The 115,343-nt window shown below is 38.6% G+C and carries 97 protein-coding genes, 2 tRNA genes and 6 pseudogenes (2 of these 105 cut by a window edge); 37 read left to right on the forward strand and 68 right to left on the reverse strand.

From position 1 onward, the window contains the following. Nucleotides 1-466, reverse strand: partial view of a DUF3025 domain-containing protein gene (locus tag PX700_RS00260; RefSeq protein ID WP_479519506.1) — the 5' portion only. 347 nt of this gene lie to the left of the window's left edge; the window shows 466 of its 813 coding nt (coding positions 1-466); its start codon is at nt 464-466; its stop codon lies off the left edge, out of view. 113 nt (nt 467-579) lie between these two features. On the opposite strand from PX700_RS00260, the gene PX700_RS00265 reads away from it, so the two are divergent. Further along, nucleotides 580-2,205 (forward strand): M28 family metallopeptidase, encoded by a 1,626-nt coding sequence (locus PX700_RS00265; RefSeq protein WP_479519507.1) that lies wholly within the window; start codon nt 580-582, stop codon nt 2,203-2,205. Nucleotides 2,206-2,365: 160 nt separating this feature from the next. After that, nucleotides 2,366-3,541, forward strand: a complete 1,176-nt coding sequence (locus PX700_RS00270; protein ID WP_479519508.1) for a putative manganese transporter — start codon at nt 2,366-2,368, stop codon at nt 3,539-3,541. Nucleotides 3,542-3,614: 73 nt separating this feature from the next. Here the strand turns inward: PX700_RS00270 and PX700_RS00275 are convergent, their stop codons facing one another. The 7 genes from PX700_RS00275 to seqA form a co-directional block, all read right to left on the reverse strand. Further along, nucleotides 3,615-3,983, reverse strand: coding sequence for a DUF805 domain-containing protein (locus PX700_RS00275; RefSeq protein WP_415636159.1), 369 nt, complete (start codon nt 3,981-3,983; stop codon nt 3,615-3,617). 148 nt (nt 3,984-4,131) lie between these two features. Next, nucleotides 4,132-5,721, reverse strand: a complete 1,590-nt coding sequence (locus PX700_RS00280) for a dihydrolipoyllysine-residue acetyltransferase (RefSeq protein ID WP_479519509.1) — start codon at nt 5,719-5,721, stop codon at nt 4,132-4,134. Between the two features lie 8 nt (nt 5,722-5,729). Continuing rightward, a complete protein-coding gene (locus PX700_RS00285; protein ID WP_415636161.1) occupies nt 5,730-6,707 on the reverse strand; it encodes an alpha-ketoacid dehydrogenase subunit beta in 978 nt (325 codons plus the stop codon). After that, entirely contained in the window at nt 6,707-7,921 is a 1,215-nt protein-coding gene (locus PX700_RS00290; RefSeq protein ID WP_479519510.1) for a thiamine pyrophosphate-dependent dehydrogenase E1 component subunit alpha, read from the reverse strand. The genes PX700_RS00285 and PX700_RS00290 overlap by 1 nt, the downstream gene beginning before the upstream one ends. Before the next feature lie 263 nt (nt 7,922-8,184). Continuing rightward, a complete protein-coding gene (gene astE, locus PX700_RS00295) occupies nt 8,185-9,237 on the reverse strand; it encodes a succinylglutamate desuccinylase (protein ID WP_479519511.1) in 1,053 nt (350 codons plus the stop codon). Between the two features lie 122 nt (nt 9,238-9,359). Further along, nucleotides 9,360-10,997 (reverse strand): phosphoglucomutase (alpha-D-glucose-1,6-bisphosphate-dependent), encoded by a 1,638-nt coding sequence (gene pgm, locus PX700_RS00300; protein ID WP_415636164.1) that lies wholly within the window; start codon nt 10,995-10,997, stop codon nt 9,360-9,362. 9 nt (nt 10,998-11,006) lie between these two features. After that, nucleotides 11,007-11,603, reverse strand: coding sequence for a replication initiation negative regulator SeqA (gene seqA / locus PX700_RS00305; RefSeq protein WP_479519512.1), 597 nt, complete (start codon nt 11,601-11,603; stop codon nt 11,007-11,009). A gap of 219 nt (nt 11,604-11,822) precedes the next feature. Between seqA and PX700_RS00310 the strand changes: the two genes are divergently transcribed. The 5 genes from PX700_RS00310 (at nt 11,823) to fur (ending at nt 14,361) form a co-directional block, all read left to right on the forward strand. Further along, nucleotides 11,823-12,590 carry an alpha/beta fold hydrolase gene (locus PX700_RS00310; protein ID WP_479519513.1) on the forward strand — a complete coding sequence of 256 codons (768 nt, stop codon included), beginning with the start codon at nt 11,823-11,825 and terminating at the stop codon, nt 12,588-12,590. A 95-nt stretch (nt 12,591-12,685) separates the two neighbouring features. Then, entirely contained in the window at nt 12,686-12,907 is a 222-nt protein-coding gene (locus PX700_RS00315; protein WP_002962930.1) for a DUF2788 domain-containing protein, read from the forward strand. 2 nt (nt 12,908-12,909) lie between these two features. Continuing rightward, a complete protein-coding gene (ybfE, locus tag PX700_RS00320) occupies nt 12,910-13,188 on the forward strand; it encodes a LexA regulated protein (RefSeq protein ID WP_002962928.1) in 279 nt (92 codons plus the stop codon). A 14-nt stretch (nt 13,189-13,202) separates the two neighbouring features. Continuing rightward, on the forward strand, nt 13,203-13,730 hold the full coding sequence (gene fldA / locus PX700_RS00325) for a flavodoxin FldA (protein ID WP_415636167.1): 528 nt from the start codon (nt 13,203-13,205) through the stop codon (nt 13,728-13,730). 187 nt (nt 13,731-13,917) lie between these two features. After that, complete coding sequence (gene fur, locus PX700_RS00330; protein WP_024599570.1) at nt 13,918-14,361, forward strand: ferric iron uptake transcriptional regulator; 444 nt, start codon at nt 13,918-13,920, stop codon at nt 14,359-14,361. Nucleotides 14,362-14,468: 107 nt separating this feature from the next. Here the strand turns inward: fur and glnS are convergent, their stop codons facing one another. Continuing rightward, the gene (glnS, locus tag PX700_RS00335) at nt 14,469-16,127 is read right to left on the reverse strand and encodes a glutamine--tRNA ligase (RefSeq protein WP_166419624.1); all 1,659 of its coding nucleotides are present in this window, start codon (nt 16,125-16,127) and stop codon (nt 14,469-14,471) included. A gap of 218 nt (nt 16,128-16,345) precedes the next feature. On the opposite strand from glnS, the gene PX700_RS00340 reads away from it, so the two are divergent. Further along, a complete protein-coding gene (locus PX700_RS00340; RefSeq protein WP_479519514.1) occupies nt 16,346-17,416 on the forward strand; it encodes a DUF3083 family protein in 1,071 nt (356 codons plus the stop codon). A 61-nt stretch (nt 17,417-17,477) separates the two neighbouring features. Here the strand turns inward: PX700_RS00340 and sucD are convergent, their stop codons facing one another. The 8 genes from sucD to sdhC form a co-directional block, all read right to left on the reverse strand. Continuing rightward, on the reverse strand, nt 17,478-18,350 hold the full coding sequence (gene sucD / locus PX700_RS00345) for a succinate--CoA ligase subunit alpha (RefSeq protein WP_479519515.1): 873 nt from the start codon (nt 18,348-18,350) through the stop codon (nt 17,478-17,480). Continuing rightward, nucleotides 18,350-19,516 carry an ADP-forming succinate--CoA ligase subunit beta gene (gene sucC / locus PX700_RS00350; RefSeq protein WP_008171234.1) on the reverse strand — a complete coding sequence of 389 codons (1,167 nt, stop codon included), beginning with the start codon at nt 19,514-19,516 and terminating at the stop codon, nt 18,350-18,352. Before sucC ends, sucD begins: the two co-directional genes overlap by 1 nt. Nucleotides 19,517-19,693: 177 nt before the next feature. Continuing rightward, nucleotides 19,694-21,211 (reverse strand): 2-oxoglutarate dehydrogenase complex dihydrolipoyllysine-residue succinyltransferase, encoded by a 1,518-nt coding sequence (odhB, locus tag PX700_RS00355; protein ID WP_415636172.1) that lies wholly within the window; start codon nt 21,209-21,211, stop codon nt 19,694-19,696. A gap of 3 nt (nt 21,212-21,214) precedes the next feature. Then, nucleotides 21,215-24,034 (reverse strand): 2-oxoglutarate dehydrogenase E1 component, encoded by a 2,820-nt coding sequence (gene sucA, locus PX700_RS00360; protein WP_479519516.1) that lies wholly within the window; start codon nt 24,032-24,034, stop codon nt 21,215-21,217. 91 nt (nt 24,035-24,125) lie between these two features. Then, entirely contained in the window at nt 24,126-24,842 is a 717-nt protein-coding gene (locus PX700_RS00365) for a succinate dehydrogenase iron-sulfur subunit (protein ID WP_007375751.1), read from the reverse strand. A gap of 10 nt (nt 24,843-24,852) precedes the next feature. Further along, entirely contained in the window at nt 24,853-26,625 is a 1,773-nt protein-coding gene (gene sdhA, locus PX700_RS00370) for a succinate dehydrogenase flavoprotein subunit (RefSeq protein WP_197236961.1), read from the reverse strand. Continuing rightward, on the reverse strand, nt 26,626-26,973 hold the full coding sequence (gene sdhD, locus PX700_RS00375; RefSeq protein WP_007586873.1) for a succinate dehydrogenase, hydrophobic membrane anchor protein: 348 nt from the start codon (nt 26,971-26,973) through the stop codon (nt 26,626-26,628). After that, nucleotides 26,964-27,341 (reverse strand): succinate dehydrogenase, cytochrome b556 subunit, encoded by a 378-nt coding sequence (gene sdhC, locus PX700_RS00380; RefSeq protein ID WP_076914908.1) that lies wholly within the window; start codon nt 27,339-27,341, stop codon nt 26,964-26,966. Before sdhC ends, sdhD begins: the two co-directional genes overlap by 10 nt. Nucleotides 27,342-27,761: 420 nt before the next feature. Here sdhC and PX700_RS00385 point away from each other — a divergent pair, with 420 nt between their 5' ends. The 3 genes from PX700_RS00385 (at nt 27,762) to PX700_RS00395 (ending at nt 30,840) form a co-directional block, all read left to right on the forward strand. Continuing rightward, nucleotides 27,762-29,048: a citrate synthase gene (locus tag PX700_RS00385; protein ID WP_479519517.1), complete on the forward strand. Its 1,287-nt coding sequence runs from the start codon at nt 27,762-27,764 to the stop codon at nt 29,046-29,048. Nucleotides 29,049-29,163: 115 nt separating this feature from the next. Further along, the gene (locus PX700_RS00390) at nt 29,164-30,390 is read left to right on the forward strand and encodes a SufS family cysteine desulfurase (protein ID WP_479519518.1); all 1,227 of its coding nucleotides are present in this window, start codon (nt 29,164-29,166) and stop codon (nt 30,388-30,390) included. 33 nt (nt 30,391-30,423) lie between these two features. After that, on the forward strand, nt 30,424-30,840 hold the full coding sequence (locus tag PX700_RS00395) for a SufE family protein (protein WP_197178148.1): 417 nt from the start codon (nt 30,424-30,426) through the stop codon (nt 30,838-30,840). A gap of 359 nt (nt 30,841-31,199) precedes the next feature. Here PX700_RS00395 and tcdA read toward each other — a convergent pair whose 3' ends face one another. The 7 genes from tcdA to PX700_RS00430 are packed head-to-tail and all read right to left on the reverse strand — an operon-like array spanning nt 31,200 to nt 38,661. After that, the gene (tcdA, locus tag PX700_RS00400) at nt 31,200-31,997 is read right to left on the reverse strand and encodes a tRNA cyclic N6-threonylcarbamoyladenosine(37) synthase TcdA (RefSeq protein WP_479519519.1); all 798 of its coding nucleotides are present in this window, start codon (nt 31,995-31,997) and stop codon (nt 31,200-31,202) included. Continuing rightward, complete coding sequence (locus PX700_RS00405) at nt 31,998-32,678, reverse strand: TIGR01621 family pseudouridine synthase (RefSeq protein WP_479519520.1); 681 nt, start codon at nt 32,676-32,678, stop codon at nt 31,998-32,000. Beyond that, nucleotides 32,675-33,436 (reverse strand): 3-deoxy-manno-octulosonate cytidylyltransferase, encoded by a 762-nt coding sequence (gene kdsB / locus PX700_RS00410; protein WP_479519521.1) that lies wholly within the window; start codon nt 33,434-33,436, stop codon nt 32,675-32,677. The genes PX700_RS00405 and kdsB overlap by 4 nt, the downstream gene beginning before the upstream one ends. After that, nucleotides 33,424-33,621 carry a Trm112 family protein gene (locus tag PX700_RS00415; RefSeq protein ID WP_415636179.1) on the reverse strand — a complete coding sequence of 66 codons (198 nt, stop codon included), beginning with the start codon at nt 33,619-33,621 and terminating at the stop codon, nt 33,424-33,426. Before PX700_RS00415 ends, kdsB begins: the two co-directional genes overlap by 13 nt. Further along, entirely contained in the window at nt 33,611-34,591 is a 981-nt protein-coding gene (lpxK, locus tag PX700_RS00420; protein WP_479519522.1) for a tetraacyldisaccharide 4'-kinase, read from the reverse strand. Before lpxK ends, PX700_RS00415 begins: the two co-directional genes overlap by 11 nt. Next, nucleotides 34,588-36,333: a lipid A export permease/ATP-binding protein MsbA gene (gene msbA / locus PX700_RS00425; RefSeq protein ID WP_415636181.1), complete on the reverse strand. Its 1,746-nt coding sequence runs from the start codon at nt 36,331-36,333 to the stop codon at nt 34,588-34,590. Before msbA ends, lpxK begins: the two co-directional genes overlap by 4 nt. A 60-nt stretch (nt 36,334-36,393) precedes the next feature. After that, a complete protein-coding gene (locus PX700_RS00430) occupies nt 36,394-38,661 on the reverse strand; it encodes a DNA internalization-related competence protein ComEC/Rec2 (RefSeq protein ID WP_479519523.1) in 2,268 nt (755 codons plus the stop codon). Here PX700_RS00430 and PX700_RS00435 point away from each other — a divergent pair. After that, a complete protein-coding gene (locus PX700_RS00435; protein WP_415636183.1) occupies nt 38,641-39,147 on the forward strand; it encodes a DUF2062 domain-containing protein in 507 nt (168 codons plus the stop codon). The genes PX700_RS00430 and PX700_RS00435 overlap by 21 nt on opposite strands. Nucleotides 39,148-39,426: 279 nt before the next feature. Here the strand turns inward: PX700_RS00435 and PX700_RS00440 are convergent, their stop codons facing one another. From PX700_RS00440 to PX700_RS00555, 24 genes are all read right to left on the reverse strand, one after another. Continuing rightward, nucleotides 39,427-41,166: a DUF3466 family protein gene (locus PX700_RS00440; RefSeq protein WP_415636184.1), complete on the reverse strand. Its 1,740-nt coding sequence runs from the start codon at nt 41,164-41,166 to the stop codon at nt 39,427-39,429. 11 nt (nt 41,167-41,177) lie between these two features. After that, nucleotides 41,178-43,091 (reverse strand): ATP-binding cassette ATPase Uup, encoded by a 1,914-nt coding sequence (uup, locus tag PX700_RS00445; RefSeq protein ID WP_479519524.1) that lies wholly within the window; start codon nt 43,089-43,091, stop codon nt 41,178-41,180. A 15-nt stretch (nt 43,092-43,106) separates the two neighbouring features. After that, nucleotides 43,107-43,346 carry a glutaredoxin family protein gene (locus PX700_RS00450; RefSeq protein ID WP_479519525.1) on the reverse strand — a complete coding sequence of 80 codons (240 nt, stop codon included), beginning with the start codon at nt 43,344-43,346 and terminating at the stop codon, nt 43,107-43,109. Next, the gene (gene rlmKL / locus PX700_RS00455; protein ID WP_166419643.1) at nt 43,339-45,456 is read right to left on the reverse strand and encodes a bifunctional 23S rRNA (guanine(2069)-N(7))-methyltransferase RlmK/23S rRNA (guanine(2445)-N(2))-methyltransferase RlmL; all 2,118 of its coding nucleotides are present in this window, start codon (nt 45,454-45,456) and stop codon (nt 43,339-43,341) included. Before rlmKL ends, PX700_RS00450 begins: the two co-directional genes overlap by 8 nt. 451 nt (nt 45,457-45,907) lie before the next feature. Continuing rightward, the gene (locus PX700_RS00460) at nt 45,908-46,438 is read right to left on the reverse strand and encodes a cell division protein ZapC (protein ID WP_415636186.1); all 531 of its coding nucleotides are present in this window, start codon (nt 46,436-46,438) and stop codon (nt 45,908-45,910) included. Nucleotides 46,439-46,558: 120 nt separating this feature from the next. Beyond that, nucleotides 46,559-47,569 (reverse strand): quinone-dependent dihydroorotate dehydrogenase, encoded by a 1,011-nt coding sequence (pyrD, locus tag PX700_RS00465; protein ID WP_415636187.1) that lies wholly within the window; start codon nt 47,567-47,569, stop codon nt 46,559-46,561. 120 nt (nt 47,570-47,689) lie between these two features. Next, entirely contained in the window at nt 47,690-52,531 is a 4,842-nt protein-coding gene (locus PX700_RS00470; RefSeq protein WP_479519526.1) for an NAD-glutamate dehydrogenase, read from the reverse strand. A gap of 208 nt (nt 52,532-52,739) precedes the next feature. Beyond that, nucleotides 52,740-55,061 (reverse strand): efflux RND transporter permease subunit, encoded by a 2,322-nt coding sequence (locus PX700_RS00475; RefSeq protein WP_479519527.1) that lies wholly within the window; start codon nt 55,059-55,061, stop codon nt 52,740-52,742. After that, nucleotides 55,061-56,056 (reverse strand): WD40/YVTN/BNR-like repeat-containing protein, encoded by a 996-nt coding sequence (locus tag PX700_RS00480; RefSeq protein WP_479519528.1) that lies wholly within the window; start codon nt 56,054-56,056, stop codon nt 55,061-55,063. The genes PX700_RS00475 and PX700_RS00480 overlap by 1 nt, the downstream gene beginning before the upstream one ends. A 132-nt stretch (nt 56,057-56,188) precedes the next feature. Then, nucleotides 56,189-57,553, reverse strand: a complete 1,365-nt coding sequence (locus tag PX700_RS00485) for a DUF1329 domain-containing protein (protein WP_479519529.1) — start codon at nt 57,551-57,553, stop codon at nt 56,189-56,191. 13 nt (nt 57,554-57,566) lie between these two features. Further along, nucleotides 57,567-59,666, reverse strand: coding sequence for a DUF1302 domain-containing protein (locus tag PX700_RS00490; protein WP_479519530.1), 2,100 nt, complete (start codon nt 59,664-59,666; stop codon nt 57,567-57,569). 253 nt (nt 59,667-59,919) lie between these two features. Further along, nucleotides 59,920-60,141, reverse strand: coding sequence for a DUF2835 family protein (locus PX700_RS00495; protein WP_033011738.1), 222 nt, complete (start codon nt 60,139-60,141; stop codon nt 59,920-59,922). Next, entirely contained in the window at nt 60,142-62,736 is a 2,595-nt protein-coding gene (gene pepN / locus PX700_RS00500; RefSeq protein WP_479519531.1) for an aminopeptidase N, read from the reverse strand. It abuts the gene before it with no gap. A 46-nt stretch (nt 62,737-62,782) separates the two neighbouring features. Continuing rightward, nucleotides 62,783-64,246 (reverse strand): Na+/H+ antiporter NhaC, encoded by a 1,464-nt coding sequence (gene nhaC, locus PX700_RS00505; RefSeq protein WP_479519532.1) that lies wholly within the window; start codon nt 64,244-64,246, stop codon nt 62,783-62,785. A gap of 179 nt (nt 64,247-64,425) precedes the next feature. Further along, nucleotides 64,426-66,450, reverse strand: coding sequence for a carboxy terminal-processing peptidase (prc, locus tag PX700_RS00510; RefSeq protein WP_415636196.1), 2,025 nt, complete (start codon nt 66,448-66,450; stop codon nt 64,426-64,428). Nucleotides 66,451-66,476: 26 nt separating this feature from the next. Beyond that, entirely contained in the window at nt 66,477-67,127 is a 651-nt protein-coding gene (gene proQ / locus PX700_RS00515) for an RNA chaperone ProQ (protein ID WP_024600504.1), read from the reverse strand. 15 nt (nt 67,128-67,142) lie between these two features. Further along, complete coding sequence (locus PX700_RS00520) at nt 67,143-67,421, reverse strand: hypothetical protein (RefSeq protein ID WP_166419658.1); 279 nt, start codon at nt 67,419-67,421, stop codon at nt 67,143-67,145. After that, a complete protein-coding gene (locus PX700_RS00525; RefSeq protein WP_479519533.1) occupies nt 67,421-67,879 on the reverse strand; it encodes a GAF domain-containing protein in 459 nt (152 codons plus the stop codon). The genes PX700_RS00520 and PX700_RS00525 overlap by 1 nt, the downstream gene beginning before the upstream one ends. A gap of 128 nt (nt 67,880-68,007) precedes the next feature. Next, nucleotides 68,008-68,388, reverse strand: a complete 381-nt coding sequence (locus PX700_RS00530) for a hypothetical protein (RefSeq protein WP_007586920.1) — start codon at nt 68,386-68,388, stop codon at nt 68,008-68,010. 171 nt (nt 68,389-68,559) lie between these two features. After that, on the reverse strand, nt 68,560-68,808 hold the full coding sequence (locus PX700_RS00535) for a hypothetical protein (protein ID WP_479519534.1): 249 nt from the start codon (nt 68,806-68,808) through the stop codon (nt 68,560-68,562). Between the two features lie 11 nt (nt 68,809-68,819). Next, nucleotides 68,820-69,641, reverse strand: coding sequence for a lysostaphin resistance A-like protein (locus PX700_RS00540; RefSeq protein ID WP_479519535.1), 822 nt, complete (start codon nt 69,639-69,641; stop codon nt 68,820-68,822). A 119-nt stretch (nt 69,642-69,760) separates the two neighbouring features. Continuing rightward, nucleotides 69,761-70,630 carry a LytTR family DNA-binding domain-containing protein gene (locus PX700_RS00545; protein WP_479519536.1) on the reverse strand — a complete coding sequence of 290 codons (870 nt, stop codon included), beginning with the start codon at nt 70,628-70,630 and terminating at the stop codon, nt 69,761-69,763. A gap of 198 nt (nt 70,631-70,828) precedes the next feature. Next, nucleotides 70,829-70,919 (reverse strand) — tRNA-Ser (locus PX700_RS00550). Nucleotides 70,920-71,002: 83 nt separating this feature from the next. Beyond that, nucleotides 71,003-71,093: transfer RNA gene (locus PX700_RS00555), tRNA-Ser, on the reverse strand. A 251-nt stretch (nt 71,094-71,344) separates the two neighbouring features. Between PX700_RS00555 and PX700_RS00560 the strand changes: the two genes are divergently transcribed. The 7 genes from PX700_RS00560 to PX700_RS00590 are packed head-to-tail and all read left to right on the forward strand — an operon-like array spanning nt 71,345 to nt 74,484. After that, on the forward strand, nt 71,345-72,010 hold the full coding sequence (locus PX700_RS00560; protein WP_197178127.1) for a Bax inhibitor-1/YccA family protein: 666 nt from the start codon (nt 71,345-71,347) through the stop codon (nt 72,008-72,010). A 55-nt stretch (nt 72,011-72,065) separates the two neighbouring features. Continuing rightward, on the forward strand, nt 72,066-72,419 hold the full coding sequence (tusD, locus tag PX700_RS00565) for a sulfurtransferase complex subunit TusD (RefSeq protein WP_415636201.1): 354 nt from the start codon (nt 72,066-72,068) through the stop codon (nt 72,417-72,419). Further along, on the forward strand, nt 72,416-72,772 hold the full coding sequence (tusC, locus tag PX700_RS00570; RefSeq protein WP_479519537.1) for a sulfurtransferase complex subunit TusC: 357 nt from the start codon (nt 72,416-72,418) through the stop codon (nt 72,770-72,772). The genes tusD and tusC overlap by 4 nt, the downstream gene beginning before the upstream one ends. Further along, the gene (locus PX700_RS00575) at nt 72,769-73,035 is read left to right on the forward strand and encodes a DsrH/TusB family sulfur metabolism protein (protein WP_479519538.1); all 267 of its coding nucleotides are present in this window, start codon (nt 72,769-72,771) and stop codon (nt 73,033-73,035) included. The genes tusC and PX700_RS00575 overlap by 4 nt, the downstream gene beginning before the upstream one ends. A gap of 3 nt (nt 73,036-73,038) precedes the next feature. Then, nucleotides 73,039-73,368, forward strand: coding sequence for a TusE/DsrC/DsvC family sulfur relay protein (locus tag PX700_RS00580; RefSeq protein ID WP_138489138.1), 330 nt, complete (start codon nt 73,039-73,041; stop codon nt 73,366-73,368). Continuing rightward, nucleotides 73,368-74,054 (forward strand): pseudouridine synthase, encoded by a 687-nt coding sequence (locus PX700_RS00585; RefSeq protein ID WP_479519539.1) that lies wholly within the window; start codon nt 73,368-73,370, stop codon nt 74,052-74,054. Before PX700_RS00580 ends, PX700_RS00585 begins: the two co-directional genes overlap by 1 nt. After that, entirely contained in the window at nt 74,047-74,484 is a 438-nt protein-coding gene (locus tag PX700_RS00590) for an NUDIX domain-containing protein (RefSeq protein ID WP_479519540.1), read from the forward strand. The genes PX700_RS00585 and PX700_RS00590 overlap by 8 nt, the downstream gene beginning before the upstream one ends. A gap of 357 nt (nt 74,485-74,841) precedes the next feature. Here PX700_RS00590 and PX700_RS00595 read toward each other — a convergent pair whose 3' ends face one another. Next, entirely contained in the window at nt 74,842-76,116 is a 1,275-nt protein-coding gene (locus tag PX700_RS00595; protein WP_479519541.1) for a sensor domain-containing diguanylate cyclase, read from the reverse strand. Between the two features lie 355 nt (nt 76,117-76,471). Here PX700_RS00595 and mnmA point away from each other — a divergent pair, with 355 nt between their 5' ends. The 5 genes from mnmA (at nt 76,472) to PX700_RS00620 (ending at nt 81,435) form a co-directional block, all read left to right on the forward strand. Next, nucleotides 76,472-77,572: a tRNA 2-thiouridine(34) synthase MnmA gene (gene mnmA / locus PX700_RS00600; RefSeq protein WP_479519542.1), complete on the forward strand. Its 1,101-nt coding sequence runs from the start codon at nt 76,472-76,474 to the stop codon at nt 77,570-77,572. Next, nucleotides 77,572-78,174: a high frequency lysogenization protein HflD gene (gene hflD / locus PX700_RS00605; protein WP_415636207.1), complete on the forward strand. Its 603-nt coding sequence runs from the start codon at nt 77,572-77,574 to the stop codon at nt 78,172-78,174. The genes mnmA and hflD overlap by 1 nt, the downstream gene beginning before the upstream one ends. 31 nt (nt 78,175-78,205) lie before the next feature. After that, complete coding sequence (gene purB / locus PX700_RS00610; RefSeq protein WP_415636208.1) at nt 78,206-79,576, forward strand: adenylosuccinate lyase; 1,371 nt, start codon at nt 78,206-78,208, stop codon at nt 79,574-79,576. Nucleotides 79,577-79,664: 88 nt separating this feature from the next. Further along, nucleotides 79,665-80,822: a ribosomal protein uL16 3-hydroxylase gene (locus PX700_RS00615; RefSeq protein WP_479519543.1), complete on the forward strand. Its 1,158-nt coding sequence runs from the start codon at nt 79,665-79,667 to the stop codon at nt 80,820-80,822. Nucleotides 80,823-80,976: 154 nt separating this feature from the next. Beyond that, on the forward strand, nt 80,977-81,435 hold the full coding sequence (locus tag PX700_RS00620; protein WP_169060878.1) for a GNAT family N-acetyltransferase: 459 nt from the start codon (nt 80,977-80,979) through the stop codon (nt 81,433-81,435). A gap of 61 nt (nt 81,436-81,496) precedes the next feature. Here the strand turns inward: PX700_RS00620 and PX700_RS00625 are convergent, their stop codons facing one another. The 3 genes from PX700_RS00625 to PX700_RS00635 all read right to left on the reverse strand — a co-directional run bounded on the left by PX700_RS00625 (nt 81,497) and on the right by PX700_RS00635 (nt 83,976). Next, a complete protein-coding gene (locus tag PX700_RS00625) occupies nt 81,497-81,943 on the reverse strand; it encodes a DUF4826 family protein (protein ID WP_479519544.1) in 447 nt (148 codons plus the stop codon). Between the two features lie 118 nt (nt 81,944-82,061). Further along, nucleotides 82,062-83,465, reverse strand: coding sequence for a M28 family peptidase (locus PX700_RS00630; protein ID WP_479519545.1), 1,404 nt, complete (start codon nt 83,463-83,465; stop codon nt 82,062-82,064). A gap of 118 nt (nt 83,466-83,583) precedes the next feature. Next, nucleotides 83,584-83,976 carry a hypothetical protein gene (locus PX700_RS00635; protein ID WP_479519546.1) on the reverse strand — a complete coding sequence of 131 codons (393 nt, stop codon included), beginning with the start codon at nt 83,974-83,976 and terminating at the stop codon, nt 83,584-83,586. A gap of 156 nt (nt 83,977-84,132) precedes the next feature. Between PX700_RS00635 and PX700_RS00640 the strand changes: the two genes are divergently transcribed. After that, on the forward strand, nt 84,133-84,930 hold the full coding sequence (locus PX700_RS00640; RefSeq protein ID WP_479519547.1) for a class I SAM-dependent methyltransferase: 798 nt from the start codon (nt 84,133-84,135) through the stop codon (nt 84,928-84,930). 6 nt (nt 84,931-84,936) lie between these two features. Here the strand turns inward: PX700_RS00640 and PX700_RS00645 are convergent, their stop codons facing one another. After that, the gene (locus PX700_RS00645; protein ID WP_415636214.1) at nt 84,937-85,341 is read right to left on the reverse strand and encodes a GFA family protein; all 405 of its coding nucleotides are present in this window, start codon (nt 85,339-85,341) and stop codon (nt 84,937-84,939) included. Between the two features lie 432 nt (nt 85,342-85,773). On the opposite strand from PX700_RS00645, the gene PX700_RS00650 reads away from it, so the two are divergent. Further along, nucleotides 85,774-87,621, forward strand: coding sequence for an ABC transporter ATP-binding protein (locus tag PX700_RS00650; RefSeq protein WP_479519548.1), 1,848 nt, complete (start codon nt 85,774-85,776; stop codon nt 87,619-87,621). Nucleotides 87,622-87,756: 135 nt separating this feature from the next. On the opposite strand, the gene PX700_RS00655 is transcribed toward PX700_RS00650, so the two are convergent. Beyond that, nucleotides 87,757-88,176, reverse strand: coding sequence for an MAPEG family protein (locus PX700_RS00655; RefSeq protein ID WP_165740970.1), 420 nt, complete (start codon nt 88,174-88,176; stop codon nt 87,757-87,759). Nucleotides 88,177-88,522: 346 nt separating this feature from the next. On the opposite strand from PX700_RS00655, the gene PX700_RS00660 reads away from it, so the two are divergent. Next, complete coding sequence (locus PX700_RS00660; RefSeq protein ID WP_415636216.1) at nt 88,523-89,689, forward strand: DUF3103 family protein; 1,167 nt, start codon at nt 88,523-88,525, stop codon at nt 89,687-89,689. A 778-nt stretch (nt 89,690-90,467) separates the two neighbouring features. Here the strand turns inward: PX700_RS00660 and PX700_RS00665 are convergent. The 4 genes from PX700_RS00665 to PX700_RS00680 form a co-directional block, all read right to left on the reverse strand. Then, on the reverse strand, nt 90,468-91,589 hold the full coding sequence (locus PX700_RS00665; protein WP_415636217.1) for an ABC transporter permease: 1,122 nt from the start codon (nt 91,587-91,589) through the stop codon (nt 90,468-90,470). 2 nt (nt 91,590-91,591) lie between these two features. Continuing rightward, nucleotides 91,592-94,402, reverse strand: coding sequence for a ribosome-associated ATPase/putative transporter RbbA (rbbA, locus tag PX700_RS00670; RefSeq protein WP_479519549.1), 2,811 nt, complete (start codon nt 94,400-94,402; stop codon nt 91,592-91,594). Continuing rightward, nucleotides 94,402-95,406 (reverse strand): HlyD family secretion protein, encoded by a 1,005-nt coding sequence (locus tag PX700_RS00675; protein ID WP_479519550.1) that lies wholly within the window; start codon nt 95,404-95,406, stop codon nt 94,402-94,404. The genes rbbA and PX700_RS00675 overlap by 1 nt, the downstream gene beginning before the upstream one ends. Nucleotides 95,407-96,202: 796 nt before the next feature. After that, a complete protein-coding gene (locus PX700_RS00680) occupies nt 96,203-97,312 on the reverse strand; it encodes an endonuclease/exonuclease/phosphatase family protein (RefSeq protein WP_479519733.1) in 1,110 nt (369 codons plus the stop codon). Nucleotides 97,313-97,771: 459 nt separating this feature from the next. Here PX700_RS00680 and PX700_RS00685 point away from each other — a divergent pair, with 459 nt between their 5' ends. The 4 genes from PX700_RS00685 (at nt 97,772) to PX700_RS00700 (ending at nt 103,954) form a co-directional block, all read left to right on the forward strand. After that, nucleotides 97,772-100,075, forward strand: coding sequence for a peptidase U32 family protein (locus PX700_RS00685; protein ID WP_479519551.1), 2,304 nt, complete (start codon nt 97,772-97,774; stop codon nt 100,073-100,075). A 13-nt stretch (nt 100,076-100,088) separates the two neighbouring features. Then, nucleotides 100,089-100,748: a glutathione S-transferase gene (locus tag PX700_RS00690; protein WP_479519552.1), complete on the forward strand. Its 660-nt coding sequence runs from the start codon at nt 100,089-100,091 to the stop codon at nt 100,746-100,748. A gap of 134 nt (nt 100,749-100,882) precedes the next feature. Further along, nucleotides 100,883-102,145 (forward strand): valine--pyruvate transaminase, encoded by a 1,263-nt coding sequence (locus PX700_RS00695; protein ID WP_479519553.1) that lies wholly within the window; start codon nt 100,883-100,885, stop codon nt 102,143-102,145. A 606-nt stretch (nt 102,146-102,751) separates the two neighbouring features. Further along, nucleotides 102,752-103,954 carry an Nramp family divalent metal transporter gene (locus PX700_RS00700; RefSeq protein ID WP_479519554.1) on the forward strand — a complete coding sequence of 401 codons (1,203 nt, stop codon included), beginning with the start codon at nt 102,752-102,754 and terminating at the stop codon, nt 103,952-103,954. A gap of 101 nt (nt 103,955-104,055) precedes the next feature. On the opposite strand, the gene PX700_RS00705 is transcribed toward PX700_RS00700, so the two are convergent. Beyond that, complete coding sequence (locus PX700_RS00705) at nt 104,056-104,508, reverse strand: hypothetical protein (RefSeq protein ID WP_479519555.1); 453 nt, start codon at nt 104,506-104,508, stop codon at nt 104,056-104,058. On the opposite strand from PX700_RS00705, the gene PX700_RS00710 reads away from it, so the two are divergent. Together PX700_RS00710 and PX700_RS00715 are read left to right on the forward strand one after the other, a co-directional pair. Continuing rightward, complete coding sequence (locus tag PX700_RS00710) at nt 104,493-105,683, forward strand: PQQ-dependent sugar dehydrogenase (protein WP_479519556.1); 1,191 nt, start codon at nt 104,493-104,495, stop codon at nt 105,681-105,683. The genes PX700_RS00705 and PX700_RS00710 overlap by 16 nt on opposite strands. A 402-nt stretch (nt 105,684-106,085) precedes the next feature. Next, nucleotides 106,086-107,138 (forward strand): hypothetical protein, encoded by a 1,053-nt coding sequence (locus PX700_RS00715; protein ID WP_479519557.1) that lies wholly within the window; start codon nt 106,086-106,088, stop codon nt 107,136-107,138. Between the two features lie 179 nt (nt 107,139-107,317). Here the strand turns inward: PX700_RS00715 and PX700_RS00720 are convergent, their stop codons facing one another. Continuing rightward, nucleotides 107,318-107,743 carry a hypothetical protein gene (locus tag PX700_RS00720; protein WP_479519558.1) on the reverse strand — a complete coding sequence of 142 codons (426 nt, stop codon included), beginning with the start codon at nt 107,741-107,743 and terminating at the stop codon, nt 107,318-107,320. A gap of 113 nt (nt 107,744-107,856) precedes the next feature. Further along, nucleotides 107,857-108,276, reverse strand: a complete 420-nt coding sequence (locus tag PX700_RS00725) for a hypothetical protein (RefSeq protein WP_415636233.1) — start codon at nt 108,274-108,276, stop codon at nt 107,857-107,859. 44 nt (nt 108,277-108,320) lie between these two features. Between PX700_RS00725 and PX700_RS00730 the strand changes: the two are divergent. Further along, a pseudogene (locus PX700_RS00730) lies at nt 108,321-108,464 on the forward strand (PQQ-dependent sugar dehydrogenase); the annotation flags it as partial. 87 nt (nt 108,465-108,551) lie between these two features. Here the strand turns inward: PX700_RS00730 and PX700_RS00735 are convergent. The 4 genes and pseudogenes from PX700_RS00735 to PX700_RS00750 form a co-directional block, all read right to left on the reverse strand. After that, on the reverse strand, nt 108,552-108,971 hold the full coding sequence (locus tag PX700_RS00735; protein WP_479519559.1) for an IS1096 element passenger TnpR family protein: 420 nt from the start codon (nt 108,969-108,971) through the stop codon (nt 108,552-108,554). A 247-nt stretch (nt 108,972-109,218) separates the two neighbouring features. After that, nucleotides 109,219-109,482: pseudogene (locus tag PX700_RS00740) on the reverse strand (transposase); the annotation flags it as partial. 73 nt (nt 109,483-109,555) lie between these two features. After that, on the reverse strand, nt 109,556-109,735 hold the full coding sequence (locus tag PX700_RS00745) for a hypothetical protein (protein ID WP_415636235.1): 180 nt from the start codon (nt 109,733-109,735) through the stop codon (nt 109,556-109,558). A gap of 467 nt (nt 109,736-110,202) precedes the next feature. Then, a pseudogene (locus tag PX700_RS00750) lies at nt 110,203-110,514 on the reverse strand (transposase); the annotation flags it as partial. A gap of 32 nt (nt 110,515-110,546) precedes the next feature. Here PX700_RS00750 and PX700_RS00755 point away from each other — a divergent pair. Further along, nucleotides 110,547-110,696 (forward strand): annotated as a pseudogene (locus PX700_RS00755) (PQQ-dependent sugar dehydrogenase); the annotation flags it as partial. Nucleotides 110,697-110,952: 256 nt separating this feature from the next. Here PX700_RS00755 and PX700_RS00760 read toward each other — a convergent pair. Further along, nucleotides 110,953-112,004: pseudogene (locus tag PX700_RS00760) on the reverse strand (transposase). A 97-nt stretch (nt 112,005-112,101) separates the two neighbouring features. Between PX700_RS00760 and PX700_RS00765 the strand changes: the two are divergent. Both PX700_RS00765 and PX700_RS00770 read left to right on the forward strand, forming a co-directional pair. Beyond that, nucleotides 112,102-112,245 (forward strand): annotated as a pseudogene (locus tag PX700_RS00765) (IS110 family transposase); the annotation flags it as partial. Nucleotides 112,246-112,533: 288 nt separating this feature from the next. Then, complete coding sequence (locus tag PX700_RS00770) at nt 112,534-113,148, forward strand: hypothetical protein (RefSeq protein ID WP_415636236.1); 615 nt, start codon at nt 112,534-112,536, stop codon at nt 113,146-113,148. 611 nt (nt 113,149-113,759) lie between these two features. Here PX700_RS00770 and serS read toward each other — a convergent pair. Together serS and crcB are read right to left on the reverse strand one after the other, a co-directional pair. Further along, nucleotides 113,760-115,064, reverse strand: a complete 1,305-nt coding sequence (gene serS, locus PX700_RS00775) for a serine--tRNA ligase (protein ID WP_008168632.1) — start codon at nt 115,062-115,064, stop codon at nt 113,760-113,762. A gap of 9 nt (nt 115,065-115,073) precedes the next feature. Beyond that, nucleotides 115,074-115,343 carry the 3' portion of a fluoride efflux transporter CrcB gene (gene crcB / locus PX700_RS00780; RefSeq protein WP_021032117.1) on the reverse strand. The gene runs 111 nt beyond the window's last position, so 270 of the gene's 381 nt are visible here — the last part of the coding sequence; its start codon lies beyond the right edge, outside the window; it ends in the stop codon at nt 115,074-115,076.

The following is a 115,343-nucleotide window of genomic DNA, read 5'->3' on the forward strand; positions in this document are numbered from 1 at the left end:
TCCATTGGTGATCGCGAAGCAACTCTTGCCATTTAGTATCGCTTATTGCCAATACAACACCACATTCGTCAAAGAGCGTTAATGCATTACGATGTTTGGTACGCTTTTGCAAACCATGCTCAGCTATATCTTGTACATGTCGCTGATTTATAAGGGCTTTAGTTTTAGGAAATAAACACCAAATAAAGCCGCCAAACAAGTCATGCCAATTTTCGCTTCGTGTAGGTACAACGCCAGTTTCAAAAATAACCTGTTCGTAATAACGATCGCCAAAATCTACCTTTGCATCATCTTCAAAAGTAATAGGAATATTATTAGCATTAATAGCGGTTAAAAATGGAGTAAACCACTGCGGCGCAGGCCAATCTGTTAGTTCGTTAACTTTAAACAGCTCACGTAAGTGCGAAAATGCACCTGTTTCTAAACTGCTGACTTGCCACTGCTCGGGGGGAGTAAAACGCTTCATTTAAACCTTTAACAATTTATGCCTATAATTTACGAGAAGTTTACCGCAAAAACTGGTTCTACTTAATAGAAGTTAATATACTAATCACAACTTAAAACAAAAAAAGAGCTGACATGAAACATTATTTCTCTCTCACACTCCTTGCCACTGCTGTTTTAGCAGGCTGTGCAACAACAAGTATTACGCCTACTGATGTAACCAATGGTTATAACAGTATTCAAGCTGATGAACTGGCTAAACATGTAAAAGTACTCGCATCGGACGAATTTGGTGGCCGTGCTCCTTCATCGCCTGGCGAAAAGCTAACGCTTGATTATTTAACTGCGCAGTTTAAAGCTTTAGGTTTGGCTCCTGGTAACGGCGATAGTTACTTACAAGAAGTGCCTCTGGTTTCACTTGAAGCAGATTCAAACATGGTGCTTAGTATTGGTGGTAAAGACTACCAATATAAAAAAGATATGGTTATGGGCAGTAGCCGCATAAGCGCACAAGAAGGCATAGAAAATTCTGAACTTGTATTTGTGGGTTATGGCGTTAATGCACCTGAATACAACTGGAATGACTACGAAGGCTTAGACGTTAAAGGCAAAACAGTGGTAATGCTGGTTAACGATCCGGGCTTTGCAACAAAAGACCCTGCTTTATTTACTGGCGATGCGATGACCTATTATGGTCGTTGGACATACAAATACGAAGAAGCAAGTCGACAAGGTGCTGCAGGTGCAATTATTATTCATGAAACAGCACCCGCATCTTACCCGTGGTCGGTTGTTGAAAACTCTTGGAGCGGCGAGCAGTTTGGTTTTCAAAAAGAAAACAACAATATGGACCGTGTTGCAGTTGAAGGCTGGGTTACAACTGACGTAGCAAAAGAGCTTTTTACTAAAGCCGGTTTAGATTTTGATACTGCGAAAGTAAACGCAGCTAAAGGTGCTTACCATGTTGATATGGGTGACTTAACCGCGTCAGTTAATATTAAAAACACGATTAAAAAATCAGTGTCGTACAACTTTATTGCTACTTTACCAGGAAGTGAGCAACCAGATGAGCATGTTATTTACTCAGCTCACTGGGATCACTTAGGTACAGATAAAACGCGCAAAGGCGATCAAATTTATAACGGTGCTCACGACAACGCAACAGGCACCGCTGGGCTAATTGAAGTAGCTGAAGCTTTTACTAAATTACCTAAGCACCCTAGCCGCTCAATGACATTTTTAGCAGTAACTGCTGAAGAGCAAGGCTTATTAGGTTCTAAATATTATGCGGCAAACCCAGTGATTGCAGCTAATAAAACAGTGGCTAACATAAACATGGATAGCTTAAATTTATTAGGCAAAGTAAAAGACATGAATGTGGTTGGTATTGGTAAATCACAAATGGATGAGTTTTTAGAAACTGCGGCTAAAGAGCAAGGCAGAACAATATCTGGTGATCCTAAACCGTCATCTGGTGGCTATTACCGCTCTGATCACTTTGCATTTGCTAACATGGGTATTCCAGCCATGTACGCAGGTGGCGGCACAATGGCTGCTGATGAAGAAACCGCTAATTACCGTAAACGTATGAGCTTAGTCCTTCGCGGTTGTTACCATCAACCATGTGACCGTTACCGTGACGAATGGGATTTATCGGGTGCTGTTCAAGACTTACAATTATTTTATAAGGTAGGTTTTGATATTTCTGAAACAGAACAGTGGCCAACATGGAATACAAACTCTGAATTTCAACGCAAGTAGCCCGATATAATCACAGTCTTAAGTTCAAGTTTAAAGCAACTTGAGTTTAGCTATCGAAAAACTCAAACAGAGTAATCGATTTAAATAGACACAAATGATATTGATTATCATTTAATTAAAATATACAGTGTGACCTAGTTAATTTATTAGGTCGCATTGTATGATTTCACTCCCTCACATTGGTTTTATTACTCCTGCCTCAAAACGATTTTTGAGCCAAAATAAACGATTACTGCTGCCTTTATTTATTTTAACTTGCCTTGCAATACCGCAATTACGCGAAATAACAATGACTGCACTGAGTGATGCCTTTTTTCAAGTGAGTGTATTTGTTGCCGCAACCCTTTTAATTTATTACTACGCTATAGAGCACTTACCTCAATTAGAGCTTAGTTATTTAAGCGCAAAATCTCCGGTTCTAGAAATAAGCTTTGCCGCTATTCTAGGGGCATTACCAGGCTGTGGTGGTGCAATTATTGTGGTAACTCAATTTACAAAAGGCCAAGCAAGCTTTGGTGCTATTGTTGCTGTGCTAACAGCTACAATGGGAGATGCAGCATTTTTATTACTTGCTACCCGCCCTACTGAAGGCTTGTTAATTATGGGAATAGGGTTAGTTGTGGGTACATTCAGTGGTTTACTGGTTAATACGATACACAAAAAAGACTTTTTACGCCCAACAGCGCAAGAACAAAAGCACCAAATTAAAATACTCTCAACTAATATTATTAAAATCAGTAAACCAGTGTGGATGATAGCAATTATCCCAAGCCTTATAATTGCCTTTTTAATCGCCTTTAATATTGATTTTAGTCAGTTTGGTAAGTACACAAATACAACTATTAGTATTTTTGGCGCTGCTATGGCTTTGTTTGTAGTGACTATTTGGGCGTTTTCATCTAAAGGTGAAAGCTATCAAGAAGTAACGTCAGAAGACGATGCATGTAACCCCACCTCTAAAATAATAAAAGTATTACAAGATACCCATTTTGTAACGGCATGGGTTGTAGCCTCTTTTATGCTATTTGAGATTTTGGTTAACATTGCAGGCCTTGATTTAAAAACGTGGTTTGTACACTACGCTTATTTAGCACCACTGATTGCAGTGCTTATTGGATTTTTACCTGGTTGTGGTCCGCAAATCATTGTTACAACACTTTATATTCAAGGCATTATTCCTTTTAGTGCTTTAGCAGGAAATGCGATTTCTAACGATGGTGATGCGTTATTTCCAGCAATAGCAATGGCGCCCAAAGCTGCAGTTATAGCTACGCTTTATACGTCTATTCCCGCTTTAGCTGTAGGCTACGGGTTATATTTTTTTGCTGAAATCTAAAAATATAATGTAAATAACAAACACAAAAAAGCTCAGCAATTGCTGAGCTTTTAGCATGTTGAGTTATGCTTACTTATACAGTTGTAGGTTCTGCTGCTAATTCTTTTGGATTTGGACCAAAATCATTTTCGCCTTCGTGTGAATCCAATACGTAGAAAACCAGTAATACAATTGCACCAATTAAAGGGATCAATGCTATTAACTGCCACCAGCCTGAACGACCTGTGTCGTGTAAACGTCTAGCCGCGATACTTATAGATGGTATTAACATAGCTAAACTAAATAAAGTAGTAACTATAGGAGCTGTGCCTATAACACCGTCAACAACTGCGCATACGACATAAAATATTGCATAAAAAAGTATGAACATCCAAAAGTCTTTACGACGTGTACGACCACTAAAATCTGTATAACGACGCATTGCTTCCATAAAGTATTCCATAAAATTTCCTTAGTGTTATTTTTTATATTCCCTAACGGGCTTAGTCTAATTACTTTTAGTAACATTTGTATCTTAATTAAAAACAGCGCACATTAAAACAAAAAACCAGCTAAAAGCTGGTTTTTATTACATATTAGCAATTTAGCGATTAACTCATTACCATCATCATTGCCGATGGATTTTCTAAGTACGATTTCCATAGGTTATTGAAGCGAGCAATAGTGCCGCCATCAATAACACGATGATCGCCAGACCAACTCACTTGCATAATAGCTTTACTCACAACCTGCCCACTTTCGTCAAAACGCGGTAAATGCTGCAGTTTACCTAGCGCAACAATCGCCACTTCTGGTTTATTAATTATAGGGGTAGCAATAGTGCCGCCAATCGCACCAATATTAGAGATGCTAATTGTCCCACCTTTTAAATCATCCGGTGCAACACGCCCTTCTCGCGCTGAATGAGTTAAACGGGTTAAATCATTTGCCACATCAACAATGCTCTTACTCTGACACGATTTAATATTAGGCACTAATAAGCCAATTTTAGAATCAACCGCTATACCGATATTATGATCGTTATAATAGGTAAGCTCTGAGCATTCATCGTTCACTTTTGAATTAAGTACAGGGTACTCTTTCATTGCTAGCGAGAGTGCTTTTACAAAAAATGGCATCATGGTGAGCTTAACGCCCTGTGCTTTGTACTGCTCTTTTAAAGCGCTACGCAAAGCTATAAGCTGTGTTAAGTCTATTTCATCACTAAACGTAAAGTGCGGAATAGTTGAAACCGATGCCACCATTTGCTTGGCCATGGCCGCTTTAATGCCTTTAATTTGCTCTACGCGTACGCCACCGCTTTGATTCTGTGTTTGGTTTTGTACTGCACTTTGAGATGCATCGCTATTAAGCGGTGAAGTATCAATGGTATTTGGCACTTCGCCTTTTACAAACTCTTCGATGTCTTGCTTGTAAATACGTCCATTTTTACCACTACCTGATACACACGTTAAATCAACATCAAGTTCGCGTGCTTTACGACGAACCGCAGGTGATGCCACCGCTTTTTGGTTAATAACTTTAGTAGCTTGCTGCGTTTTAACAACCGATGCTGTTTTTTCAACAACAGCATTAGTTTGTGCCTTTACGACCGCTTGGTTTATATCAACATTTGGCTTAGCTGCACTGCCCGCAATTGTCATTTGAAACAACGGGCTATGTACTTTGGCTATTTCGCCTTTTTGATAATATAACTTTTGCACTGTACCTGTGTATTTTGCCGGAATTTGTACTAATGCTTTATCCGTCATTACATCGCAAACAGCTTGGTCTTCTTCTATTTCGTCGCCTTCTGCAACTAACCAATCAACAATTTCACACTCAACAATACCTTCACCAATATCGGGTAGTATAAAGTCTTCTAACAAATTAGTTGGGCTAGTGTTTGTTTGTGGTTCAGTTATAACGTCTTCTTGAACAGCTTCATTACTTACACTTTCACCGGCTACATCCATAGCAAACAACGGCGCATGTACTTTGGCAATTTCACCTTTTTGATAATAAAGCTTTGAAATTACGCCATCATGCACAGCAGGAATTTGTACTAATGCTTTGTCTGTCATTACATCGCAAATTGGCTGATCCTCAGATACGGTATCGCCTTCTTGTACTAGCCATTCGACTACTTCGCACTCAACAATGCCTTCACCAATATCGGGTAATATAAAATCTTTAGCCATGATGACCCCTAAAAATCCATTGATTGTTTAATTGCAGCCAACACTTTTAGTGCATCTGGCACATATTCTTTCTCAAGTGCTAACGGGTATGGCGTATCTAAACCACATACACGTAAAATTGGCGACTCTAGATGCAGGAAACACTCTTGTTGAATTGTCGCTGCTATTTCAGCCCCAAAGCCATTAGTTATAGGCGCTTCGTGACTTACTATTAAACGGCCAGTTTTAATCACCGATTTAGCAATCGTGTCTACATCCCACGGTAAAATACTACGAAGGTCAATAACTTCACAGCTTATGCCTTGCTCGCTTGCTTGCTTAGCTGCATCTTCAATAATCTCCATTTGAGCACCCCACGCTAAAAGCGTAATATCACTACCCTCTTGAACTACTTCAGCGGTGCCTAATTCAATGCTGTAATCTTCCTCTGGCACTTCGCCAGTTGATGCACGGTATAATCGCTTTGGCTCAAAAAATATGACCGGATTATCATCTTTAATTGCAGCGCGTAATAACCCTTTTGCTTGATAAGGATTACGCGGTACAACTACTTTCAAACCCGGAGTATGTGCAAAGTAAGCTTCTGGTGATTGGGAATGGTATAAACCACCGGCAATACCACCGCCATAAGGCGTACGAATGGTTAAATTACCTACGTTAAACTCATTACCACTGCGATAACGAAATTTAGCGGCTTCATTTACTATTTGGTCAAACGCCGGGAAAATATAATCAGCAAATTGAATTTCTGCCAATGCGGGTGCACCAAAAGCAGCTAGGCCATTAGCAAAACCTAAAATACCTTGCTCGGTTAAAGGCGTATTAAAAACACGATGTTTACCGTACTTTTCTTGCAAGCCCGATGTTGCTCTAAACACACCGCCAAAGTAACCAACATCTTCACCGAAAATACAGGCTTGAGGGTGTTCATTCATTGTAATGTCGAGCGCAGAGTTAATTGCGTGTAGCATATTCATTTTAGCCATTACTTAATTCTCCCTGCTGTTACTGGGTAGGCATCTGGATGCTGTTTTATATGTTCTTTAAGTTGCTCGTATTGGCGTTGCAATAATGGAATAGGTGTATCGTAAACGTCAGATACCAATTCTTCTAAAGCAGGCTTTGCTACCACTTCAGCACGTTTAAGCGCGGCTAAAATTTCTTCACGAATCGACTCTTTTGCTTTTATATCGTCATCTTCGTTTAACCACTCTTGCTTGACCAGCCATTTTCTAAATTTATCAATAGGACACGTTTGATGATTCGCTTCTTCATCTTTAGAGCGGTAACCACTTGGATCATCCGATGTAGAGTGCGCACCCAGACGATAAGCAATCGATTCAATAAGTACAGGCTCACCTTGTGTTGAGGCTATTTCGCGTGCTTTTTTAGTCGCCGCATAAACAGCAAGTGCATCTGTACCATCAACACGAATTGTTTTAATACCATAGCCAACACCACGAGATGCAATACCGTCACCTTTAAATTGCTCATCAGCAGGGGTTGATATTGCATAGCCGTTATTACGTGCAAAAAATATAACCGGTGCTTTGTGAACAGCAGCCATATTTAAACCAGCATGAAAGTCACCTTCAGATGCAGCGCCTTCACCAAAATAACAAATAGTCACGTTATCAATTGTGCTGGCAAGGTCACCTGTTTTAGCGTCGATGTGTTTGATTTTTTGACCATATGCATAACCAGTTGCCTGTGGTATTTGTGTACCTAGCGGCGAAGAAATAGTCATATAGTTCAATTCTTTAGAACCATAGTGAATCGGCATTTGACGACCTTTGCCTAAATCCAATTCGTTTGAAAACATTTGGTTCATAAATTGATCGAGGGTAAAACCACGATAATGAAGAGCAGCTTGTTCGCGATATTGCGCCATAATCATATCGTCTTGATCAAGCGCCGCAGCAGAGGCTGCAACGGCCGCTTCTTCGCCTAAACACTGCATATAAAAACTTACGCGGCCCTGGCGCTGTGCGCCTTGCATACGTTCATCAAGCAAGCGAATAAAACGCATGGTTTCGTATAATTTAAGTGCGGTATGTTTTGAAATATCAGGTGCGTTTGCACTAGGATGAATGTCGCCGTCCTCAGTTAAAATACTAAGGGTTGGAATATTAAGCGCATTACCATCTATAAATTCTAGATCATGATTAATATTCAGCGATACGTTATTGGGATTACTCATAACCTACCTTCTTTTGTTGTCGGAAAACAGCGCCCCTGTGGATTATTATTATGGGTGATGGTTGCGAATAAACTTTGCAACATCTGCACTGTCTTTAATTAAAGCTGCCAACACTTTACGTTAACGTAAAGTGTTATTCAACAGATCTGTGACGAAAGAAAAGTAAATACTGATTAAAAAACTGGCAAGTTAACGACATGCTTACTTTAATTAATAGTAATCATATAGTTAACTTAAGGTTAGCAGTGGTCTGATGAGTGCTATTAGACGAAATTGCTATCTATTTGCATTGGTATAACAGTCAGTAGTGCACGTTGCCCTAAAGCGACTTGCGCATTTGGAAAAATAATAGCTTCCCCCTCAACATCTGCATAATAAGGCGTATCGCCGTCTGTAGCGAGTAGCTCACCCTTCGCAAAGCCCGTAAAGTTCTGTGCATCGTCTGAAAATGGGAAGCTGAAATCGTCCTGCGTTCTATTGATTGTGCGATGGACAGCAAACAATTCAAAATCGTTTGAATTGAATTTATGGTATTCAACCTCATTTTGACTAATTAATGCAGTTAAGGTTTGCTTTGTTTTTTCAAAGCGAGCCATGTCGTTTTCACCAAATGGCTTAACTTGGCCCAGCTCTACAGTAAACGAATCAGCACCATGTACAAATGATGAGTAATAGCTAAATGTTGTTGCTGGAGATTTCATCATAAGCACGGTATTTACACCACAACTCAATAAAAATTGTAACTGCGATTTTTTCCAAGGCTTACCATGCAAATAGGGATATACAGCAAATTTTTCGTTTTTAGAACCACGAATAGCCGTATGTAAATCGTAATGGCATCGACTGCTGCCCTGCTTACCACGTGCATAAAAGTCGCTTACGTATTGTTCAAGCTTTGCAGCACGGGTACGCTCATTATTCATTGGTACACCTTCAACTGTATGGTGACCGTTAAATAATCTATTTAGGTTTTCTTCTACAAAACGCAGGCCAATATTAATTGATTGTGGATTGCCGTAAATAAACAAAGCGCGCTGTTTAAGTATTAGCTCACCTTTTATAATTTGTTTAATGAGTGAGTCACAAATTTCAATTGGCGCAGTTTCATTACCGTGTACAGCACTTGAATACACTACGTCTTTTGTTGTTGTAACGGCCGGTTGAAATTCAATAACGCCAGTATCGTGAATAGTAACGTGGGTGCCATTATCTAAAGTAAATTCACCAGCATCTAAATGCCATTCGTTATTACGGCTAAGCGTTAAAAAATCGCCAGTTTGTTTTAATTCATTTAAGTAAGATGGATTGGCTGACATACAATAAGCCCTTTAAAAAGTAATGTGAGAGTAGACTCTTATGCATATATTTTGTAAATACATAAGGTATAAAAACAAAAACGGCTGAATAAATCAGCCGTTTTAAAAATCATTAGATTGAGTTAGCTAATAACTGAATCTACAAGCTTTTTAGCTTCTTTTTCAAGTAGCGCTAAATGCTCTTCACCTTTAAATGATTCAAGGTATATTTTATAAATATCTTCGGTACCTGATGGACGCGCTGCAAACCAGCCATTTTCGGTGACCACTTTTAAACCACCAATAGCGGCATCGTTACCTGGTGCATGAGTCAATTTTTGCAAAATAGGTTCGCCTGCAAGCGTATCGGCTTTAACATCAGAAGCACTTAACGCTTTTAAACGTGACTTTTGACCGCTTGTAGCCGGTGCATCTAGGCGTTTATAAATTGGAGAACCAAACTCTTGTTCTAACTCTTTATAAAGCGTTGATGGTGTTTTACCTGTTACTGCTAATATTTCTGCAGCGAGTAGTCCCATAATAAAGCCATCTTTGTCTGTACACCATACAGAGCCATCAAAACGTAAGAATGCAGCACCTGCGCTTTCTTCGCCACCAAAGGCAAGCTTACCTTTGCTTAAACCTTCAACAAACCATTTAAAGCCTACTGGTACTTCTTTAACTTTACGGTTGTTACGAGCAGCTACTTTATCAATCATTGAGCTAGAAACCAGTGTTTTACCAATTTCTACGCTTGAGTTCCAATCACGGTGCTTAAGTAAGTAATCGATTGCCACTGCTAAAAAGTGGTTTGGATTCATTAAACCATCTGGCGTTACAATACCGTGACGATCGTAGTCAGGGTCGTTACCAATAGACACATCAAAATCATCTTTTAGTGCAATAAGGTTCGCCATTGAATAAGGCGATGAACAATCCATACGAATTTTGCCGTCTTTATCAAGTGGCATAAAAGCAAAACGAGGATCGACCGCGTCATTAACAACGGTTAAATCTAAATTATATTTTTTTGCAATAACTGGCCAAAAATTGATACCTGAGCCACCTAATGGATCAATACCAATTTTAATGCTTGCATCGCTAATTGCTTTTAAATTAACGATATTTGCTAAGTCATCAATGTATGGCGTCATTAAATCTTCGTAGCGAATAAAACCAGAACGCGATGCTTTAGCAAATGGGAATAGTTCAACTTCAACTAAATCTTCTAATAAAAGTTGATTAGCTCTGTCTTCAATCCATTTCGTTACGTCTGTATCAGCAGGTCCGCCGTTAGGTGGATTATATTTAAAACCACCGTCTTCAGGAGGATTATGCGAAGGCGTAACTACAATCCCGTCTGCTAATTCATTTGGGTGTAGCTTATTGTGGCTCACTATGGCATGGCTGATAACTGGCGTTGGTGTAAAATCACCGTCTTCTTGCGTTATCACTTGTACTTCGTTAGCAACTAATACTTCAATAGCAGAATTAAATGCAGCTTCACTCAAAGCGTGTGTGTCTTTACCTAAAAATAACGGACCAAAAATATCATTTTGTTTTCTGTAATCACAAATAGCTTGAGTAATGGCTAAAATATGAGACTCGTTAAATTTAACATCGTAAGAACAACCACGGTGGCCTGATGTACCAAAGGCAACACAATGCTCTGGATTTTGTTCAAGATCAGGTTCGTTTAAGTAATACGCAGATACTAATTTAGGTACGTTAACCAGTGCCGATTGTGGAGCAGTTTTGCCTGCGCCTGAATGAATAGCCATTATATTTCCTTACAGGTAATCGCGAATTTTTTCAGCTTGCTCTGCACTATAACCAAGGCAAAGAGCCACTTCATGAAGCATCATTTTTTTACGTGTAGTATTAGAATTCGTCATAACCCAGTATTCGCTATCGGTTATGTTTTTAGGATTCATGCTACTGCCGCTATTGACCAAGTCTTCTTTACTGGTAGCAAAGTAAACACGGTCACGCCCTTTTATATCTAATACAGCCGAAAAATCAGATTTATGTGTGCGGTAAAATGCACTTAAAATAAACAAAAAGCGTCCAACAACGCCCTTTTGCATTGCCAGCTCTTCTTTATTTAATACATTAAAAACATTATCGCTTTTTTGCTTCACTGGTATGACAGCTAAAGGCGTTTGTTTTTTTAAAGTCTCAGTAGCAGATGGCTCTGAGCTTTTTAATGTGGCGGTAGACGTAGTCGCAGTTTGATTGTTTTGAGTTAGTTCTACGTTTGCGGTTTGAATTTTTTCGCCGCTCAGATTTAATAAACGACGTAAAATAGTGGATGCACTTTCACCAATACTTTGCGTATTGCTTGCAATATATTGATATAACTCGTCGTCTATGTCGATTTGTTTCATGTTCTTCCTGTCATTACGGGTCACATTTTTTTCTCCCGTGTGATTATACCCAAACCAATCAAAAATGCGAGTTACAACAAGCACTCCCATAAACATATTAATATTTACCTAATTGTTGTTGATTTAACGCCCAAAAGCCCAATTTAACAAATAGTGACTGTATTTTTTGCTTTTTAGCGCAATGCTCGGCAAACTATGCGAAATTTTTAGGAGGCGGGTATGCAGTTAAATTACAAGCAACAAGGGCAAGGTCCTAATGTTGTTTTGATCCATGGGCTTTTTGGCTCCTTAGAAAACCTAAATGTAATCGCAAAACCACTAAGTGAAGACTTTAATGTGATTAATGTCGATCTGCGCAACCACGGACTTTCGCCTCATAGTGATGAAATGAATTACCCGGCAATGGCACAAGATATTGTTGAGTTATTAGCGCATTTAAGCATAGATAAGGCACATTTAGTTGGGCACTCAATGGGCGGCAAAGTGGCAATGGAATTAGCACTTACGCATCCTGAACTTGTAAATAAACTTGTTGTACTTGATATTGCTCCTGTTAGTTACCCTGCTCGTCACACAAAAATATTACAGGCTCTAAAAGCAGTTTCAGCGCAGTCCATAGATGATAGAAAACAAGCTGATTTAATAATGCAGCCTTTAATAGAAGAACTGGGAGTTCGACAGTTTTTACTGAAGAGCCTCGCTAAAAATGATGAAGGTCATTTTGCATGGCGATTTAACTTAAATGTGCTTGATGAAAAATATTCGACAATCACATCCAATGTTAATGAAAACAATTCTTGTTTGTGCGATACTCTTTTCATTAAAGGTAATGATTCTGACTATATTTTACCTGAGCATCGTATTGCAATTACAGCACGCTTTAAAAACACTAAGGCTAAAATTATACATGGCGCAGGCCATTGGCTTCACGCTCAAAAACCCCTTGCTGTTAATAAAGCGATAAATGACTTTTTAACTGCGGTTTAAAGCAATTTTAATCGCGTGTTTTTGATTCTGCGCACTAAATAAATGTATATTTATATGCTATAGTACGCGCCGTTTAATTTAAAGGTTATACGTTGATGGTCAGTCAGTTAATTAACGAATTTGATACCCTAGGGTTGTATTTTGGCTTAGCCGGTATTTTCATATTCATCGGCATGGCAATTAAAGACGTACTAAAAAGTGGTAATGTGCCAAAGTTCGGGCAATATATTGTCTGGGGCGTACTCTTTTTAGGTTGTTCGGGCTTTATTGCTAAAGGGCTTATTCAAGTATTTTGGCAAGGCGCAGGTGTAGGTTAGGCATGGCGAAGTCAGAAACAGATAGAACTACACTCGATTTATTTGAATACGAAAAACGCCCAGGCAGACCTAAAACCAATCCCCTTTCACGGGATATGCAGTTAAAGGTAAATAAACGTAATCAAATAAAAAGAGATAAAGCACGTGGTTTAAAACGTGTTGAATTTAAAGTTTCATCGCAGTTATATCAAGCATTAAGTGATATGGCAGATGCACAAAATATTAGCCGCAGTGCGCTGATTGAAACGATTTTACAAGAAAGATTGGCTATTGATACATAAAAGGTTTTAAATCCATGGCAAGTGTAGGCATTTTTTTCGGAAGTGACACAGGTAACACAGAACACGTAGCAAAAATGATCCAAAAAGAATTGGGTAAAAAGCTAGTGGCTGTTCATGATATTGCAAAAAGCTCTAAAGAAGAGATTGCTGAATTTGATCTGATCTTATTCGGTATCCCAACTTGGTACTACGGCGAAGCACAATGTGACTGGGATGATTTTTTCCCAGAGCTTGAAGAAGTAGACTTTGACGGTAAGCTTGTTGCTATTTTTGGTTGTGGAGACCAAGAAGATTACGCTGAGTACTTTTTAGATGCGATGGGCATGATCAACGATATTGTCACTGAACGTGGCGCTATTGTTGTTGGTCATTGGCCAAGTGAAAGCTATGACTTTGAAGCTTCTAAGGGCATGGCAGACGATAAGCATTTTGTAGGTTTAGGCATCGACGAAGACCGTCAACCAGAACTAACAGAACAACGCGTTAAAGCCTGGTCTGCTCAAGTATTTGAAGAAATGTGCTTAAGCGAATTAGCTGACTAATTTCGACCCTTCCAACGCTAACTGTTTAAATAATTATCAAACAGTTAGCGTTTTAAGCTTTAGTAGCAATATATATCAATTGTTCTTTGCACTTAATGCTTAGGCACGTTATCCTGTTTGTTGCTAATGTGTCGTGTACATCTTTGCAAGATGTCTAGTATAACCAAATAAAATTGAGACAGATTTAATGACTGATCATAACTTGGAACTTAAAAAAGCCGGTTTAAAAGTAACTTTACCGCGAATTAAAATATTAGAGATTTTACAATCTCCAGATAACCAACACATCAGCGCTGAAGATGTTTACAAAATTCTTTTGGACCTAGGTGAAGAAATTGGTCTTGCAACAGTATATCGTGTACTTAACCAATTTGATGATGCAGGTATTGTAAGCCGTCATCACTTTGAAGGTGGAAAGTCTGTATTTGAACTTTCTGGAAGCACACACCACGATCATTTAGTATGTTTGAAATGTGGTAAAGTTGTAGAATTTGAAGATGAAATGATTGAACGTCGTCAATTAGAGATTTCTGAAGAAAATGGTATAACACTAACAAACCATTCTTTATATTTATACGGTGAGTGTAACGATAAAGTAGCGTGTAAAGAATTTAGCGATGCAAATAGCTAATACTGCTTTTAAAGTAAAAAAACCTGCTAATTGCAGGTTTTTTTGTGTCTAAAATACGACAGTAATATAATAAGCCAGTATAAATACTGGCTTATTATTAAACGTAACTACTGTGTTTTAGACCATGAATCGCGAAGACCCACTGTTTGATTAAATACAACATTCTCTGATTTAGAATCACGAGAGAAATAACCTGTACGCTCAAACTGAAAGCCCTGCTCTGCTTGTGAATTAGCAAGCGATGGCTCTAACTTGGCGTTTGCTAAAACTACCAGTGACTCTGGGTTTAATGTTGTTTCAAATTCATCAGCAGCTGCTGGGTTTGGCACACTAAACAAACGGTCGTATAAACGAACTTCTGCTGTAATAGACTCCGGCGCTGAAACCCAGTGAATAACACCTTTTACTTTACGTCCATCACTTGGGTTTTTACCGAGTGTTTCTGTATCGTAAGTACAAAAGATAGTTGTTATTTCACCATTTTCGTCTTTTTCAACACGCTGTGCTTTAATAACATAAGCACCACGTAAGCGTACTTCTTTATCAAGTACTAAACGTTTAAACTTGTTATTTGCTTCTTCTTTAAAGTCTTCTCGTTCGATGTAAATTTCACGAGTAAACGGTACATCACGACGACCCATTTCTTCTTTATTTGGGTGATTAGCCACAGATAAAACTTCAACCTTGTCTGCATCGTAGTTTTCAATAACAACTTTAACAGGATCGAGTACAGCCATTGCGCGTGGTGCATTTTCGTTTAAGTCTTCACGGATACACGCTTCTAGCATGCCCATTTCGACCATATTTTCTTGCTTTGTCACACCAATTCGTAAGCAAAACTCACGTATTGAGCCCGGTGTATAACCACGACGACGTAGGCCTGCAATTGTAGGCATACGTGGGTCATCCCATCCCTCTACATGGTTGTTTACCACTAAGTCGCTTAGCTTGCGCTTAGACATAATTGTGTATTCAAGATTTAAGCGTGAAAACTCAATTTGTTGCGGATGACATTCTAAGCTGATGTTATCAAGTACCCAGTCGTACAAACGGCGATTATCTTGAAACTCAAGTGTACATAATGAGTGCGTAATACCTTCTAGCGCATCAGAAATACAGTGCGTAAAGTCGTACATTGGGTAAATGCACCACTTGTCAGCTGTTTGGTGATGATGGGCAAAACGTACGCGATAAATAATTGGATCGCGAAGCACCATAAATGAGCTTGCCATATCAATTTTAGCACGCAGAACACATTCACCTTCTTTGAATTCACCAGCACGCATTTTTTCAAATAACGCTAGGTTTTCTTCAACGGATGTATCTCTATAAGGGCTGTTTTTACCTGGCTCTTTTAATGTGCCACGATATTCACGTGCTTGATCGGCTGTTAAAAAACAAACGTACGCTAAGCCTTTTTCAATTAACTCAACAGCGTAGCCATATAAAGTATCAAAATAATTAGAAGAGTACTTTATATCACCGTCCCAATTGAAACCTAACCACTGAACATCTTCTTTTATAGAATTAACGTAGTTAATATCTTCTTTTTCTGGGTTTGTATCGTCAAAACGTAGGTTACATAAACCATTGTAATCTTTTGCGATACCAAAATTTAAACAAATTGATTTGGCATGACCAATATGCAAAAAGCCATTTGGTTCAGGTGGGAAACGTGTATGCGTAGTGGCATGTTTTCCACTTGATAAGTCTTCATCAATTCGGGTTCTAATAAAGTTACTTGGGCGATTCTCAGTTTCCGCCATAGGAGTGCAGTCCTCTAAATATTACGTAATAACAAAACTAATGCATTATTACAAAAACATACACTAACATACAGCAATAGATTAAGGTTTATTTTAGATATTGGTTAACTTTAATTCACCTGAACTCTTGTTTATGAATAAAATTTGTTTTAGCGCAATATTTAAGTCATCAAAGCCAATTATAGTGGCCTAATAACCTACTTTATAAGGATTCGAAGATGGCTACACTTAATCAACATCGTGTATATATTCCAACCAATGCGCGCGCTAATCACTACTTACTGGCCGAAATAACGCCTGATGAGGCATTTTTTAATAGCTTTAGTAATATTAACTGCTGTTATAAGCGCATTGCTCGTCAGTTATTTGCATGTTGCGATGAATATGAACTTTATAATGTGCATTTATTAGCGAACGATAAACTGCCCGTTGTGCGTTTTCATGATGAGTCATACCAGCTAGAAACCGATAAGCAAATGCTGTTTTTTTATAATCCTCGTTATCACGAAGCACATAAACTGTATTTCACACCAGACAAAAAAAGTAAAAAAATACGTTTGTTGTTTTTAGCCACGGGTGACGATTTACGTGCAAATTCGGCCTTGTTCCACAATAAAGTACAAAAAGTATTAAACCTGCTACAAGAACAGTTATTTTTAAATCAACCTCAATTTAAACTTCGAGATCATCAGCATTTAACTTACGATTTATTTGCTAAAGATAAAGGTAATAAAGAGAGCTACGGATATAAACTAAGAAGCCTCTACCCTCGTTACCAGTCAAGGCACTGCAATATACCGGGTGACTATGCTGAAATGACTTATGCAACATTCACTATCCCGGTCTCTCGTGCAATCAAAACACAATTTCAAACATTGATGAACAATAACGATTTTGATAAGTTTTATGATTATTTTGCTTATGCATTTATTCGTGCGTGTCAAAATAACAAACTAAACCATGGTGCGATGGTAGCTAATGGCGCAACGCCTATTATTCGAAATAGTAAAATAGATAAAAGCGAAAGTAATACAGAGTTACAAAAGCTTAGCTTTGATATCGAATCAAAAGATAATCAAATCAAGTATTTTTATGAAGCCGATAAATTAGTAGAAACACTTCACTTTGTTATTGTTGCGACGCAGCAGGATAAGCATGAAATGGGGTATGGTCGGTTTATGAACCAAGTAGAAAAAACTATTCACGCATTATCCGATGAGCTTACTATAAATAAACAGCGCCAAGATTTATCAGTACGTTTTTTTCAGCATATTAGTTATCCATTCTAAATATTTTTCACCGGTAACAAAAAGGCCCGCATAAGCGGGCCTTTTTAAAAGAAACAAGCGATTACCAGCCTGTTTTCTCTTTAAGTGCTTTACCAATATCAGCAAGTGAACGTACAGTTTTTACGCCCGCAGCTTCTAATGCAGCAAATTTCTCATCAGCAGTACCTTTACCGCCTGCGATGATTGCGCCAGCGTGACCCATACGCTTACCTTCTGGTGCAGTAACACCAGCAATGTAAGATACTACAGGTTTAGTTACGTTAGCTTTGATGTACTCTGCAGCTTCTTCTTCTGCAGTACCACCAATTTCACCAATCATTACGATTGCTTCAGTTTGTGGATCTTTTTCGAACATTTCTAAAACGTCGATAAAGTTTGTACCTGGAATTGGATCACCACCAATACCAACACACGTAGACTGACCAAAACCAGCATCAGTAGTTTGCTTAACTGCTTCGTACGTTAGAGTACCAGAGCGAGAAACAATACCTACTTTACCAGGTTTGTGGATATGACCAGGCATGATACCAATCTTAGTTTGACCAGGAGTAATAACACCTGGGCAGTTAGGACCGATCATACGAGTACCTGTTTGATCTAGTTTAACTTTAACGTCAACCATATCAAGTGTAGGTATACCTTCAGTGATACAAACTATTAGCTCGATGCCAGCATCGATAGCTTCTAAGATTGCATCTTTACAGAAAGGAGCTGGTACGTAGATAACTGAAGCAGTTGCGCCAGTTTCTTGTACAGCATCACGAACTGTGTTGAATACAGGAAGACCAAGGTGCGTTTGACCGCCTTTACCTGGGCTTACACCACCAACCATTTGTGTACCGTACTCAAGCGCTTGCTCTGAGTGGAAAGTACCTTGGCCACCAGTGAAACCTTGACAGATAACTTTTGTATCTTTATTGATTAATACAGACATTATTTGCCCTCCGCAGCAGCAACAACTTTCTCAGCAGCGTCTGTTAGTGATTCAGCAGCAATGATATCTAGACCAGAGTTCTTAAGAACTTCACGACCTAATTCAGCATTAGTACCTTCTAAACGTACAACGACTGGTACGGTTACGCCAACTTCTTTAACTGCGCCAATGATGCCTTCAGCAATCATGTCACAACGTACGATACCGCCAAAGATGTTTACTAAAACAGCTTTAACATTGTCGTCAGAAAGAATGATTTTGAATGCTTCAGAAACACGTTCTTTAGTCGCGCCGCCACCAACATCCAAGAAGTTAGCCGGCTTGCCGCCGTGTAGGTTTACGATGTCCATAGTACCCATTGCTAGGCCTGCACCGTTAACCATACAACCAACATTGCCGTCTAGAGCAACGTAGTTAAGCTCAAAGCTTGCTGCGTGTGCTTCACGAGCATCTTCTTGAGATGGATCGTGGAACTCACGGATTTTAGGTTGACGGTAAAGTGCATTACCATCGATACCGATTTTGCCGTCAAGACAGTGAAGGTTACCTTCGTCTGTAATTACTAACGGGTTGATTTCAAGAAGTGCGAAATCAAAATCAGTAAACATTTTACCAAGACCCATAAAGATCTTAACAAACTGTTTCATTTGTACTGGGTTAAGGCCCAATTTGAAACCTAATTCACGTGCTTGGTAAGCTTGAGGACCAACTAATGGGTCGATCTCTGCTTTGTGGATAAGCTCTGGTGTTTCTTCAGCAACAGTTTCAATTTCAACGCCGCCTTCAGTAGACGCCATGAAAACTACTTTGCGAGATGCACGGTCAACTACTGCACCTAGGTACAATTCGTTAGCAATGTCAGTACAGCTTTCAACTAAAATTTTAGCTACTGGCTGGCCTTTCTCGTCTGTTTGGTAAGTAACTAGGTTTTTACCCAACCAGTTAGCTGCAAACGCTTTTACTTCGTCGATAGTTTTAACTAGCTTTACACCGCCAGCTTTACCACGTCCACCTGCGTGAACCTGAGTTTTAACAACCCACATATCACCGCCGATTTTTTCAGCAGCTGCTGCAGCTTCTTCAGGTGTATCGCAAGCGAAACCTTGAGAAACTGGTAAACCATATTCGGCAAAAAGTTGTTTTGCCTGATACTCATGCAAATTCATGATGCTTTATCCAATTTTTTATACTAAAAGAGCTGAATATTTTTTCAAATAAACAACTATCCCAAATTGCGCACCTAGTATAGATCCCAAGGCTTAACATGAAAACCCCAGTAAGACCAAAGGCGCAAAAAAAAAGCTGTGAATGTTCATTCACAGCTTACATTTCATACAACTAGATTAAACATCTAGCAATAAGCGAGTTGGATCTTCAAGTAACTCTTTAATAGTCACTAAGAAACCAACAGATTCTTTACCATCAATGATGCGGTGGTCATAAGAAAGCGCTAAATACATCATAGGAAGTATTTCAACTTTACCATTTACTGCCATAGGACGGTCTTGGATTTTATGCATACCCAAAATCGAAGATTGTGGCAAGTTAATGATAGGTGTAGATAGCAATGAACCAAATACGCCACCATTAGTAATAGTGAAGTTACCACCCGTCATATCAGCAAGCGTTAGCTTACCATCACGACCTTTAAGTGCTAATTCACGAATACCTTTTTCGATTTCAGCAACAGATAGTTTGTCACAATCTTTAAGTACTGGAGTAACTAGACCACGTGGTGTAGATACTGCAATGCTGATATCGAAATAGTTATGGTAAACAATATCGTCACCATCAATTGATGCGTTAACATCAGGGAAACGTTTAAGTGCTTCAGTTACCGCTTTCACGTAGAAAGACATGAAACCTAAACGAATGCCATGACGCTTTTCAAATACTTCTTGGTACTGCTTACGAAGGCTCATGATTGGTTCCATGTTCACTTCGTTGAATGTTGTTAACATTGCAGTTGAGTTTTTAGCTTCAAGAAGACGTGTCGCAATCGTTTTACGTAAACGAGTCATAGGAACACGTTTTTGAGTACGATCGCCCATCGGTGCTGCTGGAGCAGAAGCTTCTGCTTTTTTAGCCGCTGGCGCTGGTGCTTTTAAGAAAGTATCAACGTCTTCTTTAGTTACACGACCATTTTTACCCGTGCCTTTAATTTTAGAAGCGTCTAAGCCTTTCTCAGCGATTAAACGACGAACTGATGGAGTTAACACATCTGAACTTTCGCTTGAATCTGCTGCTGGCGCTGCGTCTGCTTTTGCAGCTGGAGCCGCTGGTGCACCGCCTGCTTTAACCGAACCAATTACTTGCTCGCCTAATACAGTATCGCCTTCGCCGTGAATGATATCACCCATGATGCCATCTTCTTGAGCTACTACTTCAAGAACAACTTTATCTGTTTCAATATCTACCAAGTTTTGGTCGCGTGTTACCGCGTCGCCTGGTTGTACATGCCATGTAGCAATTGTTGCGTCTGCAACTGATTCTGGAAGTACAGGTACTTTAATATCCACTTCTTTACCTTCTGATGCTGGTGCTGATTGCGCCGCTGGCGCGTCTTCTGATTTAGCTGGTGCTGATTCTTCTTTAGTTGAACCTTCACTTGCTGGCGCTGCATCAGCATCACCAAGTAAACCCATAACTTGATCGCCAAGTACGGTTGCACCTTCTTCTTGTGATATCTCTGTAATTACACCGTCGTGCTGTGCAACAACTTCTAAAACCACTTTATCTGTTTCAATATCTACTAAGTTTTGATCACGAGTTACTTTGTCGCCAACACTTACATGCCATGTAGCAACGGTAGCATCTGCAACCGACTCAGGAAGAACAGGAACTTTAATTTCTGTGCTCATTGCTTATCCTTTATTTTCTATAGTAAGCGCGTCAGCAACGAGCGCTTGTTGTTCTTTAGTATGTACTGACATGTAACCACACGCTGGCGATGCAGAAGCTTTACGACCTGCATACTTTAATTTAGCACCTTGTGGAATTGCATCAATAAAGTGATGTTGTGAACAGTACCATGCACCTTGGTTTTGTGGCTCTTCTTGACACCATACAAAATCAGTTACATGTTGGTAGCGCTCTATAATTGTTTTCATTTCATCGTGCGGGAACGGATATAGCTGTTCAACACGTACAATTGCAACATTATCTTGCTCAAGCTTACGACGTTCTTGTAATAGTTCGTAGTAAACTTTACCACTACAAAATACAACACGTTCTACTTTCTCCGGGTTAATATCATCAATTTCATCGATCATATTATGGAAAACACCGTGTGAAAGCTCTTCAAGTGATGAAGTAGCAAGAGGGTGACGAAGTAACGACTTAGGTGTCATTACAATCAGTGGACGACGAAGTGGTCGAACTGATTGACGACGAAGCATAGCGTAAACTTGTGCCGGAGTAGACGGAACACACACTTGCATGTTGTGATCAGCACATAGTTGTAAGAAACGTTCTAAACGCGCTGAACTATGCTCTGGGCCTTGACCTTCGTAGCCATGCGGTAACAAAATTGTAAGACCACATAAACGGCCCCATTTTTGCTCACCAGAACTTAAGAATTGGTCAAATACAACCTGTGCACCATTGGCGAAATCACCAAACTGCGCTTCCCAAAGTATTAGTGATGTAGGCTCTGCTGTTGCATAACCATACTCAAAAGCAACAACGGCTTCTTCAGATAAAACCGAATCAAATACTTGGAAAGTACCTTGGTCTTTACTTAGGTGCTCTAAAGGAGTGTACGTAGCACCATCAGTTTGACTATGAACAACAGCATGGCGATGGAAGAATGTACCACGACCAGAATCTTGTCCAGTTAAACGAATGTCAGTGCCTTCTGTCGCAATTGTTGCATAAGCAAGTGTTTCTGCCATACCCCAATCAAGCGCTTTTTCACCACTTGCCATTAACTTACGATCATCGTAAATCTTTTTAACACGAGATTGAGCAACATATTGCTCTGGGTAAGTTGCAATTTTTTCACCCAGTTCTTTTAGTCTTTCAACAGAAACACTCGCGTCGTAATCAACATTCCACTCGTGGCCAACATATTTAGCCCAATCTGAAGAATGCGAAGTCTCTGGCTGTATTTCTGAAACAACACAGTCGCCTTCATCTAATGCATTACGGTAATCATCTGCTAGAGCTTTAACTTCTTGTTCAGAGAAAGAGCCTTCTGCAATCAGTTGATCAGCGTAAATTAAACGTGGAACTGGATGTTTTTTAATTTTTTGGTACATGACAGGCTGAGTTGCATTAGGCTCATCAGCTTCATTGTGACCATGGCGACGGTAACACACTAAATCGATAACTACGTCGCGCTTAAACTGGTTTCTGAAATCAAGTGCAAGTTGTGTAACAAATGCAACAGCTTCAGGATCATCAGAATTAACATGAAATATTGGTGACTGAACCATTTTAGCTATGTCAGTACAATATACAGTTGAGCGTACATCATCTTGTTTAGACGTTGTAAAACCTACTTGGTTATTTACAACAATGCGTATACTACCACCACAGCTAAAACCATTAGTTTGTGACAAGTTAAATGTTTCTTGTACAACACCTTGGCCAGTAACTGCAGAGTCACCATGAATTGTAATTGGTAGAGCTTTAATACCAGAGCTGTCACCTAAGCGATCAAGACGAGCACGAACTGAGCCCATAACTACTGGATTTACAATTTCAAGATGAGATGGGTTAAACGCAAGCGCCATATGTACGTTGCCACCTTTTGTAGCAAAGTCAGATGAGTAACCCATGTGATATTTAACATCGCCAGAACTTAATGTCTCTTTGTGTTTACCGGCAAACTCATCAAATAATTCTGATGGGTTTTTACCTAGTACATTCACAAGAACATTCAAACGACCACGGTGAGCCATACCAATAACAGCTTCTTGTTGGCCGCTTTCACCAGCGCGGTGAATAAGCTCTTTTAGCATTGGAACTAACGCATCGCCACCTTCGAGTGAGAAACGCTTAGCACCTGGGAACTTAGCCCCTAAATATTTTTCAAGACCATCAGCAGCCGTAAGACCTTTTAGGATACGTAGCTTTTCATCTTTTGAGAATTTTGGCCTAGACTGAACAGATTCTAAACGCTGTTGTAACCAACGCTTTTCCTCTGTTGATGTGATGTGCATATACTCAGCGCCAATTGAACCACAATATGTAGTTTTTAGTGCTTGGTATAGTTCACCTAAAGGCATAGTATCGCGCCCTACGGCAAACGACCCTACGTTAAACTCGCGGTCAAAATCACTTGAAGATAGGTCGTGGTACTCTAGCTCTAAATCTCGTACACGCTCTCGTTGCCAAATACCTAATGGATCTAGGTTTGCATTTTGGTGTCCACGAAAACGGAAAGCATTAATAAGTTGTAGAACTTTAACCTGTTTAAGGTCACCGCCACTACCCTCTGCTACCACTACTTCTCTATGCTTGTTTTTTGCAAGCTGTGCAAACTGCGCTCGAACTTCTGAATGTTTTATTTCAACATCCACACCATCAACTTTAGGTAATTGTTCGAACACTTCTCGCCATTCATCTGGCACAGAAGTCGCATCGTCTAAATACGCTTCATAAAGCTCTTCTACATAAGCAACGTTGCCGCCGTTTAAATGTGAAGATTCTAGCCATGCCTTCATCACACCTTCGTGCATTTATAAGCCCTTTTCTTTAGCGCAGAAATTAATAGTTATCATAACAAGATGGCTAATAATCTGTATTAGCCATCTTACGTTTACTAAGTAATCAAACCGCTCGGTTTAATAACATAGATTTGATTTGTCCAATTGCTTTGGTCGGATTAAGACCCTTAGGACAAACGCTAACACAGTTCATGATACTGTGGCAACGGAACACACTGAACGCATCGTCTAAATCCGCTAAACGTTCTTCAGTTGCTGTATCTCGGCTATCAGCCAAGAAACGGTAAGCGTGAAGAAGGCCTGCTGGACCAATGAACTTGTCTGGATTCCACCAGAACGAAGGACACGATGTTGAACAACATGCACACAAAATACACTCATAAAGCCCATCTAATTTATCACGTTCTTCAATAGTTTGAAGACGTTCGCCTGCTGCAGGCTGATCATTAATTAAATAAGGTTTAACTTTTTCGTACTGAGTGTAGAACTGACTCATGTCAATAACAAGGTCACGAACCACAGGTAAACCTGGTAATGGACGTACTACGATTTTACCTTTGCCATTTTTTTGTAGCGTAGATAAAGGAGTAATACATGCTAAACCATTTTTACCATTCATGTTAACACCATCAGATCCACACACACCTTCACGGCATGAACGACGGAAAGATAATGTAGGATCTTGTTCTTTTAAAAGAATAAGTGCATCCAACACCATCATGTCGTGACCTTCCTCTGTTTGCAAGGTGTATTCTTGCATACGAGGAGCGTTGTCAACATCTGGATTATAACGATAAACTGAAAATTGTACTTGTGCCATCGTCTATCTCCTAGTAAACACGTGCTTTAGGTGGGAAAGCTTCACGCGTTTTAGGCGCATAGTTTACATCACGCTTGCTCATTTCATCCGTTACAGGATTAAATACTGAGTGACATAACCAGTTTTCGTCATCACGATCTGGGAAGTCAAAGCGAGAATGTGCACCACGGCTTTCTGTACGGAAGTTTGCAGCTACTGCAGTTGAGTAAGCTGTTTCCATTAAGTTATCTAGTTCAAGACATTCGATACGCTGCGTGTTGAAGTCTGATGATTTATCATCAAGACGAGCATGTTGCAGACGTTCACGAATTTCTTTAAGTTCTTGAAGACCTGAAGCCATTGAATCACCTTCACGGAATACCGAGAAGTTAAGCTGCATACATTGCTGTAGGTCTTTTTTGATTTGAACTGGATCTTCACCTTGGCCAGCCGTTGAATTTTCCCAACGATTGTAACGTGCAAGAGATGCTTCTAAGTCTGATTCTGAAGCCGCTTTAGATATTTCAACGTCATTCAGGTACTTACCTAAGAAGTTACCCGCAGCACGACCAAACACAACTAAATCTAGTAATGAGTTACCACCTAAGCGGTTTGCACCGTGTACAGATACACAGGCAATCTCACCTACGGCAAATAAACCTTGAACTACTGTTTCGTTGCCTTGAGCATCGATTTGTAGCGCTTGTCCATTTACATTAGTAGGAACACCACCCATCATATAATGACAAGTTGGAATTACTGGAATTGGCTCTTTAGCAGGGTCAACGTGAGCAAATGTTTTAGCAAGGTCACATACGCCTGGAAGACGTAAGTTAAGCGTTTCTTCACCTAAATGGTCAAGTTTTAACTTAAGATGTGGACCCCAAGGACCATCACAACCACGACCTTCACGGATTTCAGTCATCATAGAACGCGCAACAACGTCGCGAGACGCTAAGTCTTTTGCGTTTGGTGCGTAACGTTCCATGAAGCGCTCGCCATCTTTATTTAAAAGATAACCGCCTTCGCCACGACAACCTTCAGTTACTAGCGTACCAGCACCTGCGATACCCGTTGGGTGGAACTGCCACATTTCCATGTCTTGCATAGAAATACCAGCACGAGTTGCCATACCAACACCGTCACCAGTGTTAATGTGAGCATTAGTTGTTGATGCAAATATACGACCTGCACCACCAGTAGCTAATACAACTGCTTTAGATTTGAAGAAGGTAACTTCACCTGTTTCAATCTCAATTGCAGTACACCCTACTACATCACCATTATCGTTTTTAACTAAATCAAGTGCATACCACTCAGAGAATACATTTGTTTTGTTTTTAACGTTTTGTTGATAAAGAAGGTGTAATAAAGCATGACCAGTACGGTCTGCAGCAGCTGCAGTACGTGCGGCTTGTTCACCACCAAAGTTTTTCGATTGACCACCGAAAGGACGTTGGTAAACACGGCCATTTTCAAAACGAGAAAATGGTAAACCCATGTTTTCTAATTCAGTAATAGCTTCTGGTCCAGTTTGGCACATGTATTCGATAGCGTCTTGGTCACCGATAAAATCGGAACCTTTAACGGTATCATACATATGCCATTCCCAGTTGTCTTCGTGTGAATTACCAAGCGCAACCGTAATACCGCCTTGAGCAGATACAGTGTGTGAGCGCGTTGGAAATACTTTAGATATTAATGCACACGTTTTGCCAGATTCTGTAATTGCTAAAGCAGCGCGCATACCTGCACCACCCGCACCAATTACTACGGCGTCAAATTCACGAACAGAATATTTCACTTAAACACCCCATAATACAATTAGACCAATAGCTACGTAAGCAACTGCCATTAGGTTTAAAACAAAACCTAAAACTGCACGAAGCTTAGCGCACTTAACATAGTCTGTAAGAACTTGCCAAAGGCCAATGCGGGTATGAACCATAATGCAAACAAGGGTAATTAATGTAAACCCTTTCATTGCTAGGTTAGAGAAGAGGCCTGTCCAGGCTTCGAATGTGACTTCTGGCGTCGCTAAAAAATAGCCGATAATAAAAATCGCGTAAGCGCTGATTATTAATGCCGTGGTACGTAAAGATACGAAATCTTGTACACCATCACGTTTTAGAGTTGCTTGATTTAAAACCATATCCACACCCCTGCCAATACGGCAAACACAACACCAAGAGCCATTGAAACTTTAGCGCTGAGGTTACCTGATTCAAGTTCTTCCCAATGTCCCATATCCATAATCATATGACGGATACCACCGATAAGGTGATAACCTAATACAGAAACAGTGCCCCAAGCTATAAATTTGGCAATGAATCCGTTAAACAGACCCTTGACGAATTCAAAACTTTCAGCTGAAGAGAGAGACTCAGACCAAGCCCAAATGACAAACGTTAAAGCAAAAAATAATGCAACACCGGTGACGCGGTGAAAAATTGAAGCTTTAGCCGTTGCCGGCATAGATATAGTTGTTAGATCTAGATTTACAGGTCTTTGCTTTTTCACAGTTACTTGCCCATCTTTGCTCACAGTGGAGCTCATCTACTTGTTTTTCTAAAAACCCACCAAATATTACTGATGGAACTATCAAAATAAACGTACCAAAACAATTAAAGTTCACAAACCTGTAAATTTTAAGCTGTTAAGAATATGTTTACCCAAATACAATACGGTTTAAAACCACCGTTAGTATATATACCCAAAGGGCTTTTTACAATTCTTGTTTATTTAGAGATGTTTGCGAATTAGCCAATAGTATTATATTTAATTAATACCGAATATTTATTATACATATATGCATAATGTTTATAAAAATTGACTTTAGCCCCCTCTTTCACGTTAAAATGAGAAGATGTGCTTAAAACAGATTTCAGAACTTTAAAATCTAAAAATCAGAATAGATATCTTAATAGGAGATACATAACGATGGCAGATAAAAAAGCCACAGTCCATATCGATGGACTAGATCCAATCGAACTTCCAATTTATCAAGGCACTGCTGGCCAAGATGTAATCGACGTACGCACGTTAGGTTCACACGGTCACTTTACTTATGACCCAGGTTTCATGTCGACTGGTTCTTGTGAATCTGCAATCACCTATATCGATGGTGGTAAAGGTGTTCTACTTCACCGTGGTTACCCAATTGAGCAATTAGCTGAAGATTCAAATTACATTGAACTTTGTTACTTACTTTTAAATGGTGAGTTACCTTCTAAAGAACAATATGAAGTTTTTAAGAATGAAATCACTACAAGCACTATGCTTGACGAGAAGATTGCTAACTTTTTCCAAGGTTTCCGCTTTGACGCTCACCCAATGGCGATGCTGTGTGGTGTAGTGGGTGCATTATCATCTTTCTATCATGAAGACCTTGATATTACTGATGCTGAACAACGTAAAACAAGCGCAGTTAAGCTTGTTGCTAAGTTACCAACAATCGCGGCAATGGCTTATAAAACAAATATCGGCCAACCGTTTGTATACCCACGTAACGATTTAAGCTACGCAGAAAACTTCTTACATATGATGTTCTCTGTACCTGCTGAAGAATATAAAGTTAATCCTGTTACTGCTAAGGCAATGGACAAGATCTTTATGCTTCATGCTGATCATGAACAAAATGCATCAACATCTACTGTACGTCTTGCTGGTTCATCTGGCGCTAACCCGTACGCATGTATTGCTGCTGGTATTGCATCTTTATGGGGACCTGCTCACGGCGGTGCAAACGAAGCATGTTTAAACATGTTAGAAGAGATTGGTTCAGTTGATCGTATCGATGAATACGTAGCAAAAGCGAAAGATAAAGCAGACCCGTTCCGCCTTATGGGCTTTGGACACCGTGTTTACAAAAACTTTGACCCACGCGCTACAGTAATGCGTCAAACGTGTCATGAAGTTTTAGCTGAGCTTAATATCCAAGATCCATTGCTTGATATTGCAATGAAACTTGAGAAAATCGCGCTAGAAGACCCGTACTTTGTAGAGAAGAAACTATACCCTAACGTAGATTTCTACTCTGGTATTATCTTAAAAGCGATTGGTATTCCAACAAGCATGTTCACTGTAATCTTTGCAATGGCACGTACTGTTGGTTGGATCACTCACTGGGATGAGATGCTATCTCAACCTGGTCATAAGATCAGCCGTCCTCGCCAAATGTATACTGGTTACACTCAACGTGACTACGTATCAACTGACAAGCGTTAATTAACGTTGTTAGTTTGAAAAAGGCCGCTTTTGCGGCCTTTTTTATTAACCTGTGCTTGAGAAATATCATAAACAGATTACAATTCCTGCCTTTAAATGAAGATGTAGATGAGCCATGCCTGCTTTAAAGTTTGATATAAATAAAATTAGAAACGACTTCCCAACATTAAATCAAACAGTAAACGGCTGCCCGCTTGTTTATTTAGACTCAGCAGCAACCTCTCAAAAGCCTCAATCAGTGATTGATACAATTACTGAGTACTATACGTCTCAGAATGCTAATGTACACCGTGGCCGCCATACACTTAGCGAGCAAGCAACTTATTCATATGAACAAGTACGGGATAAAACTGCACAGTATTTCAATGTATTTAGTAAAGAGATTGTATGGACTAAAGGTGCTACAGAAGCCATTAACTTGGTCACCAATGGTTTAAGAAATCGACTAGACGAAAATGATACCATCGTCATATCTGTTCTCGAGCATCACGCCAATATTGTTCCTTGGCAGATACTTAGCCAACAAACAGGTGCTAAGTTGGTTACGCTTCCACTCAATGAAGATGGTACGCTTGAAACAGAACAATGCTGTGAATTTATAAAGCAAACAAAGCCAACCCTATTCGCTATTACACAAGCGTCTAACACACTAGGTAATATCACTAATTTAAAGCCGTTAATTAAAGCTGCAAAAGAGATAAATTCACTTGTTTTAGTCGATGGCGCACAAGGTGCACTGCATTTAAAGCCCGATTTACGTGAATTAAACTGTGACTTTTATGCCTGCTCAAGCCATAAAATGCTCGGCCCAACAGGATTAGGTGTGCTTTATGGTCGATATGAAGAACTAAACGCTTTAGATATATACCAATCAGGTGGAGAAATGATCGATAAAGTTTACTTAACTCACAGTACTTATCGTCCTGCGCCCGCAAAATTTGAAACTGGAACACCAAATATTTCGGGGGTTTTAGGCTTTGGTGCTGCATTAGATTATTTAAATAAATTAGATCACGCACAAATGCGACAATATGAACAAAAATTATTTAGCTACGCTGCCCAAGAACTAGTTAAGGTCGAGGGTATTACAATATACAGCAACCTATCTGACAATATTGGTACTCTCTGCTTTAACTTAAATGATGAACATCCTTATGATTTGGCAACTTTACTTGACGGATTTGGGGTCGCAGTTAGAAGTGGGCACCATTGTACACAACCATTAATGACGCATTTAGGGCTTAATGGAACGCTGAGAGCGAGCTTTTCTTTTTATAATACCTATGAAGATGTAGATATATTCATCGATTCACTTAAAAAATGCATCGCTTTATTAGACTAAACGTCACTTTAATAGAATTAATTAGGATAACTCATGACAAATACGTTTAACAAAGTTACAGAATCTATAAAAAATGCCCCCGCTTGGCAGCAAAAATATCGTGAAATAATGCTTTTGGGCAAAACTTTACCTGTGTTACCCGATGTTCTAAAAACTGATGACGCACTTGTGCCTGGCTGTGAAAGCAAAGTATGGATGTTTGTTGAATTTGATTTAACAGAAAATACACTTGTTGTAATTGGTGACTCAGATACACGTATAGTAAAAGGGTTATTAGCCGTTATTTTAGCGCTTTACAATGGGCTCACACCAGAGCAAGTGGTGAATAAAAATGCGTATGAAGAATTTGAAAAGCTCGGCCTTATAAGCCACTTAAGCGCATCACGTGGTAATGGTATTAAAGCCATGGTTGATAAAATACAAACCATGGCACAACACAAGCTTAGTTAACCAGGGTCTGTTGATCTTTCAAGGTTAAATTTGCAGCAGTCTGTTTGGTATTTAGGCAAGGCAGAGCCTATGCAGTGTGGCTATTCCCCATAAATGGGCGATAACGTAGCATTAATGCCAAACAGGCGCTGTCCAAAGGTTCTTCCTAGGGGCTATTTACTCTTTGTTGCCTACATGGATGTAGGTAAGGGGCGTGAGCAGGACGCGGAAGCTTTGCTCGGTTTTTACTTATTCTTACATGGATGTAAGCCAGTAGAATAACGCAGGAACAGTTATCGAGCCCACTAGGTAACAAATCTCTTGCCGCGATTAAATAGCCCCTAGTTTGAACAAATTTAATCCGCAAAGATTAACAGACCCTAGGCTTGCGAGCGTTGTTTTTTATCTAGGTATTTTCGTACGGCTTTTGCCGCAACAAAAAAGCCGAAGCTTCCTGTGATCATAGTCACAGAGCCAAAGCCATTATTACAGTCCATATTCATCGTGCCATCAGCACTTTGCTTTGCATGACATACACTGCCATCGCTTCCTGGGTAAACCAATTGCTCTGTAGAGTAAACACAGTCAATATTAAACTTACGCTTAGGGTTATTACTAAAGTTATACTGCTTGCGTAAAATATAACGTACTTTTGCAAGTAATGGATCTTGTGTAGTTTTTGCTACATCACCAAAGGTTATTTGGCTAGGGTCAGTTTGCCCGCCAGCACCACCGGTTGTAATTATAGGTAGCTTATTGCGTTTGCAATGCGCTATTAATGCCGCTTTTTCTTTAACTGCATCAATACAATCAATCACATAATCAAAATCTTGAATATGCTCTTGAATATTATCAAGGGTAATAAAGTCATCTATTACATTAACTTGGCACTCTGGGTTAATGAGCTCGCAGCGCACTTTCATTGCATCTACTTTAGCTTGGCCAATAGTGCCAGTTAAAGCGTGAATCTGCCTATTTACGTTAGTCGCGCAAATATCATCCAAATCAATCAATGTTATTTTACCGACACCTGTCCGTGCAAGTGCTTCAGCAGTCCAGCTCCCTACACCACCAATACCTACAACACAAAAGTGTGCATCTTGAAGCCATTCAAATTGTTGATGACCATATAAACGTTTAATTCCGCCAAAACGTATATCTGTAACTTTTTCGCTCATTTACCAATCCAGTTGCCATGGCGTTTGCCATGCTTGAAAATCTTGATGTTTAATTAACGCTAAATACTCATCACCACTATCAGGTAATAAACTAAGCTGTATTTGCTCACCTTGCCATAAAAAGCTCAAAGCATATGAATGTAAATAGGTACGATTTGAAGACGTACCCGAGTACATTGCATCGCCTAAAATAGCTGAGCCTACACTTTTTAGTGCCACTCTTAATTGATGCGTCTTTCCAGAGTAAGGTTTTAAAATATACCCTCTAAACCCAGCTTTATAGCTTAAAGAATAGAACCGAGTAATTGCAGGGTTAAGTTTACTCGTTAGTAACTTAAACGAGCCACGGCGAGATTTAGCCATATCGCCTTTAATCCAACCTTGCTTCTTTTTGGGTTTAGCATCACTAATCGCTAAATAGAATTTATTAATCGCATGCTCTGTAAACATCACAGTAAAAGCAGCCGCAGCGGCTTTATTTCTGGCTAAAATAATAAGCCCTGATGTCACTTTATCTAAACGATGAACAGCATAAAGCTTTTGCGATAATTGCTGCTCAGCTAAAACAACAAAGCCGGGCCCCTCTTCTGAATGAAAATTAAGACCCGCGGGTTTTTCTAAAATATAAAAATCGCTATGAGTGAATACGATTTTTAATATTTTATTTACTTGTTCACTCACGCGCTTGTACTTTTAATATGCGCTATCACCTTCGCTAAATCATCAGCCGTATCAACTCCAGCATGGGGTGCTATTTGAGCTTGCTCTATTTTGATTTTATAACCATGATACAACACACGTAACTGCTCAAGCGATTCAAGTAGCTCAAGTGGCGATACGCTCAATTCTATATATTGTTTAATAAAACCCGCTCTGTACGCATAAATACCTACATGGCGCTGGAACGTTGCTAAATTAAGAGCACTGCTGTCATTCATCATTGTGCTTCTATCAAACGGAATACTTGCACGAGAAAAATACAGCGCATTTTTATTTATATCACTCACCACTTTAACGGCATTAGGATTAAATACTTCATCACGCTCTTCAATAGCAACACTTAACGTTGCCATTGGTGCTGTTGAATCACTTAACAGTGTAGCAACTTGAGATACATTTTCTGGCGCAAGTAATGGCTCATCGCCTTGTACATTAACCACAATTGTATTGCTGTCGAGATTAAGTAAATCAACTACTTCGGCTAAACGCTCAGTACCCGATTGGTGATCTTCGCGAGTCATTACAACATCACTAGTAAATAAACTTACTGCATCGAATACTTTTTGATGATCGGTTGCTATAACCACTTTGCTAGCACCTGATAAACATGCTTTTTCGTAAACATGTTGAACCATTGGCTTACCGCAAATATCAGCAAGCGGCTTACCCGGTAGTCGAGTTGATGCAAAACGTGCAGGAATTACAACTACGAATTCCACTTTTCAACCTCTTCTAAAGATAAGTCACGTGCTTCGTTTTCAAGCAATACAGGAATATCATCTTGAACCGGATATGCAAGCTTAGCTGCAGTGCTAATTAGTTCGTTGTTTTCTCTATCAAAGCGTAATTTTCCCTTACAAACTGGGCACGCAATAATCTCGAGTAGTTTTGAATCAAAGGCCATTGAGTATTCCTTTTTCTTTTAATAATGAATTTAATGTGTTTATTACGCTATCGGAAGGCTCTGCATCTACAGGTAAATAATACCAATTAGGTTTTGCAAAGGACTTACATTTAACCGCGTCTTTTTCGGTCATTATAATGCAATCATCGCCAAACTGGGTAAAATCATCTGCTGTATAAGCATAATGATCTCTAAAATGATGGGTCGACAATAACTTAATATTTTGTGCTTCTAATGAGTTTTCAAACCGTTTAGGGTTCCCAATTGCACTTATTGCATGTGCCTCGCTTACGTTGCTTTTTGCATCATCACTTGAATTAACTAAGCGAAGGTTACTTACTTGCAGCACATAGCTATTATTAGCCTCACCGCCATTTTCAATTACTATATCAACGCTTTGTAAGCGCTTAGTGGTTTCGCGTAGTGGCCCTGCAGGTATAACAAAGCCATTACCAAAGCGGCGTTCACTATCAACAATACAACACTCAATGCTACGAGGCATTTTATAATGCTGCATCCCATCATCAGAAATAATGATATCTAGCGTATAGTTATTCTCTAATAAATCGATATTGTGTTGTCTATTAGGGCCAACTGCTATTGGGCACTTTAAACGATGATATAAAAGCACAGGTTCATCTCCAGCTTGTTGGGCGTCAACAACTGAAGTGACTAACAATGGGTAATTATCTGATTGCCCACCATAACCTCGACTAATAATACCCACTGATAAACCTTGCTCGGTCAAATACTCATACAACCACAAAACAAAAGGTGTTTTACCATTGCCGCCTACACTTATATTGCCGACTACAATAACAGGCGTTTTACACTCAAATGATTTAAGGATTTTAGTGCGGTACAAAAATTTACGAAATGACGATACAACCCAAAACAAAGCACTTAAAGGCAATAACAATAAAGTAATTAGACCAAATGGTTTATACCAGCTTTGCTCTATTTTGCTCACGCCTGATCACCAAACTGCATTTTGCAAAGTGCTGAATACGTACCGTCATTTGCTAATAAGCTATTATGATCACCACTTTCTATCACACGACCGTTATCAATAACATAAATTCGGTCACTGTTTTCAATAGTAGATAAGCGATGCGCAATAACAATTGAGGTTTTGTCTTTCATTAGCGTTTCTAACGCTTGCTGAATAAGCTTTTCAGACTCTGTATCAAGTGCTGAGGTTGCCTCATCTAAAATCAAAATAGGTGCATCTTTTAATATTGCACGCGCTATCGCTATTCGCTGGCGTTGACCACCTGAGAGCATTACTCCATTTTCGCCTACCATGGTGTTTAATTGCTCTGGTAAGTCTTTAACAAATTCCCACACGTGCGCTTGTTTGGCAACTTGCTCTAACTCTTCAGCAGATACATCATGCTTTATGCCATAACAAATATTATTGGCAATCGTGTCGTTAAATAACACGACTTGCTGAGACACTAAAGCAAATTGGCGACGTAAATCTGCTAATTTGTAGTCTTGTAGTGCTATACCATCAAGCAATATTTCACTCGGTAGCTCTAAATCATAATAGCGTGGTAATAAGTTAGAAATTGTTGATTTACCAGAACCCGAGCGCCCTACTAAGGCAATACTTTCACCTGCCTTAATCGTTAGCGACAAATCGTTTAATACGGCTTCATCTTTAGTTGGGTACTTAAAGGTTACGTTCTTAACTTCAATTAAACCTTTAACTTTATCAACCGAAACAGTGCCGGTATCTTTTTCCATCTCTTCATCTAAAACTAAAAATATACTTTGCGCTGCAGAAATGCCTCTCTGCATATCACTGTTTACATTGGCAAGTTGTTTTAGCGGGCGAAGTAACATCATCATTGAAGCAATTAATGCCATGAAGTCACCAGAGGTAATTGTATCAATCATTGATGGCAACGACACCGCCCACAATATAACAGCCATAGCGCTTGCCGCTAAAATTTGAATAATAGACACGCTAAGCGCTTTAGTAGCATCCATTTTAATACGTTGCTGACGGTTATGATTATTAATTTTCGAGAAGTGATTAATCTCTTGATCTTGACCACCAAAACCATGAATTACTTTATGCCCACTTAACATTTGTTCTGAACTACGAGTAACTTGCCCCATAGCCGATTGAATATTTTTTGAAATATGGCGAAAACGTTTAGAGACAACGGCGACAATAATAGCAACAAGTGGGATGATCACTAAAAATATCAGTGATAATTTCCAGCTGGTATAAAACATAACTGCTAGTAAAAATACAACAAATGCCCCTTCACGGACTACTATTAACAGCGCTTTAGTAATTGCTTGTTGAACTTGTTCTGTATCAAAGGTAATTTTTGAAATTAAATCGCCCGTTGAATTTTTGTCATGAAATGACACAGGTAAATGAAGTATGTGCTCAAATAACTCTTGGCGTAAAGAACGTACAACTTGGGAGCCTACATAACTTAAGCAGTAAGAAGACATAAAGTTAAAAACACCACGTCCTAGTACTAACGCGATAACGACAAAAGGAGCGTACTTTAAAACTTCTGTATTACGCTGGTTCAAACCTTGATCAATAAACGGCTTCATTAATTGAATAAATAAAGCATCCATTGCTGAATAGCCTATCATCCCAATAATTGCGACAAATGCGACGCTTTTGTAGGTGCCAACATACGAGACAAGACGTTTATAAATTTGTGTAGTACTTTGATCCATAACACTCTCTAAATACAGTAACAATCTGTATTGTATCCTCCGATGAGATAAAACTAAACGTCAATCTTTGATAAACCAGTAACTTTCCTGCCCTCTTGCTGTTTCTATAGCCAAATTCTTTGCATAAAATTTAATACTAATTTGCCCTGCAACGCCTGTCGTAAATTGCTGAGCATTTATTTGGTTATAACGTTCGACGACAAGAGGCTTAGGGAATTCCCACTGTCCTTTATAGGCACTTGAGTGAATGACTACTTGGGGAGCAACATTGTTAATGAAATTAACGCTTGAGGATGTATCGCTGCCATGATGCGGGCTTAACATTACTGTACTTTTCAACGATTTATTATCCGCTAATAGCGATGCTTCACGCGCATTTGATATATCACCAGTAAGTAGTACGCTATAGGTATTATCTGACACTCTAACAACACAAGAGTCATCATTTTCATTACCAAACCCTTTTGTAGTAAAGCTTTGTACTTTTAATCCAGCAAAATCAATGTTTATGACTTCACATACATTTTGGGTGTTTTTAGGATGGAAATACTTTAATGCTTGTTCTAATCCAGCATCAATAAAATGCTGTAATCCTCCAGCGTGATCATTATCTTCATGGCTTAAAATTGCTGTTTTTACTGTTAAATTATTTGCTTTTATATAAGGTAATAAGATACTTCGCGTGCGGCTAAAACGATTAAAATAACTGGGGCCAAAGTCATATATAAATGCTTGATTATCCTTCTCGATTAACACCATGAGTCCATGACCTACGTCAAATACATGAAGTTGCCACTTTGGCTTTTCTGTTAACCAATGATCTAATAAAAGCGTTATTGCTGGAATAAAAGCGAGCCATTTATAAGGAAGGAAATAAATCATCAACATAATAATATAAGTAAAAACGACAAATATTGGCTCAACTCTCCCTGTTGTTATCCACCTTAACGATTCAGGGATTTCGTTAAGCAACTGAAATAACGTATATAAACCAGTATCAAATAGATTTATTAAAAAGCCTATATCTAAAAGCATACTCAATAGTGTAAAAACGATTAAAAATGGCAAAATAATGATTGAAAGCAGCGGTATTGCTATTAAGTTTATTATTAATCCCGCAATACTGACGCCATTAAAAAAATAGAGTGAAAGCGGTAGTAAGCCAATAAATAACGCTATTTGTATTACAAACAGTGCAATAACTTTATTTTTTACTCGTGTATTTAGTATTGGTAATTTATTAATAACTGTAAAAATGATAGCGACTGCTGAGAATGAAAAGTAGAGTCCTGGGTTGAGTAAATTAAATGGGTTAATAATAAGAACAATAACTAAGGCAAATAAAATACTACGCCAACGCAATGGCTGCTTAGCTAAAAAGTACAGTAATAGATAACATCCGAGCATAATGAGCGCTCGCGTTGCCGATACTATAAACTCACTTAAGTATACATAAACAAAGGCAGCTAAAAATCCGAATAAACTGTAATAAAGAGTAAGGTTAGATGATTGCCCAATTGATAAATTAACTCTTAAAACTATGAATCGAGTAAATAGATAACCGAAGCTAAAAATCAAACCGATATGTAACCCCGATATAGCAAGTAAATGACTCAACCCAAGAGACTGCATTAATTGTTTATCAGCGTAGCTCATCAATGACTTATCACCACTGAGCAATGCGTAATAGAGCCACTGTAATTCTGTATCCGCATAGGTGTTTTTGATAAAGTGTTGGTAATCTAAAATGATACTTTGTTTATCGCTATTTATAATATCAAGGTTTTTATTAAGCACTTTGCCTTTAAATAATATCCTATTTATAAAAGCATAACGTTCATTATCAAATACATTAAAATTTTTATTACTACGAAAATGTTTTAAATGAATCAACGCAGAAAACTCATCACCGATTATTAAAGGCTGCACTGAATTAATGCTGAGCATTGCTTTAGGTGCTCTAAAGTCTGAAAAATGGCTCCCTTCTAATGCGACTATTTTAACTTTTATATACTGAGGTTTTTTGCTAGAAATAACTTCTTCAATTACCAAAGTCGATTCTAGTGCATACTTTTCGTTCGGTTTTGGTATTTCAAAACTATAAAATAGGTAAAAATGCAGTCCAACAAAGCAAATTGCGCAAATAAAGCCTAACAATACGTTTGAAAACGGCTTAAAATAAGCGCTCATTATTACAATGAAAATTGTGAATACTGTAAATTCGAGAGTTTGATAATAAAATACGGTTGCTATAGAGCCAATTACAAACCCAAGACTTATCCACACTGATGTAAATGGTTGCTTTAAATGGCTAAAAAAACGATCCAAAGATTTTTACCTGATCCAAATAAAATTAGACATCATAAATCACTAAGAATATTTGGACGCCTTTTACAAGATGCAAATCTTTGGCATTTAAATAGACGCTCTGCTCGAGGTGCATTTGCAGTCGGGTTATTCTTTGCTTTCATCCCTGTTCCTTTTCAGATGGTTTTAGCCGCAGCAGGTGCTATATTATTTAGAGTTAATTTACCTATTTCAGTTGCTTTAGTATGGCTTACAAATCCTTTAACTATGCCACCTATTTTTTATGGCTCGTATTTAGTGGGTACGCTAATACTTAATCAACCCGAACAGCATTTTGTATTTGAAGCAAGTTGGTCTTGGTTTTTAGAAAGCATAGAAACTATTGGCCCCGCATTTTTACTTGGCTCATTGGTGTGTGCTTCAATTGCTTCAATCATCGGTTATTTTGGTATTGATATTATTTGGCGCCGCTCTGTTAAAAAAGCATGGTTAGCACGCAATAACTAGTAGCGTTAAAGCTAAATAATAATTATAAGATTCACGGCAACCCTAATCTTATAAAATATTATAGACGAAAAAAAACCAACTTATTAAGTTGGTTTTTTTAATCAATATTAGTAATACCAATCTGCTTATATATGGGGTCTATTTAACGTTAAGAAAATTACGCTAGAACTAGGCAAAAATTTTTGTATCTAGTTGTTCTAAATAAAAAATTTTTAACGACGTTATAGTGCAATTTAATTCGTTAAATTGATCAAAGATTTATGCAGATTGGTATAAGCTTTAAAAACGAAATACACGTCTTAAGCCAACGAGTGGTAATAACAATAATGTATACCAAGGGAAGCTAGCAGAGTTACGCTCATAGACTTCAGCCTCTGGCGGAGCACAGTCTTCTACTTCACCATTTGCGATTGGCGTTAGTTTAACTGCAATTGCAATGCTCTCATATTCAATTTCACCATTAACATCAGTTACTACACCACCTAAAGAATCTAGCTTTTCAACTGTCTTAGTCGCAGTGCCAAATATTTCATTATTTTCGTTAATAGATGTGGCTTCGGCCATTGTATAAGCGTAATTAGTTTCGCCATCGGTGTCAAAGCAAGGCAGTAAATCGTTTAAATTAGTGATTTTATCTTCACCAATTTTATAAATAAACGCTTCTTTACGACGTGTATTATCAGAAACCCCCACTTCACCTTCGCCGACAATATAACCTTGATTATTTATATCGTTGCCGTAAGAGCTTGAGCTTGAAAAATAATCATTTGGAAATACAGTACTACCAGTGGCTATGTCATGATAGAAAAACTTATTACGAAGTGTGCCTTCGATTGGCTTAGTCGCATACCCTGTAATTACTTCATTATCATTAATAGCAACTGATTTTCCTGCCTGCCAGTCATCTTCTTGATCAATAAAATCAATAACTGCACCATCTTTAAAGTAAACTGGCATTGTAAGAATCGTATCGTCATTTTTGTAATAACGCGTATTCGATGAACCTACAATTGTACCATTACTATTTACTGCTAAAGCAGTACTTGTAAAAGCGTCATCTTCAGTTTCACCTTCATCAGGTGTAAGCGCTAAACCAAGCTCTTTAACAGAAATAACATTCAGTGATTCATCAAGTTCCCATTTAACAGCACGCTTATTGAATACACCAAACGATGAACTCGATAAATTAATGCATACTGATGTTGGTTCGTCTTCATTATCACAGTTATCATCAATATTATCTTGTCTGTCGTCAGGGATACTTGTAGACATATTACCTACAACAGTATAACCACTATTGGTTTTAACAATATCGTTAGCACGACTTGTGCCGCCGTATTCATTAAACTCTGGTTCTAATGGAACATTGATCATGCCATCAGCGCTTATTACAATCCCACGTTCTATAAATTCATGAGTAAACCATGTTTCTGCTTCATCATCGCCATCGGGTGTAAAAGATACTTTATTGTAAGGAGCACTACCCCAACCTACTGTTACACCATCTTCACTGACTGCATTAAAAAGGTTAGTCGTAGAACGTGTTAGACCATCATAGTCAACAGATTCAACATCAAATATTGGTTGCTCTGTAACTTGTGTATCATTGTACTTTATACCAACTAATGAGCTTAATTTCTGATATTCAAAATTTGTAGAAATTGAAGATAAAAAACTAACCATGAAAGTATGCGCATCAGCATTAGTGAACACTGCATCATTATTTTCAATGTCATCAAGTGTAAATGTAATCTCTTTATCACTTAATTCAAATGCAGCCTCTGTATTATCGTAGCTATTCTCAATAATACTTTCAGTAAAATCTATATAGCTGATATCAATAGGTAAATTGTATAAACCATTTGCGAAACCAATGATATGCCCGCTTTCGCTTACATCTGTTACATAAGAGTATTTAGCGTCTTCAAGAGTCCCTAATTCACTTAACTGGTACGTTGCGCTTGTTGCTGTAGTGCTTAATGTCGCTAAAATACTAGCAGCGAGTAATTTATATTTCATTTTAGTCCTTACTACTGATTCTGTAATTCTTCAAGTTCTTCCCAGCGCTCAAGGGCAGCTTCAAGGTCAGACTCAAGTTGTGCTAAATGGTTCAATGCTTTAGTTGTGACATCACTCTCTTGTTTAAAAAAGTCTGAGTCACTCACTACAGCTTGTTGAGCTTCAATTTCAGCTTCTAGTTTTTCCATTTTATTCGGTAGCTGCTCTAATTCAAGTTTTAATTTGTAAGAGAGTTTATTTGTCTTAGCTGCAGGTTTAGCAATTGGAGCGACTACTTTTTCAACTTTTTTTACTGGTTGCTGCTGAGTTTTTTTTTCTTGTTCAGCTAAATAGTTAACGTAAGCCTCATAATCGCTATAACCACCTACGATATCTGTTACTTTACCATTACCTTCAAACGCCCATACACTAGAACATGTATTATCAATAAATTCTCGGTCATGGCTTACAATAAGCACTGTACCTTGGTATTGATTAATGATGTCCTCTAGTAATTCTAACGTTTCAATGTCCAAGTCATTTGTTGGCTCATCGAGAACAAGTATATTAGACGGTTTTAAAAATAGTTTTGCTAACAATAGTCTATTTTTTTCACCACCAGAGAGTGCTTTTACCGGTGTACGAGCTCGTGCAGGCGGGAATAAGAAGTCTTGTAAATAACCTAAAACATGACGCGAGCGACCGCCCATCATCACTTCTTGTTTACCTTCGGCAACGTTATCTTGAACAGTTGCTTCTTCATCAAGCTTTTCACGGTATTGGTCAAAGTAAGCAAACTCTAAATTAACACCTTGTTTAGTTATACCGCTATCAGGTGCTAAATTACCAAACATTAATTTCAATAGTGTTGTTTTACCAATACCATTTGGACCTACTAGGCCGATTCTGTCGCCACGCATTACAAGTGTTGAAAAATCATCAGCAATAACTTTGTCTTTAAACGCATGACAAAGGTGTTGAGCTTCAAATACTAACTTACCAGAGCGGTCTGCTGTTTCAATATTAAAGTCAGTTTTACCTACTTGATCAACACGTTGCTTACGCTCCGTACGAAGCTGCTTTAACTCACGAACTCTACCTTCGTTACGCGTTCTACGTGCTTTAACGCCTTGGCGGATCCACGTTTCTTCTTCAGCTAAACGCTTATCAAATAATGCATTTTGAGCTTCTTCAACTTTTAAATCATGCGCTTTTTGTTCTAAATAAGTCGCATAATCTCCAGGGTAGGATATTAGTTTACCGCGATCTAAATCTAAAATACGCGTAGCAACAGCGCGAATAAACGCACGGTCATGCGATATAAATACAATACCGCCTTTAAATTCTTTTAAAAACTGTTCAAGCCACATTACACTTGCCATGTCTAAATGGTTTGTTGGCTCATCAAGCAGTAATAAATCAGGCTCACTAACCAAAGCACGTGCAAGTGCCACTTTACGTAGCCAACCACCCGAAAGCGATTCAAGCTTAGCGTCTGGTGTTAGTTCTAATTGTGTTAAAACCAGTTGAATGCGGCTATCAAAACGCCAACCATCTACTGCTTCTAATTGAGTTGATAAACGCTCAAGTTTGTTTAATAGCTTATCGGTACACACTGTTTGCAACTCATTACTTACATGATGAAAATCAATTAGTAAGTTTGCAATCTCAGGCATACCCTGCGCAACGTAATCAAATACGGTGCCGCTTGCGCCTTTTGGTGGATCTTGTTCTAAACGAGAAATTCTGATCCCACCTAGCTGATTTATTTCGCCATCATCTAAAACAACTTGTCCATCAAGTACTTTTAATAGTGTTGATTTACCCGCGCCATTTCGACCAACAACACACACCCGTTCGCCACTTTCTATAACGGCGTCTGCTTTGTTAAGTAAAGCATGTGTACCAAAAGCAAGTTGTGCTTTTAAAATTCTAATTAAATCCATAGTTCTTATTTGCTCTTATTCTGCTTGTGCAAAAAACTCGTGCACAGTGTGTAAAGTAAAAGGCCAAAATAATTGAGCGCCTTTTTCACTTTTTAATACAGGAATAGTAATTTGATACTCAGCAATAAGCTGCTCATCAGTCATAATATCGATTAGTAATAACTCACTAGTATCACAAAGTACCTCAGTGATAAGTTGCTCAGCGTGTTCGCACAAGTGGCAACCATCAGTGTGATATAAAACCCATTTAGCCATGCGTAATTAGCCAGCTATTATGGATTTTTTTATTACGTTTAAAGTCGGGTGATAATGTTTTATCTGAAATATTAACGGCTTTTAAACCTAAACCAATCAGGCCAACTTCATCCATTACAAAACCACGTTTGTTATTAGAGAAAATCAACGTACCTGAAGGGCTTAAAATCTTTTTAACCCAGGTTAATAATTTAATATGATCGCTCTGCACATCAAATGCATCTTTCATACGTTTTGAGTTTGAAAACGTAGGAGGATCTAAAAATATCAAATCGTATTGCGCCGTTGCATGCTCTAACCATTTTAAACAATCTGCTTGTTCAAAACGGTATCGTGTATTACTGATACCATTTAAGTCGAAGTTATCTTGACCCCATTTTAAATAAGTCTTTGATAGATCAACTGTTGTAATCGCTTTAGCGCCACCAAGTGCAGCGTGTACAGAGGCCGTACCCGTATATGCGAATAGGTTTAAAAAGCGTTTATCTTTAGCGTTTTCTTGAATGTAGCGGCGCATTAAACGGTGATCTAAAAACAAGCCCGTGTCTAAGTAGTCAAATAAGTTAACTTTAAACTTAGCACCAAACTCTTCAACAACCATAGTCCGGTTTTGTTTGGCCATGGCTGTATATTGATCTTCACCTTTTTGCTTTTTACGTACTTTTACAGCAATGTTTTCAGGTGAAATCTCAAGCTGTTGAGCTGTTAGACTGATTACGTCTTGCAGGCGTTTTTCTGATGTCTTTTCATCAATTTCTTTAGGCGCTGCGTATTCGAAAATAACCGCAGAATCACCGTAAATATCTACAGCAACATTGTATTCTGGAATATCAGCTTCGTAAACGCGATAAGCCGTAATCTCATTTTGCTTAAGCCAGTTTTTCAAACCTTGCTTATTCTTTTTTAAACGATTTGCAAATGACGTTGAGCCTTCAAAATTAAGCGCTTTTTTGTCATCTGTCGTTAGGCTTACTTGCTTATCATCTAATTGATATAAGTTAAGTTCTACATCAAGCGGGCCATTTTTAAACTTATAACGCTTAAGGCGCACAAGTTTTAAAAGTTTAAATAAGCTCTCGTCCATACCAAGTAAGGCAAGTTTCCAGTGATTAAAGTGCTTTTTAAAGCCAACACCTAAATTACGATGTAAATCAACAAGCTCAGCCATAGAGCCAATACGCTCACCATACGGTAAGTTTGAAATTACAACACCCGGTAATTTAGCAACAGCGGTAAGTTTAGTAGCATCACTTTGCTTAAATTTAATAACATCATCAAGCTCAGCACGTTTAGCATTATCAATTGCTTTACTTAATACTTGCTCATCGTAATCGTGGCCAATTAACCACAATTTAGGATCGGTGATATTAGCAAGTAACTCTTCTTTAAGTTCTTTAAACTTTGCGGCTCTAAAACTTGGTAGGCGCTCAAAAGCAAAGCCTTCACGGAATAATCCAGGCGCTTCGTTTCGTGCCATACCCGCAGCTTCTATCAAAATAGTACCCGCACCACAACATGGATCAAATAAAGGCTGTTTAACATTATCAAGCCAGCCACTGCGCTTAATTAACGCGGCAGCTAAATGCTCTTTAATTGGCGCTTTACCTTGACCTTGGCGGTAACCACGTTCAGACAAACGAGGGCCTGAATAGTCAATATACATCGATACGCCATAACGGTTTAGTCGTGCTACAACGCGCACATTAGCGTCTTGTTTATCAACGTTAGGTCGTTGCTCGTATAAATCATTAAAATAGTCAACAATCGCATCTTTTATTACAAGACCCGAAAATTGCGTGTTTTTTAACGAATCGTTAGTACCATTGAAGTCGACAGCGAATGTTTGCGTAGGCCCAAACCATTCTTGCCAAGGTTGCGAGCGCGCAAAATTGTACAGGCTATTCTTGTCATCTACGCCTTCTTTTTCTTCAATAAGCATAAGCACACGCGTTGCAAAACGACTTGATAAACAAACCTTTTGCGCCAGTAATGAGTCAGCCTCAAAACGAACAGAACCAACAGTTTGCTTGGACACGGTTGCGCCAAGTTCTGCTAGTTCATCAACCAATAAATTTTCGATTCCGATAGAAGTAAGTGCGATAAATTGCAAAGTAATAACCCTTAATAGCTAATTGCGCAGGATTATAACATAGGTTGAGTGACAAACACGCCATAAAGACACGCTTAAAACTTAATTTTGATGAGGGTCTGTCGAACTTTCAAGGTTGAATTTGCAGCAGTCTGTTTGGTATTTAGACAAGGCAGAGCCTATACAGTGGGGTTATTCCCCATAAATGGGCGATAACGTAGCATTAATGCCAAACAGGCGCTGCCCAAAGGGTTCTTCCTAGGGGCTATTTACTCTTTGTTGCCTAAATGGATGTAGGTAAGGGGCGTGAGCAGGACGCGGTAGCTTTGCTCGGTTTTTACTTATTCTTACATGGATGTAAGCCAGTAGAATAACGCAGGAGCAGTTATCGAGCCCACTAGGTTACAAATCTCGCGCTGCGATTACATAGTCCCTAGTTTGAATAAATTTTAATCCGCAAAATTCAGCAGACCTAGGCGGTTTGACTTTGATATTGCTGATTTAGGATGGGGTGCACTCGATTATTCAAAATACGGATTACTTCAAATTGCGCTAAAGATAAGTTTTCGTCTAATTTAAAGGTTTCACTTAAATTTAAACAAATGGATGCATCAGGGCAATGCTCTACAATTAAAAAATCACCCGATTGCGCCTTAGAAGTTAGTTTAACTATTGCTTCTACACTTGGCTCTGTACCAGTGTATTCTTGGAAAAACCAACTTTTAGCTAGTACAGGTTTTAAGTGGTATTTAACGGCGGTTGCATTTAATGATATTTGACAAATTTGAGCTGCTGACCACAATTCAAAACCATCTAAATAATTATAAACTTGTTCGTAAAAGGCAGCATCTTCAAGGCTAAAACGTGGATTTTTAAAAACAGAATCGGTGAGCTGTCTTAATTTATAGGGCGTGCATAATTGCATGTCGTCATTTAAATCAAGTAACAAACGATTTTTATCAGGACAAGCAATCCACTGCCATTGCTTTGATGCTTGTAACATTTGCTCCTCCTTGGGAATGTTTAATAATTATTATTATTTAGAGTATAACCGCTTTTGACCATTTATAAAACGTTTGCTTAGAACATTTATTGAACGATCAAAAGCTTAGATAACTGATCCTTATAAGCCGTTAACGATCGACTTTACCAATTGTGGACCTTTGTAGATGAACCCAGTATAAACCTGGACTAAATTTGCGCCTGCATCTAACTTTTCTTTTGCAGATGTAGCATCGTCAATACCACCGACTCCGATGATTGGCAACTTACCTTGTGTTAAGCGCTTTAACTCACTTACTATCTCTGTAGAGCGCATTCTAACAGGGTTACCTGATAAACCGCCCGCCTCTTCTGCATATTGCTGCCCGATGACTGCGGCTCGTTCAAGCGTTGTATTGGTGGCAATTACACCATCAATTTTATTATTTAAAAGTGACTCACTTACTTGCTGTATTTGTATTTGATCTAGATCCGGTGCAATTTTTACCAGCATTGGAACCTGTTTGTTATGCTTTGCAATTAAATCTAACTGTTCATTTTTAAGACTTTGTAATAAATCATCAAGCGCTGCACCGTATTGTAAATCACGAAGTCCAGGTGTATTTGGCGATGAAATATTTACTGTAATGTATGAGGCGTGCTCAAATACTTTACGCATACAGTGAATGTAATCATCTTTACCTTGCTCATTCGGCGTATCTTTGTTTTTACCTATATTAATACCCAGTACGCCGCTATATTTAGCTGCTTTTACATTTTCAATTAAGTTATCAACGCCTTTGTTATTAAAACCCATACGGTTAATAATTGCGTTTGACTCTGGCAGCCTAAAAATACGTGGCTTGTCATTACCTATTTGAGGACGTGGCGTAACTGTACCTACTTCGATAAAACCAAATCCCATTTGGCTAAAAGCATCAATACATTCTGCATTTTTATCAAGGCCAGCAGCAAGCCCTACAGGGTTTTTAAATTCAAGACCCAAAAAGTTTACGGGTTTATCTGAAACACTTTGTGACCAAGCTAAATTTAGAGGCGTATTAGCAAAACGACGAAGATTATTAAGTGCAAACTCATGCGCCCACTCCGCATCACGGGTAAACATAAAACGGCGAGCTAAATCATAAAACATCAATATAATCCTCTTTTTAAATTTCAGACAAAAAAATACCTCAGACAAGGCTGAGGTATTGTATAACAATTTTAACAATCAGTTATTTATTTACTAAACAAATAACTGATTAAAGCTAAATTATTTTCCTGATGTATCACAGTTATGACTTAGTAGCATTAGTTCACGCAGTGCAACTGAGAACTTAGCAAAGTCGTGGCTTTGTGATGTTTTGAACTCAGCCAACATTTGTTTCCAACGTTGAAGTAATAAATCTTGGCTATCCATCCACTCATCTATTTGACTATCAACATCGCTTTCATCACCTTCAAAGCTATTTAATACAACTTCAGATAATGTACGTTGTTGCCAATCAAGCTCTTCACGATAAGATGAACGAGCAAGCGCTTGCCAATGATTTGCGACTGGTTGCTTTGTAATTTGCTCTAAGAACCAATGCAGACCCATTCTTGCGCCTAATTTAAAGTAAGTATTCGATACCATCGAAATACTCTTACCTGAACTATTAGCAACTTCAGCTAAATCCATTACAGAAAATAAGCTTGATAAAGAAACAATGCGCGTAGCTATATCTGCTGGAACGCCCGCATCAATTAACTTATTAGCTTCAATTACAATGCGGTCATTCTCTTTTTCAATCATGTACGTATTTAAGTTATCGCTTAAATCTTTAAATGTTGGAGCAAAGAATTCAATTCCTTGTTCAATCGTTTGTGCCTTATTGCGATGACGTAAGAACCAACGCGTTGTACGGCGCACAGTGCGACGAAGTTGGTAAAGCATTTCAGTTTGAACCGCTGCTGGTATTTTATTATCAAGTGCACTGATAGAAGACCATGTATCGCGCATTTCAAATATTTCGCTAGCAATTGAGTAACACATTGCAATTTCAGCTTCATTAGCACCGGTTTCTTCATGCATACGTACCATGAAGTTTAAACCCATATCGTTAACGATACTGTTAGCGAGTTTAGTCGCAATAATTTCTTTACGAAGCGGATGATTATCCATCGCATCGTTAAACTTCTCACGTAGTGGACGCGGGAATGATTTAACAAGCAACTGACGGTAATAAGGGTTTTCAGTAATTTCATCACTTACTAAAGACTCTTTTAATACCATTTTTGCATATGACACTAGCACTGAAAGCTCAGGGCGAGTTAAATCTTTACCCGCTGCTGCACGTTCTGCTAATTCCTCATCGCTTGGAATGAACTCAATAGCGCGGTTTAACTTACCATCTTTTTCAAGCGCATGAATAAAGCGAATCTTTTCTTTTAGTGTTGAAGTACCTTTAGACTGCGTAATTGAAATAGTATGTGTTTGACGGTAACAGTCTTTTAATACTAATTCAGACACTTCGTCAGTCATTGAATAAAGTAGCTCGTCACGTTGTTTACGTGTTAAGTCACCTTCAGCAACCAAGCCATTAAGTAAAATCTTAATGTTAACTTCGTTATCTGAACAGGCAACGCCCCCTACGTTATCAATAAAGTCAGTATTTACACGACCGCCTTTCGCTGCAAATTCAACACGACCTAATTGAGTTGCACCTAAGTTGCCGCCCTCACCAATTATTTTAGCGCCTAAATCTCTACCATTGATACGTAGTGCATCGTTTGCACGATCCCCTACATCTGCATCAGTTTCTTTAGAGTTTTTAATGTATGTACCAATACCGCCATTCCACAGTAAATCGAACTCCATCATTAATGAGGCTTTCATTAACTCGTTTGGAGTCATACTCGCTTTTTTAGTGCCCAACATTTTTTTCATTTCTGGGCTAAGCGTAATTGATTTTGCAGCACGAGAGAAAACACCACCACCGGCAGAAATTAACTCTTTGTTGTAATCTTCCCACGATGAACGCGGCATATTAAATAAACGTTCACGCTCTGGGTAAGATGTAGCAGCATCCGGGTTAGGATCAACAAAAATATGCATATGGTTAAAGGCAACTTGTAAACGAATATGCTTAGATAACAGCATACCATTACCAAATACATCACCCGCCATATCGCCAATTGCCACAACTGTAAAGTCGGTAGTTTGACAATCGATATCCATTTCACGGAAATGACGTTTTACTGACTCCCATGCACCTTTAGCCGTTATACCCATTTTCTTATGGTCGTAGCCCACTGAGCCACCAGATGCAAATGCATCACCTAACCAGAAGTTATATTCGTTTGCTATGCCATTGGCAATATCAGAGAACGTAGCTGTACCTTTGTCGGCTGCAACTACTAGGTATGCATCATCTTCATCGTGGCGAACAACATCACGAGCTGGCACTACTTCTCCGCGCTCAATGTTATCTGTTATATCTAGAAGACCACGGATAAAGATTTTGTAACACTCTTGGCCTTCTTTTATAAACGCTTCGCGCTCACTAGGTAGTTGTTTACATACAAAGCCACCTTTAGAACCAACAGGTACAATTACTGTATTTTTAACTTGTTGTGCTTTAACTAAGCCAAGTACTTCAGTACGGAAATCTTCACGACGGTCAGACCAACGCAGACCACCACGTGCTACTTTACCATAACGTAAATGCACACCTTCTACGCGAGGAGAATAAACAAAAATCTCAAACGCTGGAAGAGGAAGCGGTACATCCGGAATTAAGCTAGGTTGTATTTTAAATGATACATACGACTTAAACTGACCTGCATCATCTTTTTGGAAATAGTTAGTACGAAGCGTTGCAACAATCATATCGACGTATAAACGAATAATACGGTCGTCATCTAGATTTGCTACATTTTCAAGCTCTAAATAAATTTGTGTGCTTAGCTTCTCAAGTGTTTTAGCACTTGCAGGGCTCTTAATTGAGAACTTTTTAGCAAATAAGTTAACAATTTGCGCAGCAATATTTGGGTAGTTAGCAAATGTGCTTTCAATGTAAGTCTGAGAGAACGTAACACCAATTTGGCGCATATACTTAGCATAAGCACGTAAAATAGAGGCTTCACGGCCAGTTAAGCCACCCATTAACACTAAACGGTTAAAACCATCATTTTCAAGGCGATTGCCCCAAACATTGGTTAATGCAGCGCGAAAACGTGCTGAAATCTTATCAAAATCTGCCATCCCTTTGCTATCAATAAGCATAGAGAAGTCCATTATCCAATTAATACGACCATCGCTTGTTTTAACTGAATATGGTGTTTCACCAACAACGCGCAGACCAAAGTTTTCAAGCATTGGCATAACGTCAGATAAGTGAATTGGCTCGTCTTTATGGAATAAGCTTAATCGTACAATATTGCTATTAGCTTCTTCTTGTGGACGGTAGAAAAGCATTTCTAGCTTGTTTTCATCGCTAAGTAATTCTAACTTTTCGATATCAACAACCGCAGCACTTGGCAGTACTTCATCTTTGTATGAGCGTGCAAACGCATTACAATATTTACGATTTAAATCGTTACCACGTGCTTCTCCTGCTGACTCTAAAAGTGCAGACTGAAGTTTATCTTCCCACGTGCGGGCGGCTTCTACTAAATTGTTTTCGATGTCTTTCACGTTATATTCGATCTTGTTGTCGGTCACACGAACGGTGTAATGTGTACGCGCCAGTGTTGACTCAGAGAAATAAGTAGTAAATTCGACTTTATCGTCAGAATTAAATGCATTAGCTAATATATCTTGCGTTTCACGTCGCAGGGCTGTGTTGTAACGCTCGCGAGGTACATAAACCATGCAAGATAAAAAGCGACCATACGCATCTTTACGCACAAACAAGCGACACATATCGCGCTCTTGTACTTGTAAAACACCCATAGCAACTTCAAGTAGCTCACTTTCGCGCGCTTGAACAAGCTCATCACGTGGGTAGGTTTCTAAAATATTTAAAACAGCTTTGTAAGCGTGCGTGCCTTTAGCAAAGTCACACATTTCCATAATGCGATTAATTTTACTTTTTAATACTGGCACATCAGCAGCACTATTGTTGTAAAAATTAGATGAGAATAAACCTATAAAGCGGTCTTCTCCAATTACATTACCTTCATCGTCGAAACGCTTAATACCTACATAATCAATGTAAGCGGGGCGGTGAACGCGAGAAACAGAGTTAGTTTTAGTTAAGATCAATAAGTTGCTGCTACGTGCTTCTTGGCGAGCGACTTCTGGTAATTCTGATAATAATCGTGTGTGTTCTTCAGTAGAATTTTTCATCAAGCCAAGGCTTGATTCCATTTTACCTTTTAATTGGTAATCACCTTGAACTGGGCTTAACTCATATTCACGGTAACCCATTAGGGTAAAGTTATCTTTAGCTAACCAATCTAAAAACTCAGTTGTTTCTGACACTTCTTCTTTTGTTTTATTATGATGACGCTTAGGTAACTCTTTGGTCACTGCCATCAATTTTTTACGGATTGGTTGCCAATCATCAACAGCAACTGACACATCAACAAGAACCGATTCTAACTCTTTTTTGAAAGACTCAATCACAGAAGAATCTGTCTGACGGTCGATTTCAATAAAGAACACTGTTTTAGTAGATGAAGATTCTTGCTCTGCTTTTAAATTTGATAATCCAGAAATTTTAGCGTTTGTATCGCGCTTAATTTTTAATGGACAATGAAGTAATAAGTGAGAGGCGATATTTTCACGAGTCATGGCCATACGAACAGAATCAACTAAAAACGGCATGTCTTTAGTAATAATTTCTACAATTGTATGCGATGACTGCCAGCCATCTTTTGCCACTTCAGGGTTGAAAACGCGGATAACAGCGTCGTCGGTAGTATTTTTTTCTAGCGAGTTCCAAAGGCTTAATGCTGCGCCATATAGGTCACTATCGTTGCGATTTGCCAAATCCTCTTTAGACATGTTGCTGTACAAGGCTTTGGCGAATTTCTCAACGAGTAACACATTATCAGCGCGAACTTTTTTCTGGATCAGCTTACAGACATTATCTAGGATAACCGAGGCTTGGCCTTCATTTCGTGTCATTGTATGTTCCTTAATCTATTACTGCTCAGGAGCAGAAATTTGTACAGCTATTCATTAGCGTGGAGTCAATCAAATTCTAACCCTTTTGCAGCTAATAAACAGCCTTTTCGATGAAAACATTTTAAGCATTTCAGCTATTTGGTCATCTATTCACAAATTGTAGATATAAATGGCCTTTACAGGCCATTTAGGAGCAAAATTATTCACATTATTTTTTCTGGTCAGTCCAGAGAAGGCTACCAATCGCCGGTAATAACAACACTGCACCCAACATATTTACTAAAAACATGAAGGTTAGCAATATACCCATATCAACTTGGAATTTAAGATCTGAGAATATCCACGTACTCACACCAATAGCTAATGTAATCCCCGTAAACAAGACAGCACTACCACGCTCAACAAGTGCATTACGATAAGCAATACTCAGTGGTACGTTTTGCTTAAGCTGCCCCATCATTGACGACAGTATATAAATACCATAATCAACACCAATACCAACACCTAGCGCAATTACAGGCAGTGTAGACACCGTTAAGCCTATTTCTAGTTGAACCATAAGCGCTTGTGCAAGTGTTGATACAATATAAAGCGGCAATACTACGGCTATTGTTGCTTTTACGCTTCTAAAGCTCATTAGGCATAAAATAATAACGGCACCATAAACGTAAAGCATCATTGGTATTTGCGCCTCTGCAACTGACTCATTAGTCGCTGCCATTACACCAACAGGCCCAGACGCTAATTTAAATGCTAATTCATCAGTGCCCTCTTCTTTAGCAAATTGCTTAACACTTTTAATCACAGTATCGATAGTTTGTGCTTTGTGATCATCTAAAAATATTATCACAGGCATAACGGAGCAGTTACCGTTAAGTAAACCTGTACTTGTTTCAACTCGAGATGTTGACTGTACTAAGCTTGCTGAATTTCGTGGCAAACTCTGCCATTTCAGATTGCCTTCGTTGTACCCTGCGTTAACCGATTGAGCTACAGAGCTCAAACTAACAGCAGACTGCACACCGGTCACATTTTCTACTTTATATTGAAAACGGCTTATGCGCTCCATAACATCATGTTCAGTACATGCTGCAGGATATGCCTCTACTATTACTTTTAAGATATCTGACGAAATAGTGTACTTGTCTGATATTAAAAATGTATCTTGGTTATAACGCGCATCTTGATGCAGAGACGGTGCCCCTGCGTGTAAGTCACCTATACGCATTTTATCTGCTTGCCAGTAACCTAGAGCAAATAAAACAAGGGTAAAACCAATAATCATTTTAGCTACTTTAGGGTCTGTTGCTTTTACAAGAAGGTCCCGAATTTTATCAAGCATGTTAGGCTTTGCAGCGTCACCAGATTGAATATGTACACTGTTTTCAAAGTTCATGTACGATGCCCAAACCGGCAATAATATTAAATTAGTAAATATAATGACGGCTACACCTAAACTCGCTGTAATAGCAAGTTCGCGGATAATACCAATATCAATGGTAAGTAATGTTAAAAAGCCAACGGTGTCTGAAAGTAGTGCAATACCACCGGGTACTAATAAAGCTCTAAAGCTTGATTGGCAGCAAATACGCGTACTCTTACCTTCGCCTACTTTCTTACCAATCGCATTGATCATCTGCACACCATGACTTACACCAATAGCAAATACTAAAAACGGCACCAAAATAGACATCGGATCAAGACCAAATCCTAAACTTGAAAGCAGGCCTAATTGCCAAATAACAGCAATAATAGAACATGCGATAGGCAAAACAGTCAGCTTTAAACTGCCACAAAATAGCCAAACCATAACAAAAGTAAAGGCGATAGCAATGGCAAAAAATACGACCACCCCTTTTGCGCCTTCAGCTATATCGCCTGCCATTTTTGCAAAGCCAATTATATGGATACTTACTTTATCAGTACTTAAAGGCTCTCTTAAATCACTTTCTAGCTTTTGTGCAAAAGCTAATGTGTCTAACTTTTGTTGTGTTTGTGGATCTGTTTCTAAAAGTTGAGCCGTTACCATTGCGCACGAGTAATCGCTGGCAATCATACGTCCTACCACTTTTGCTTTTTCGATGTTTTCTTTTACAACACCTAAACCACGCGTATCCGCTTTAAAGTTAGCAGGAATAATTGGACCGCCTGCAAAGCCATCCTCGACTACTTCAACAAAACGAGCACTGGGTGAAAATATAGAGTTAACTAATGGACGATTTACGCCAGGAATAAAATAAAGCTGATCGTGAACCGCTTTTAATTGAGTGAAAAACTCTGGATTAAATATATTACCGCTGTCATCACACACTGAAATTAAAATACTATTTGCACCGCCAAATTGTTTTTCGTGCTTGGTGTATACTTTCATATAGTCGTGATTTAACGGAATGTTTTTATTAAACGATGCATCTAATTGAATTTGAGTCGCTTTAAATACCAGTAGACACGTTATAAGTGCAAAACTTATAAGCATAACTAAGCGATGTCTAAAAATCGCCTTTTCTATAAAATCGAGTAACTTATGCATCAAGGGGTCAACTCCTTCACTTTAATGCCATCTTCTGTCGCCATGATTAGTGTGTTATTTAAAATCACGCCATCCAAAATTGCTTTACCATCGGCTAACTGCTCATGGGTAAGTAATCCATCTTGAAGGTGAAAAATAACACCACTATTGGCAAGCATGAGCCATTGCTTATTATTGTAATTAATGATGTTGTTAATTGTCGCTGTTTTAATATTTTCGAAATGCTGCCACTCTTGTTCGCCATTTTGCTTAGCAAACACGTTACCGCGAAGCCCTGCTACAATTTCTTGCGTGCTATCTGATGCAACGGCAAAGAATGAACCAGGATAAACTTCCTCAATCCTTTGCCAAGTTTCGCCATCATCAATGCTTCTGGCCATTAAACCCATTTCACCAACCAACATTAATCCGTTATCTGTTATTTCGATTCGATTAAAGTGCGGTAAAATAGAAGCTGTTTCTGCTTCATACCCTTCTGGATCGTTTTCTTTTAAATCGTTTAAGTAATCTCTGTCATCACTAAACAGTAAAGAATCTAAAAAGCGCTTTTGCCAATGTTTACCGCCATCGGTAGTTTGGTAAAACATACCGTATGCGCCTACAGCAAAACCGTTTAAATCATCTTCAAATAGGATATCAAGGCAGGGTTTATCTAGCTCTGGTTTTTCTTGTTGTAACTGCCAATTAACACCACCATCGGTAGTATTAATAATTGTTGCATCGTGTCCACATGCCCAACCATTATTTTCATCGCTAAAGTCAACAGCTGTTAATAGCACTTGAGTCGGTACAAGTTCAGCTTGTTGCCATTTATTACCTGTATCACTTTTAATAACGGTACCATGCTTGCCTACTGCAATTAGCCCGTTACCTGTGTTTGTTATATCAGTAAGTAGGGTTTTATCTGCTTTAATTGCACTGATTGCATTTTCAGGAACATCCTGAGCAACACTCGCACCACTTATGATCAGGCTGGCATATACTAAATACTTCATAAATTTTAATCGCCTTGAACGAGAGAATTGTTTGTCTTTATATACTGAGGAAAGCGTTGCGCGATTTGGTATAAGACAAACGCGATGTGAAAGGAAAAGGCACTTAACATACGTTAAGTGCCTTACTTCTAACTATCTACCTGCGCGACGTAATGCGCTTGACGTAAATTCGTTATCGTTAAACGATTGTGAAAAATCGTACATTTTTTCTTGGTTATCTAAACCAATTGCTAAATAACGACGAGAATTCAAATCATGGTAAACCTCAAGCGTACTCCATTGTGTAGGTACTTCGTAGTAGTTAAGGCCATAAGCCATTGCTACACGATAAAGTTGGTCGCGGTTATCATAAATATCCGTAACCTGTACTTGCCAGCTATCTTCGTCAATGTAAAACACACGTTTTTTATAGATATGGCGTGTATCGTCTTTTAAGTTAGCTTCAACAACCCAAACACGGTGTTTTTCGTAACGTGTATGCTCTGGGTTTATGTGGCCAGGCATTAAAATGTCATCGTATTCTAACTTATCACTATGAAGCTTATAGCTGTTGTAAGGAATGTATAATTCTTGCTTACCTTTCAACGTCCAGTTGTAACGATTAGGTGAGCCATTGAACATGTCAAAGTCATCAGTAGTACGTAAGCTATCCGCTGCTGTTCCTGGTGCATCATATGCAACATTAGGTGCACGACGAACGCGGCGTTGTCCCGAGTTGTAAGTCCATGCTTGGCGTGGCGTTAATATTTGGTCCATCGTTTCATGAACAAGCAGTGCTGTACCTGCTAAGCGTGCAGGCTCTGTAACACTTTGTTTAAACTTAAACAAAATGTTTGAGTCTTGCAGCTCTGCGGGTGTTGCACTCGGATCTGAATATTTAACCAATAACTGCTCATCAAAGCCAACATAGTTATAAGAACCCGATGCTGTTGGCGCTGCTTGACCGGCAAAACGCTCAATAGACTGTCCACGGTAACGTAATAAATGATTCCAAATAGCTTCTAAACCCGTTTTAGGAATAGGGAAAGGAATACCAATTGCCGTATTTTTGATCCCATTCCCGTCTTCAATTAGTTCAGCTGTTGGTGCAAACTTTTTAGTTGCGTCGTACACAAACTGTGGATAAGACGCAGAGCGACGTGTTTCATACACTGGCATTTTAAATGTATCTGGATATGCTTCAAATAAAGCAATTTGACCCGGACTTAAATTTTCTTTGTACTTTTCAATATTACTTTTATCAATAGTAAAAAGCACTTTGTCAGTAGTATATGGGTCAAGGTGATGCATACCCGGTTCATAGCCTGCTGGAGCAGATATAATGCCATTATTCCATGCTGGAATAGAGCCATCAGCATTCGCTGCTTTTTCAGCGCCTAATGGCGTTAAATTTTGACCTAATTGAGCAACTTCATCAGCGCTCATTTTTGCCAAAGCTGCGCTGCTTGCAAACAAGCTACAAAAAGCAGTAGCAATGAGGGTAGGTTTTATAATCATAGTAATGTTACCCCTAAATAGAATATTTTAAGTTAAAAGAAACGTAATCGCGGTCTGAGAAAGTATTAATATCGCCGCCGCCCCAAAATGCGTTATAGCTCACGTCAAGTGACCACGCATTTTGGTAGTTAAAGTTCATGGTCGCACCTAAAGATTTACGGTCTTCAATAAATAAGAACATAGGATCTGGTGTATTACCATTTACGTCATGAGAAAATACAAAACGAGGAGAGAAATTAATACCATCGTAAAGGTCATAATAATCACCTTTAGCAATTAAGCGGTATCCCCAAGAAGATGCAGTAGCAAATGATTTTTGCTCTGCGCCATTTGATAAACCAAGTTGCAATGTTGAGTAATCAGTAGTACCAGGCCCAGTAATAACGCCACTTCGCCCAGTACCAGATACGTTTAAACGCATTTCGTCGTATTCAGGCATGTTATGAATTTTTACAGCACCCACTTCACCAACAACAGCCCAACTATCAGCCCCTAATGAAGGGCCAAATAAATGTGTTGCAGTAAACTGTAATTGTGATGTATTACGTTCAATATACCCTTGAGCAACTTGACCAGGTTCTACAACACTGGTGTCGTCGCCTAAACTCATTTGTGAAATACCCGCAAAATCAGGACGGATACCAGCAACCGCTAATTGCTCAGGCATAGCTGCATACAAAAGCTCTACGTCATCAATTTGCAGAGGCTCGTCTTGACGAAAAGCAAATTCACCCGCAAAAGCTGTTTCACCAATAGTGGTGTTAAAGCTTAAACCGTATAGTTTAATATCTTCAGGGTAGTCGTTTTCAGCTTTAGAAAAAGCAGTTAAATCAGCAACATTATCAGAGGTGATCTCTGTAGTCATAATCATTGCTAAATCTTGAGCTATAGCAGCTTGCGAAAAGTTTGATACGCGACCAGAGATAAGCGGACGACGACTGTGGTAGTTCACGTGGTATAACGCAATTTCAGTATCATTAAACTCAGGTAAAAACACCCCTAAGCGAAGACCGTACTGACCGCCATCTTCTGGCTCTGATTTACCATTATCCCCTTTACCTTTAAGCGCGACCTTAGTTGGATACGCAAGATACATTTGAGCTAATAAAGCACTCCCTTCGGCACTTGAAGGATCTATGCCTTGTGCAGCTGCTGCTAATGCAAAGTCAGAGGTTAAATTATTTAAACTATCTGTTAAAAAAGCAACATCAATATCAGGGCTAGACGTAAAGCCTAACTGGACATTTTGCTGATAACCATTTTCTGCAGCAAAGTCATTAGTCGAAAAATATGTACCAGCTGCTGGTAAACGCGTTTCTTGCCATTGGTATTGGTAGAAACCTTCAAGGGTAATGTTCTCAGTAATACCAAGCGATGCCCAAAGCATGCCCACAGGTATGAATGCTTCTTTAAGCTCAGCACCTGGCGCTTTCAATCGATCAATATCAACTGGGTTTACGTTAATACCATGAGATATAAGCGTACTTTCACCCCAGTTAACTACTTGTTGGCCTAAACGAACTGATAAAGGGTTATTACCATCGTTTAAATCAAAATCAGCCCATACAAACGCATCTAGTAAACGTATATCGGCACAACTTTGTGCTTTAGTGTCTTTATCGTCACACGGATCAACGTCCTGCCCAGATGTAGGATTTGAATAAGCATGATTGCCATCCATCAACGCAAAGTCATAAAAATACATGAAGCGAGTGAACAAACCGTAGTTATCTTTATTTATTGAAAGGTCGTGTGTTCCCTTCAATAGTTTTGAGAATGAGTCACCACTGTCAAAATTTAAATTACCCGCATCACCATTGTTTGAGTAAGAGCCGGGTTGTGCCCATACATCTTGTGATGAGTAAATAGTGTTACTTAGTGCAGGGTTGTAACCTGTCCAGTCAAAAGCTGGATTATTACTTTTACCAATTAAGTTAAAGTCCCTGTCTTCTACACGGACGCTTTGCCCATATGAAAAGGTTGAGTCGAAGGTAATATCAAAACCCCCAGCTTCAAATGTTACAGCTTGAGTACTGGCTGCAGATAAACCTAAACTAGCGGCTGCTAAACCTATAGCGATTTTATTTTTAACAAAAAGCGATCTTCTTATCATTTTGGTTCCCCCCTGTCGCGGGTCATTTTGTGTGATCAAGTTATTGTTTTTAGTGTCATCGTAACGATAGAAGCGAATCATTGAAATTACAAATACTCGCATTCAATCTGTCATATATTTCTTATTCTGGTTGACGCTTACGTATTGGTAAGACGTCGTACCAGATAATTTATACACGTTATTTAACAATAGGACAAATTGAAATTAACAAAAAGACAATATTTTTATGCTTTTATAACATGAAAACAGGGAGCTAAGCCACGCGCTCAATACGAATGAATTTATTTTCGGGGGTTAATAATATTCTAAAACGCCCTCTTATACCTAGGCTGGTAATAAAAGGTCTTAAATGATTAGCAGAAAAACGTACCGTTTTCCCGCCATCTTCTACAACTTGCAATGAGCTAAAACGGCCATGGTAGTAATCCATGCATTCGTTATAGCTCAATCTTAGGGTAAAATAATACTCAATCATTTATACGAGCGCTTTTTCAACCTTTTCATACAAGTCAGCACTTAGGCCATCTAAATTGGCTAAGCGCTGTAATTGCAGTTTCATTGCTTGTGAGCGTACATCATCGTAACGCTTCCACGACATGAAAGGCGTGAGCATACGCGATGCATTTTGCGGATTAATCGCATTAAGCTTTATTAATAAATCTCCTAATAACGTATACCCTAAGCCATCAGCGCGATGAAATTGCGCTGTATTAAAATGGCTAAAGCTTCCTACAAGCGCACGAACACGGTTTGGATTTGAAAAATCAAAACACGGGTGTTCGTAAAGTGCTTTAATATTCTCTATTGCATTACCGCCCGATTGCATAGCTTGTAATGCAAACCATTTATCCATCACTAAAACATCATGGCGCCATTGACTGTCAAAGTGACTTAAAAGCTCATCTTTAACAGGGTGTGAAGCTTTTACCACAGCGCTTAGGGCACCAAGTACATTAGTCATATTAGTAGAGTTTGCAGCTTCCTTAATAAAGGTTACAGCTTCTGGCTTTTGTGTTTTAGCTAGATAATGTAAGCATATTTGTTTCAAGGCACGGTTTGCAACTGCGCTTGCACTTATACTCCCATCATCTTCAAGAGATTTGTAACAACTAAGCAGCTCATCAGCAAGTCCATCAGCAATTTGTTGCTCAAACTTTTCTGTTATTTTGATAATTTCATCTACAGGTATTACATCAAATTCAGCAGCTAACGTGTCAAAACTTGGCAATTTAAACAGCTCTGCAATTAAAGCTAAATCGCCCTCTTTAGTGTTTATAAGTACACGTAGCGCATTTATAATTTCGCTGCTTAATACGCTATTCGTTGCATCGGTGATTGGTGCCCTAACGGCTTTAATAAATAGTTGCTGTTGTGCATCCCAACGTGAAAAATCACTGCGCGCAAAACGCATAATATGTAATAGTTCAGGCTCTGTTGTTTGCTGATTTAAAATACAAGGCGCAGAAAAATCTTCGAGTAAAACGGCAACGGGCTTTTCTAAAATATTATCGAAGGTAAATGTTTGAGTTGTGTTTGTTACGTCAAGTACATGATCTAGCTTTTTACCTTTATATTGCAGAGCAATACTTTTCCCTTTAGTATCAAGTAATTCAATAGCAAATGGAATATGAAGCGGTTTATTCTCTGGCTGATTAGCTGGTGCTATTTGCTCTATTGTCAAAGTGTATGTATTAGAGTTGCTATCAAAGCTTTGAATTGCATTTAAACGCGGTGTACCTGATTGGCTGTACCATTGCTTAAATTGCCCTAAATTAACGCCTGATGCATCGCTCATTGCACTTACAAAGTCATCACATGTAACTGCTTGCCCATCGTGGCGCTCAAAATAAAGCGTCATGCCTTTTTGAAAGTTAGTTTCACCCAATAATGTGTGCATCATACGGATAACTTCAGCACCTTTATCGTATACAGTGACAGTATAAAAGTTATTCATTTCAATAACTTTCTCAGGGCGAATTGGGTGAGCCATAGGGCCTGCATCTTCACTAAACTGATGTGTACGCATGACTTTAACCGCATCAATACGGTTAAGTGCACGAGAACCTAAATCACTACTAAACTCTTGGTCTCTAAATACAGTTAAGCCTTCTTTTAGCGATAACTGAAACCAATCTCTGCAAGTAACTCGATTACCAGTCCAGTTATGAAAATACTCATGCCCTACAATGGATTCAATCGTATGATAGTCTTTATCTGTGGCTGTTTCTTGATTCGCTAATACACATTTACTATTAAAAACGTTTAGCCCTTTATTTTCCATCGCGCCCATGTTGAAAAAATCGACGGCTACAATCATATAAATATCAAGGTCATACTCTAAATTAAAGCGTTCTTCATCCCACTGCATTGCCTTTTTGAGTGAGGCAATAGCATGGGGTGTTTTAGATAAATTACCTTTATCAACAAACAATGCTAATTCTACATCTCTGCCGCTTTTAGTCGTGTACGTATCTTTTAAAACATCAAAATCGCCCGCTACAAGTGCAAATAAATAGCTCGGCTTTTTAAATGGGTCTTGCCATTTCACAAAATGACGACCATCTTGTGTTTCACCACTGTCTACTTGATTACCATTAGAAAGAAGTTGTAGATACTTTTTATCGGCAATAATAGTTACATCAAACGTGGCAAGTACATCAGGGCGATCCATGTAATAGGTGATCTTTCTAAAACCCTGCGCTTCACACTGTGTACAATACGCACCGCCAGATAAATACAAACCCTCTAAAGAAGTATTCGTCTCAGGCGATATCTCGGTCACAATACTTAATTGGCAACTATCCGGCAGATTATTAATTATTAGTTGCTCACCAATAATTTCATAATCAGTTATATCGACCGTATCAATAGATAAAGACAGTAAGCGTAAATCAATGCCATCAAGCACTAAAGGTGTATTTTTATCACCAACACGAACAAGTGTTAGTAAAGAGCTGACTTTTGTTGATAATGGCTGTAAGTCAAAGGTTAGCTCTGTGTGGTCAATTAGGAAGTCTGGGGCTTTATAGTCTTTAAGGTATTGTGCTTGAGGTTTGCTTGATTCAGTCATAGATACTCCAAAATAGCGCCTTTAAAGTTAAAAGGCGCTATTAAAATTAGGCAGATTGTTTTGGTTTAATACGTAAAATTTTAATACCTAAGTAGGCATAAACAACTGCTAAAACAGGGTTAATTAAATTAAAGAAAGCGTAGAGTGCATAATCGAAAGGGTTTATTAGTAAAACGCTTTGCATGTAAGCACCACAAGTATTCCAAGGAATAAGTGGGCTAGTAATTGTACCGCCATCCTCTAATGTACGAGATAAATTAACAGGCTTCAAACCACGTTTTTCATATTCATCTTTAAACATACGGCCAGGGACAACAATCGCGATATACTGATCGGCTGCTATAACGTTTGTACCAATACAGGTTGCAATTGTTGCTGTAATTAATGAACCCGTACTTTTAGCTATTTTAAGTATGCTTTTAACAAAAATGTCCAGAAGGCCTGTTTTTTCCATGATGGCACCAAACATCAGTGCAGTCATAATAAGCCATGTGGTTGTGAGCATTCCGGACATACCGCCACCACTGAGTAGCGAGTCCATTTTATCATCACCTGTGCTTATACTAAAACCATCAAAAAACGTAGTCCAAACAAGCTTAAAGTAACCTACTAACTGTCCTTGAGACACATCAATTTGGCTAGCAATTAAATCTGACTGAAATAACATAGCCCAAATAGCGCCCACAACAGCACCAATAGAGATAGCAGGAAACGCAGGCATTTTTTTAATCGCTAAAACTAATAATACAATTAGCGGGATCAGCATTTCAAAACCAATATTAAAGTTTTGCTGTAAAATAGCTGTTATTTCATCAATACGCCCTGCTTCGCTTGAAGCCGTTGCATTAAAGCCCATGAATATAAATATAACCAGTGCAATTACAAAGCTCGGTACTGTCGTCCATAGCATGTGTTGAATATGCTCAAATAAATCTGCACCAACTACGGCTGGTGCTAGGTTTGTAGTTTCTGACAGCGGGCTTAGCTTATCACCAAAGTACGCACCCGATATAACAGCGCCCGCTGTAACTGTTTGCTCAAGCCCAAGACCCGTAGCAACGCCTAATAAAGCAACACCTATCGTAGCGGCCGTAGTCCAAGAGCTACCAATGCTCATAGCTACAATGCCACAAATTAAACAACTCGCTGCATAAAACCAGCTAGGGTTTATAACTTGTAAGCCATAATAAATTAAAGTGGGTACCGTGCCCGAAAGTAACCAAGTACCAATTAACGCACCTACCATAAGTAAAATTAAGATAGCACCAAGCGAAAGCGTTATGCCTTCGATCATAGCTTGTTCTAATTTTTTCCACGTATAACCATTTTTAAGACCAATTAAAGCCGCTGCAAAAGTAGCAAATAAAAGTGCAATTTGGTTAGGACCTGAAGAAGAGTTATCACCAAATAAGTATACGGCTGCACCAAGCAAACAAATTAATACAGTGATAGGAATTAATGCATCAAAAAACGAGGCGGGCTTGATTGGTTTATCATCCAATAGCTTCAAAGTAGAGACTCCTGCACACTTGTTGTGTGTTTAATTATTATTTTTAGCACGTAAAGCGCATTAATTGAGCATGATTGACCTAGCTCAACTTTATGTAATCAGGGATTATAACAATTTAGTAAATTTTAGGTAGTAAAAAAGGCGCTAAAGCGCCTTTTTTATAGAGGTAAAACCAGTTGTTACTTCTTAGCTATACGACCATAATTAATATAATCTTGAGTAATTAATGCAGCTTCTTCCAAAAATGGGTCAAGCTCTTCAATTACTTCTGGTAAATCGTCTAAGTTTTCTACCGGCTCTTTACCTAAGCGCTTAAGACGTTCGTTAGTACGTACAAGTGCACGTGCTTCACCTTCGTCCTTTTCTTTAATGCGGTCTGCTTCAACTAAAGAGATAGTTTTACGGTCTTTCTCTTCGTTATATAAAGTAATGTCGCTAAATACATAACCAAATTCTGGCTCTGATTTAATTCGTACTTCGTGCTGTTTCTCTAGGTACGTAATAATAGGTGTTAAATTACCTAGTTTTTTGTATTTCGCTTTAACAATGCTATCCCATGGAAGTGCATTATCTTGCTTACTTTCGCCCCACTGTGCAGGATCGATTGCAGATGGAAACGAAATATCAGGAATAACACCTTTATGTTGCGTACTACCACCGTTAATACGGTAAAACTTAGCAATTGTATATTGCACGCTACCCAGCGCATTATCGTATAGGTCGTAAGCGCGGCCTAAGCCTTTGTGCTGCTGCACAGTACCTTTACCAAATGTTTGCTCGCCAATAATAACCGCACGGCCGTAATCTTGCATTGCTGCTGCAAATATTTCAGAAGCAGAGGCACTGTAACGATCAACTAAAACAGTTAAAGGACCATCGTAATAAGTGATACCGTCACGGTCTTTCTGCTCTTCAATACGGTTGTTCAAGGTATGAATTTGAACAACAGGACCTTGATCGAAAAACAAACCAGATAACTGTGTTGCTTCATATAAAGAACCACCGCCATTTTGGCGTAAGTCGATAATAATACCATCAACTTTTTCTTCTTTAAGTTTAGCTAATTCAACTTTTACATCTTTCGAAAGGTTATTGTAAAAGCCAGGAATTTCAATCACGCCTACTTTGCTTGTTAAATCAGAGTACTTTGCTTCAAATACTTCTGATTTAGCCGCTCTATCTTCAAGTCGAATTTTATCACGCGTGATTTCAACAACTTTAGGTGCACCATGAGCGTCAACACCTTTTAAATACTGCAAACGTACTTTAGTCCCTTTAGGGCCTTTAATTAAATCAACTACGTCATCTAAACGCCAGCCAATTACATCTACAAATTCTTCGCCATCTTGGGCAACACCGATAATGCGATCATCAGCTTTGATCTGATCTGTTTTATCCGCAGGACCACCAGGCACTAAACTGCGAATAACTGTGTAATCTTCATCAGGGCTTAATACGGCACCAATGCCTTCAAGCTCTAGATCCATATCTTGCTTAAATTGTTCTGCACGTCGTGGTGATAAATAAGACGTATGCGCTTCAATACTGCGCGCTAATGAATTCATTACAATTTGAAATGCATCTTCTGAATTAGATTGTACTAAACGTTTTTCTGCATTTTTATAGCGTTTGGTCAGCACTTCTTTAATGCCTTCCCAATCTTTACCCGTCATTTTTAAACGCAGTGCATCGTACTTTACACGTTCACGCCAAATTTCATCTAGCTCAGCTTGAGACACCGGCCATGCTGAATCTTCACGGTCAAAAAAGTATTCATCTTCTTTATCAAACGTCATTTCTTTTTCAAGTAAAGTAAGTGAATACTCGTAACGTTCAAAACGGCGTTTAAGACTTAAGTTAAAAATATCAAACGTAAAGTCTAATTTGCCAGTAGTAATAGCGTTATCAAAGTCATCACGGTATTGCTCAAAAGAGGCGATATCGCTTGCTAAGAAAACGCTTTTATTAAAATCAAGGGATTCGATATAACGATCGTACACTTTACTAGAAAGCTCATCGTTAAATCGAACCGGTGTATAGTGTGAACGAGCAAATAAGCTAGCCACTCGTTTGCTAGCAGTACCATGTTGACTCTCTTGCTTAAGCTGGGGTAAATCGTCAATTGTGACGGCTTCAACAGCAGCAAATAATGAACCTGAAAACAGGGCAGCAACTAACGGAATGAGCGTAAACTTTTTACTCATACACAACTCCTTAATTTATTGACAACTTAAACGATGTATAAGCTGTCAGCTTTGGTTTTAACTTGCATACCTGTCACTAATTCAACATGAACGTCATCTTTGTTTACTTCAGTGATTACTGCATTTACAAGTGCTTGGCCAAGTTTAACCTTAACCTTATTATTAACCTTGACCTCAGTTGCTGGTAAAGGTTCAATTTTTCCTGAACGTTTAGCCGGCGCTGCTTTAGCAGGTTTGTTAGCTGCAGGTGCGTTTTTATCGCCTGCTTTGCTAGCATGAGCTGGTTTTTTCTTGAAAGATTTAGAATCAGAATCTTGACGTGGACGCTGTTGTTTTTTGCGTTTTGCCATTTTAGCGCGGCTTTCTTCCAATGCTTTTTGCGCATGGTCGATATGCTCTTGCTCAACTTTTTCACCTTGATTGCCATCAAGATCAATACGAAACTCTGACTTAGTCACAGCTTCTAAATAACGCCAGTTAGACGTGTATTTTCTAAGCGCTTGACGAACTTGAGTCTTACTTACTTTTTCAGACCCTTCAATACGCTCAGCAATATCTTTAAAAATACCGACTTTAAGCGGCTTGATGCCATCTTTTTGTTTAAAACATTGTGGAAATTCTTGATATAAAAATTCCAACACTTCATTAATATCTTTTAGCTTGTTTGTGGTTTCCATTTTAGAACCTATTTTTCACATCTTTTCATCAAGGGACGAATCAACGTAGTGTATTACCCAGTCGACCAACTCTTCGAAATCGGCTTCTATAACAGCCATATCACCTCGAAGGTGTTCCCAAATACCATTAATTGTTTCATCAATAAATTCACATTCTGAATCATCTGGAAGACGATCCCATGCAATATGAATCAAATCATTGAGCGTTTCCGCTACATGCTCTTCTTCGCCTTCCCAATCGCCAACATCTTGCACAGCAAATAGGTAGTCTTGAACATTTAGCAAATCTTTCATTACAGGCTCGCCTCTAAGCATTTCACTAACGCTTCAAGGCCAGCTTTGTCATCAGCATCAAATCGGCCAATACTTGGACTATCAATGTCTAGTACTGCAAATACTTCACCATGTTTCATGATAGGTACAACTACTTCAGAGTTAGACGCAGCATCACAGGCTATATGCCCGTCAAAAGCGTGAACATCTTCAATTAATTGTGTTTCTGCGTTTGCAGCAGCAGTTCCACATACCCCTTTTCCAACAGGAATACGGATGCATGCAGGGTTGCCTTGAAACGGACCAAGTACTAACTCAGTAGGAGAATCCATAAAGTAAAAACCCGCCCAATTTACATCTTCTAAAGAGGTAAATAACAGCGCGCTTATGTTTGCCAAATTGGCAATTACATTAGATTCACCAGCTATCAGCGATTGTGTTTGCTTAACTAATGACTGGTAAAAATCGTGCTTTTGCATACCAAACTACTTCTTATTAAACATACAGTAGCTAAAGGTACTCTTTGTCGTGAAAAATTGGAACCTTTTGGAGGTAAAAAAAAGGAAATCGCACCGTTTATCAGCGTGCTTGGTTAATAATGCTGCGATTATTTTTTTACCGATTTACGAAGACCAAATAAAAACAGTCCAGCTGCAAATGCTGACATAACACTATTAATCAAAAATATCTCGCCAGTTGAGGCACTTAATAAATAACTAAATATAGCGCCACCTAATAAACCAAGCGTTAATACACCTGAATAATTAACTTTAGAATATTTAAACATCAGTAAGTATCCTGGCACAACAAAGGCCGCCATTGTTAAACCTACAATATGTGCATTTGATATAGCCGTCATCAACAGTTGAAAAAATACAGATAAGAAATCCCCCTGTAGCGTTAACGCATAATACAATCCTAACAAGCTGCCAATAATTACTGGGGACAATAATGAAAGCGCGACGCTTTTTGCAAGTTGATGTTTCATCTAATAATCCTTAATACAGCGTATAAAATTTAATGTATTAAGCATGCACCAAGTTCTAAAGCTTAGAAATAGAGACTATGGTCGTAACTTATGATGATAAAACATACAACATATAGGCTAGGTAATTTAATAAAGCCCAGTTTTTAAAAGAAATAACAAATAGCTCAGCAGTTACAACTGAGCTATTTTTTGTGATAAATCGCTATTTTTATTTATCGCCAACTCTTCAAGCACTATGACTCTTTCAACTAAAAAGTCTAACTTTTTTTGCATCTTAACAATCGTATTTTTCTGATTTTTATCTTGTAATAAAAGTAACGTCTCTTTAGCAGTCGCTTTATTAGTAAAGTAATTTTTAATTAGCACTAAAAGTAAAAAAGGCGACAAAAAAATCATTATAATTAAAAATAATTCAAACATTATTATCTCCTTTAAGTGTTTTGTGTTGCTAATTTATAATGTTGAGACGAAAAACCTGGACGTTTCTTAAATAATGTAGAGAGTGTTATTTGACGCGGCTTACCACGACGGATAAGTAAGTTTACGTAGAGTATGCTTAAAATTATTGCAGTCGCCTTGAACAAATTGCCTTTTAAGTCCCCTGCTGCACCACCTGACATGCTAAATATGCCATAAGCCGCATTCATAAATATATGCATCCATAGTGGAAACCAAATACGGTATCCACATTCGCAAAATAACCACGCAAACCAAGTTCCTGCTATTGTTGTAATTGCAACAGCCATCACAGCTGAAATAGCATCATGTCCTTGGTAAATATGACCCAAACCAAATATCGTTGAGCTAATTAATGCGGCAGGAATAAACCCCCAACGACAAAAACGAAATAACACGCCGAACAAAGCAGCCCTAAAAATTATTTCTTCAAAAACTCCCGCGTATATTGAACCTGTAATTATTCCCGTAATTGAAAGGTTTAGCGCGTTACTTAAATAAGCGTAACCTAGCACCATAGGTGTGCAACAGACCACCGCTGCGAGTAAATAACGTTGAAAACCTTCAATGTCGACACCTAAAACGTTGTACCAACTCTCATGTTTAAATAATAATGTTGCCACAACTAACAATGGCCCATAAATAAATAAGTATGTAGCGGGAAATAACAAAAGGGATGATTGTTGATCAAGATCAGATAGGACACTTACCCAGTTATCCCCCCAGAACTCTTTCATCATGTAATGACAAAATATAAATGTGATGATTAGTAGCAGTGCTTTAATTGTATGTTTCATAGGTACCTTCTTAAGTTACAATTTTAAATTCAACTTAATCATGGCAATCACTAATCATGAAATCGATCAATTAGGGCTAAATTTCATTTTTAGGTGCTAACTACACGTTTTTGGGGCCATTAACAAACATCTGGGGTTAACAACAAGGCTTGTTTAATGGCATCAACATAAGTTCGCGAAACTGGAATTGTGAAATCAAATGAGCTCATCGATAACTGTAACCCTCCGGCATTCCCTTTACTTACTGCGACTAATTGTAAATTAACCGCATAAGACCGATGACAGCGATATAAAAATGTATTTTGGGGTAATTGTTTTAATAAACCAGTTAACGTTATACGCAGCAATTTATGAGAAACAACAGCGTTTTCTATCGTTGCGAGCTCACAGTAATTATCGGCTGACTTAATAAACAATATATCCGATAGCGCAATTGTTAGCTTGTCACCTTTATTGTCGCCAATAAGTGTTATTAGGCTATGTGGGGGAACGTTATTTTTTTCTATCTCTTCACAAGAGCGCTGTTCAGTCTTAGCAACCGGTATTATTTCAGTTGTTAAGACCATATGCTTTGCATGACGATTGACAACAAATATGAAACTAATCGGGAATAACCCAACTGCTAATGTATATACAATGAAGAGTATTTGGTTTTGCCAATGCCAAGCCCCTAACATAGCAACAACAAAATATCCGTGGTTAAACAAAGCAGTAATTAAAATATAAAGGCTGGGGGTCACTATTATTCGAAGTTTATTGCTAAGATTTAACCGAATTAAAAATATCTCAATAAAACCCGAAAGCAATAAAGCACAAAATGTGACTAAGCCGTAACCAGAAAGGCGGAGTAATTTATAAGGTTCAGTATCGTTGGTTGTACCAAAAGGTTGGAATACGAATAGAATAAATAGAGTTACTATCGAAAATAAAATTGCCCTGTATACAACCAACTTTCTTGACGCTAAATCATCTTTAAGCCACAACGTCATATTTTACATACCTTTAAAAACACGCTTGCTAATAAAATACCACAAATTCATCGCTAATTACTGGTTTCATTTTCTCAGTAAATATAAAATGGTAAGTAATTCCAATCGGCTTATATATGAAGTCTATTTAACGATAATGCATTTTAGTTTTCTATAGACACAAAAAAGCCCGCTAAATTAGCGGGCTTTTTTGTTATATGGTGGAGAGATAGGGATTTGAACCCTAGATGGGCTATAAACCCATGCCGGTTTTCAAGACCGGTGCATTCGACCACTCTGCCATCTCTCCGATACTGCTAAGTTAAAAGTAAGAGTGTACTAATAACTATTTAAATGAATGATACTTTAATTACCACACACTTATTAAATAAGTGGTGGAGAGATAGGGATTTGAACCCTAGATGGGCTATAAACCCATGCCGGTTTTCAAGACCGGTGCATTCGACCACTCTGCCATCTCTCCGCACGGCCTGCATAATAGGGAAACCCATCGCTTTTGTGAAGCTTTTTTTTAAATTAATTGTTTAAGTGCCTAAAAAACAATTAATTTGTCTAAAGTTAGAGCGAAATGTTTTTAATTTAGTCTCCAATGCACATTTATTTAAATATTTAACTCTATTGATCTACAAAGGTTTGCCCAAACATATAAGAGTTGTTAATCTAATTTTAGTTAAATTATCGAAACACACACGTTTCACTTAAAGGAGCTCTACAATGGCGTTCAATCAATCGTACAATACCGCTAAGCCGGTAATGTCTACCATTGAAACAAACAAGGTACTTAAAAATACCTATTTTTTACTAGCGATGACACTTGCATTTAGTGCAGTGACAGCCGGTATTTCAATGGCACTACAATTGCCTTACTTTATGGGAATTGTATTTACACTTGTTTCATTCGGTTTATTATTTGTTGTAAACAAAAAAGCAGAAACTGCATCAGGCGTATTTTGGGTATTTGCTTTTACTGGTTTAATGGGCGCAGGCTTAGGTCCATTACTTAACCATTATGCTGCAATGCCTAATGGCCCAATGCTTATTATGCAAGCGTTAGGTTCTACGGCGCTTATCTTTTTTGGTTTATCTGCTTATGCACTGAACACTAAAAAAGACTTCTCATTCATGGGTGGCTTTTTAACGGTTGGCTTAATCGTTGTGATTGTAGCTAGCATCGTTAATATTTTTGTTGGCAGTTCACTAATGTTTATGGTGCTTAATGCGGCAGTTGTATTGATCATGTCTGGTTTGATTTTATTCGATACAAGCCGAATTATCAACGGCGGCGAAACCAACTACATTCGCGCAACAGTGTCTTTATACCTAAGCGTATATAACTTATTTACGTCTTTACTTGCTCTACTTGGCGCAAGTGATGACTAATTAAATAGTTCTGTTAAAATAGCCCCTTAATTGGGGCTTTTTTATTGGAATTGTTTTGTCACGTTTTGTTCTTTCATTACATACACCACCATCCGATCACGATACAACGCAAAGATTAGTTAAGTTTGCGAATACATGTTTAGCCCAAGGGCACACCATTGATGCTATTTTTTTATACCAGCAAGGTATTTATCATGCATCTACCCACTTTGATTTATCCTCAGACGAACTTCAAATTTCAGCACTTTGGCAGCAACTCGCCGATCAAAAACTAAATTTAATGCTGTGTGTTACCGCCGCTGAAAAACGCGGGTTAGATATTAAAAACACAGGTGTATTTAATGTCGCAGGGTTAGCTGAATTTGCAATGCTTGCAAGCGACGCTGATAAATGGGTGCAATTTAAATGATAAACGTATTAGTAATGAGTCAGTGCAGCCCATTTGACGATTTAAATATTCGTGATGCACTTGATATGACATTGATATTTGCTGCCGTTGACCAAAATGTGAGTTGGTTGTTTAGCGGCCCCGCCGTTTTGGCTTTAAAAAAGCATCAACAACCAAACAATATTGGCTTAAAAGATTTTTTTAAAAACATTAAAACACTCGAAATCTATGATGTTGAAAACATCTACGTGTGTGAAAAGTCATTGCTTGATTATGGTTTAAATAAGCATGATTTGCTCATAGAGGTAAAAGCACTTAACTTTAGCCAACAACAAACATTAATTAAAGCGCAGCAGCATGTGGTGAACCTATGAGTACGTTACATATATTTTCAAAGCCGCTTAATTATTACTGCGCAAATCAGCTAGAGAATTTAATTTCATCAACCGATAATTTGCTACTTGTGGGTGATGCCTGCTTTGCAAAAAAACAATTTAGGCAATTTGCAGATACACTGTTAATGCTTGAGCAAGACGCGCAAGTACGTGCAATAAAATTAACAGATAACGATAAAGCCATTAGCTATGAAGACTTTGTAGCACTGACTTTATCAACTAATCAATCAATTACCTGGTAACCCATGCTTGAATTTAACAACCAACAGATTGAAACCGACAAACAAGGCTACTTGCTTGACCATACTTTATGGTCAAAGGAACTTGCACCTATAATTGCTATCCAAGAAAACATTACACTTAGTGAACAACACTGGGAAGTCATTAATTTTGTTCGTGATTTTTATATTGAGTATAACACCAGCCCAGCCATTAGAATGCTTGTAAAAGCAATGGCTAAAGCACTCGGTGAAGACAAAGGGAATAGCCTTTATTTATATAAATTATTTCCTAAAGGCCCTGCTAAACAAGCAACAAAAATTGCCGGATTACCAAAACCAGCTAGGTGTATCTAATGAGAAGCAAATCAAGCAATAATCAAGTAACACAAGCCAAACCTAAAAGAAGTACTGGCCGAACTTATTCACGCAGTGCACTTAACAAAACGCCTTCAGGTAAAAGAGAGATAAAGCCGCAAATAGCATCTAAAGACAGAAAAATTGTATTATTCAACAAACCATTTGATGTGCTATGCCAATTTACAGATGACGCCGACAGACAAACGCTTGCAGAGTTTATCCCTATTAAAGAAGTTTACGCAGCGGGAAGATTAGACAGAGACAGTGAAGGTTTATTGCTTTTAACAAACTGCGGTAAATTACAAAACACCTTAACTGCACCTGATAAAAAAACCAATAAAACCTACTGGGCACAAGTTGAAGGTGAACCAACAAGTGAATCAATTAACGATTTATGCAATGGTGTAAAACTTAAAGACGGGCTAACACTCCCTGCTAACGTTAAAATAATAGATGAGCCTACAATTTGGGCGCGTAATCCCCCTGTACGCGAGCGAAAAGCAATCCCAACTACGTGGCTAAGTATTACCATTAACGAAGGTAAAAATAGACAAGTTCGTCGAATGACCGCGCATATTGGCCACCCTACACTTCGCCTTATTCGCTATAGCATTGGCAACTATACGTTGGATGATATTAATTGTGGTGAATACAGAGTAATTAAGGGTGTAGTTGATGCATAAACCGCATGTCACAGTTGCAGCAATAGTAAAAAAGAAAAATGAGTTTTTGCTCGTCAAAGAGCGCGATAAATTTACACAGCAGGTTTGCTACAATCAACCTGCGGGTCATTTAGAGCTAAACGAAACGCTTGCACAAGCCGCGAGCAGAGAATTACTTGAGGAAACTGGATTAACGTTGTTGCCCCTAGGTTTATTAGGCATTTACAACTTATATGCTGATAACGGCACTCATTATTTACGATTTTGTTTTATATTTGAAATGTGCGATACCCTTAAAATACCTAAACCTATCGACCCAGATATCATCTCTGCTGATTGGTATACCCTAGAACAAATTAAGACACTCCCCCTTAGAAGCCCATTAGTTTTAAAATGCATAGAGGATAGCTTACACAAACAGCCTCTTAATCTAGATACTATCTATAATTAATTAGGCCGTGCTGATCTTTTGAGGTTGAATTTCAGACAAGGCAGCGCCTATGGTGTGTGGTTATTCCCCATAAATAGGCGGTAGCACAGCATAAATGCCAAACATGCGCTGCCCTTGGGTTCGTGCTAGGGGCGATTAACTCTTTGTTGCCTACATGGATGTAGATAAAAGGCGTGAGCAGGACGCGGAAGCTTTGCTCGGCTTTGTTATTCTTACAGAGATGTAAGCCATTAGAGTAACGCAGGAGCCGTTACCGAGCCCACTAGGATACAACCTCGCGCCGCGACTAAATCGCCACTAGATAGAATAAATTTAAATCCACAAAGATCAACACGCCCTAAAATTAAAGAAGCATATTTACAAATGTTCAGAGCTAAGTGCAATACAATTTCGTCCCTGTCTTTTTGCATAATAAAGAGCACTGTCGGTTGCTTTTAAAAAGACAAGTTTGTCATCGTTCGCATCCGCTGTGTTAACTCCCATGCTGATTGACAAAACTCCTGTAAAACTATCTTGGTGCGGTATTGCTAGCTCTTCTATCGCTTTTTGAATCTGATCTGCAATGAAAAGTGCACCCTGCGTATCTGTTTGCGGTAATAACACAACAAATTCTTCACCGCCATACCGCGCTACAAAGTCTTCGGGCCGACTCACCGTCGCTGCAATTTTTTGTGCGACATCACGCAGACAAATATCGCCAGTTACATGCCCGTATCGGTCATTAAATTTTTTAAAATGATCAACATCAATGAAGATCATAGATAGTTTGTCGGCACTGCTTTTTAATCGCTCAAACTCATACGCAAACTGCTCATCAAAGCGGCGCCTATTTGCTATTTTTGTCAACGAATCAAGAAAAGCCATATCACGTAGTATATCTTGTGCTTTTAGACGTTCAGTGGCATCGTAAAATACTGCAATAAATTCATCGCCATTATCAATACCCGACACTTCCATCACTAACTCGCTACCATTACTGCAACGAACACGATAGTCATTTGCAGGAATATCGTTGTTATTTTCCTTAGCAAACTGCAAAGAGTTTTTCCATAATGCTTTGGCTGATTTTCTATACTCTGGATCTGGAAAAGCCTTTTCCCACCAAGCAGCTAAATTAGGAACTTCATCTAACGTGTAACCAAAAATATCAACAAAGCGTTGATTTACTTTTAATAGATCACCAGTTCGAGCACACACATTACAAATTGGCATTGGCAGCACAGTAAACAACCTAGCGTAATGGCTTAGCTCATGTTTACGCATTGGGTGTTGTGTGTTTGATGATACATAACTCGCAGGAATGTCAGTTATGCTTGATGCAAGTTTGGCATCCATTTCTAGCGTGAAGTACCATTCAAGCCACCAACGTTCAACACATTCAAGTGCTGACTTTTCTGAATGTTCAGTGCAAGAAATTGAATGTTTGATTAAGCTAAATATCTCATTTATAGGGTGTGGATCTTGGCAAAAAGAAGGGTTTTTAAACTTAATCAGTTCGTAAAAAAGACGATAAGCCGATTGCTTAAATTCACTTGAGGGGTTATTTAGTAACTCACTAATAGGCTGATTAAATTGACAAGTGTAATATTCAACTAACGATTTAATCTTATTTATTTGTTCAACGTAGTTCATATATTCATTCCATTGATTATATTGGCCAGCTCACTAAATCGATATAACAAGGTTATATCCTAGGGCGGACGCAGTTTATATTTACTACCGAATATTTGAAAGAAAATAATACTAAATAACTGAAAAAACATAACAAAACACACTCAGCCTAATAACATAGTTAGCAATATAAAAACATAATTGAAACAAAAGGATTGCTTTTATACTTTCTAAGTTTCTTTTTCTATTTGTTATATAAATAAAATAGTGACTAATTCCCCTCTTTGCCCCTTTACTCTCTTTAAGCACAAACAAAATACATGCTATAATCGCGGCCTTTCCAAGTTAACAGCAATCTGTATGAGCGAAATTATTCATGAGCGAAAATAGTCACATTAAAGTCATTGTTGGCATGTCCGGCGGTGTTGATTCTTCTGTATCTGCATATTTATTACAACAACAAGGCTACCAAGTAGAAGGCCTGTTTATGAAGAACTGGGAAGAAGACGACAATGATGAATACTGTGCTGCCGCTGATGATTTAAAAGATGCGCAAGCCGTGTGTGATAAATTAGGCATTGAACTTCACACTGTTAACTTTGCAGCTGAATACTGGGACAACGTATTTGAGTACTTTTTAGCAGAGTACAAAGCAGGTCGTACACCTAATCCAGACATAATGTGCAATAAAGAAATTAAATTTAAAGCCTTTTTAGAATTTGCAGCTCAAGCACTCGGTGCTGACTTTATTGCAACGGGTCACTATGTTCGCCGCGAGCTTCGCGATGACAAATACGTCATGTGTCGCGGACTTGATAATAATAAAGATCAAAGCTACTTCTTATATACCCTAAGCCATGAACATATTGGCCAAACGTTATTCCCGGTAGGCGATATCGAAAAACCAGAAGTACGCCGCATTGCAGAAGAGCAAGACCTAATCACTCACGATAAAAAAGACAGCACAGGCATCTGCTTTATTGGAGAGCGTAAATTTAAAGACTTTTTACAAAAGTTCTTACCAGCACAACCTGGCGTTATCGAAGACACAGACGGTAATAACGTAGGCGAGCACGAAGGCTTAATGTACCACACACTTGGACAACGCAAAGGCTTGTTAATTGGTGGTATGAAAGAAGGTTCTGGTGAGCCGTGGTACGTGGTTGATAAAGACCTTGATCGAAATGTGCTTATTGTAGGTCAAGGTAAAGATCACCCTCGCCTATACAGTAATGGCCTTAACGCTAATCAACTGCATTGGGTAGACCGAATTGGTCCTAAAGGTACAACTCGCTGCACAGTTAAAACACGTTACCGCCAAGAGGATTTAAGCTGTACCCTATTGGTTGGTGAAGACGGCATGGCACGCGTATTATTTGACGAGCCGCAAAAAGCAGTAACACCTGGTCAATCAGCTGTATTTTATGCAGAAGATGTGTGTTTAGGCGGTGGTATTATTGATTCGGTGATTAAGTAATGAATGAACACCAAGTCATGGCGCTTGCCGCCATGTGCCAAGTAGCTAAACAAGTTCAAAAAATTGCGCAATATGGCAGTAATAATGAACATGATTTAGAAATCTTACTTTCAAGTATTATTCAAACATCGCCTGCATCGCCAGAAGATGTTTATCAAGGCACTGACAACTTACGTGACGGCTACAAAACATTAATGGCGCAGCTTACTGCTGGCGCTCAAAAAGATGTTGAAATTGTAAAGTACGTAGGTGGTTTGATGCAGCTTGAGCGAGCACTGAGTGCAAACGACAAAAGCTTAAACGAATTAGGTAAACGAATTGATGATATTCATCGTCGTTTAGATCATTTTGCTATTACCGACGAGAGCGTTGTCGCCGGTTTAGCAGATATATACTCGTCGGTGCTGAGCCCCCTTGGGCACCGAATACAGGTTTATGGCAAACCCGAGTTATTAAAACAGCAGCTCACTCAAAATAAAATCCGTGCGTTATTATTAGCCGGCATTAGAAGTGCAGTATTATGGCGACAAATGGGCGGTAAACGCCGTCACTTTTTCTTTGCAAAAAGAAAAATACTCGCCATTGCTAAAACAAAAATTTAACTATCGTTCAAACTAAAATTTAGGAGTTATTATGGAGCTTTCAGCGTTAACGGCTATCTCTCCAGTGGATGGTCGCTACGGCAGCAAAACCACTGAACTACGCAGTATTTTCAGCGAATTTGGCTTAATCAAATACCGCGTAATTGTTGAAGTGCGTTGGTTGCAAGCGTTAGCTGCAGCAAGTGATATTAAAGAAGTACCTGCATTTAGCGAAGGTGCTAATGCACTTCTAAACGCCATTGTAGATAACTTCAGTGAAGCTGATGCACAACGCGTTAAAGACATAGAACGCACCACAAATCACGATGTTAAAGCGGTTGAATACCTACTAAAAGAAAAAGTAGCCGATAACAGTGAGCTTCATGCAATCAACGAATTTATTCACTTTGCTTGTACTTCAGAAGATATTAACAATCTATCTCATGGTTTAATGCTAAGCGAAGCGCGTAACAACGTTTTACTTCCTTATTGCGATGAACTTTTAAGCGCAATTAAAGCTAAAGCAATTGAATACAAAACAATCCCAATGATGACACGTACGCACGGGCAACCTGCTACACCATCAACTATGGGTAAAGAGTTTGCTAACGTATATATGCGTTTAAAACGCCAACGCGACCAAATTGCACAAGTGGAAATGCTAGGTAAAGTTAATGGTGCTGTTGGTAACTATAACGCCCACCTTAGCGCATACCCAGATTACGACTGGCATACACATGCAGATAAATTTGTATCAAGCTTAGGTTTAACACTAAACCCATTTACGACACAAATTGAACCGCATGACTATATTGCAGAATTGTTTGATGCAATTGCTCGTTTTAACACTATATTGCTCGATTTTGACCGTGACATGTGGGGTTACATCGCCCTTAATCACTTTAAGCAAAAAACAATTGCTGGAGAAATTGGCTCATCTACCATGCCGCATAAAGTTAACCCAATTGATTTTGAAAACTCAGAAGGTAACTTAGGCTTAGCAAATGCTATTTTTGCTCACCTTGCACAAAAATTACCAGTATCTCGCTGGCAGCGTGACCTTACCGATTCAACGGTATTACGTAACTTAGGTGTAGGTATGGGTTATGCACTTATTGCATACCAATCAACACTTAAAGGTGTAAGCAAGCTTGAAGTTAACGAGCAGCGCTTAGCTGATGAGCTTGATCAAAACTGGGAACTGCTAGCAGAGCCAATCCAAACTGTTATGCGTAAATATGGCATCGAAAAGCCGTACGAAAAACTTAAAGATTTAACTCGCGGTAAACGTGTAAATAAAGAAATAATGGCTGACTTCATTGATGGTCTTGACCTTCCTGAAGATGCTAAAGTAGAAATGAAAAAACTAACACCTGCTAACTATATTGGTCGCGCTGTTGAGTTTATTGATGATTTAGTTTAAAAACTAAATTGCTCTTTTAAAAAGCGAAAGGATAATCCTTTCGCTTTTTTTGTTTTAACCCCATTGCACTAACTAGTAGGCATAATGTATGTATCAATTAAAAATAAATAATTTGTCTGAGCAAGAGTTTTTAAACCATTTTTGGCAAAAAAAACCGCTTTTAATCAAACAAGGTTTTGCTGACTTTCAGGACCCGCTTGATGCTAATGAGCTTGCCGGCCTAGCAATGGAAGAAAGCATAGAGTCACGTATTATCACCAATCATAAAAATGATTGGCAAACATACCAAGGTCCATTTGAAGACTTTGAGCAATTAACAGACGAGCACTCTACTCTACTCGTACAAGCGGTTGATCACTGGCATCCAGATGCTGCACAACTACTAGAGCCATTTAGGTTTATTCCAAACTGGCGCATAGATGATTTAATGATCAGCTATTCAACGCCTGGCGGTGGTGTTGGCCCGCATTTAGATCAGTACGACGTATTTATTATTCAAGGCGAAGGTAAGCGTCATTGGCGTGTAGGCCTACCCGATCCAACACTTAAACAGTTTGCTCAAAACAAAAAGTTACTGCAAGTAGAAGCATTTGAAGCCGTAATAGATTGCATTTTAGAACCTGGCGATATTTTGTATATTCCACCAGGGTGCCCTCACGAAGGTTACGCTGTAGAAAACGCACTAAATTATTCAGTTGGTTTTAGAGCCCCAAATCAACAAGATTTATTGTCGAGTTTTGCCGATCATATTATTGATACCGAAAGCGGACAAAAGCGTTATAACGATCACAACATAACGCTCAGAAAATCTAAAGGTGAGCTTACTAATCTTGAAGTGGAAAAAGTTAAAACATTGATGGCTGCCCTTTTAGAAAACGACGAATTATTTAAACAATGGTTGGGATCAACGCTTAGTCAGCCTAAACATGAGATGGACTTAGCACCCGTAGAGCCTCCATTTACATCAGAGAAAATAGCTGATGACTTAAACAATGAAGAAGCTGTGTTTGAACGTTTGGGTGGTACGCGTGCTATTTACCAGCAGCTCGATACAAAAGTATTATTAAGTGTAAACGGTGAAAATTACGCTATGCCATTAACTGACTTAGCGGCGGTAAAACTACTTACCGACGATACTGAATTTGAAAGTTCAGCGCTGAGTTTAACAAACCCAAGCCTAGTTTTTACTCAAACCTTTACTACACTTGTTAATGAGGGGATCTGGTTTAATATTGACCAAGAGTAATAATACCAATTTTATTAATAATGATGAGCATTTTGCAGCGTAAAATATTGTGTGTACAGGTCAGTTAAAATTTTTAATTTTCATCTGATATTGGCTTAAATAATTTTGCTGTGATTGCTTACTTATTCTAATTTGGTATCAATAGGAGTTTGCAATGGGCTATCTGGTTGATAAGGTTGAATGGGATATAAAAAAAGATATGCTACAAAAAATTCGAGAGCGAGTTTTTGTTTACGAGTTACATATTCCAAAGCATATCGAATTTGATAGCCTAGATAAAATTGCATTACATGTACTTGTTACAGACGATGCAAACTGCCCTATTGCAACAGGTAGATTATGTACAGATGGCTTAATCGGCAGAATAGCTGTATTACCTGAGCACCGTAATCGCAAAGTATATAAATCGCTTCTCAACTTTATTGTAGAATTAGCGTCAAACCAAGGTATTGAAGAGGTTAGCATTAATTGTATTTTAAATGAGGTAGAGCGTTTTAAGCGAAATGGCTTTATTCAACAAGGAAATGTATTTATGGAGGCGGGAATTCCTAGGCAACGTATGCAATGCCCTGTTTCGGCGTTTAATACAACTCCCTTCACACTTGTCCATTAGATAAAGAAAAGGGCAATAAATAAGCTATCACCCTCTACTTTTTTACTTAACCAAACTGTAGTTACTTTGGTTCATTTGCCCACAGCGGATCGTTTTCATACATTTCGTACAAGCCATGTGCTCTATTTATAAGTAAGTTAGCAAAGTCTACCTGTGTTTTATCACGTGCGCCTGTACTCATAATTTGATCAGCTTTTAATTGCCACTGCAAAGAAAAATAGCGCATGGCATCACGAGCATCTGTAGCTGCACTTACCTCAGCATGATCTGTAGGTAATCGCCCTGTTACTACCCAATATGTTTTACCGTTCTGTGCTTTAAATTTCCAGATAGCACAAAGTGGTGCTAAAAACCGGCTGTCTTTATCAACTACTGATTTTGGCATAATGCCCTTTTCAGCTAAATGCTTTTGAGCTACTTGAAAACATTCTCGTTGCCACTGCATTCTTTGCTCATCAGTTATAACTTGCTCTTTTGCTGTTAACGGCTTTTTTTCTTGTTGTTCCATTTTTAATAACCTTTTACTTCTTTTTTAACACTCTAAGGGCTTAGTAAATAAGGTGCAAGTATAAAACGGCCGTTTGCACCTTAAAGCTCTCTGTTTGCTGTATTTTTAGACAAACCATTTATTTTATATTGTGATCAAACGAACCTACATCACCCGGAAAAACTACTGGCGACTCAATACCGTCTTTACTAACAGAGGCTACACCAAAGTAATAATTATCAATCACTACGTTTTTAAGTGTGTACTGTGAAACCCTACCAACGTATTTACTAAACTGCCATTGCGGCTCGCTCGTGTAACGCCAATAAATTTTATAGCCAGCAATATTTTCATCACTGTCCTCTTGCCATGAAAACGAAGTATCAGCTGTAACAGCTCCCTTTATTTTAACTTCTTTTGGCGGTGCGGGAGCCCACGCCATAGAGGCCATTGTTACCACATTAAGTGAAGTTAGCTTAGCCGTATAATCAAAATCAACACCTTCAATAGTATCGCCATACTCAACACCATTCTCAGTGCGTAAATCTTGATGCTGACGATCGTAGTGCTCGTTAGTTTCCATAATACGCACCGCTGCAAAACCTGCATCGTTAAATGGACGATGATGCCCACCACGGCCAAATCTATCTAATCGATATACAAGCATCGTATCTAAATTAGGAATGTATCTGTCGGCAACGGTATCAATATAACGTGCTAAATTGCGGCTCGCCGAATCAACTTCACCACCGGTAAAGCGACGAGTATTAGCTTGTTCTTTTGTTTCTACAACACGGGTACCTTCAGAGAATATACGTGCAGTGGTGTTATCGGTTACGCCATTAATTCCGGTAATATTACCAATCATATCGTTATTTAAAACACCATGAACTTGCCATTTGTGTTTTTGCGCATACTCGGTGAGTATTTTTCCGCCAAACAACCCTTGCTCTTCGCCCGAAAGCGCCGCATACACCACTGATCCATTAAATTTATACTTACTCAGTACTCGTGCAGCTTCAATTACACCAGCAACACCCGACGCGTTATCGTTTGCTCCAGGCGAATCGCTGGTAAAATCCATAACATCACTTACACGTGAATCTATGTCACCCGACATCATCACCATACGATTAGGCTCACTTGATCCGCGTTGAATAGCGACTATATTCACCACTTCAACAGGATTCGGAATGCGTTTTTCGCCCGATATAGTCTCTTTTACTTCAATAATTTCCAGGCAGCCTCCACATTGGGCTGATATTGTTTCAAATTCTTTTTTTATCCAACGCCTTGCCGCGCCAATGCCTCGAGTATCCGATTTAGTCTCTGAAAGCGTATGACGAGTACCAAAATCCACCAGCGTTTGAATGTCACTGCCAATACGTTCAGCCGACACTTCACTCGCTATATCGTGTAACTTTTGTTGGTCGGTATACTGTAATTGCGTTTCACCATGTGCTGACATAGCAATGGTACATGCACTAGCAAGTACGCTAAATTTAAGTAATCTTGTTGATATTTTAAAAGGTGTGTTAAGCATCTATTAGCTCCTAATTATTATAGTGTAACCATTACTTAACTAAGATTTTATGGCAATACATTTGAGGCAGATGCAGAAAGGAGCAGGCTAAAGCGCAGTTAAAGCAATTGTTAGAGAATTAATTGAGTCTCACAATTAACATAATGCCGGTCATAGGGATTAAACCAAACATCCAAAGTTTTATTCCTAAAATATATTTTTTAAAGCTCCCCTTATTTATACGTGATCTAACTCTACTTCTATAACCGCTAAAATCACCCAAAATTAAAAACACAATTCCAATTACGACTGCGTAAAATAAAGCGCCAATAAGTAAAGGATTTTGCTTAAAAGTACTGATTATTTTATCTAAGTGGCGAATGTCAAACGTCATCGCTAAAAGAAGACTATATACAGTAGATATCATGGCTAACAATGCTGCAGCATTGATGGCCGTATTTTTATTTCTTGAATCTAATGTTTTCATCCACTGAGCACACACAAAATGAACAGCGCAAATAAATGTTCTCATTTTCAATCCTTGAATCTTGAATCTTGAATAATGTTTAACTTGTTAATACAATATTATATTTAAAGATTAAATTACAAACCTTGTTACACAATAATCTACTAAAGAATGTGTTTTTCGTGGCACACTGCCATTGTGTATATATTAATAGTTCAAGTTATGCGTCAGCTAAAAGAAGATACAGTTAAAAGTAACCTTATTGAGTCGCAGCAAAGTGCATACGGCCCAGTATGCGTGTATCAAAATAAAGAATACCGTTGGTTAACGTTTGCACAAAAAATCAATGAAGACATAGGCATTCAAGGCGTTATGAACCTTAAACACCCTGAGCAAGTAATCGTGCCTGTGAACCAGTGCATGATGCTATTTTTACTTAAACCGGTAGATACACTAAAAATATTAAATTTAGGCTTAGGTACAGCAGGGTTTGAGCGAATTATGTATCACTTGCAAGGTAGTACGTCTTACATAAACACCATCAATACATTTAACACAGTGGAAATAAACCCAAGCATTGCCTTAATTGCTGCCAAGCACTTTAAGTTACCAATTAAGCACAGCACCTACTTACAATGCGCCGAGCAATATATTACACAATGCTCTGATCACTTTAACGTAATCACTATCGATATTTTTAGTCGTGAATATCACCAGCCTTTTTTAACCACCGATAGCTTTTGGCAAAATATAAATCGCTGTAGCGAGCAAAATATACAAGTAATCATTAATTTAAACCCACAAACTGGCCAAGAGCTGCAAATGCTTTTAGTACTTTTAAGGAAACATTTTAAGTGCTTAGCGATAATAGAGTTTAACGAATACATAAATATAGTGATCATGCTAAGCCAGCAAACATTAATGCACATAAACGTTGATGAAATACAAAACTCACCTGTGTTTATAAATTTTGCACCAAACCTTTATAAAAGTATTAATAGCATTTACCACATTGAATAAAATGCGTTACCGTCCAGGTTCATGTTTTTCAAAGCACGGTAAGCTTGTTTCTAGCTGCTCCCAATTAGCTTTAGACGTAACAAAATTATGCGATAAAACCTTCTCAGCAATATCGCTATCGAATATTCCTAAACGAATTCGTATTCTGCTTTTGTCATCGCTGTTGCTACTGTAAACAGGCGAGCCGCAACATTTGCAAAAATAGCGTGTACGCCCTGGTTTAAAACTAAATTCACTGAGTCGTTCTTGCCCTTTAGTTATTGTAAAGTCACCTGTATTTACAAACCCATTGGTTGCAAATGCAGTCCCGCTGTTTTTTCTGCATAGTGAACAATGACAATGAATAATACTCGTAATAGCACCCGTTAGTTCTAACGTAACCTCACCACATAAACATGAGCCTTTATACATACAATCTCTCCATAAAAACGACTTGATACTTTCAAACTAGAACCTACTTGATTTCATCTCTGAGGTGTTTTTTTTATGCTTGGTAACTCCCCAGTAAACATAATCTATTGGGGCACATAGGCTTGTAAAGGAATATCTCTTCACATTCTTATGATTAAGTTTCAGAAACCAAATTACTACAGCTCCTAATCAGCTCCTAATCAGCTCCTAATCAGCTCCTAATCTGCGCCTAATCTGCGCCTAATTTTAATCTAATACTAAATTTAATATCTTCTCGCAACTCAAGTACGAATGCTAAAATCGCTGTCCTATGTAAAAGCTTGCTCACATTAATTAACGTCTCAAGTATTAATATTAAGTATTTACAAGACTGCATTTTAAAATACTTAACTGGTATGATAGCCGCCATTATTTGCCATTTAAGTTTTTAAAATGTATCGATTATTTGAAAAAATGACAAAAGCATTTCCTGAGGACCAACCTACTCAGCCGCCTTCGACTTTGTTTGCTTTTTGTCGCCACTACACCAAAGGAATGGAACTGTCACTGTTGCTTATGTCAATTAGTGCCGCCTTGCTCGCTATTTTAGAAGTTTCTTTATTTAGCTACATGGGACAGCTTGTTGATTGGTTAACAGCCTACACACCTCAAACCTTGTTTGTAGAGCAAAAGTCAGAACTTATCAAAATGGCTGTCATGCTGTTAGTTGTACTGCCCGTGGTTGTATTTTTTCACTCCGCTATTTTACACCAAGCCCTACTGGGTAATTACCCAATGTCGATTCGCTGGCTAGCGCATCGTTATTTACTGCGCCAAAGTGTTAGTTTTTATCAAAATGAATTTGCAGGAAGAATCGCCACCAAGGTATTACAAACCTCGTTAGCTGTTCGCGAAACAGTGACCAAGTTACTCGATGTATTAATGTATATCGTGGTTTACTTTGGCTCTATGGTGTTTTTAGTGGCTGAGGCCGATTGGCGCTTAATGATCCCATTACTCGTTTGGTTAGCTTTATACATTTGCGTGCAACTTTATTTTGTACCGCGCCTTAAAAGAATTGCCAGCTCACAAGCCGATGCTCGCTCAGAAATGACTGGCCGCATTGTTGATAGTTACACAAATATTTCTACAATTAAGCTGTTTTCGTATACCCAACGTGAAGAGCAATACGCAAAACAAAGCATGGATGTATTTTTGCAGCCTGTGTACAAGCAAATGCGCTTAGTAACCAGTTTAAACTTTGTTATTCAAACCCTAAATTACCTATTAGTGTTCTCTGTTGCTGCTGTATCACTTTATTTATGGTCACTTAGCGCAATTAGCGCAGGCGCTATTGCGGTAGCCGTTAGCTTAGCCCTTAGATTAAACGGCATGGCGCAGTGGATCATGTGGGAAATAAGCAGCTTGTTTGAAAACATCGGCACCGTAGCCGATGGCATGAAAACACTGTCAAATCCTATTGAAGTTGCCGATAAACCAAACGCCGATACGCTTAACGTAAGCCAAGGTGCTATTGAGTTTAACAACGTACACTTTAACTATGGCAAAGCAGTAAACGAAACTAGTCGAAGCCCTGTAATGAACGGTTTAAACTTAAATATTAAACCTGGCGAAAAAATTGGTTTAGTCGGTCGCTCTGGCGCAGGTAAATCAACACTTGTTAACTTGTTACTGCGTTTTTACGATACCGACTCTGGAACAATAAAAATTGATGGTCAAAACATCACAGACGTAAGCCAAGAAAGCCTACGCCGATATATAGCCATGGTAACGCAAGATACCTCCCTGCTTCACCGCTCAGTAAAAGACAACATTTTGTACGGTCGCCCCGATGCAACGCAAGCTGAGATGATCAACGCGACCAAACAAGCTAAGGCACTTGAGTTTATAAACGACTTGGTAGATAGCAAAGGCAACAAAGGCTTTGATGCACAAGTAGGCGAACGCGGCGTTACTCTTTCGGGCGGTCAGCGCCAACGTATTGCTATTGCACGTGTGCTACTTAAAAATGCACCCATACTTATACTCGACGAAGCCACCAGCGCACTCGACTCAGAGGTAGAAGCGGCAATTCAAGCAAGCCTTGATGACTTAATGACAGGCAAAACAGTAATTGCCATCGCGCATAGGTTATCAACCATTGCACAAATGGACAGATTAATTGTACTTGATGACGGCGGCGTAGTGGAGCAAGGCACTCACGAAGAATTAATAGCTAAGGGGGGTATTTATGCAGCCCTATGGACTCACCAAACGGGTGGATTTATAGGAATGGATTAGCCATTAATATTACCCTACTACAGGCGTGATTTTACATCGCGCTGCTCTTTAAACTCTTTAACTCTTTAAAAAAAAGCGAAGATGCCACTAGGCTCTTCGCTTTTTTGTTTATAGTTTATAAATACATTTTATAAATTAAGCTATTAATCTTAGCCCTATCAACACCAGCATAACCACATTAGCAAGCACACCTATTAAAAAGAAGTATGAGCGCGGACTTGGGTTTTTCTCAGTAGCAATCGCGTAGTACAGCACCATGTGAATTAAGCGCGCGATTAAGTAAACCCAAACACACATTGCAAAAATAGGGCTCTGTAAATTAATTACAAAGGCAAATAAAACAGTACCTATAAATAACGCGCTGTTTTCAAGCGTATTATGAAACGTACGATGCGCTCTAAATATAAAACTGTCGTGCGATAAATCATCGCTTATTTTACCTGGTACTGCATTAGGCTCTTTTGCTTTGCTAAATGTAGCTACCGCCCATTGTACAAGTAACATGATTAAGTAAAGGTAAAATGCCAAATAGGCCGAAAGTGCAACTTCAGTCATTATTAAATCCCTTGTTTTAGTGTATTAGTATAGCCCAGCATATTTCATACCAAAAATAACTTGCTGATATTAAAGGAAATAAAGCCATTGTATTATGAAGCATATGTAATACATACCCTATTTTTATAAAGTTTACTTAGTACTTTAGACTCTGCTACTACGAACTATTGAATAAATTTCAAGTACTATCTTTATTACTCGAATCATAATTACCAATACTTTTTGGCTATTGAAAGAAAAAAAACCAATACCAATACTAATTACTTATTTTGAAAAAATTCACTTGAACATTTACTCTAATCGGTGTCTTATAATAGGTACTGACAACAGAGCGGAAGAACTAATTATGAAAAATAAAATAACAAAGCATTTAGCTGCTTTGGCTTTATTAAACCTTGTATCAGCACCGGCTTTTTCAGCGCAGCTTAATATAAATGAAATTGAAGACTTATCTAAGTTAGCAAAATACAAAGACGTGACAACAATTAAGCGTAATTTTGCCAAAGATGTAGCACTTAACTACAACTTACTAAATTCGGATCTTAAGCAAACGCTAAATCAGTATAATCTTACGCTAAATGCCGACCAGCTTTCGTCTTTGGGTATGCAAAAGCAGCAGAATATTGGTGAAGCAAACAGTGCCTTACAGCAACTAAAAGGGTTACCACAGAACACGGGCAGTTTATTACAAGTTCGTTTAGCAAGCGATACTATGCTCGCTGATTGGCAACAAGGCCAAAGCCCTTTATTCGCGTTTGCACCACAAGGTGACGATAAACTGTGGACCGAAATTGAAGCGTTTGACCAATTTGGTCAGATTCATTACTTAGCGGTTGATGAACTGCCAGAACAACCTGTATTTGTTGTGGAATTAGATCAGCAAAAAGTACAAAGTGCAGGTATTGCTGTTATGCGCAGCATTCTATCTCCTGAGAAGTTAAATGATGGCGCATTTGGGCAAATAAACCAATTAAATAACGAAAAGCCAATGCAAACCAGTGTATTGAAGAAGATACACTTAGCTGATGATAAAGAGCCGTGGATCTCAGGCAAAGCTGAGGTGTATGCCATTGTTACAGGTATTGATCCATCTAGAGATGAGCCGATATTAGATATAGTAGATCTACCTTATCTCGATCATGACGAAACGACCTACAGCCCTAATCAAGTTGTAATTCATTGGCAACGTTACCGTTGGCAAGCAGTTGATATGCTTTTAATGGAACAAGATGACAACACTAATTATAAAACGTTAGCATCAAAGTTATTAGAAATTACAGAGCAAGTTATGTCCAACATTCCTGACTTGCAAGCACAGGGTTTTGCCATCATCCCTAAACTGACAAATGAGCTACTAAAAGCAATGCCAGACGAGTGGTTTACCAATAATGATGACTATGTTGACGTTTTTTATACTCTTTTTGAGAACAAAGACTATCAAGAATATAAAGGGGCTAGTAGCAATGCAACCATCACATTGTCACCTTTAGTAATTAACCCTAGACAAAACTAACTTAATTCTGGATATTAAATTTATCTTAAACCGCTATTTTCAGCGCTAACTAAAAAAGCCACTAATTGTATAAATTAGTGGCTTTTTTATGCCTTACACATTCATTTATCCGATACACCGCCCACATCGCTAAACATTAATTTATACCAATCTGCTTATATATGGGGCCTATTTAATCGCGGCGCGAGGTTTGTAACCTAGTGGGCTCGGTAACTGCTCCTGCGTTACCCTACTGGCTTACATCCCTGTAAGAATAAGTAAAAACCGAGCAAAGCTTCCGCGTCCTGCTCACGCCCCTTACCTACATCCATGCAGGCAACAAAGAGTAAATAGCCCCCTTTGGGCAGCGCCTGTTTGGCATTAATGCTACGTTATCGCCCATTTATGGGGAATAACCACACTACATAGGCTCTGCCTTGCCTAAATACCAAACAGACTGCTGCAAATTCAACCTTAAAAGATCAACAGACCCTAGTTGTTCTAAATAAAAAATTTTTAACGACGCTATAGTGCAATTTAATTCGTTAAATTGATCAAAGATTTATGCAGTTTGGTATTAATACCAATCGCATTAAATTAACCTAAACTCTGGTTAAGAGATTTACTAATGCATTGAATCATGGTGATATTTAAATTTATTTTCTCTAGCCAGAGATTTTCAGTGGAAACAAGGCGAATTTACGCGTCAATAGCGGGTCTATTGCAAGTAAATTCAACGCAGTTGGCGAGTTATTTAATACGCTAGAATGATTATGTTTTAATAAAATTGGTATAATCACTAACCTTGCGCTACTGAGTTACGAAAGCGTGTTAATGCAAATATAAAAAATACACTGCCAATTGCAAATAAAGCCAAAAAGTAAGGCCAAACTACATCCCAGCCTGCTCCTCTGTACAAAATAGCTTGAGCAAATTTCACAAAATGAGTAGTAGGTGCAAATAGCATAATATTTTGTACTATATCAGGCATACTTTCACGCGGTGTGACGCCGCCTGACAACATTTGTAATGGCAATAATATAAGGATCATCAATAAGCCTAATTGCGGCATAGTCCGTGCTTGAGTGCCTAATAATATACCCAATGATGTTGTAGCAAATAAATGAATTGCCGCACCCAGCAAAAATAGCGCTGCTGATCCATGAATCGGTACTTGTAAAAAACCTTCAATCACAATAAAGAGTGAAAAAGTGGTCAGTAATAAAATGACCAAACCATTGGCCCAAATTTTAGCCATTACAATTTCAAACGGCGTTAATGGCATTACTAATAAATGCTCTAGCGTACCGTGTTCACGCTCACGTATTACTGCGGCTCCCGTTAAAATAATCGAAATCATGGTAATAACATTCATTAATTCCATTACACTACCAAACCACACACTGGTCATATTTGGATTAAACATTATGTGCGCCGATTGCTTAATAGGTAGCGTGTATACCGCTCGATAACCTTTCACAAATTCATTTATTTCAGCACTGATAATTGTTTGAATATAATTATCACCAATAAATGATTGCGACATACGAGTGGCGTCTATATTCACTTGTAATGTGGGTTGCTTACCCGCAAGTACATCACGCTCAAAGTGTGGCGGAATATTTAGCACGAAGGTATAGCTTCCGTTATCAAGTGAAGGATCCACTTCACTTAATGCAATAACGTCAGGCGTTTTAAAGTAAGGATCGTAAAATGCATTAATTATACGCTTAGATAATTGTGATTGATCGTCGTCAACAACCGCAATAGGTGCATTATTTAATTCGATAGATGTTGCCGAAGAGACTACATAAATTAATCCTGTAAAGGCAAAAAATACAAATAATAGCAGCACTTTATCGCGCCATAAGCTACGCAGTTCTTTAATACCTAGATTAAGAATATTCCCGCGATGTTGCATGGCTATTTATCCTGCTTTGGAAGTAAAAATACACTGGCTAGAGTCAGTACCGGTATAAAAGCAAGTAAAGGTAAAAGCTGCGCCGATAAATCAGAAAAGTTAAGTGCTTTATTAAATACACCACGACATGCTTCTAAAAAGTAGGTAGTTGGAAACAGTTTTCCGATTATTGCAGGAAAGCCCTCTAGCGATGAAACAGGGTCAATCAACCCGCAAAAGTTAACTGCAATCATCAATACAACCACAGTTGATGCTGCTAATGCCGATATTTGTGTCTTAGTAAAAGCCGAAATCAACAGCCCTACCCCCGTTGTTGCTGTTACATACAATAATGCAGCCACGCTCAACGCCCATAAACTTCCTTTTAGCGGAACGCCAAACACAGTGACAGCAAGGGCAACTAAACCAAAAAAACTCACCATACTAACTAAAATGTAAGGCAGTTGCTTACCAATAATAAATTCGAGTCGCGTAACCGGTGTAACATATAAATTTGTAATTGAACCTAATTCTTTTTCACGTACAACACCCAGCGCCATTAATATCGCAGGGATAAACACTAATAAAAGTGGAATAACAGCAGGCACCATAGCCTCAATGCTTTTAAAGTCTTGATTATAACGATAGCGTGATTCAATATTCGCAGGTACCAAATTGGGTATTACCCCATAAGTACGCAATGATAAATCAGTGAGGTAAGTGTAATACGAGCTCGTCATATAACCCGATATAGTTTCCGCCCTAAAAGGCATTGAACCATCAATCCAAACTACAATTTCTGGGTTTCGCTCGCGTTTCAATTGCTGACCAAAATTAGGCGGAATTTCAACTGCCACACTTAACTCGCCGCTGCGCATTCGTTTATCTAGCTCTGAAGGGCTTTTAATATCGGCTTTTTGTATGAAGTAACGCGATCCTGCAATATTTTGAATGTAATCTCGACTCTCAGGGGTTTGATCTTGATCCATCACCGCAAAGCTCAAATCTTCAACATCAAAGGTAATACCGTAACCCAAAATAAACATTAAAATAATTGAGCCCAACAACGCAAAGGTTAAACGGATAGGATCACGCCATAGCTCTAGCGTTTCGCGATGTGCGTAACCAAATAATCGTAATAAACTAAAAGCGGCATTCCCTTTCTTTTTATGAGTGGTCGATGTTGTAAGTAACTCATCTGATAATGTATCAGACTCGTCAACTGCTGAAATTGGCAAACTTGAAGCAGCAGATTCAAGTACCGCTTCTTCTAAGTAAGTAATAAAGGCATCTTCGAGAGTATCAGCACTACGCGCTTTACAAAGTGCAGCGGGTGTATCGCTGGCGAGTATTTTTCCTGCGTGCATTAACGATATTCTATCGCAGCGTGCGGCTTCATCCATAAAGTGGGTCGAAATAAAAATAGTAACGCCCTGATCCCGCGATAACTCAATAAGTAATTCCCAAAAGTCATCACGTGCAACAGGGTCTACGCCTGAGGTAGGTTCGTCAAGTATTAGCATTTCAGGGCTATGCACTACCGCAACTGCAAGTGATAAACGCTGGCGAATACCTAATGGTAAATCGACAGGAAAATCATCACGGTATTTTTTAAGGTTAAACCGTATAATTAATTCATTAACACGCGGCGCTATTTGCTCTGCAGGCAAATGAAATAAGCGCGCATGCAACACCATATTTTGCTCAACAGTTAACTCATTATAAAGTGAAAATGCTTGCGACATAAAACCAACGCGTTTACGGGTTTCTATATTGTTAGCATCAACAACTTGACCAAATAACTTAGCTTCGCCACTGCTTGCCGGTTGCAGGCCTGTTAGCATTTTCATGGTTGTGGTTTTGCCACAACCATTTGACCCCAAAAAGCCAAAAATTTCGCCTTGTTCAATACGCAAGCTAACATTATTAACCGCCGTAAAATCGCCATATATTTTACTAAGCGCTGTAGCCTGAATAGCGGCTTCTGTTGTATTTAGGTTTTTCTGGCGAGGAGGAACTACAAGCACTTGATGATCATGACGTTTTTCTTCAGGTAATAATGATATAAATGCTTCATCAAGGGATTTCTTCCCTGTTTGTGCTTTAATGTCTTCTGGGCTACCAGTACCTATAACTTTGCCATCGTCCATGGCTATTAGCCAATCAAAATCATCTGCCTCTTCCATGTAAGCGGTAGCAACGAGTACACTCATATCAGTGTGCTGAGCGCGTATATGGTTAATCAATTGCCAAAATTGACGACGAGAAAGCGGATCGACCCCCGTTGTTGGCTCATCCAAAATTAATAACTCAGGGTCATGAATTAACGCACAGCACAAACCGAGTTTTTGTTTCATCCCGCCTGAGAGTTTTTCTGCAGGGCGATCGGCAAACTCAGCGAGTCCAGTGCTTTTTAATAAGTTTTTAATTCGATGCTGGCGCTCTTTTTTTTCTTGTCCAAAAAGACGGCCAAAAAAATCAATATTTTCAAAAACAGACAAGGTGGGATATAAGTTTTTGCCTAATCCTTGTGGCATATAAGCAATACGTGGCGAAGTTGAGGTACGAAAACGGCTACTACGCATATCGCCCCCTAACACTTCAATGTCACCCTTTTGAACGGCACGTGCTCCCGCAATAAGCGCGAGCAAACTCGACTTACCTACGCCATCGGGGCCTATAAAACCTACCATACTGCCTGCAGGTAACTCTAGGTTAATATTATCCAACGCTAAATTATTGCCATAGCAATGCGTAACCTGAGTCAGCTTTACTACACTAAAAGATTTTTTAGTTTTATTACTCTGCTTTTCGCTATTGTTTGCATCAGCCATTATTCAGGCACTCTAACCTGTAACTGCATAGGCCAATTTTGCTCTGGTGCTAATAAAACATAAGCAAGCCCGGGCACACCTGTTTTAACTTGTTCAATATGATCGTTTAATAACTTTGAGTCTAGCTTCACTTTTACTCTAAACATCAGTTTGTCACGCTCGCTACGCGTTTCTACTGACTTAGGCGTAAATTGTGCTTGCGCTGATACAAAAGTAACTTTGGCGGGTAACGTATATTGTGCTATTGCATCTATTACAATGCGTGCCTCAGAGCCTATTGTTACTTTGCCAGCTTGCGCTGTTGGCAAATAAATACTCATATACACATCGGTTAAATCAAGCAAAGAAAAAACCTTACCACCGCTGCCAAGCACTTCACCAGGCTCTGCTAATCTATATAATATTCGGCCACTAATAGGCGCTTTAAGTGTGCTATCGGCAATATTGCTTTGTAATCGTTCAATACGCGCTTGTGCCGCATCTATTTCTGCATCCGACTGCACCACTTTTACATTTGCCGCTTTTAAAGCTGCTTGCGCTGTTGCAGCGCTTGTGCGTTGTTGATCAACCACTTCTTTTGAAATATGCCCCTGTTTAAGCAGTGTTACTGAGCGACGTAACTCGGTTTCTGCAAAAGTAAGTTCACTTTTATGTTGTTCTACAATTGCCAAAGCATATTTGCGTGACTCAGTAGCAACACGTAACCCTGCATTAGCCTCACGTAATTGTGCATTTAAATCTTCAGTATCAATAACCGCCAAGGTTTGACCGGCTTCAACCATATCGCCTTCTTGTGCTAAAACCTCAATTAAGCGACCCGGCAATTTTGTTGCAATATCGTACTCCGTCGCTTCAATACGACCATTTCCATAGGCTACGCTCTCTGGCAATTGCTCAGATAGCAGTGCAGATTGCTGAGTTTGCCAAACATACCAACCACCCCCACCCAATATAATCACAGCAGCGATTGTACTGATAGATTTGAGTGTCGATTTAATCGTCATGCGGTAAAACTCCATGTATATAAAAGTGGGTAAATATAGTTAGTATTGGCGTATTTAGGGTCTGTTGTTCTTTCAAGGTTAAATTTGCAGCAGTCTGTTTGGTATTTAGGCAAGGCAGAGCCTATACAGTGTGGTTATTCCCCATAAATGGGCGATAACGTAGCATTAATGCCAAACAGGCGCTGCCCAAAGGGTTCTTCCTAGGGGCTATTTACTCCTTGTTGCTCGGTTTTTACTTAGCCCACTAGGTTACAAATCTCGCGCCGCGATTAAATAGTCCCTAGTTTGAACAAATTTTAATCCGCAAAGATCAACAGACCCTAATAAGATTAGGCTAATACTGCACTATCTTAGGTGTTAACTATCAATGCACTAGTTAATTGTAGTATAGGAGTGACTCTACTTTGTTACTTCACGATAGTAGATGGTTTTAATGAATTTTAAATGTCAGTACCCCTATTAATAATCTATCATTACTGGCGTTTATAAATATGATTTAGATCAAAAAACATTCAACGCAATAATAAAGATTACAAATAAGGTACGCCCTACCAAAAACGGCTTATTTTTTAGTCTCCAAAAATATAAGATTAAGCCAAAAAGAGTATCAGGTTCTTTAAATATCCGAATAAATATAGGGGCACCGTATTTAAGCCCTTTAATAAAAAGGCTGCTCTTTTAATGCTGGTTCAACTATTGATATGGCTTTTTCAGAACGTGCACTAGCACGTGAGTTCTGCTGCAGAGTAATCAACCATAAACAAGGTTTAGTGTTAATTCATTCATAAAAGACCGTTCATGATCTCAATTTAAGCGTAACTAACACAACACCATGGTCGGTAGTTAAATCATCACGCTCATACTCCGGATTTATTAAGTGCCTATCGTACGTACTGTATTCACTAACTTCAAAAAAGCTATCATCGTAACTGGCGTCAAACTCACACGACAATAAAATGTAATCAAGTACAGAGCTGCTAGCACCATAGTAATGTGTAGGCGCTCTGAACGGTGCTGGCTTTGTTATTTTTGTATTTTTTACTTGGCTTTTATCCGCTAAATCAATAACCTCACTATTATTGCTATCACAATCACTTTGTTCATCGTTTGTTATTGCTTCATCGCTAAAAACATCATCATGACTTAGCTGCGACTTTACAAACAAATCCCATGAATCATTTAAACAATATTTAGCGAGGTAGGTTTTAGCGTCAAATGCAGGTGCAAAGCGTAATGTATTAGTGAGCAAATGACTTAATACGCCATCCGCAAGTTCATTATTAAAGTCGCCCATTAAAATCATGGGTTGATGCGTCGCTTCACGCCGAGCAATCATTTGTATCATTAGCAATGTAGCTTCACTGCCACGTTGAATAGTTGAGCCCCACCCGCCCGCTACATTCGCTTTTAAAATCTCAATTATATTTTGCTCGGCTGTTAGCTCTTTATTGTGCTCATCAACATTAATCATTGGGCGCTTAGATTTAAAATGCACCACATAACAATCGGTATTGCCTATATGCGGAAGCGTTATGGTTGCTCTTAGTACTTTACGACTAAAGGTAAATTCACTATTAAGGCCAAGCGCACTTGCAAGCTCGCTATCGTGCTCAACCGACGCCACTTCAACTATCGGGTATTTAGTGGCTATTGCCACTACGGGGCGTTTATAAATAAAGTCATCAATTATCTCAGGCTCATCAACTACTGCAAAGTAATCATAACCTTGCTCACCCATTAACTCTTTTAGCGAATCAATACTAAACACTTCCTGAAAACCAATCACGTCAGGGGTATGCTCTATTAAGTAATCAACAATCCATCGCTGCTTTTTAGCCCACTGCGCAGCGGTATAAATTTTCTCAAACTCATAATACGCGTTAGGCGGCTCAAGGTAGTTAAACAGGTTAAATGTGGCTATTTTTAGGTGAGTGTTGGTAATTACAGCTTCTTGAGCGTTTAAATCTGTATTTAACTGTTTAATATTTTGATTGCTGATGGGTATCGCCTAAGTAAAGTTGAAAGTCTAGCTTGCTTATAAACTATCATTTTATTACATGTTTACGTAATAAATCAGTCAGCTTAATTACAATTTTATACAGTCTTTTATTCTATACCAAGCCGCAATAATACTTAATCATTTTGCGGGGCTAAACGTGTCGCTACCTGTGTTAAAAAATTCTCATATAGAACAACTAAATAGCGAATTTTTTGCCTAGCTATCAACACGTTTTTCCATCCTCAAAATAGATCACTTAATTAAGCGAATTGGTATTAGTCTTTATTATATCCCTCAATAAATAGCATTAACGCGCCTAAACAGATAAAATTCGCGACAATTAAATATGAGCAAAGTGAAGTTGTAATGAGTAGAAAGATTGAACTATTAGCCCCAGGCGGTGATGTAAACGCGGTAAAAGCCGCCATTGTAGCCGGTGCTAATGCGGTTTATTGTGGGTTAGATACCTTTAATGCACGTAACCGAGCGTCTAATCTTTCGTTTGATGAGCTTAACGGCGCACTGCGCTTAGCGCATGAATACGGCTGTGAAATATTTTTAACGCTAAATGTAGTTATATTAGAGCACGAAATGGGCGCGCTATTTAAGCTATTAAACCAGCTAGTAAATACCACGCTTGATGGCATTATTGTGCAAGATTTAGGGTTGTTCAATATTGTTAAAAAACACTTTCCTACTTTGCATATTCACGCATCAACTCAGTTAACTACACATAACGAATCACAAGTTGAATTTTTAGCGCGCATTGGCGCTACACGCGTAAATTTATCACGCGAGCTTAACTTAACTGAAATTAAAATATTGACCGACGTAGCGCATAAATGCGATGTTTTAACCGAAGTGTTTGTACATGGTGCTTTATGTATCGCGTTTTCGGGGCAATGTTATTCAAGCTCGGTAAGTGTGGGCAACTCGGGCAACCGTGGTCGTTGCTCGCAAGCCTGTCGTGACGAATACGAGCCAACGGCTATGGGTAACAAGCATCCGTTAAACTTAAAAGATAACTCAGCTTATTTCGACCTACCAGAGCTAGTAGCTGCAGGCGTTGACTCATTAAAGGTAGAAGGCCGCATTAAAGGCGCTAACTACGTACACACAGTTATTGATAGCTGGCGCAAGCAAATAGATACCTTTGTACAAACCGGTAACTTAATTGAAGACGATTCTAGCTTGTATAAAGTATTTAACCGTAACTTTACTAATAAGTTTTTAACCGGCGACATGACCAAAAACATGTTTACCGACAATCCGCGCGACCATAGCTTTGATCACGCAAACGAAAAAAGTAACGCTATTTCGGTTGTACAAATTTACGATGCGCAACAAGAGCTCTCCACTCAAAAAAGTGAAATTGATTCATTAGTTAAAAAGAAAATTGAGTTTTTAGATATTTCAAAGCGTGAGCTTCGTTTTGAATTTTCAGGACAGTTAAACCAGCCATTCACTGTAACGCTGGTTATTAATGATAAAAACGATAGTTCGTTAATAAATGAAAGCGCGAATTTGAACACTGAGCAATCTCAGCGCTTTGAAGTACAATCGCAAATGGTTATGCATACCGCTGATAAATCAGTTGTTGATATTGCTGCCATTGATAAGCGCTTTAAAACGTTTAGTAATGCCAATTTTGAAATTAAAAATATGGATTACTCAAACCTCGGCGACAACTTAAGCATTCCGTTTAAAGAGCTAGCGCGTATTAAAAAGCAGGTAGCATTTTTATTAAACGAAGGCAAAGACGTTATAGCCCCTGTTGAACTACCTAAACTAGTGAATCACGAAAAAGCCGAAAATAAAACGACGCTCTCTGTTTTAATATCGGACATAAAAGACGCTCACTTATGTAATTTAACAAACGGTGACGTTTACTTTAAATTGCCTGAAAGCTTTAGAACCGATAACGATAAATACATAAATGTATTTTTAGAGCACCCACAGTTAATTCCGTGGTTTCCAGCCGTGTTAATTGGTAAAGACTTTGACGAAGCCGTGCGTTTACTAGAAGTGGCAAAACCTAAACTTATTATTAGTAATAACACCGGCGTGGCATACAAAGCAGTGCAAATGGGCATTGACTGGATTGCAGGTCCTTTACTAAATACTACAAACTCTTATGCGTTATTAACGCTACAAGAGGATTTAAATGCTAAAGGCGCGTTTATTTCAAACGAAATAAACAAGCAGCAAATGCGCAGTATTAAACGCCCTAACAACTTTAAAATGATGTACAGCATTTATCATCCAATACTAATGATGACCAGCCGCCAGTGTTTTTTCCAGCAAACCGTTGGCTGTAAAAAACCACGTATTGATGCAAGCTGTATGCTGAGCTGTAAAAAAGAAACAACCGTTACCAATGTTAAAGGCATTAGCTTTGCCATTGATAAACAAAAAGGTGGCTACCCAAGCATTTATAATCATGAGCAATTTTTAAATATGGATATTGTGACCGATTACGCCGATAAGTTTGACGAGTTCATGATTGATTTAACTGACATTGGCTCAGGCGATAAAGAAAAACTAGATAAAGCCGTGTTACTCGCCCATTTCCAAGATTTAATTAGCGGACAAACACAAGCAGCTGATCAATTAAATCACATGGTAAAAGTAAAAACACGTCAGCAATATGTTGAAGGCTTAAACAGTTAAGGTAAGTAATAACATGACATTGCCATTATTATATTCATTACAACACTGTCCATACGCAATGCGTGCACGAATGGGTATTTTAATGGCAGAGCAACACGTGCTACTACGCGCTATTAAAACTAAAAACAAACCACCGCATCTTTTGCACATATCGCCAAAAGGCACGGTGCCAGTTTTGTTATTACCTAATGGTCACGTAATAGATGAAAGCCTAGACATTATGCTCTGGGCGCTTAAACAAAACGATCCGCATAATTTACTGCATACTCAGGACCCATTAGCACTTGAGTGTATGCTTGAGTTAATTAAGCTAAACGACACGCAATTTAAACCAGTCCTCGAAAAATACAAATTTTATGCCCGCACAAAAGACATGGCACAAATTTACTATCAAAAAGTCTGCGAAGAGTTTATTAAGCAATTTGAAACAAAACTAGCCACACATAAATACCTAATGGGCGATGAAAAAAGCCTAGCCGATTATGCCCTACTTCCTTTTATTAGGCAGTTTGCCCGCGTAGATAAACACTGGTACTTACAAAGCGAATACGCACACATACGCGCGTGGTTAAACGAATTTTTGCACGCCCCGATGTTTACAAAAGTAATGACCAAATTTGATTTGTATATGGACTGCGGCGAAGAATTTTTATACGGCGTTAAAAAACCTTAACTTAGCCTCTTTTATAAGAAATTACATTACTATAGCTGGCTGCAAATCTCAGCATTGAATTATTCTCAACATGCAATTTAAGCACATAATTTACGCTATACTGCCCTCCCCTTTACTAGCGTAAAACAGGTATTATGAACTACTCAAACTTTGGCACTAAATTTACACAGCCCAACGGCATTACTCAGTTAATGGAAGACTTAGGCGGTGCTAAAAACAGCAACAATCCTAATATTGTTATGCTGGGTGGCGGTAACCCCGCATTAGTACCACAAGTAAATGATGTGTTTTTAGCTGAATTACAAAAACTAGTTGCTAGTAATAAAGTATCGCAAGTATTTGGCCTTTACGACGGCCCAACCGGTAACGACGAGTTTAGAGCAGCATTAGCGGGCCAGCTAAGTAAAGAATATGCATGGGATATTAGTGCCGATAACGTAGCACTTGGCAATGGCAGCCAAGCTAACTTTTTTGTGTTGTTTAATATGCTGGCAGGCGAAATGCCTGATGGCAGCCACAAAAAGATTTTATTTCCCCTTGCGCCAGAATACATAGGTTATGCCGACCAAGGTTTATCGGATGATATGTTTGTTGCCATAAAACCAGACATCGAAATTCTAAATACTGAAAATGGCTCAAAACAATTTAAATATGTGATTGATTTTGACGCAGTTGAAAACGTATTAGCAACCGACAGTAGTATTAGTGCACTTTGTGTATCACGCCCTACAAACCCTACCGGCAACGTAATTACCGATGAAGAAGTATGCCATTTGGATGCGCTTGCACATAAGTACGCTATTCCACTTATTATTGATAATGCGTACGGCGATCCGTTCCCAGGTTGTATTTACACCGATGCAAACCTAACCTGGAACTCAAACATTATTTTATGCATGTCACTTTCAAAACTAGGCTTACCTGGTTTACGCAGCGGTATTGTGGTTGCTAATAATGAGATTATTAAAGCCATTGGTCGCGTAAATGGCAGCATGGTTTTATCGCCAAATAGTATTGGCCCAAGCTTAGTGACGCGCTTAATTAACGACGGCGAACTACTCCCGCTTTGCCGTAATGTTGTGCTCCCTTTTTATAAAAACAAAGCTCAAATAGCGATTGAATTGTTTGATGAAGTATTTGCCGAACTGCCTGTTTATTTGCACAAAGTTGAAGGTGCCTTTTTTATGTGGCTGTGGTTTAAAGATGCAAAAATGACCAGCGAAGTATTGTATCAAAAGCTTAAAGCTCAAGATGTGTATGTAATTCCTGGGCACAACTTTTTTATTGGTATTGACGATAGCTGGGCTCACAAGCACGAGTGTATTCGTATTAACTATGCTACTGATGCCAATACACTAAAAAAAGGCTTAGAAGTGATTAAATCGCTAATAAAGTAAATACACTGATGCTGATATTAATATCAGCATCACCCATTTAACTCGATTGGCTTATATATTCGTTTAAAATTTACTGCATTTAATACTCTGCTTGTTTGTGCAGTAAGCGTTATTTTAACTTTGAACCTTAGCTTGTAACACTTACTCATACCCATTTTTAGCTTAAACTTTACCCAAACGCACTGTATCCCCTTTAAATTTATATATAAATTGGTATCCTACGCGACCTTTTTTAATACCAATTCGCTTAATTAAGTGATCTATTCTGAGGTGAGAAAATCGTGTCGATAACCAGGCAAAAATTTCGTTATTTAGTTGTTCTCGGCAATTGCTCCTGCATTGCTCTACCTCCTGCATCCATGCAGTCGTATATCAGAAATTTTTAACGCAGTTAGCGTCAGATTTAATCCCTCAAATTGATTAAGTATTATTGCGGATTGGTATAATATATGCTGGTAAAAAAGAACCAGCCAAAAGGCGACATCGCTGCAGGGCACTTAATCTAAGTGGCAGCAATAACACAACAGGCATCGCGTATAAATATCGTTTTTAAACGTTGGATGTAACTTTAAATAGCAACATGCAATAGCACTATTAAGGTCAATTATGCGATTAGGACCAGGACTACTCGTCACCGCTGCCTTCATTGGACCAGGGACCATTACTACTGCCAGCGTGGCAGGTGCAAACTTTGGTTTTGCACTTATATGGACATTACTGTTTTCAGTAATTGCCACTATATTATTACAATCTATGGCGGCGCGCCTTGGCGTTGCTACAGGGCAAGATTTAGCACAAGCGCTCAGAGCAAATATTCAAACGCCCTTATTTAAATCTTTAGCTATATTTTTAGTTATTAGCGCCATTGGCGTGGGCAGTGCAGCTTATGAAGCGGGTAACTTAAGTGGCGCTAGCATGGGATTAATTGAAATATTCCCTCAAGTTAGCTCTCAAGTATGGACACCACTTATCGCATTTTTAAGTGCTGCTTTATTGTATAGCGGCAAACATAAAGTGGTTGAAAACGCGCTAATTTTACTCGTTATTTTAATGAGCTTAGTGTTTATCTCAACACTTGTAATGGCTGCTCCCTCGCTCAGTGATGTATTTTCAGGTTTTATCCCTAGTATGCCTGAGGGTTCTATTACAACCATACTCGCTTTAGTTGGCACTACCATTGTACCGTACAACTTATTTTTACACTCCGGCGTGCTCGCTGCTAGACACGACAGTAATAGCGATATGGAAAAAGTGATCAAACAAACAAATGTTGATACAGGCCTATCAATCACCTTAGGCGGTGTGATCACGCTCGCTATTTTATCTACTGCATCGGTTGCATTTTATGGCACCGATGCGGGGCAAATTAGTGCTGCTAACATGGCCGTACAGCTAGAGCCATTACTTGGTGATGCCGCTCATTACTTTTTTGCTATTGGCTTGTTTGCAGCAGGTTTAACAAGCGCCATTACAGCGCCACTTGCGGGTGCTTATGCTGTGTGTGGCATGTTAGGTTGGTCAAACGATATGAGTAACACGCGCTTTAAAGGCGTTGCTATTGTTATTTTATTGTTTGGTGCTGCGGTTGCCTCACTCGGTTTAGACCCTGTAGCGGTAATTATATTTGCACAGGCGGCTAACGGGTTATTACTCCCTATTGTTAGCACCTACCTTGTATGGCTGGTTAATCAAAAAGGCGTTATGGGAAACTACACAAACTCTGTGGTTTTAAACCTAGTAACTCTACCCGTTTTAATCCTAATTTTTGGGCTAAGTAGCTACAAATTAATTAGTTTGATTTTTAGTTAAATTCTAAAAAATCATATTTAAAAGCCGCTGTTTATAATAAACAGCGGCTTTTATTTATTAATCATCAAAATAACGTATAAGCCGTATTCACATTCATGCATCTAACACTCTTTTTGGTTGTTAGTTACCTTTATTAATTGTGAAAACGCATAACCACCTACCGCGCCCGCAAGCAGTTGAGCATAAAAACCCCAGCCTCTTGCGCCCGCTATAATATGAATATTCATAATTGATTCAATGGCAATTAACACAATACCAAACGCCACAATGCCAGCAATAACAAATAGCTGAGTACTGTATTTTTGAACCTTTTTATTAAGCTTTGTTGTAGCAAAAAAAGCGATGGCAAGTGCCAAAGCAATAATAGCGCCGTAGGTCGGTAATAGGCCTAACCAATCATCAAGCGTTAAACTAACGCGATCACTAATGCCCACCACTACACCTACATTAACTAATTGATTGACAACGTATTGGCTATGAAACAAGCTAGCAAGTGCGAATGTAAGTAACCAAGAAACTAAAAATGAAGGCAATATACGTGTTAAAAACGACATGGTTATCTCAACTTAAAATAAAGCTTTTCTCTTATACTAGTCATGCTAGCAAAGGCTTGCCCCGTAAACAATGTATCTCTTTTTTTACTCTACTTTCGCTTCTTTCGTTTTCTGTTAATGCAGATGCTACGTTACCAAAGGAGCAATACAGTACAAAAACACTGGCTACGCAATTACAGTCTCCGTGGAGCATGGTTGAACTACCAAACGGCACATGGTTAATTACAGAGCGTGACGGTCACGTCGTTATAGTTAAAAACAATGCGCAATCGAGAATAAAATTAAACCTTGAGGGCTTATACGTTGCAGGCCAAGGTGGTTTACTCGACATTGTATTATCACCAGATTATAACGACTCCAAAGAAGTTATTTTTACTTATGCCCAAGGTGATGCAAGCGCAAACAGGCTTGTTGTTGCTAAAGCCACGTTTAATGGTACTGACTTTTCAAAGCCACACGTTATTTATAAAGTAGCGACTGATAAAAACACACCGCAACATTACGCAGGACGCGCCCTTGTACTACCCGATAATACGTTATTAGTTTCAACGGGCGACGGGTTTGACTTTAGAGAGCAAGCACAAGTTATCACCAGCCAACTTGGTAAAATATTACGTATAAACCTAGATGGCACCATTCCAACAGACAACCCATTTATTAATCACAAAAACCTAAATGCCCATGCTGTTTACTCACTCGGTCATCGTAACCCGCAAGGCTTAGTTTATGATTACGATACACAACAAATTGTTAGTCATGAACACGGCCCTGCAGGCGGTGACGAACTAAACTATTTAACCGCTGGTACTAATTACGGCTGGCCGGTAATCACCTATGGTAAGGATTACTCACAAGCACGTATTTCACCATTTACCGAATATAAAGGCATGCAAAAACCAAGTGTTAATTGGACGCCTTCAATAGCCCCATCAAGCATGGCGTATTACGGCTCTAAACATGCAGCTTTTCCTTCATTACAACAACATGTGCTAGTCACAACGCTAGTTGATAAAAAGCTCTACAGCGTTAATCTGGCCAATGGTGAGTTTACGCAATCTCACGTACTTCCTGAGGCTTCAGGAAGACTAAGAGATGTGTTTATAACCGATAAAGGTAACGTCGCGGTATTAACTGACGGTAAAGAGGCAAAGCTTATGTTGCTTAGGGCAAAATAAGTGCGCTTTCAAATTTACAGACTCTTCTAAATAATTGGGCATAGGTTCTTTGTGTTAAAAATAATACAGATACTAAAAGAACCTTTCCCATTTTTGTTCAAAGCTAATCAAATAAAAAATCATTTCCATAAATTTTATACCTTCTTATAACTTAACTATATTAACTAAAATTATTGCCTCCAGTTTTATACATGGCTTTTGCCTATGTGGTTAGTAAGCAGTCAAATTCAGTTGTGTATTTTCCGCCACCCCATTATCAGTCCCCTTTAATTAATAAGATAAAGCTCTCACATGAGCTAGAGCAATCGTTCCCGTAATAATTACAGTATTTACGCGCCCTTTATTTACAAATAAATCAATTAGGTTACAATTCGTACAAGTTTAATAAGGAAGAAACTGAAAATGAAACAATCATTTACACTCACCGTAGTTGCTTTAGCTGTTGCCGGATGTGCCAGTACGAAAGTAGAAGATACAACCCCACTAAATCCAACTTCTGTACTCAAGGCTGAGTATGCAATTAATGGTTTATACGTACCTGACTACACAGGAAAGCAAACGGTATTAACCCGTGAATCCAATCGTGTTATTCGAGAAAAAAATGAATTTGATAGCTGGCTAATGCGCTGGGCAAATTCTGATGAGTCTCGTGTTTTTGATGCTCAAAAAAATAAAAGCTATTACATTGATTACGATGACGAAACTTATAGCGAATGCCCTATCAAGGGATGTAATGAAGTAAGCTTTACAGACAGTATGTTTGAAGAAGACGATAATGCCGAAGAATATCAAACCTACGAGGAAGTTGGTTGTAGCGTCGATTTAAAAGAGAATTCATTTAATGTTGATAAAACAGGTAAAAGCCGTGTTATTAATGGATTCGCCACAGAGCAGTACGTCGTAAACTGGACAACTCGTTACCACGATACAACAGGCGCAGAAGATAAAAACATTGTGACTTTTGACTTTTGGACCACAGCACAGAATGCTCAAACTAAACGTGCATTGCAGGTACATGAAAAGTTTCATGACAACTATCTAAAAACCATCGGTGACGACAATGCACTAATGAACTTATTAGGTGCTCAAGCCTATAAAGCCATTGCTGGTTTTACAGGTGATATAAGTAACGAAGATAGTCAGTTCGGTGGTGAGATTGGTAAAAAACTAGCAACCATCAAGGGCTACCCAATCTCAATCAAGCTTGAATGGAAACAGCAATTAAAAGCTTGTAAAACCGCACGAAAACCTATTGATTACAGCGGTGGTTTGGATGAAGTTGGTTCACAATTACTTGGTGGGTTAATGGATAAAGGCAAAGAAATGGTAATGGATCACTGGCGTAAAGACCCTGTTGTACGTTACGTTTACGAAATAAAGTCTGTTGAAATTAAAGACATTCGCGACAGTCAATTTTTGGTGCCTAAAGAATTTAAATTAATAAACCGCTCGTAATAGGTTGCCCATTAAAAGTGCCGTCACAATTAAATATCTAAATGTGTCGGTACTCATCCTTCAATGCATTTATTAAATCTTTACTGTAAACCTAGCAGCATATATATCTATAAGGTCAGCGTTATATAACTAAATTATTTTAAAGGTAATTACAAAAACTATACTTCAAAATTTAATACCTAGCTTTTACCCGATTCTAATTTCTGTTTCAATAACTCAATCAGTTGAGTGTTAAGCCCTGTAATTTCGGCTTCTAGTAATTTCACTTTAGCCTGTGACTCTTCATCTTCTTTACTGCCTAATAATGCAGCTTCCTGTAGTAGCTTTTCAAGCTTCTCTTGTATTTCAGCAATCTGCTCATCAAGTGGGTCTTCTTCAGATTGTGATGCCTGACTTACATCTTCATTGCCTGATAATTTACGTAACGCCTCTCGATTTTGATCTTCCAGGCTTTTTTCTTTTCCTTCTTTAGATATATCCACTTGATCACTTTTATCCGCGGCTTTGTGCATAGTCGCTTTTTCGGTAACTTCATCAGCTACCACCTTTAAAGTTTGTTTTTGCGGGTAAGTTTCTAAAGGTTTAGAGGTTATGTGAACTGACATTTTATCCATTTTAATATTCCTATTCAGTCAATTATTGGCGACCGGTATTTAACTACAAATATAATGCTTTACCAAAAGTTAATTATAATAGCCTTTATTAGATTACACTTTATTCACAAGCTTGCCCATTGTTGTTTTAAACCAACAAGGTGAACAATACCAAAAGATAAACAAATAATAGAACTCCAAACCCAAAACTCAGGCGAACGCCCCATAGGGTTATTTATTAGAAAGAACCCAGCAACACCACGGGCTAGATAAATAAAAGTTATTAGTAAAAGAGCTAGGCGGATGAATGGAAGTTTAAAAATCACACCTGCGGCTGAAAATGCATACAATGACCAAGTTGATAGAATCAGAACAATTACACTAGTAATAAGAGTAGGTTGAATACTTCCTTGCTCAGAAAGTAATGCCATTTGCTCTCCTGCACCGAAGAACCGATACCAAGAACCTCCAAAATAGATACAACCTAAATGCAAAGTTGCTACAACAGCACTTAATGTACCTGCAATTATTAGAAAAACATTCATAGAGCGATAAAACCCCCGTGAGACATAACGAACCTGTAAATTAGCTGGCTAATGGTGAGTTTACGCAGTCTCACTTATTCCCAGAGATCGCAGGACGATTAAGAGATGTATTCATAACTGATAGAGTCAATATAGCTATATTAACCGATGGGGAAGATGCAAAGCTTATGTTGGTTATAGCAAATTAATCTGCATGAAATAACTAATAATAAAGCTAATGGCAAAAAGAAAGACCTGACCTCATGGTATTTCTACAGCGACCCAATTAGATAAAATCATTCATCCCAATCAGGATATTGCTCCGGTTTTATACCACTTTCGAGCACCACTCTAGGATAAAATATATCAGACTTTTCACTAAAGCGTTTTTTTCTGCTTTTACTTATTTGAAACAACCAGCTATCACCGTAATCAAACATATAATAGAGCTTTTTACCCTTAGCTTGTGGGAATATGCTATCAATTGTTTCTTGGGTTACCTTATCTTCATTGCATGCTATACGTTGCGCGCTTCTAGAGTAATAAGAGTTACCAATACAAAACTCATACATATGATCATTATCAAAGTCTACAGCATACAAAATTGCTTGATGCAATTCATCCAAACTATAGTCAATTGGGATTTCCAAAGCACATTCCCATTCATTATAAGCGTGCATACCTTCAAGTAATTTTATCTTTAATGTCTCAATCATATCTAGAATCCCCCTTGTTACCTATATTGAATTAACGAGCCTGTAGATTAACTCGTTTTTTATTTGTTTTTATTGATAAACAAACCATAGCTGAGTTCCTATTTTGGTTCAATCTATTACTGTACTTTTACACAGCATATAAAGAAGTGTTTGATATTGTTTTAATTGGCGTTTTGGAAGAAATTACGGAGGATTAAGCGACTTTATTGAGGTTAATATGCCTTACCTATTCTTAATGTAACGTGTTTTATCGCTTTTCTATATTATGAACAAGGCAATACAGTTGCCATTGCGTATTCACTTTCGCTTGACCCCGTAAGGTCAATTTATTCATGCCTTTGTTAACGGTAATATTGCGCTTTTTATTTAAAGGAAAGCAAGCTCAATACAGCCGAGCCGTTTGCCACTCTTTAATAAACTGCAATCATCGTCCGATTAGGCTGTCTATTATTATTTTCATTTTTTCTACATAGCTCAGCTTTTTGCGTGATTCATTATTTATAATTTCCACTTAACACATTGCTTTAATTAATGATTTCAGTAAAAATTAGAATGGGTGTCACCCTAACTATCTTGGTTAAACTCTACCAGCTTGCTTTACTTTTAGGTAAACCAATTATCATAAAAGTGGCAAATGATATATACATTGGCAACCAAACTGCCATAGATGAACTTGACAACAATGTCGCTATTAGCATTTGCATGCTTGCTGTTATTATAAATCCTATGCTACCGATGATAAAAAACGTTTTTTTATTTTTCATAATTATTCCTTTATTAAATAAAACTACACTTTGATTCATACTCACCAGTGGTCTGGCACATAACGAGCCTGTAGATTAGCTCGTTTTTAATTTATTTTTATTGATGGTTCAACCATAGCTGAGTTCCTGTTCTGGTTCAATCGATAACTGACTTTCACATCAAATTTAAAAAGCGTTTTATTGGTTGTTTTGATTGGCGTTTTCGAAGGGATTATGGGTATCTGAGTGGTTTTATTGAGGTTGAAAAAACTTACCCCTTCTTAACATTAAACTAGACAGCCACTCCAATTGTAAACTAATCTGGCGCGCTACTAAATTTATTTTTTTTGGGCTAAGAGTTCATCTATTTTTTATATCTTTACTCGCGCGTCACACATTAAATAAGCCATCATCACTGTTAAACCTGAATTACGCGCATGAGAATATCTGCATAATTGCAGCTTTAATTTTTACTGAGTAGTTTAAGTTTATGCGAGAAGCTTTTGGCAGTTACTGATATTCGCTCGCCGTTTTCGGTTTAAGTTTTCACAGTAACTTGCTTGTGAAGTGGGCCTACCTACTGCACCATGGAATACGCGCGTAAATTGTGTGGTGAGTTTTAACCAGTTTTCGGGGGATATATTAATTCTTTCTAGCAAAGGAAGTTTCATATTATCAATGTGCCCGCGTTTATCCTCTCGTATTATTCGCCCTGTTAGCTCAACAAGTTCAAGGTACGATTTAAGCTCAAACGGTAACCCTTTAGGCATAATCTGACGTGGCATACCTGCAAAACGCAGCGCATTAAACTAGACAGCCACTCCAATTGTAAATTAATCTGGCTAATGGTGAGTTTACGCAGTCTCACATATTCCCAGAGACCGCAGGACGATTAAGAGATGTATTCATAACTGATAAAGGTAACGTCGCGGTATTAACAGACGGTAAAGAGGCAAAGCTAATGTTGTTTATATCGAATTAATTTGCATGAAATAACCAATAATAAAGCTAATGGCAAAATAGCATTAAACTAGACAGCCACTCCAATTGTAAACTAATCTGGCGCGCCACTAAATTTACTTTTTTGGCCTAAAAGTTCATCTCTTTTTATATCTTTACTCGCGCGTCACACATTAAATAAGCAATTATCACTGTTAAACCTAAATTACACGCATGAAAATGACTGCATAATGCAGTTGTGATTTATTACTGAATAGTTTTACTGAGTAGTTTAAGTTTTATGCCAGTAGCTTTTCGCAGTTACTGATATTCGCTCGCCGCTTTCGCTTTAAGTTTTCACAATAACCTTCTTGTGAGGCTGGCCTGCCGACTGCACCATGAAATACACGCGTAAATTGTGTGGTGAGTTTTAACCAGTTTTCTGGGGAGATATTAACTATTTCGAGTAAGGTTAAGTGTGTACTTTCAATATAACCACGTTTGTCTTCTCGTATACAGCGCCCTGTTAGCTCAACAAGTTCAAGGTACGATTTAAGCTCAAACGGCAGCCCTTTTGGCATAACTTGACGTGGCATGCCTGCAAAGCGCAGTAGTTGCTTTGCTTGTTTGCCATCCTTTGCATACGTTAAACGCTGTTTGATGCTGGTACGATCTGACTCTTCTGGTGTGTTAGCCATTTTAGCTCTAATGGGGTTTAAATCGACATACGCCATACAGGCGGCAAGTGCGGCTTCATCAAGCAGTGCTTGTGAGCTAAATCCCCCCTCCCACAAAATTGTATGGAACAACTTTGAACGCATTAGGCGGCCCGAAGGGTGAGCGCCACGGACGGCTGCGAATAAAACCTGCCGGTACAGTTATCTTCCTTATTTGCTCTGCGAGCAATATCTTCATTTAACAACCGCATGAACCAGCTGATACTTGATAAGCGTTCACGGTATTGTTTAACCGTTTGGTTGAAAAAGATGAGTTCAACTTTACCTAACTTTTCACCTCGTACATATTTCTGCGTTAACAATGTGCCTTTACAGAGTTTATGCCAGCGAATAACAATCGTTTTATCATTCAGCCTGTTTGCTTTCTTATCATCTACATACAGTACTAAATGGGTGTGATTACTCATTACAGCGTAAGCACACACATCAATACAAAATACCTTGGCTAACTCAAGCAGCCTATCTTCAACCCAACCTCTGCGATGCTCAAAAGATTGGCCTGTAAAACGGTCTTCACCGCACAGGAAAGCACGCCGAACACATCGTGATATGCAGTGATAGTATTTTGTATCAACCAAACTTACTTGACGCTTTCTTGCGGTTGCATAAGACACCCTGCTTTTATTAGCACTGATGAAAGCCTAGTACTTAGTTCGCCATACTGCAAAAATTAGGGTGGGTGTCTAGTTTATTTTTTAGGTGTCTAGTTTATTTTTAAGGCAAACATTTGTGGAATGGACAGGATTATCTGTGCGCTATTCATTTTGGGCAAAAGCATATTATCGGCAGCAAGAAGCCAAAGGAAAACCCCATAATACCATCATCAGATCATTGGCATTTAAGTGGATGGTAATCCCACCGAAAATTTGACTCAGGCAGAGTGACCATATGTGTCTGTGTTATTTAACTAAATATCTGACCCTAGAATTTCTAAATATCACAACGAGGATTTCGTGTAATAAAGTGTAATAGATAATTCAAAATAAAAAACTATTATTTATCCGTAGCCACAGAGCAGTTTTCAGGAAAATAAAAACCTGAATAATACAGCGACTACCAATTAATGCAGTCCAGTTTATTAACCACTTTAAAAACAAGGTGTCATTCGAAAGCTAACTAATCAAAAATTAAAAGGATTATTGTATGGAAATCACAGCAAATAATGAAGTTGAAAACATTAGTTTTAAATCCACTATAGAAGAAATGAGAAAGCACTATTTACTCCAGCTAGGCAACACGAAACGAGTAACAGGGTTTGGCTTATCTCGACTAAAAGTAGCATCTTCATCAGAAAGGTCAGAAGGCGAAAATGAAGAGTTAGTAGAAGTCATGGGAGATACTGTTTCCAGTGTACAGGCCATGACAAGTGAATTTTCAGCCACAACACAAGTTGGTGTTAACGCATCCTCAGAGGAATATATTAATAGTAATAACTCTGAAAGTGATCAGGCTAAATTCAAACAACAAATGGAAGATCGTCGTAAAAAAGCGATAGCCGCAAGTGAAAAAGTAATCAATGCAGCATTTGATAAAGCTTCTGAACTTGGTGAAAAGCACCCAAACCTTCAAAATGGTATATTGTCAGTAACAGACACTATGACACAAGGAATCGTGAGTGCTGCAAATTTTGTAGCAGATATTGTAATTGAAGTTGTTGGCAAAGTAATAAACGCACTAAGTAAAGCTTGGAGCTGGATCACAGATCAATTTGCAACTGCTGCTAAATCGATAGGCAATTTCTTTTCAAATATTTTCTAATAATATATTAATTAAACAAGGGGAATTTCGCCCCTTGTTCTTCCCTGTTTTAACCTTCTCCGAAGTGTCTTCCTGTGGCATTTTTGGCGCGTTCGATGGTTTCGTCACTCATACGGTACTGGTTTGGATCATTCCCATGATGTCAATAGCTAGCACAATCGTATTTGTATTTAGACAGTATTTAAACAGGACAACTACTCTAATTGAACAGACAAAAATCTACCACTGAATTACTTTCATTTGACTCATTAAATAAATCATTGGCACTCTTAAACCTAAATTACACGCATGAAAATGACTGCATGATGCCGGTTTAGATTTTCACAGTAACTTGCTTGTGAGGTCGGATTACCACCCTAGCTCTATGGGAGGTACTCAAGTGAAGTTATGTTTAAATCATTTAGTAAACTCGTAAAATGTAGCGCAAGGAACAAATAAAAAGGACAAGCGCATATTTTTGCCAAAGAACTGTAACGCGCTAAAGCACGTCCTACATATTAGCTGAGCCTTATTACCTTTAACCTATCACAAAAAAGCCGCTGTTTATTACAAACAGCGGCTTTCGAATTAAGATTTACAAGCTTAAAGCTTGCTTAACTTAAACTTGATTTTTATTGTTTACCAATCACTTCAAGTCCACCCATGTATGGGCGTAATACTTCTGGTACTACTACTGTGCCATCGGCTTGTTGGTAGTTTTCTAGTATGGCTACTAGTGTACGGCCAACGGCTAAGCCTGAACCATTTAGTGTATGTAGTAACTCTGGCTTTTTAACACCTTCACGGCGAAAACGTGCTTGCATACGACGAGCCTGAAAATCAGCCATATTTGAACATGATGAAATTTCGCGGTATGTGTCTTGTGCAGGTAACCATACTTCTAAGTCGTAGGTTTTAGCTGAGCCAAAGCCCATGTCGCCCATACATAAAATTACTTTACGGTACGGAAGCTCTAGCGCTTGTAGTATTTGCTCTGCGTGACCTGTTAACTCTTCAAGCGTTGCCATTGAGTCTTCTGGTTTTACAAGTTGTACTAATTCAACTTTATCAAACTGATGCTGACGAATTAAGCCACGTGTATCGCGGCCATAGCTGCCTGCTTCACTTCTAAAGCACGGAGTGTGGGCAACTAAGCGTATAGGTAAAGCGCTTTCGTCATAAATTTCGTCGCGTGCGCTGTTTGTAAGCGGTACTTCAGCTGTAGGAATTAAGCTAAAGCCGGCTTGTTGTTCGCCATCGTCGTTTACAAGACCTAACGTATGGAACAAATCGCCCGCAAATTTAGGTAATTGGCTTGTGCCATAAAGGCTTGCGCTATTAACTAAGTACGGTACATACATTTCGGTGTAGCCGTTTTTGTCTGCGTGTGTATCTAGCATAAATTGCGTTAGTGCACGGTGCATACGCGCTACTTGGCCGCGCATTACTGTAAAGCGTGCACCACTAATTTTAACGCCCATTTCAAAGTCTAAGCCGTTTAGGTCTTGCCCTACATCAACGTGATCTTTAACTTCAAAATCGAATTTTTTAGGCGTGCCCCACGTTAAAATTTCAACGTTGTCGTCTTCGTCTTTACCCGCAGGTACTGACTCATCTGGCAAGTTAGGAATTGCTAAGGCAATGTCGTTAATTGCGGCTAATACTTCATCTTGCTCAGTTTTAGCAGCGTCTAGCTCGCTACCTAAGTTAGCTACTGCATCAAGTAATGGCTGCGCGTCTTCGCCTTTTGCTTTGGCTTGACCAATTGCTTTTGCGCTTGCATTACGTTGACTTTGAAGTTCTTGCGTTTTTACTTGTAATGTTTTGCGTTTTTCTTCAAGTGCCGTTACCGTCGCTACATCGAGTTCGTAACCGCGCGCCGCTAAACGTGCTGCAGTTTGTTCGATGTCTTGACGTAAAAATTTAGAATCTAACATGTTAGTTTTTTAACCTTTTTGCATTACTAGCTGAAGGCCCAGCCAAGCCATAAAAATACACACCATCACGTTTAAGATGATATTGAGGGCCATTTTAATAAAGTGACCTTGTTGTAATAACAACAACGAGTCCATTGAGAATGTTGAAAAGGTGGTTAATGCACCTAAAAAGCCAATCCCGATAAGGGTTTTGGCGGGGCTAGCGGTGATAATTTCTTTATCTATCAAACCGTACAAAATGCCCATTAACAATGAACCCAGAATATTAACCGTCAACGT

The organism is Pseudoalteromonas sp. TP27, from assembly GCF_056470645.1.

What these genes read in the sequence shown, in the direction of transcription:
- PX700_RS00265 (WP_479519507.1), top strand. Translation starts at nt 580, where the DNA reads ATGAAACATTATTTCTCTCTCACACTCCTTGCCACTGCTGTTTTAGCA.
- PX700_RS00270 (WP_479519508.1), top strand. Translation starts at nt 2,366, where the DNA reads ATGATTTCACTCCCTCACATTGGTTTTATTACTCCTGCCTCAAAACGA.
- PX700_RS00275 (WP_415636159.1), bottom strand. Translation starts at nt 3,983, where the DNA reads ATGGAATACTTTATGGAAGCAATGCGTCGTTATACAGATTTTAGTGGT.
- PX700_RS00280 (WP_479519509.1), bottom strand. Translation starts at nt 5,721, where the DNA reads ATGGCTAAAGATTTTATATTACCCGATATTGGTGAAGGCATTGTTGAG.
- PX700_RS00285 (WP_415636161.1), bottom strand. Translation starts at nt 6,707, where the DNA reads ATGGCTAAAATGAATATGCTACACGCAATTAACTCTGCGCTCGACATT.
- PX700_RS00290 (WP_479519510.1), bottom strand. Translation starts at nt 7,921, where the DNA reads ATGAGTAATCCCAATAACGTATCGCTGAATATTAATCATGATCTAGAA.
- astE (WP_479519511.1), bottom strand. Translation starts at nt 9,237, where the DNA reads ATGTCAGCCAATCCATCTTACTTAAATGAATTAAAACAAACTGGCGAT.
- pgm (WP_415636164.1), bottom strand. Translation starts at nt 10,997, where the DNA reads ATGGCTATTCATTCAGGCGCAGGCAAAACTGCTCCACAATCGGCACTG.
- seqA (WP_479519512.1), bottom strand. Translation starts at nt 11,603, where the DNA reads ATGAAACAAATCGACATAGACGACGAGTTATATCAATATATTGCAAGC.
- PX700_RS00310 (WP_479519513.1), top strand. Translation starts at nt 11,823, where the DNA reads ATGCAGTTAAATTACAAGCAACAAGGGCAAGGTCCTAATGTTGTTTTG.
- PX700_RS00315 (WP_002962930.1), top strand. Translation starts at nt 12,686, where the DNA reads ATGGTCAGTCAGTTAATTAACGAATTTGATACCCTAGGGTTGTATTTT.
- ybfE (WP_002962928.1), top strand. Translation starts at nt 12,910, where the DNA reads ATGGCGAAGTCAGAAACAGATAGAACTACACTCGATTTATTTGAATAC.
- fldA (WP_415636167.1), top strand. Translation starts at nt 13,203, where the DNA reads ATGGCAAGTGTAGGCATTTTTTTCGGAAGTGACACAGGTAACACAGAA.
- fur (WP_024599570.1), top strand. Translation starts at nt 13,918, where the DNA reads ATGACTGATCATAACTTGGAACTTAAAAAAGCCGGTTTAAAAGTAACT.
- glnS (WP_166419624.1), bottom strand. Translation starts at nt 16,127, where the DNA reads ATGGCGGAAACTGAGAATCGCCCAAGTAACTTTATTAGAACCCGAATT.
- PX700_RS00340 (WP_479519514.1), top strand. Translation starts at nt 16,346, where the DNA reads ATGGCTACACTTAATCAACATCGTGTATATATTCCAACCAATGCGCGC.
- sucD (WP_479519515.1), bottom strand. Translation starts at nt 18,350, where the DNA reads ATGTCTGTATTAATCAATAAAGATACAAAAGTTATCTGTCAAGGTTTC.
- sucC (WP_008171234.1), bottom strand. Translation starts at nt 19,516, where the DNA reads ATGAATTTGCATGAGTATCAGGCAAAACAACTTTTTGCCGAATATGGT.
- odhB (WP_415636172.1), bottom strand. Translation starts at nt 21,211, where the DNA reads ATGAGCACAGAAATTAAAGTTCCTGTTCTTCCTGAGTCGGTTGCAGAT.
- sucA (WP_479519516.1), bottom strand. Translation starts at nt 24,034, where the DNA reads ATGCACGAAGGTGTGATGAAGGCATGGCTAGAATCTTCACATTTAAAC.
- PX700_RS00365 (WP_007375751.1), bottom strand. Translation starts at nt 24,842, where the DNA reads ATGGCACAAGTACAATTTTCAGTTTATCGTTATAATCCAGATGTTGAC.
- sdhD (WP_007586873.1), bottom strand. Translation starts at nt 26,973, where the DNA reads ATGGTTTTAAATCAAGCAACTCTAAAACGTGATGGTGTACAAGATTTC.
- PX700_RS00385 (WP_479519517.1), top strand. Translation starts at nt 27,762, where the DNA reads ATGGCAGATAAAAAAGCCACAGTCCATATCGATGGACTAGATCCAATC.
- PX700_RS00390 (WP_479519518.1), top strand. Translation starts at nt 29,164, where the DNA reads ATGCCTGCTTTAAAGTTTGATATAAATAAAATTAGAAACGACTTCCCA.
- PX700_RS00395 (WP_197178148.1), top strand. Translation starts at nt 30,424, where the DNA reads ATGACAAATACGTTTAACAAAGTTACAGAATCTATAAAAAATGCCCCC.
- tcdA (WP_479519519.1), bottom strand. Translation starts at nt 31,997, where the DNA reads ATGAGCGAAAAAGTTACAGATATACGTTTTGGCGGAATTAAACGTTTA.
- PX700_RS00415 (WP_415636179.1), bottom strand. Translation starts at nt 33,621, where the DNA reads ATGGCCTTTGATTCAAAACTACTCGAGATTATTGCGTGCCCAGTTTGT.
- msbA (WP_415636181.1), bottom strand. Translation starts at nt 36,333, where the DNA reads ATGGATCAAAGTACTACACAAATTTATAAACGTCTTGTCTCGTATGTT.
- PX700_RS00435 (WP_415636183.1), top strand. Translation starts at nt 38,641, where the DNA reads ATGGCTAAAAAAACGATCCAAAGATTTTTACCTGATCCAAATAAAATT.
- PX700_RS00440 (WP_415636184.1), bottom strand. Translation starts at nt 41,166, where the DNA reads ATGAAATATAAATTACTCGCTGCTAGTATTTTAGCGACATTAAGCACT.
- uup (WP_479519524.1), bottom strand. Translation starts at nt 43,091, where the DNA reads ATGGATTTAATTAGAATTTTAAAAGCACAACTTGCTTTTGGTACACAT.
- PX700_RS00450 (WP_479519525.1), bottom strand. Translation starts at nt 43,346, where the DNA reads ATGGCTAAATGGGTTTTATATCACACTGATGGTTGCCACTTGTGCGAA.
- PX700_RS00460 (WP_415636186.1), bottom strand. Translation starts at nt 46,438, where the DNA reads ATGTTACAAGCATCAAAGCAATGGCAGTGGATTGCTTGTCCTGATAAA.
- pyrD (WP_415636187.1), bottom strand. Translation starts at nt 47,569, where the DNA reads ATGTTTTATGATTTAGCTCGCCGTTTTATGTTTACCCGTGATGCGGAG.
- PX700_RS00470 (WP_479519526.1), bottom strand. Translation starts at nt 52,531, where the DNA reads ATGACACGAAATGAAGGCCAAGCCTCGGTTATCCTAGATAATGTCTGT.
- PX700_RS00475 (WP_479519527.1), bottom strand. Translation starts at nt 55,061, where the DNA reads ATGCATAAGTTACTCGATTTTATAGAAAAGGCGATTTTTAGACATCGC.
- PX700_RS00480 (WP_479519528.1), bottom strand. Translation starts at nt 56,056, where the DNA reads ATGAAGTATTTAGTATATGCCAGCCTGATCATAAGTGGTGCGAGTGTT.
- PX700_RS00485 (WP_479519529.1), bottom strand. Translation starts at nt 57,553, where the DNA reads ATGATTATAAAACCTACCCTCATTGCTACTGCTTTTTGTAGCTTGTTT.
- PX700_RS00490 (WP_479519530.1), bottom strand. Translation starts at nt 59,666, where the DNA reads ATGATAAGAAGATCGCTTTTTGTTAAAAATAAAATCGCTATAGGTTTA.
- PX700_RS00495 (WP_033011738.1), bottom strand. Translation starts at nt 60,141, where the DNA reads ATGATTGAGTATTATTTTACCCTAAGATTGAGCTATAACGAATGCATG.
- pepN (WP_479519531.1), bottom strand. Translation starts at nt 62,736, where the DNA reads ATGACTGAATCAAGCAAACCTCAAGCACAATACCTTAAAGACTATAAA.
- prc (WP_415636196.1), bottom strand. Translation starts at nt 66,450, where the DNA reads ATGAGTAAAAAGTTTACGCTCATTCCGTTAGTTGCTGCCCTGTTTTCA.
- proQ (WP_024600504.1), bottom strand. Translation starts at nt 67,127, where the DNA reads ATGGAAACCACAAACAAGCTAAAAGATATTAATGAAGTGTTGGAATTT.
- PX700_RS00520 (WP_166419658.1), bottom strand. Translation starts at nt 67,421, where the DNA reads ATGAAAGATTTGCTAAATGTTCAAGACTACCTATTTGCTGTGCAAGAT.
- PX700_RS00525 (WP_479519533.1), bottom strand. Translation starts at nt 67,879, where the DNA reads ATGCAAAAGCACGATTTTTACCAGTCATTAGTTAAGCAAACACAATCG.
- PX700_RS00530 (WP_007586920.1), bottom strand. Translation starts at nt 68,388, where the DNA reads ATGAAACATCAACTTGCAAAAAGCGTCGCGCTTTCATTATTGTCCCCA.
- PX700_RS00535 (WP_479519534.1), bottom strand. Translation starts at nt 68,808, where the DNA reads ATGTTTGAATTATTTTTAATTATAATGATTTTTTTGTCGCCTTTTTTA.
- PX700_RS00540 (WP_479519535.1), bottom strand. Translation starts at nt 69,641, where the DNA reads ATGAAACATACAATTAAAGCACTGCTACTAATCATCACATTTATATTT.
- PX700_RS00545 (WP_479519536.1), bottom strand. Translation starts at nt 70,630, where the DNA reads ATGACGTTGTGGCTTAAAGATGATTTAGCGTCAAGAAAGTTGGTTGTA.
- PX700_RS00560 (WP_197178127.1), top strand. Translation starts at nt 71,345, where the DNA reads ATGGCGTTCAATCAATCGTACAATACCGCTAAGCCGGTAATGTCTACC.
- tusC (WP_479519537.1), top strand. Translation starts at nt 72,416, where the DNA reads ATGATAAACGTATTAGTAATGAGTCAGTGCAGCCCATTTGACGATTTA.
- PX700_RS00575 (WP_479519538.1), top strand. Translation starts at nt 72,769, where the DNA reads ATGAGTACGTTACATATATTTTCAAAGCCGCTTAATTATTACTGCGCA.
- PX700_RS00580 (WP_138489138.1), top strand. Translation starts at nt 73,039, where the DNA reads ATGCTTGAATTTAACAACCAACAGATTGAAACCGACAAACAAGGCTAC.
- PX700_RS00585 (WP_479519539.1), top strand. Translation starts at nt 73,368, where the DNA reads ATGAGAAGCAAATCAAGCAATAATCAAGTAACACAAGCCAAACCTAAA.
- PX700_RS00590 (WP_479519540.1), top strand. Translation starts at nt 74,047, where the DNA reads ATGCATAAACCGCATGTCACAGTTGCAGCAATAGTAAAAAAGAAAAAT.
- PX700_RS00595 (WP_479519541.1), bottom strand. Translation starts at nt 76,116, where the DNA reads ATGAACTACGTTGAACAAATAAATAAGATTAAATCGTTAGTTGAATAT.
- mnmA (WP_479519542.1), top strand. Translation starts at nt 76,472, where the DNA reads ATGAGCGAAAATAGTCACATTAAAGTCATTGTTGGCATGTCCGGCGGT.
- hflD (WP_415636207.1), top strand. Translation starts at nt 77,572, where the DNA reads ATGAATGAACACCAAGTCATGGCGCTTGCCGCCATGTGCCAAGTAGCT.
- purB (WP_415636208.1), top strand. Translation starts at nt 78,206, where the DNA reads ATGGAGCTTTCAGCGTTAACGGCTATCTCTCCAGTGGATGGTCGCTAC.
- PX700_RS00615 (WP_479519543.1), top strand. Translation starts at nt 79,665, where the DNA reads ATGTATCAATTAAAAATAAATAATTTGTCTGAGCAAGAGTTTTTAAAC.
- PX700_RS00620 (WP_169060878.1), top strand. Translation starts at nt 80,977, where the DNA reads ATGGGCTATCTGGTTGATAAGGTTGAATGGGATATAAAAAAAGATATG.
- PX700_RS00625 (WP_479519544.1), bottom strand. Translation starts at nt 81,943, where the DNA reads ATGGAACAACAAGAAAAAAAGCCGTTAACAGCAAAAGAGCAAGTTATA.
- PX700_RS00630 (WP_479519545.1), bottom strand. Translation starts at nt 83,465, where the DNA reads ATGCTTAACACACCTTTTAAAATATCAACAAGATTACTTAAATTTAGC.
- PX700_RS00635 (WP_479519546.1), bottom strand. Translation starts at nt 83,976, where the DNA reads ATGAGAACATTTATTTGCGCTGTTCATTTTGTGTGTGCTCAGTGGATG.
- PX700_RS00640 (WP_479519547.1), top strand. Translation starts at nt 84,133, where the DNA reads ATGCGTCAGCTAAAAGAAGATACAGTTAAAAGTAACCTTATTGAGTCG.
- PX700_RS00645 (WP_415636214.1), bottom strand. Translation starts at nt 85,341, where the DNA reads ATGTATAAAGGCTCATGTTTATGTGGTGAGGTTACGTTAGAACTAACG.
- PX700_RS00650 (WP_479519548.1), top strand. Translation starts at nt 85,774, where the DNA reads ATGTATCGATTATTTGAAAAAATGACAAAAGCATTTCCTGAGGACCAA.
- PX700_RS00655 (WP_165740970.1), bottom strand. Translation starts at nt 88,176, where the DNA reads ATGACTGAAGTTGCACTTTCGGCCTATTTGGCATTTTACCTTTACTTA.
- PX700_RS00660 (WP_415636216.1), top strand. Translation starts at nt 88,523, where the DNA reads ATGAAAAATAAAATAACAAAGCATTTAGCTGCTTTGGCTTTATTAAAC.
- PX700_RS00665 (WP_415636217.1), bottom strand. Translation starts at nt 91,589, where the DNA reads ATGCAACATCGCGGGAATATTCTTAATCTAGGTATTAAAGAACTGCGT.
- rbbA (WP_479519549.1), bottom strand. Translation starts at nt 94,402, where the DNA reads ATGGCTGATGCAAACAATAGCGAAAAGCAGAGTAATAAAACTAAAAAA.
- PX700_RS00675 (WP_479519550.1), bottom strand. Translation starts at nt 95,406, where the DNA reads ATGACGATTAAATCGACACTCAAATCTATCAGTACAATCGCTGCTGTG.
- PX700_RS00685 (WP_479519551.1), top strand. Translation starts at nt 97,772, where the DNA reads ATGAGTAGAAAGATTGAACTATTAGCCCCAGGCGGTGATGTAAACGCG.
- PX700_RS00690 (WP_479519552.1), top strand. Translation starts at nt 100,089, where the DNA reads ATGACATTGCCATTATTATATTCATTACAACACTGTCCATACGCAATG.
- PX700_RS00695 (WP_479519553.1), top strand. Translation starts at nt 100,883, where the DNA reads ATGAACTACTCAAACTTTGGCACTAAATTTACACAGCCCAACGGCATT.
- PX700_RS00700 (WP_479519554.1), top strand. Translation starts at nt 102,752, where the DNA reads ATGCGATTAGGACCAGGACTACTCGTCACCGCTGCCTTCATTGGACCA.
- PX700_RS00705 (WP_479519555.1), bottom strand. Translation starts at nt 104,508, where the DNA reads ATGTCGTTTTTAACACGTATATTGCCTTCATTTTTAGTTTCTTGGTTA.
- PX700_RS00715 (WP_479519557.1), top strand. Translation starts at nt 106,086, where the DNA reads ATGAAACAATCATTTACACTCACCGTAGTTGCTTTAGCTGTTGCCGGA.
- PX700_RS00720 (WP_479519558.1), bottom strand. Translation starts at nt 107,743, where the DNA reads ATGTCAGTTCACATAACCTCTAAACCTTTAGAAACTTACCCGCAAAAA.
- PX700_RS00725 (WP_415636233.1), bottom strand. Translation starts at nt 108,276, where the DNA reads ATGAATGTTTTTCTAATAATTGCAGGTACATTAAGTGCTGTTGTAGCA.
- PX700_RS00735 (WP_479519559.1), bottom strand. Translation starts at nt 108,971, where the DNA reads ATGATTGAGACATTAAAGATAAAATTACTTGAAGGTATGCACGCTTAT.
- PX700_RS00745 (WP_415636235.1), bottom strand. Translation starts at nt 109,735, where the DNA reads ATGAAAAATAAAAAAACGTTTTTTATCATCGGTAGCATAGGATTTATA.
- PX700_RS00770 (WP_415636236.1), top strand. Translation starts at nt 112,534, where the DNA reads ATGGAAATCACAGCAAATAATGAAGTTGAAAACATTAGTTTTAAATCC.
- serS (WP_008168632.1), bottom strand. Translation starts at nt 115,064, where the DNA reads ATGTTAGATTCTAAATTTTTACGTCAAGACATCGAACAAACTGCAGCA.